Origin of the sequence: Terrabacter sp. C0L_2 (genome assembly GCF_036352015.1) — a bacterium.
Lineage (GTDB): Bacteria > Actinomycetota > Actinomycetes > Actinomycetales > Dermatophilaceae > Terrabacter > Terrabacter tumescens.
In genome coordinates this window covers 3,416,292-3,527,556 of record NZ_CP143557.1, presented here as the reverse complement: position 1 = coordinate 3,527,556, position 111,265 = coordinate 3,416,292, and the positions used below count along the sequence as shown (strand labels likewise).

The 111,265-nt window shown below is 71.1% G+C and carries 116 protein-coding genes, 1 pseudogene and 1 riboswitch (1 of these 118 running past the window's edge); of the genes and pseudogenes, 56 read left to right on the top strand and 61 right to left on the bottom strand.

Annotation, left to right across the window (positions count from 1 at the left end; translation table 11 throughout):
- The 6 genes from U5C87_RS16230 to U5C87_RS16205 all read left to right on the top strand — a co-directional run.
- Positions 1-273, top strand: partial view of an ABC transporter ATP-binding protein gene (locus U5C87_RS16230; protein WP_330473556.1) — the final stretch only. The gene continues 462 nt to the left of window position 1, outside the view; only the last 273 of its 735 coding nucleotides appear in the window; its start codon lies beyond the left edge, outside the window; it ends in the stop codon at positions 271-273.
- On the top strand, positions 270-1,022 hold the full coding sequence (locus tag U5C87_RS16225; protein ID WP_330473555.1) for an ABC transporter ATP-binding protein: 753 nt from the start codon (positions 270-272) through the stop codon (positions 1,020-1,022). The genes U5C87_RS16230 and U5C87_RS16225 overlap by 4 nt, the downstream gene beginning before the upstream one ends.
- Complete coding sequence (locus U5C87_RS16220) at positions 1,019-1,903, top strand: branched-chain amino acid ABC transporter permease (RefSeq protein WP_330473554.1); 885 nt, start codon at positions 1,019-1,021, stop codon at positions 1,901-1,903. Before U5C87_RS16225 ends, U5C87_RS16220 begins: the two co-directional genes overlap by 4 nt.
- Complete coding sequence (locus U5C87_RS16215; RefSeq protein WP_330473553.1) at positions 1,900-3,045, top strand: branched-chain amino acid ABC transporter permease; 1,146 nt, start codon at positions 1,900-1,902, stop codon at positions 3,043-3,045. Before U5C87_RS16220 ends, U5C87_RS16215 begins: the two co-directional genes overlap by 4 nt.
- Positions 3,042-3,971 (top strand): alpha/beta fold hydrolase, encoded by a 930-nt coding sequence (locus U5C87_RS16210; protein ID WP_330473552.1) that lies wholly within the window; start codon positions 3,042-3,044, stop codon positions 3,969-3,971. The genes U5C87_RS16215 and U5C87_RS16210 overlap by 4 nt, the downstream gene beginning before the upstream one ends.
- 77 nt (positions 3,972-4,048) lie before the next feature.
- Complete coding sequence (locus U5C87_RS16205; protein ID WP_330473551.1) at positions 4,049-4,993, top strand: DUF1254 domain-containing protein; 945 nt, start codon at positions 4,049-4,051, stop codon at positions 4,991-4,993.
- 40 nt (positions 4,994-5,033) lie between these two features.
- Here U5C87_RS16205 and U5C87_RS16200 read toward each other — a convergent pair whose 3' ends face one another.
- The 6 genes from U5C87_RS16200 to U5C87_RS16175 all read right to left on the bottom strand — a co-directional run bounded on the left by U5C87_RS16200 (position 5,034) and on the right by U5C87_RS16175 (position 11,371).
- Positions 5,034-6,896 carry a helix-turn-helix domain-containing protein gene (locus U5C87_RS16200; protein WP_330473550.1) on the bottom strand — a complete coding sequence of 621 codons (1,863 nt, stop codon included), beginning with the start codon at positions 6,894-6,896 and terminating at the stop codon, positions 5,034-5,036.
- A 49-nt stretch (positions 6,897-6,945) separates the two neighbouring features.
- Positions 6,946-7,767: a 3-hydroxybutyrate dehydrogenase gene (locus U5C87_RS16195; protein WP_330473549.1), complete on the bottom strand. Its 822-nt coding sequence runs from the start codon at positions 7,765-7,767 to the stop codon at positions 6,946-6,948.
- Between the two features lie 597 nt (positions 7,768-8,364).
- A complete protein-coding gene (locus tag U5C87_RS16190; RefSeq protein WP_330473548.1) occupies positions 8,365-9,582 on the bottom strand; it encodes a DUF4238 domain-containing protein in 1,218 nt (405 codons plus the stop codon).
- Positions 9,583-9,848: 266 nt separating this feature from the next.
- The gene (locus U5C87_RS16185; protein ID WP_330473547.1) at positions 9,849-10,079 is read right to left on the bottom strand and encodes a DUF2188 domain-containing protein; all 231 of its coding nucleotides are present in this window, start codon (positions 10,077-10,079) and stop codon (positions 9,849-9,851) included.
- Between the two features lie 551 nt (positions 10,080-10,630).
- Entirely contained in the window at positions 10,631-10,801 is a 171-nt protein-coding gene (locus U5C87_RS16180; RefSeq protein WP_330473546.1) for a hypothetical protein, read from the bottom strand.
- A gap of 399 nt (positions 10,802-11,200) precedes the next feature.
- Entirely contained in the window at positions 11,201-11,371 is a 171-nt protein-coding gene (locus tag U5C87_RS16175; RefSeq protein WP_330473545.1) for a hypothetical protein, read from the bottom strand.
- 425 nt (positions 11,372-11,796) lie between these two features.
- Here U5C87_RS16175 and U5C87_RS16170 point away from each other — a divergent pair, with 425 nt between their 5' ends.
- Positions 11,797-12,177: a hypothetical protein gene (locus U5C87_RS16170; protein ID WP_330473544.1), complete on the top strand. Its 381-nt coding sequence runs from the start codon at positions 11,797-11,799 to the stop codon at positions 12,175-12,177.
- A gap of 52 nt (positions 12,178-12,229) precedes the next feature.
- Here U5C87_RS16170 and U5C87_RS16165 read toward each other — a convergent pair whose 3' ends face one another.
- The 5 genes from U5C87_RS16165 to U5C87_RS16145 form a co-directional block, all read right to left on the bottom strand.
- The gene (locus tag U5C87_RS16165; RefSeq protein ID WP_330473543.1) at positions 12,230-13,483 is read right to left on the bottom strand and encodes a hypothetical protein; all 1,254 of its coding nucleotides are present in this window, start codon (positions 13,481-13,483) and stop codon (positions 12,230-12,232) included.
- Positions 13,484-13,819: 336 nt separating this feature from the next.
- On the bottom strand, positions 13,820-14,302 hold the full coding sequence (locus tag U5C87_RS16160; RefSeq protein ID WP_330473542.1) for a PIN domain-containing protein: 483 nt from the start codon (positions 14,300-14,302) through the stop codon (positions 13,820-13,822).
- Positions 14,299-14,649 carry an AbrB/MazE/SpoVT family DNA-binding domain-containing protein gene (locus tag U5C87_RS16155; RefSeq protein WP_330473541.1) on the bottom strand — a complete coding sequence of 117 codons (351 nt, stop codon included), beginning with the start codon at positions 14,647-14,649 and terminating at the stop codon, positions 14,299-14,301. The genes U5C87_RS16160 and U5C87_RS16155 overlap by 4 nt, the downstream gene beginning before the upstream one ends.
- A 158-nt stretch (positions 14,650-14,807) precedes the next feature.
- Positions 14,808-15,554, bottom strand: coding sequence for a hypothetical protein (locus U5C87_RS16150; protein ID WP_330473540.1), 747 nt, complete (start codon positions 15,552-15,554; stop codon positions 14,808-14,810).
- Positions 15,551-15,862, bottom strand: coding sequence for a type II toxin-antitoxin system prevent-host-death family antitoxin (locus tag U5C87_RS16145; RefSeq protein ID WP_330473539.1), 312 nt, complete (start codon positions 15,860-15,862; stop codon positions 15,551-15,553). The genes U5C87_RS16150 and U5C87_RS16145 overlap by 4 nt, the downstream gene beginning before the upstream one ends.
- On the opposite strand from U5C87_RS16145, the pseudogene U5C87_RS22675 reads away from it, so the two are divergent.
- A pseudogene (locus U5C87_RS22675) lies at positions 15,834-16,058 on the top strand (AbrB/MazE/SpoVT family DNA-binding domain-containing protein); the annotation flags it as partial. The gene U5C87_RS16145 and the pseudogene U5C87_RS22675 overlap by 29 nt on opposite strands.
- Positions 16,059-16,215: 157 nt before the next feature.
- Here the strand turns inward: U5C87_RS22675 and U5C87_RS16140 are convergent.
- A complete protein-coding gene (locus U5C87_RS16140; protein ID WP_330473538.1) occupies positions 16,216-17,127 on the bottom strand; it encodes a DNA-processing protein DprA in 912 nt (303 codons plus the stop codon).
- A gap of 573 nt (positions 17,128-17,700) precedes the next feature.
- Between U5C87_RS16140 and U5C87_RS16135 the strand changes: the two genes are divergently transcribed.
- From U5C87_RS16135 to U5C87_RS16125, 3 genes are all read left to right on the top strand, one after another.
- On the top strand, positions 17,701-18,117 hold the full coding sequence (locus U5C87_RS16135) for a hypothetical protein (protein WP_330473537.1): 417 nt from the start codon (positions 17,701-17,703) through the stop codon (positions 18,115-18,117).
- A gap of 244 nt (positions 18,118-18,361) precedes the next feature.
- Complete coding sequence (locus U5C87_RS16130; RefSeq protein WP_330473536.1) at positions 18,362-18,946, top strand: hypothetical protein; 585 nt, start codon at positions 18,362-18,364, stop codon at positions 18,944-18,946.
- A complete protein-coding gene (locus tag U5C87_RS16125) occupies positions 18,834-19,421 on the top strand; it encodes a hypothetical protein (protein WP_330473535.1) in 588 nt (195 codons plus the stop codon). The genes U5C87_RS16130 and U5C87_RS16125 overlap by 113 nt, the downstream gene beginning before the upstream one ends.
- Before the next feature lie 546 nt (positions 19,422-19,967).
- On the opposite strand, the gene U5C87_RS16120 is transcribed toward U5C87_RS16125, so the two are convergent.
- The 13 genes from U5C87_RS16120 to U5C87_RS16060 all read right to left on the bottom strand — a co-directional run bounded on the left by U5C87_RS16120 (position 19,968) and on the right by U5C87_RS16060 (position 29,298).
- Positions 19,968-20,147 carry a hypothetical protein gene (locus U5C87_RS16120; protein WP_330473534.1) on the bottom strand — a complete coding sequence of 60 codons (180 nt, stop codon included), beginning with the start codon at positions 20,145-20,147 and terminating at the stop codon, positions 19,968-19,970.
- Positions 20,148-20,221: 74 nt separating this feature from the next.
- A complete protein-coding gene (locus tag U5C87_RS16115) occupies positions 20,222-20,461 on the bottom strand; it encodes a helix-turn-helix domain-containing protein (protein WP_330473533.1) in 240 nt (79 codons plus the stop codon).
- 4 nt (positions 20,462-20,465) lie between these two features.
- Positions 20,466-20,762, bottom strand: a complete 297-nt coding sequence (locus U5C87_RS16110; RefSeq protein ID WP_330473532.1) for a helix-turn-helix domain-containing protein — start codon at positions 20,760-20,762, stop codon at positions 20,466-20,468.
- A gap of 319 nt (positions 20,763-21,081) precedes the next feature.
- Positions 21,082-21,933: a CHAP domain-containing protein gene (locus U5C87_RS16105; protein WP_330473531.1), complete on the bottom strand. Its 852-nt coding sequence runs from the start codon at positions 21,931-21,933 to the stop codon at positions 21,082-21,084.
- Between the two features lie 2 nt (positions 21,934-21,935).
- Positions 21,936-22,122: riboswitch (cyclic di-AMP (ydaO/yuaA leader) on the bottom strand.
- 214 nt (positions 22,123-22,336) lie between these two features.
- Positions 22,337-23,083, bottom strand: coding sequence for a cytochrome c biogenesis CcdA family protein (locus tag U5C87_RS16100; protein WP_330473530.1), 747 nt, complete (start codon positions 23,081-23,083; stop codon positions 22,337-22,339).
- Positions 23,080-23,697, bottom strand: coding sequence for a TlpA family protein disulfide reductase (locus U5C87_RS16095; protein ID WP_330473529.1), 618 nt, complete (start codon positions 23,695-23,697; stop codon positions 23,080-23,082). The genes U5C87_RS16100 and U5C87_RS16095 overlap by 4 nt, the downstream gene beginning before the upstream one ends.
- Positions 23,694-24,695 (bottom strand): prolipoprotein diacylglyceryl transferase family protein, encoded by a 1,002-nt coding sequence (locus tag U5C87_RS16090; RefSeq protein ID WP_330473528.1) that lies wholly within the window; start codon positions 24,693-24,695, stop codon positions 23,694-23,696. The genes U5C87_RS16095 and U5C87_RS16090 overlap by 4 nt, the downstream gene beginning before the upstream one ends.
- An 80-nt stretch (positions 24,696-24,775) precedes the next feature.
- Positions 24,776-25,291, bottom strand: a complete 516-nt coding sequence (locus U5C87_RS16085; protein ID WP_330473527.1) for a DUF305 domain-containing protein — start codon at positions 25,289-25,291, stop codon at positions 24,776-24,778.
- 401 nt (positions 25,292-25,692) lie between these two features.
- Entirely contained in the window at positions 25,693-26,115 is a 423-nt protein-coding gene (locus U5C87_RS16080) for a hypothetical protein (protein WP_330473526.1), read from the bottom strand.
- Entirely contained in the window at positions 26,112-26,354 is a 243-nt protein-coding gene (locus U5C87_RS16075; protein WP_330473525.1) for a hypothetical protein, read from the bottom strand. Before U5C87_RS16075 ends, U5C87_RS16080 begins: the two co-directional genes overlap by 4 nt.
- Before the next feature lie 132 nt (positions 26,355-26,486).
- On the bottom strand, positions 26,487-27,392 hold the full coding sequence (locus U5C87_RS16070) for a F510_1955 family glycosylhydrolase (RefSeq protein ID WP_330473524.1): 906 nt from the start codon (positions 27,390-27,392) through the stop codon (positions 26,487-26,489).
- Positions 27,389-28,969, bottom strand: coding sequence for a multicopper oxidase family protein (locus U5C87_RS16065; RefSeq protein WP_330473523.1), 1,581 nt, complete (start codon positions 28,967-28,969; stop codon positions 27,389-27,391). Before U5C87_RS16065 ends, U5C87_RS16070 begins: the two co-directional genes overlap by 4 nt.
- On the bottom strand, positions 28,966-29,298 hold the full coding sequence (locus U5C87_RS16060) for an SHOCT domain-containing protein (RefSeq protein ID WP_330473522.1): 333 nt from the start codon (positions 29,296-29,298) through the stop codon (positions 28,966-28,968). Before U5C87_RS16060 ends, U5C87_RS16065 begins: the two co-directional genes overlap by 4 nt.
- Positions 29,299-29,565: 267 nt before the next feature.
- Here U5C87_RS16060 and U5C87_RS16055 point away from each other — a divergent pair, with 267 nt between their 5' ends.
- From U5C87_RS16055 to ccsB, 3 genes are all read left to right on the top strand, one after another.
- A complete protein-coding gene (locus U5C87_RS16055; protein WP_330473521.1) occupies positions 29,566-30,291 on the top strand; it encodes a response regulator transcription factor in 726 nt (241 codons plus the stop codon).
- Positions 30,292-30,428: 137 nt separating this feature from the next.
- The gene (locus U5C87_RS16050) at positions 30,429-31,643 is read left to right on the top strand and encodes a sensor histidine kinase (RefSeq protein ID WP_330473520.1); all 1,215 of its coding nucleotides are present in this window, start codon (positions 30,429-30,431) and stop codon (positions 31,641-31,643) included.
- On the top strand, positions 31,640-32,725 hold the full coding sequence (ccsB, locus tag U5C87_RS16045; protein ID WP_330473519.1) for a c-type cytochrome biogenesis protein CcsB: 1,086 nt from the start codon (positions 31,640-31,642) through the stop codon (positions 32,723-32,725). The genes U5C87_RS16050 and ccsB overlap by 4 nt, the downstream gene beginning before the upstream one ends.
- On the opposite strand, the gene U5C87_RS16040 is transcribed toward ccsB, so the two are convergent.
- Positions 32,710-33,951 (bottom strand): DNA N-6-adenine-methyltransferase, encoded by a 1,242-nt coding sequence (locus U5C87_RS16040; protein ID WP_330473518.1) that lies wholly within the window; start codon positions 33,949-33,951, stop codon positions 32,710-32,712. The genes ccsB and U5C87_RS16040 overlap by 16 nt on opposite strands.
- 215 nt (positions 33,952-34,166) lie before the next feature.
- Here U5C87_RS16040 and U5C87_RS16035 point away from each other — a divergent pair, with 215 nt between their 5' ends.
- Complete coding sequence (locus tag U5C87_RS16035) at positions 34,167-34,880, top strand: XRE family transcriptional regulator (RefSeq protein ID WP_330473517.1); 714 nt, start codon at positions 34,167-34,169, stop codon at positions 34,878-34,880.
- Positions 34,881-34,951: 71 nt separating this feature from the next.
- Here the strand turns inward: U5C87_RS16035 and U5C87_RS16030 are convergent, their stop codons facing one another.
- The 3 genes from U5C87_RS16030 to U5C87_RS16020 form a co-directional block, all read right to left on the bottom strand.
- Positions 34,952-35,647 carry a PIN domain-containing protein gene (locus U5C87_RS16030; RefSeq protein ID WP_330473516.1) on the bottom strand — a complete coding sequence of 232 codons (696 nt, stop codon included), beginning with the start codon at positions 35,645-35,647 and terminating at the stop codon, positions 34,952-34,954.
- 57 nt (positions 35,648-35,704) lie between these two features.
- Positions 35,705-35,848, bottom strand: a complete 144-nt coding sequence (locus U5C87_RS16025; protein WP_330473515.1) for a hypothetical protein — start codon at positions 35,846-35,848, stop codon at positions 35,705-35,707.
- Between the two features lie 686 nt (positions 35,849-36,534).
- Positions 36,535-36,714, bottom strand: coding sequence for a hypothetical protein (locus U5C87_RS16020; RefSeq protein ID WP_330473514.1), 180 nt, complete (start codon positions 36,712-36,714; stop codon positions 36,535-36,537).
- A 232-nt stretch (positions 36,715-36,946) separates the two neighbouring features.
- Between U5C87_RS16020 and U5C87_RS16015 the strand changes: the two genes are divergently transcribed.
- The 4 genes from U5C87_RS16015 (at position 36,947) to U5C87_RS16000 (ending at position 42,118) form a co-directional block, all read left to right on the top strand.
- Positions 36,947-38,119: a M23 family peptidase gene (locus U5C87_RS16015; protein ID WP_330473513.1), complete on the top strand. Its 1,173-nt coding sequence runs from the start codon at positions 36,947-36,949 to the stop codon at positions 38,117-38,119.
- A complete protein-coding gene (locus tag U5C87_RS16010; protein WP_330473512.1) occupies positions 38,091-38,372 on the top strand; it encodes a M23 family metallopeptidase in 282 nt (93 codons plus the stop codon). The genes U5C87_RS16015 and U5C87_RS16010 overlap by 29 nt, the downstream gene beginning before the upstream one ends.
- A 528-nt stretch (positions 38,373-38,900) precedes the next feature.
- Positions 38,901-40,514, top strand: coding sequence for an apolipoprotein N-acyltransferase (lnt, locus tag U5C87_RS16005; RefSeq protein WP_330473511.1), 1,614 nt, complete (start codon positions 38,901-38,903; stop codon positions 40,512-40,514).
- A 14-nt stretch (positions 40,515-40,528) separates the two neighbouring features.
- Entirely contained in the window at positions 40,529-42,118 is a 1,590-nt protein-coding gene (locus U5C87_RS16000; RefSeq protein ID WP_330473510.1) for a class I SAM-dependent methyltransferase, read from the top strand.
- Between the two features lie 426 nt (positions 42,119-42,544).
- Here U5C87_RS16000 and U5C87_RS15995 read toward each other — a convergent pair whose 3' ends face one another.
- The 3 genes from U5C87_RS15995 to U5C87_RS15985 all read right to left on the bottom strand — a co-directional run bounded on the left by U5C87_RS15995 (position 42,545) and on the right by U5C87_RS15985 (position 45,855).
- On the bottom strand, positions 42,545-44,848 hold the full coding sequence (locus U5C87_RS15995; protein WP_330476706.1) for a heavy metal translocating P-type ATPase: 2,304 nt from the start codon (positions 44,846-44,848) through the stop codon (positions 42,545-42,547).
- A gap of 293 nt (positions 44,849-45,141) precedes the next feature.
- Positions 45,142-45,360, bottom strand: coding sequence for a heavy-metal-associated domain-containing protein (locus U5C87_RS15990; RefSeq protein ID WP_330473509.1), 219 nt, complete (start codon positions 45,358-45,360; stop codon positions 45,142-45,144).
- Between the two features lie 141 nt (positions 45,361-45,501).
- A complete protein-coding gene (locus U5C87_RS15985) occupies positions 45,502-45,855 on the bottom strand; it encodes a metal-sensitive transcriptional regulator (RefSeq protein ID WP_443082137.1) in 354 nt (117 codons plus the stop codon).
- Between the two features lie 256 nt (positions 45,856-46,111).
- On the opposite strand from U5C87_RS15985, the gene U5C87_RS15980 reads away from it, so the two are divergent.
- Both U5C87_RS15980 and U5C87_RS15975 read left to right on the top strand, forming a co-directional pair.
- Positions 46,112-47,056, top strand: coding sequence for a TVP38/TMEM64 family protein (locus U5C87_RS15980; RefSeq protein WP_330473508.1), 945 nt, complete (start codon positions 46,112-46,114; stop codon positions 47,054-47,056).
- A gap of 138 nt (positions 47,057-47,194) precedes the next feature.
- Entirely contained in the window at positions 47,195-48,574 is a 1,380-nt protein-coding gene (locus U5C87_RS15975; protein ID WP_330473507.1) for a sensor histidine kinase, read from the top strand.
- Between the two features lie 1,026 nt (positions 48,575-49,600).
- Here U5C87_RS15975 and U5C87_RS15970 read toward each other — a convergent pair.
- The 3 genes from U5C87_RS15970 to U5C87_RS15960 all read right to left on the bottom strand — a co-directional run bounded on the left by U5C87_RS15970 (position 49,601) and on the right by U5C87_RS15960 (position 51,660).
- A complete protein-coding gene (locus U5C87_RS15970; RefSeq protein WP_330473506.1) occupies positions 49,601-50,653 on the bottom strand; it encodes a Fic family protein in 1,053 nt (350 codons plus the stop codon).
- Between the two features lie 343 nt (positions 50,654-50,996).
- Positions 50,997-51,293 (bottom strand): hypothetical protein, encoded by a 297-nt coding sequence (locus U5C87_RS15965; protein WP_330473505.1) that lies wholly within the window; start codon positions 51,291-51,293, stop codon positions 50,997-50,999.
- A 52-nt stretch (positions 51,294-51,345) separates the two neighbouring features.
- Positions 51,346-51,660, bottom strand: a complete 315-nt coding sequence (locus tag U5C87_RS15960; protein WP_330473504.1) for a thioredoxin family protein — start codon at positions 51,658-51,660, stop codon at positions 51,346-51,348.
- Between the two features lie 602 nt (positions 51,661-52,262).
- On the opposite strand from U5C87_RS15960, the gene U5C87_RS15955 reads away from it, so the two are divergent.
- The 5 genes from U5C87_RS15955 to U5C87_RS15935 all read left to right on the top strand — a co-directional run bounded on the left by U5C87_RS15955 (position 52,263) and on the right by U5C87_RS15935 (position 57,738).
- Positions 52,263-52,712: a hypothetical protein gene (locus U5C87_RS15955; protein ID WP_330473503.1), complete on the top strand. Its 450-nt coding sequence runs from the start codon at positions 52,263-52,265 to the stop codon at positions 52,710-52,712.
- A gap of 383 nt (positions 52,713-53,095) precedes the next feature.
- Complete coding sequence (locus U5C87_RS15950; protein ID WP_330473502.1) at positions 53,096-53,950, top strand: ABC transporter ATP-binding protein; 855 nt, start codon at positions 53,096-53,098, stop codon at positions 53,948-53,950.
- Complete coding sequence (locus U5C87_RS15945; RefSeq protein ID WP_330473501.1) at positions 53,947-55,734, top strand: ABC transporter permease; 1,788 nt, start codon at positions 53,947-53,949, stop codon at positions 55,732-55,734. The genes U5C87_RS15950 and U5C87_RS15945 overlap by 4 nt, the downstream gene beginning before the upstream one ends.
- A 293-nt stretch (positions 55,735-56,027) precedes the next feature.
- Positions 56,028-56,798, top strand: coding sequence for a hypothetical protein (locus U5C87_RS15940; RefSeq protein ID WP_330473500.1), 771 nt, complete (start codon positions 56,028-56,030; stop codon positions 56,796-56,798).
- Between the two features lie 673 nt (positions 56,799-57,471).
- Entirely contained in the window at positions 57,472-57,738 is a 267-nt protein-coding gene (locus U5C87_RS15935; RefSeq protein ID WP_330473499.1) for a hypothetical protein, read from the top strand.
- A gap of 148 nt (positions 57,739-57,886) precedes the next feature.
- Here the strand turns inward: U5C87_RS15935 and U5C87_RS15930 are convergent, their stop codons facing one another.
- From U5C87_RS15930 to U5C87_RS15915, 4 genes are all read right to left on the bottom strand, one after another.
- Positions 57,887-58,387, bottom strand: coding sequence for a hypothetical protein (locus tag U5C87_RS15930; protein WP_330473498.1), 501 nt, complete (start codon positions 58,385-58,387; stop codon positions 57,887-57,889).
- Positions 58,384-58,779 (bottom strand): DUF1990 family protein, encoded by a 396-nt coding sequence (locus U5C87_RS15925; protein ID WP_330473497.1) that lies wholly within the window; start codon positions 58,777-58,779, stop codon positions 58,384-58,386. Before U5C87_RS15925 ends, U5C87_RS15930 begins: the two co-directional genes overlap by 4 nt.
- An 87-nt stretch (positions 58,780-58,866) precedes the next feature.
- Complete coding sequence (locus U5C87_RS15920) at positions 58,867-60,087, bottom strand: ATP-binding protein (RefSeq protein WP_330473496.1); 1,221 nt, start codon at positions 60,085-60,087, stop codon at positions 58,867-58,869.
- Positions 60,088-60,460: 373 nt separating this feature from the next.
- Positions 60,461-60,931: an SHOCT domain-containing protein gene (locus U5C87_RS15915; protein ID WP_330473495.1), complete on the bottom strand. Its 471-nt coding sequence runs from the start codon at positions 60,929-60,931 to the stop codon at positions 60,461-60,463.
- A 121-nt stretch (positions 60,932-61,052) separates the two neighbouring features.
- On the opposite strand from U5C87_RS15915, the gene U5C87_RS15910 reads away from it, so the two are divergent.
- From U5C87_RS15910 to U5C87_RS15835, 16 genes are all read left to right on the top strand, one after another.
- On the top strand, positions 61,053-61,814 hold the full coding sequence (locus U5C87_RS15910) for a response regulator transcription factor (protein ID WP_330473494.1): 762 nt from the start codon (positions 61,053-61,055) through the stop codon (positions 61,812-61,814).
- 129 nt (positions 61,815-61,943) lie between these two features.
- Complete coding sequence (locus tag U5C87_RS15905; protein WP_330473493.1) at positions 61,944-62,339, top strand: hypothetical protein; 396 nt, start codon at positions 61,944-61,946, stop codon at positions 62,337-62,339.
- An 852-nt stretch (positions 62,340-63,191) separates the two neighbouring features.
- A complete protein-coding gene (locus U5C87_RS15900; protein ID WP_330473492.1) occupies positions 63,192-65,717 on the top strand; it encodes a heavy metal translocating P-type ATPase in 2,526 nt (841 codons plus the stop codon).
- Positions 65,718-66,997: 1,280 nt separating this feature from the next.
- Positions 66,998-67,603, top strand: a complete 606-nt coding sequence (locus U5C87_RS15895; RefSeq protein ID WP_330473491.1) for a helix-turn-helix domain-containing protein — start codon at positions 66,998-67,000, stop codon at positions 67,601-67,603.
- Positions 67,600-68,358 (top strand): hypothetical protein, encoded by a 759-nt coding sequence (locus U5C87_RS15890; protein WP_330473490.1) that lies wholly within the window; start codon positions 67,600-67,602, stop codon positions 68,356-68,358. Before U5C87_RS15895 ends, U5C87_RS15890 begins: the two co-directional genes overlap by 4 nt.
- 541 nt (positions 68,359-68,899) lie before the next feature.
- The gene (locus tag U5C87_RS15885) at positions 68,900-69,445 is read left to right on the top strand and encodes a hypothetical protein (protein ID WP_330473489.1); all 546 of its coding nucleotides are present in this window, start codon (positions 68,900-68,902) and stop codon (positions 69,443-69,445) included.
- Between the two features lie 92 nt (positions 69,446-69,537).
- Positions 69,538-70,734, top strand: a complete 1,197-nt coding sequence (locus tag U5C87_RS15880) for a cytochrome b N-terminal domain-containing protein (RefSeq protein ID WP_330473488.1) — start codon at positions 69,538-69,540, stop codon at positions 70,732-70,734.
- Positions 70,735-70,772: 38 nt separating this feature from the next.
- Entirely contained in the window at positions 70,773-70,997 is a 225-nt protein-coding gene (locus tag U5C87_RS15875) for a hypothetical protein (RefSeq protein ID WP_330473487.1), read from the top strand.
- A 241-nt stretch (positions 70,998-71,238) separates the two neighbouring features.
- Complete coding sequence (locus U5C87_RS15870) at positions 71,239-71,637, top strand: hypothetical protein (RefSeq protein WP_330473486.1); 399 nt, start codon at positions 71,239-71,241, stop codon at positions 71,635-71,637.
- A gap of 177 nt (positions 71,638-71,814) precedes the next feature.
- Positions 71,815-72,027 (top strand): zf-HC2 domain-containing protein, encoded by a 213-nt coding sequence (locus U5C87_RS15865; protein WP_330473485.1) that lies wholly within the window; start codon positions 71,815-71,817, stop codon positions 72,025-72,027.
- Positions 72,028-72,156: 129 nt separating this feature from the next.
- Complete coding sequence (locus tag U5C87_RS15860) at positions 72,157-75,000, top strand: heavy metal translocating P-type ATPase (protein WP_330473484.1); 2,844 nt, start codon at positions 72,157-72,159, stop codon at positions 74,998-75,000.
- A gap of 208 nt (positions 75,001-75,208) precedes the next feature.
- Positions 75,209-75,499 (top strand): metal-sensitive transcriptional regulator, encoded by a 291-nt coding sequence (locus tag U5C87_RS15855; protein ID WP_330473483.1) that lies wholly within the window; start codon positions 75,209-75,211, stop codon positions 75,497-75,499.
- A gap of 191 nt (positions 75,500-75,690) precedes the next feature.
- Complete coding sequence (locus tag U5C87_RS15850) at positions 75,691-76,518, top strand: DMT family transporter (RefSeq protein WP_330473482.1); 828 nt, start codon at positions 75,691-75,693, stop codon at positions 76,516-76,518.
- A gap of 374 nt (positions 76,519-76,892) precedes the next feature.
- Complete coding sequence (locus U5C87_RS15845; RefSeq protein ID WP_330473481.1) at positions 76,893-77,138, top strand: YgaP family membrane protein; 246 nt, start codon at positions 76,893-76,895, stop codon at positions 77,136-77,138.
- Positions 77,135-77,548 carry a hypothetical protein gene (locus U5C87_RS15840; RefSeq protein ID WP_330473480.1) on the top strand — a complete coding sequence of 138 codons (414 nt, stop codon included), beginning with the start codon at positions 77,135-77,137 and terminating at the stop codon, positions 77,546-77,548. The genes U5C87_RS15845 and U5C87_RS15840 overlap by 4 nt, the downstream gene beginning before the upstream one ends.
- A gap of 324 nt (positions 77,549-77,872) precedes the next feature.
- On the top strand, positions 77,873-78,169 hold the full coding sequence (locus U5C87_RS15835) for a hypothetical protein (RefSeq protein ID WP_330473479.1): 297 nt from the start codon (positions 77,873-77,875) through the stop codon (positions 78,167-78,169).
- 476 nt (positions 78,170-78,645) lie between these two features.
- Here the strand turns inward: U5C87_RS15835 and U5C87_RS15830 are convergent, their stop codons facing one another.
- Together U5C87_RS15830 and U5C87_RS15825 are read right to left on the bottom strand one after the other, a co-directional pair.
- Positions 78,646-78,888, bottom strand: a complete 243-nt coding sequence (locus U5C87_RS15830) for a hypothetical protein (protein ID WP_330473478.1) — start codon at positions 78,886-78,888, stop codon at positions 78,646-78,648.
- A 30-nt stretch (positions 78,889-78,918) separates the two neighbouring features.
- Entirely contained in the window at positions 78,919-79,308 is a 390-nt protein-coding gene (locus U5C87_RS15825; protein ID WP_330473477.1) for an ArsR/SmtB family transcription factor, read from the bottom strand.
- 120 nt (positions 79,309-79,428) lie between these two features.
- Here U5C87_RS15825 and merA point away from each other — a divergent pair, with 120 nt between their 5' ends.
- Together merA and U5C87_RS15815 are read left to right on the top strand one after the other, a co-directional pair.
- The gene (gene merA / locus U5C87_RS15820) at positions 79,429-80,853 is read left to right on the top strand and encodes a mercury(II) reductase (protein ID WP_330473476.1); all 1,425 of its coding nucleotides are present in this window, start codon (positions 79,429-79,431) and stop codon (positions 80,851-80,853) included.
- A gap of 85 nt (positions 80,854-80,938) precedes the next feature.
- Entirely contained in the window at positions 80,939-81,130 is a 192-nt protein-coding gene (locus U5C87_RS15815) for a hypothetical protein (RefSeq protein ID WP_443082069.1), read from the top strand.
- A 370-nt stretch (positions 81,131-81,500) separates the two neighbouring features.
- On the opposite strand, the gene U5C87_RS15810 is transcribed toward U5C87_RS15815, so the two are convergent.
- From U5C87_RS15810 to U5C87_RS22670, 7 genes are all read right to left on the bottom strand, one after another.
- Positions 81,501-82,109 carry a vitamin K epoxide reductase family protein gene (locus U5C87_RS15810; protein WP_443082068.1) on the bottom strand — a complete coding sequence of 203 codons (609 nt, stop codon included), beginning with the start codon at positions 82,107-82,109 and terminating at the stop codon, positions 81,501-81,503.
- Between the two features lie 82 nt (positions 82,110-82,191).
- A complete protein-coding gene (locus tag U5C87_RS15805) occupies positions 82,192-82,869 on the bottom strand; it encodes a DsbA family protein (RefSeq protein ID WP_330473474.1) in 678 nt (225 codons plus the stop codon).
- Positions 82,870-82,997: 128 nt separating this feature from the next.
- Entirely contained in the window at positions 82,998-83,183 is a 186-nt protein-coding gene (locus tag U5C87_RS15800; RefSeq protein WP_330473473.1) for a hypothetical protein, read from the bottom strand.
- 178 nt (positions 83,184-83,361) lie between these two features.
- Positions 83,362-84,222, bottom strand: coding sequence for a ZIP family metal transporter (locus U5C87_RS15795; protein WP_330473472.1), 861 nt, complete (start codon positions 84,220-84,222; stop codon positions 83,362-83,364).
- A gap of 400 nt (positions 84,223-84,622) precedes the next feature.
- Positions 84,623-85,246, bottom strand: coding sequence for a TlpA family protein disulfide reductase (locus tag U5C87_RS15790; RefSeq protein WP_330473471.1), 624 nt, complete (start codon positions 85,244-85,246; stop codon positions 84,623-84,625).
- Positions 85,247-85,366: 120 nt separating this feature from the next.
- Positions 85,367-86,296: a cation diffusion facilitator family transporter gene (locus tag U5C87_RS15785; RefSeq protein ID WP_330473470.1), complete on the bottom strand. Its 930-nt coding sequence runs from the start codon at positions 86,294-86,296 to the stop codon at positions 85,367-85,369.
- The gene (locus tag U5C87_RS22670) at positions 86,293-86,904 is read right to left on the bottom strand and encodes an ArsR/SmtB family transcription factor (RefSeq protein WP_443082067.1); all 612 of its coding nucleotides are present in this window, start codon (positions 86,902-86,904) and stop codon (positions 86,293-86,295) included. The genes U5C87_RS15785 and U5C87_RS22670 overlap by 4 nt, the downstream gene beginning before the upstream one ends.
- A 148-nt stretch (positions 86,905-87,052) precedes the next feature.
- On the opposite strand from U5C87_RS22670, the gene U5C87_RS15775 reads away from it, so the two are divergent.
- The 6 genes from U5C87_RS15775 (at position 87,053) to U5C87_RS15750 (ending at position 93,097) form a co-directional block, all read left to right on the top strand.
- Positions 87,053-87,793: a DUF3105 domain-containing protein gene (locus U5C87_RS15775; RefSeq protein ID WP_330473469.1), complete on the top strand. Its 741-nt coding sequence runs from the start codon at positions 87,053-87,055 to the stop codon at positions 87,791-87,793.
- A gap of 257 nt (positions 87,794-88,050) precedes the next feature.
- Positions 88,051-88,776: a DUF305 domain-containing protein gene (locus tag U5C87_RS15770; protein ID WP_330473468.1), complete on the top strand. Its 726-nt coding sequence runs from the start codon at positions 88,051-88,053 to the stop codon at positions 88,774-88,776.
- A gap of 41 nt (positions 88,777-88,817) precedes the next feature.
- A complete protein-coding gene (locus U5C87_RS15765) occupies positions 88,818-89,477 on the top strand; it encodes a copper resistance CopC family protein (RefSeq protein ID WP_330473467.1) in 660 nt (219 codons plus the stop codon).
- Between the two features lie 412 nt (positions 89,478-89,889).
- Entirely contained in the window at positions 89,890-90,609 is a 720-nt protein-coding gene (locus U5C87_RS15760) for a metal-dependent transcriptional regulator (RefSeq protein WP_330473466.1), read from the top strand.
- On the top strand, positions 90,606-91,910 hold the full coding sequence (locus tag U5C87_RS15755) for a multicopper oxidase domain-containing protein (RefSeq protein ID WP_330473465.1): 1,305 nt from the start codon (positions 90,606-90,608) through the stop codon (positions 91,908-91,910). Before U5C87_RS15760 ends, U5C87_RS15755 begins: the two co-directional genes overlap by 4 nt.
- Positions 91,910-93,097 carry a ZIP family metal transporter gene (locus tag U5C87_RS15750; protein WP_330473464.1) on the top strand — a complete coding sequence of 396 codons (1,188 nt, stop codon included), beginning with the start codon at positions 91,910-91,912 and terminating at the stop codon, positions 93,095-93,097. Before U5C87_RS15755 ends, U5C87_RS15750 begins: the two co-directional genes overlap by 1 nt.
- A 47-nt stretch (positions 93,098-93,144) precedes the next feature.
- Here the strand turns inward: U5C87_RS15750 and U5C87_RS15745 are convergent, their stop codons facing one another.
- From U5C87_RS15745 to U5C87_RS15725, 5 genes are all read right to left on the bottom strand, one after another.
- On the bottom strand, positions 93,145-93,360 hold the full coding sequence (locus tag U5C87_RS15745) for a hypothetical protein (protein WP_330473463.1): 216 nt from the start codon (positions 93,358-93,360) through the stop codon (positions 93,145-93,147).
- Entirely contained in the window at positions 93,357-94,151 is a 795-nt protein-coding gene (locus U5C87_RS15740; protein WP_330473462.1) for an HAD family hydrolase, read from the bottom strand. Before U5C87_RS15740 ends, U5C87_RS15745 begins: the two co-directional genes overlap by 4 nt.
- Before the next feature lie 7 nt (positions 94,152-94,158).
- A complete protein-coding gene (lepB, locus tag U5C87_RS15735) occupies positions 94,159-94,683 on the bottom strand; it encodes a signal peptidase I (RefSeq protein ID WP_443082066.1) in 525 nt (174 codons plus the stop codon).
- Positions 94,684-94,790: 107 nt separating this feature from the next.
- Positions 94,791-95,366, bottom strand: coding sequence for a hypothetical protein (locus U5C87_RS15730; protein WP_330473460.1), 576 nt, complete (start codon positions 95,364-95,366; stop codon positions 94,791-94,793).
- An 8-nt stretch (positions 95,367-95,374) separates the two neighbouring features.
- Complete coding sequence (locus U5C87_RS15725) at positions 95,375-96,952, bottom strand: multicopper oxidase family protein (RefSeq protein ID WP_330473459.1); 1,578 nt, start codon at positions 96,950-96,952, stop codon at positions 95,375-95,377.
- 625 nt (positions 96,953-97,577) lie between these two features.
- Here U5C87_RS15725 and U5C87_RS15720 point away from each other — a divergent pair.
- Both U5C87_RS15720 and U5C87_RS15715 read left to right on the top strand, forming a co-directional pair.
- Complete coding sequence (locus U5C87_RS15720; protein WP_330473458.1) at positions 97,578-97,937, top strand: ArsR/SmtB family transcription factor; 360 nt, start codon at positions 97,578-97,580, stop codon at positions 97,935-97,937.
- On the top strand, positions 97,934-99,901 hold the full coding sequence (locus U5C87_RS15715; RefSeq protein ID WP_330473457.1) for a heavy metal translocating P-type ATPase: 1,968 nt from the start codon (positions 97,934-97,936) through the stop codon (positions 99,899-99,901). The genes U5C87_RS15720 and U5C87_RS15715 overlap by 4 nt, the downstream gene beginning before the upstream one ends.
- Positions 99,902-101,012: 1,111 nt before the next feature.
- Here the strand turns inward: U5C87_RS15715 and U5C87_RS15710 are convergent.
- The 4 genes from U5C87_RS15710 to U5C87_RS15695 form a co-directional block, all read right to left on the bottom strand.
- Positions 101,013-102,890, bottom strand: coding sequence for a copper resistance CopC/CopD family protein (locus U5C87_RS15710; RefSeq protein ID WP_330473456.1), 1,878 nt, complete (start codon positions 102,888-102,890; stop codon positions 101,013-101,015).
- Between the two features lie 56 nt (positions 102,891-102,946).
- Entirely contained in the window at positions 102,947-103,195 is a 249-nt protein-coding gene (locus U5C87_RS15705) for a glutaredoxin family protein (protein ID WP_330473455.1), read from the bottom strand.
- A 71-nt stretch (positions 103,196-103,266) separates the two neighbouring features.
- Complete coding sequence (locus U5C87_RS15700; RefSeq protein ID WP_330473454.1) at positions 103,267-103,875, bottom strand: redoxin domain-containing protein; 609 nt, start codon at positions 103,873-103,875, stop codon at positions 103,267-103,269.
- Between the two features lie 122 nt (positions 103,876-103,997).
- Positions 103,998-105,101 carry a cytochrome c biogenesis CcdA family protein gene (locus tag U5C87_RS15695; RefSeq protein ID WP_330473453.1) on the bottom strand — a complete coding sequence of 368 codons (1,104 nt, stop codon included), beginning with the start codon at positions 105,099-105,101 and terminating at the stop codon, positions 103,998-104,000.
- A 97-nt stretch (positions 105,102-105,198) separates the two neighbouring features.
- Here U5C87_RS15695 and U5C87_RS15690 point away from each other — a divergent pair, with 97 nt between their 5' ends.
- The 3 genes from U5C87_RS15690 (at position 105,199) to U5C87_RS15680 (ending at position 107,352) form a co-directional block, all read left to right on the top strand.
- The gene (locus tag U5C87_RS15690; protein ID WP_330473452.1) at positions 105,199-105,567 is read left to right on the top strand and encodes a BlaI/MecI/CopY family transcriptional regulator; all 369 of its coding nucleotides are present in this window, start codon (positions 105,199-105,201) and stop codon (positions 105,565-105,567) included.
- A complete protein-coding gene (locus U5C87_RS15685) occupies positions 105,564-106,520 on the top strand; it encodes a M56 family metallopeptidase (protein WP_330473451.1) in 957 nt (318 codons plus the stop codon). The genes U5C87_RS15690 and U5C87_RS15685 overlap by 4 nt, the downstream gene beginning before the upstream one ends.
- Before the next feature lie 142 nt (positions 106,521-106,662).
- The gene (locus U5C87_RS15680; RefSeq protein WP_330473450.1) at positions 106,663-107,352 is read left to right on the top strand and encodes a cytochrome c biogenesis CcdA family protein; all 690 of its coding nucleotides are present in this window, start codon (positions 106,663-106,665) and stop codon (positions 107,350-107,352) included.
- Between the two features lie 286 nt (positions 107,353-107,638).
- Here U5C87_RS15680 and U5C87_RS15675 read toward each other — a convergent pair whose 3' ends face one another.
- The gene (locus tag U5C87_RS15675) at positions 107,639-108,874 is read right to left on the bottom strand and encodes a L,D-transpeptidase (RefSeq protein WP_330473449.1); all 1,236 of its coding nucleotides are present in this window, start codon (positions 108,872-108,874) and stop codon (positions 107,639-107,641) included.
- A gap of 549 nt (positions 108,875-109,423) precedes the next feature.
- On the opposite strand from U5C87_RS15675, the gene U5C87_RS15670 reads away from it, so the two are divergent.
- On the top strand, positions 109,424-109,609 hold the full coding sequence (locus U5C87_RS15670) for a hypothetical protein (RefSeq protein ID WP_330473448.1): 186 nt from the start codon (positions 109,424-109,426) through the stop codon (positions 109,607-109,609).
- Positions 109,610-110,056: 447 nt separating this feature from the next.
- Here U5C87_RS15670 and U5C87_RS15665 read toward each other — a convergent pair whose 3' ends face one another.
- From U5C87_RS15665 to trxA, 3 genes are all read right to left on the bottom strand, one after another.
- Positions 110,057-110,323, bottom strand: coding sequence for a metal-sensitive transcriptional regulator (locus tag U5C87_RS15665; RefSeq protein ID WP_330473447.1), 267 nt, complete (start codon positions 110,321-110,323; stop codon positions 110,057-110,059).
- Between the two features lie 84 nt (positions 110,324-110,407).
- On the bottom strand, positions 110,408-110,806 hold the full coding sequence (locus tag U5C87_RS15660) for a DUF302 domain-containing protein (protein WP_330473446.1): 399 nt from the start codon (positions 110,804-110,806) through the stop codon (positions 110,408-110,410).
- Positions 110,807-110,872: 66 nt separating this feature from the next.
- Positions 110,873-111,244 (bottom strand): thioredoxin, encoded by a 372-nt coding sequence (gene trxA, locus U5C87_RS15655; RefSeq protein ID WP_330473445.1) that lies wholly within the window; start codon positions 111,242-111,244, stop codon positions 110,873-110,875.
- Between the last annotated feature and the right edge of the window lie 21 nt (positions 111,245-111,265).

Genomic DNA, 111,265 nt, shown 5'->3' with positions numbered 1-111,265 from the left:
ATGTCCCTCGCGTCCGAGCCGGCCGTGCTGCTGCTCGACGAGCCGATGGCCGGGGTGTCGGCGGAGGACGTCGACGGGCTGACCGAGATCATCGGCGAGGTCCGCGACTCGGGAGTCGCCGTGGCGATGGTCGAGCACCACATGCACGTCGTCCTCGGGCTCGCCGACCGCGTCGCGGTGCTCCACCACGGCCAGCTGCTCGCGGTCGGTGCGCCGACCGAGGTGACGAGTGACGAGCGGGTCCAGCAGGCCTATCTGGGAGAAGCACTGTGAGTGATCGGAACTCCTCGCCCCGTGACGGGGCGGAGACCGCCCCCGTCCTGGAGCTCGACGACGTGCACGTCCGCTACGGCGGTTCGCACATCCTCCAGGGGGTGTCCTTCGAGGTGCCGGCGACCGGCGTCACCGCGCTCCTCGGACGCAACGGCGTCGGCAAGACGACCACCCTCAAGGCGGTCATCGGGCTGGCGCCGAGGTCCGGTCGGATCCTGCTGCAGGGCAGGGAGATCCAGACGACATCGACGGCCAGGATCGTCCGCGGCGGCATCGGCTACGTCCCCGAGGACCGAGAGGTGTTCGGCGGCCTGACCGTCGACGAGAACCTCCGGCTCGTCGCACCCGACCAAGGCGTCGAGGCCCCCGTGGTCGGGAGGCTCTTCCCCGACCTCGTCGCGCGACGGGGACAGCGGGCGGGCACGCTGTCGGGCGGTCAGCAGCAGATGGTGTCGCTGGCCCGGGTGCTGCTGCGCGACAACGCCCTCCTGCTCATCGACGAGCCGACCAAGGGCCTCGCTCCCAAGCTCGTCACGGAGGTCGCCGACGTGCTCGCGGAGGTGGCGCAGACCACCCCGGTCCTGCTCGTCGAGCAGAACCTGCCGCTCGTGCGCCGGATCGCCGACCGGGTCGTCGTGCTCGACGCGGGCCGGGTCGTGCACCGGGGAGCCGCCGCGGACCTCGTCGCCGACGCCGACCTGACCCGTGAGCTGCTCGGGGTCTCGATGCGACGGGAGGGGGCGGCATGAGCGACCTCGTCCTCCTCCTCGCGACGGGCCTCGGCCTCGGCGCGCTCTACTTCATCGCCGCGAGCGGGTTGAGCCTCATCTACGGCCTCATGGGCGTGCTCAACTTCGCGCACGGCGCCTTCATGACCGCAGGCGCCTATGCCGCGTGGCTGACGATGGGCGCGCTGCCCACCGCCTGGCCCGTGGCCGGGCGGCTGCTCGTCGGGATCGCTGCAGGCGTCTGCGTCGGGGCGCTGGTCGGCCTCGTCGTCGAGGTCGTGCTCATCCGCCCCCTCTACCGCCATCACATCCAGCAGGTGCTCGTCACGGTCGGACTTTCCCTCGCGGGTGTCGCTGCAGCACAAGGCATCTGGGGCGCGGACCCCCGAGCGGTGGACAAGCCCGTCTGGATGAGCGGGACGACGGACGTGCTCGGTGCCCGGCTCCCGAACGACCGCTTCGTCTACGTCCTCGTGGCCGGGCTGCTCTTCGCCGGACTGCTCGCGCTGCTGCACCTCACGCGCCTTGGCCTCGTCATCCGGGCCGGGGTCGAGAACCGGACCATGGTCGAGGCCCTCGGCATCAACGTGCACCGGACCTTCACCGTCGTCTTCGCCCTGGGCGGCGCCGCGGCCGGACTGGCGGGCGTGCTCTACTCGCAGTACGCCGGGGCGGTCTCGCCGGCGCAGGGCGGCTCCCTGCTCATCTTCGCCTTCATCGTCGTCGTCATCGGCGGCATTGGTTCGCTGACGGGCACTGCAGTCGCTGCCGTGGCCGTCGGGCTTGTCCAGCAGCTCGCGAACTACTACGCCGCGAGCGGCGTCGGCGACCTGTCGGTCGTGCTGCTGCTCGCGCTGGTGCTCCTGCTCCGACCGACCTCCCTGAAGGGAGCGACGGCATGACGTCGCCGACCGACCACCTGACCGACACGCATACGTCCTCGGGCGACGTCGCCGTCGACGACGACGCGGCCGCACCACGTCCGGCAGGGCAGCGGCAGCGACCCCGAGAGCGAGCCCGCCTGCTCCGACGCCTGCTTCCCGTCGTCGTGCTCGCGGTCCTCGCCTACCTGCCGTACGTCCCGGTCGAGGTGCCCGGCCTGCTGCCCGGGCGGGTCAACGGCCCCGGTTCCCTGCAGCTGCTCGCCACCTGCCTCGTCGTCGGCGGCATCGCGCTGAGCTACGACGTCCTCTTCGGTCGCACCGGCCTGCTCAGCTTCGGGCACGCCCTGTTCGTCGCCGCGGGCAGCTACCTGCTGACCATCTCGCTCTCGACCTGGGACCTGCCGCTGCCACTGGCGGTGCTTGCGGCCCTCGGTCTGTCGACCCTGCTCGCCCTCGTCGTGGGCGCCGTCGCGCTCCGGGTCGGCGGCATCGCCTTCGCCATGGTGACGCTGGCGTTCGCGCAGGCCGCCTCGATCATCGTGATGCGCAACCCCGGGGGAGTGACCGGGGGTGAGGAGGGTCGCCCGCTCGACCGCGACGCCGTGCCGGACCTGCTCGTCGGCGTCGCCAACGCCCCCTACCGCTACTGGCTCGCCCTCGGTTTCGTCGTCGTCGCGTGGGTCGCCGTGACGCTCCTCGTGCGGTCGAGGGCCGGCCACGCCATGGCCGCCGTCCGGGAGAACGAGCAGCGCGCCGCGGTGCTCGGCCTGGGCACCTACCGCGTCAGGCTCCTCGCGCTCGTGGCCGGCTCGTTCCTCGGAGCCCTCGGCGGCGTCGTGCACGCGCTCGTGCTCGGCGGGTCGAACCCGCACCTGACCACCTCCGAGTTCACGCTGTCGCTGCTCGTCATGGTCGTGCTCGGCGGCGCCGGGAGCCGGTGGGGGGCGCTGCTCGGCGGCGTGCTCTACACCTACGCCGACGCGCGGCTCGTCGAGGTCAGCAGCTCCGCCGTGCTGCAGGGCCTGCCCGACGTCGTCCGCCAGGTGCTCTCGCAGCCGCTCTTCATCCTCGGCGTCTTCTTCATCGTCGTGGTCTACTTCGCTCCGTCCGGGCTGACCGGTCTCGGCGGCAGACTGATCAGGAGGTCAGGGTCTCGATGAGTGCCACACCGTCCGCCTTCGTCATCGAGCTGCCGGAGGGCAGCCTCGCCATCCACGACCTCAGCCTCGGGTCGCCCGCGGCCGACGCCCCGGTCGTGCTCGCGGTCCACGGCATCACCGCCAATGGCCTGTCGTGGGCGCGCGTCGCGGAGGAGGTCGGCCGCCGGCACGGCCCGGGCGCCGTGCGGTTCCTCGCCCCCGACCTGCGCGGACGCGGTGACAGCCGCTCCGCACCCGGGCCCTACGGCCTCGGCGTCCACGTCGACGACCTCACCTCCATCGCGACCGTCTTCGGCTCTGCCCCCGTGCTCGTCGGGCACTCGATGGGTGCCTTCGTCGCGGCGCTCGCCGCGGCGCGCCACCCGGAGCGCTTCCCCGCCGCCGTGCTCGTCGACGGCGGCCTCGCCTTCCCCGTGCCGGACGACCTCGACGTCGACGCCGCGCTCCAGTCGGTCATCGGGCCGGCCATGGACCGGCTCTCGATGCGCTTCGCCGACCCCACGGCATACCTCGGCTTCTGGGCGGCGCACCCCGCCCTCGGGCCGGTGCTCGAGGGTCCCGGCGGGGACGCCGCGCGCGCCTACATCGAGCACGACCTCGTGCAGGACCCCGACGACGGCCAGTGGCGCAGCACGTGCGTGCTCGAGGCGATCCGCGCCGACGGGGCCGCTGTGATGGCCGACCGCGAGACCCACGCGGGCCTGCGGACCGCCGTCGGGCTCGGCGTCGGGGCCGAGCTCGTCTGGGCCGAGCGCGGCCTGCTCGACGAGCCGCGGGGGCTCTACGACGAGGCGCGGCTCGCGGCGCTCGGCGTGCCGGAGGGCGTGCGCACGACGAAGGTCGACGCCAACCACTACGACGTGATCCTCGGCGACCGTGGGGTCGCGGCCGTCGTGGACGCCCTGGACCGTCAGCTGCGCAGCTGAGGGCCAGTCACCCCAAGGCGGACGTTTCACCGCCTGAGGGTGATGCCGCGGGGGACCTGCGTCCCCAGACTGCCGACATGAGCGCTCAACATGTCAACGCAGACAACTTCGTCCGGGCCGAGACCGACCGGATGTTCGCGGCCGTGCTCGCGGACGCCGGCGGCATCAACAGGCTCAACCACAACCGGACGCCCACGCCTCTGGACCACCAGCCGGTGATCCGGATGAACCGCGACACCCTCTACAGCGCGGCGGTCGTCGACATCAGCGAGGGCGCCACGCTGACGCTGCCCGACACACAGGGCCGGTACCTCTCGGCCATGGTCGTGAACCGGGATCACTACATCAACGAGGTGCTGCACGAGCCCGGCGACCACGAGCTGACGACCGACCGCCACGGCACCGACTTCGTGCTCGTCGCGATCCGCACGCTCGTCGACCCCGCGGACCCGGACGACGTCGCGGCGGTCAACGCCCTGCAGGACCGCATCCGCCTGACGGCCGCCGCTGGCCGACCGTTCACGACTCCCGACTACGACGCGGCGTCCCTGGACCGCACGCGTGCGGCCCTGCTCGAGCTCGCCAAGGGCTATCCCGGCTTCGACAGGGCCTTCGGGTCGCGGCAGGAGGTCGACCCGGTGCGCCACCTCATCGGAACCGCCGCCGGGTGGGGCGGCCTGCCCTCCGGCGAGGCCACCTACGTCAACGTCGACCCCGGGCTGCCGGTGGGGGAGTACCAGCTGACGGTCCGGGACGTCCCCGTCGACGGCTTCTGGTCCATCTCGCTCTACAACTCGGACGGCTACTTCGACGACGACGGGAGCGCCGTGAGCCTCAACAACCTGACGGCGCAGCGGGATCCGGATGGGAGCGTGACCGTGCACTTCGGGGGGTGCGGCGACGGGCGACCCAACTGCCTCGGCATCAAGGAGGGGTGGAACTACCTCGTGCGCCTCTACCGACCCCGGTCCGAGGTGCTCGACGGGACGTGGGCGTTCCCGTCGGTGACGCCCGTTCCCTGACGCCTGGGCGGAGTGGCCCCGACCGGACGTGGTCCGGACCTCAGGCCGGGGCCTGCAACGCCCGGAGGCGCAACGCGATCTGCAGCTCCAGGGAGTGGTCGGGCTGCTGCCACGACTCGCCGAGCAGGGCCGTGATGCGCTCGAGCCGCTGCGAGACGGTGTTGACGTGGACGTGCAGGGTCCCTGCGGCGTGCCGCGGGCTCCCGCCGGCGGCGAAGTATGCCGCGAGCGTCCCGACGAGGTCGGTGCCCCGCCGCTCGTCGTAGTCGACGACGGGCCCGAGCAGCTTGCGGACGTACTCGTCGACGTCTGGCTCGGAGCCCACGATGAGCCCGGCGAAGCCGAGCTGCGTCGCGGCCGCGCCCTTGCCGCGGTGGCCGAGCGCGATGAGGGCGCCGACGGTGCGGTGCCCCTCCTCGTGCGCGTCGGCGATGTCGTCCACGTCGCTGACCGGCCCCACCCCGGCGACGGTGACGCACGTGCGCTTGCCGATGCGCGCCGCCACGGCGCGGGCCAGGCCGTCGGCGTCGCTGCCGGGCACCAGCGCGACGACGTCGCCGTCGTGGGTGCCGACGAGGGAGGCCTCGCCGGTGGCCGCGCTCGCCGAGATGAGCAGGGCCCGGTGGCCGCCGGGTTCCTCGCCCCGCAGCACGAGCAGGCAGAACGGCTTCTGCGGGTCGAAGCCCACCGTGCGCGCGAGCGTCAGCCGCTCCTCTCGCCCACCTCGCCTGCTGACGAGGTCGCTGACGAGCCGGTTGCGGGCCGACTGCCGCGCGTCGGCGGCCTGGCGCTCGAAGAGGAGCACGAGAGCCGTCACGACCCCTGCCCGTTCCACGGTGCGCTGGTCGGAGTCGCCCAGGGTCAGGCCGCCGACGTAGATGGTGCCGAGGCGTTCGCGGGCAGCGGTCACGGCGACGGCGTAGACGCCGTCGCGCTCGACGAGACGCCCGGTGCCGAGTCCCGGCAGGGCGTCGAGGGCCGCGACGGGGTCGTGGCCCGATGCGTCGGGCTCGGGGGCGGGGCCCGCTGCGCTGTGCCGTGCGCCGTTCTCGTCGACGAGGACGGCCCACCCGCCGAGCAGCTCGGCGAGGGCGTGCGTGATGTCGTCGACGCCGCCGCCGCCGAGCACGAGCGAGGCGAAACGGTCGTGCGCGGCTGCTGCCTTCTCGACCCCGTCGGCGTAGTGCCGGACCGTCTCGTGGGCGTCGGAGAGCGCTGCCAGGGCGTTCTCGGCGTCCGCGAGGGCGCGGGTCTGCACCAGGGTGACGGCCGCGAGCGTCGCGAGGTTGCCGAGCAGGCCGACCTCCTCCCGGGTGAACGGCCGTGAGGAGCGGTTGGCCGCGAAGAGCACGCCGACGAAGTGCTTCTCGACGATGAGCGGGGTCCCGCAGATCGCGATGATGCCCTCCTCGCCGACCGCGCCGTCGATGGCGTTGGTGTGGCGGAAGCGCTCGTCGGCCCAGTAGTCGGCCGTCCAGTACGGCTTGTGCGTCGACGCGACGAGACCACCGAGGCCCGCACCGAGCGCGAGGCGCACCGACTGGAACGCGGCAGACACCGAGCCGTCGGTGGCGCGCATGAAGGTGTCGCCGGCCTCGGGGTCGTAGAGGGTGAGGTAGGCCAGGTCGGTGCCGACGAGCCGGCGCGCCCGTCGCACGATGGCGTCGAGGACCGAGCCCGGGTCGCTCTCGGTCGCCAGCTCGCGTGCCGTGTCGAGCAGGGCCGCGAGCCCGGCCTCCCGGTGCTGGTGCACCTCGCGTGCGCCCGTGATCCGCAGGGCGAGGTCACGGGCCTCCGCGGGGGCCTCGGCGGCTGCGATCTCGGCGACCGAGGCGTCGGCGGCCAGCAGCTCGAGCAGGTGGATGACCTGTTCGGCTGTCGACGTCTCGCTGCGGGTGACCACGGGCAGATCCTAGGTGGGTCGGGTCGTCGGGATGTGGGGGAGACCGGCGTCAGTGCGCGGTCCAGCCACCGTCCATCGAGAAGGACGTCCCGCTCACCGAGCCGGAGGCGGGGCCGCACAGGAAGAGGGCCAGGGCCGCGACCTCGTCGGGCTCGACGAGCCGCTTGATGGCGACGGGCGCCAGCATGACCTTCTCGACCACCTCGGACTCGGGGATCTCGTGCGTCCGGGCCTGGTCGGCGATCTGCTTCTCCACCAACGGCGTACGCACGTAGGCGGGGTTGATGCACGTCGAGGTGACGCCGTGCGGGCCACCCTCGAGCGCGACGACCTTCGACAGTCCCTCGAGGCCGTGCTTCGCGGTGACGTAGGCCGACTTGAACGCGCTGGCGCGCAGACCGTGCACGCTCGAGACGTTGATGACCCGGCCCCAGCCGCGGTCGTACATGTGGGGAAGGCTCTGGCGGATGAGGCGGAACGGCGAGACGAGCATGAGGTCGAGGATGAAGTCGAACCGGTCGAGCGGGAAGTCCTCGATGGGGCTGACGTGCTGGATGCCGGCGTTGTTGACGAGGATGTCGACCTCGGTCGGCAGCTCGGCGAGGGAGTCGAGGTCGGCGAGATCCGCCGTGATCGTCGCGATGTCCCAGCCGTCCGCCATGGCCGCGAGCCCGTCGGTGTCCCGGTCGACGGCGTGCACCTTGGCGCCGGCGCCCGCGAGCGCGCGGGCCACGCTGGCGCCGATGCCGCTGGCGGCCCCGGTGACGAGGGCGGTCCGGCCGGTGAGGTCGATGGGCTGGTTGACCGCCGTGGGGACCCTCAGGAGGGAGTCCGGGGCGTCGTCGCGGGCGTCGGTGCGGGCGTCGGGCATGCGGGAAGACTAGGGAGACGGGTGCGGGCCACCTGTGTGGTCACCGAACACAAAACCCCGGATCCCATGTGGAGACCGCCCGCCCCTGCGAACGACCACGACCATGCATGCCGAGACGGCCGGATCCGTGCGGACCCGGCCGTCGCGACGACCCCACGACCCGGCGCTCAGATGTCGCGGAATACTCGGAGCGCCAACGCCGCTCAGGTGCGTTCGGGCGGCTGACCTGCGGAAACGTGCAGGTGGTCGAATGACGCGAAGAAACGGCTTGGCGCTCGGTAGGCGCTCGGTAGGCACCCTGCGGTGCGAAAAGTGTGTCAAGACCCACCCACGACGCGAAGCCGAGAACGCGCCGCTTCGTTGATGCTGCGCGTGGCGTGTGCCCCCGCCGCAGCGAGGAGCTGCATCCGTGGCGGCCACCTCCAGCCGGAGTCGAACGGCCAGGCTGACCTTCGCGTGCTCGGCTCCGAAGAGTCCACACGCGCGCTCAATGGGTCAGCCGCTCGACGTGATCGATGACCTACTGGCCCTCGTTGTAGCGCGCCGTCCGGGATGGCCCTCGGAGTCCCGTTCGTCAGGATCCACCCTCGTTGCGCGCTAGTTCGACGGCGTCCACAGTCGATGCGGCCTGAAGCGCTCTGGGAGCTCGTTGATGGCGGCCGCCGCAGCGTTGCTGCCGTCACACACGCGCATGAGCGGTCCCGGGGGCGGGAACGTCGCATCGCCGAATGCCAGGTCCTCCTTGCGCGTGACGATCCAGTCGAGCGCCTGAGCGCACATTGCCTCGTTCGCCAGCACGGCAAACCGTGTCGACTCGCGCTCATCGAGAGTCACCCGTTCAGCCGGGCCTGCCTGAGGGGCCTCGGTTAGCGGGCCCCAGAGAAGCGCGACCCCTGGGCTGAGCACGAGGATGATCTCGTCGGCGTCTCCGTACCCAGTGGGCATCGTCGAGGAGAAGTGGACCTCTCGACCGCGGACCTCGACCCGACCGCGTTTGCGCGCCTTCACCTTTCGCAGCTGTTTGCGGACTCGAGCCTCGATCTCTTCATCCGTCAGGGCGCAGTCGGCCCCGTGAAACGCTCCGACCGGGGCATTGAGCACGACGGGCTCGTCGCACATGTAGAGCAGCGGCCGATTGAGGGTCATGACGGCCAGTGGCCGGCACATGAAGTACGGGGTGAGTTCACCTGCCATCTGAGCGGCGAGGATGGCGGTCTCGTTCTGGTGCGGCACGATCGTCACCTGCCGAAGTTCCTCGTCGGTGACCCTCCCGGTGGCCATCGTCTTGGCGAGCCAATCTGCCTGCAGCTCGATCTCGCGCCGGCGGCGGGCCGTGCGAGTCGCCTGGAACGTCGCGAACTGGACGAGCGCCACGATCGCGTCGATGCCAAGCGGGTCGGGCTGCGCGAACGGGTTGAGGACGTAGTCGATGAAGGGCTTAGCGCTGGACTCGACCTGGCCCATCACTGACTCCAGGGCTGAGCTCTTGGCGCCGTCCTCGTTGAGCACGGTGTAGAAGTCACGGATGGCCAGGTCCCTGATGTTCTCAACCCCGTGCCGGCCTTCGATGCGTCGGTAGGTGCGAACCTGACCCTTGTCGTCGGCCCACCTCTGCAGGATGAACCGCGGAACGGTGTGGTGCCGGGCGCCTACGTACGCGCTCGAGTCGATCGTGGCAAGCCAACGCTGCGCCTGCTCGTCCTCCCCAGGTCCTGCGCCGGACAGAGACCATCGCTGCCCGATGAGCTCGGCGTCACGGACCCGGCGCTGCCACTCCCGGGCGTCCATCGCCGGCCACGCGGCAGGATCCGTCATGTCGCTGACCGTACTCGGAGGCGCCGACAACTCCGGTGCCTGGGTCGCCCGTGCCAAGTGCCCGTGCGAGGCTTCCGGCGGGGAGAGCGCGACCCGTCCAGGCCGGCCGGGCAGAGGCCGCATGCGGCGGTGGCCGGGCGCCCCCGAGCTCTGGCAGATCTCGCGGCTGGGGCCCGGTCGACAGTCCGGTTGGCGCCCCGGGCTCAACGTGCAGCCGGGGCGCCACGGCGGGCTGCGCCATCGTCCGTGCGTGTCCGTGCCGGCCCTCAGCCCTTGCTGGAGCGGGGGTCGCGCGACCTCGGGTACGTGTTTTTCGCCCCGATCTCACCGTCGCGGTTGTGGATCACGTGCTCGACGCCTCGGTTGATCGCCATCTCTCGACCGTCCGACTGGGCGTCGCGCTTGGTGTCGTACGTACGGCTGACACGCTCGTTTCCCTCTCCGCGGTTGGCCCAGCCGTCGCCGTGCGGAACGGTGTGGATGTCTCCCTTCGCCATGCTTCATCACCTCCCCTCGATGTTGACTGCGCCCTTGGACGCGAGCGACTTCGTCATCGTTCCGGAATCGGACGCTCGGTGCTGCAGGACGGCCAACCTCCCGTAGAAGCCTGCACCCATCTTCGGTAGGACCGCCTCGTGCTGCCGCGTCGAGCCGCATCAGCTTTCACTCGCTCTCGAGCGCGGGCCGCGCCTGCGTGGAAGGCCGCACCAACGCCCAAGCACGGGACAAGGAGCGGTGCCCAGGCGGTGGGCCAGAGCCTGGGGAGGCGCGGCGCGCTACCCGCTCTGGGAAAGTTGTGGGAAGGGCGGGACCCGAAGGGCCCCGCGTCTCGAAGACGTCTCTCCCATAGAGGAATCCGCAGTGGTGTCGGGAGCCGAATCAGATGCGAAGTACAGTCCAAACCGGCACCGTGCCCGTTCTGCGTAACCCTCTGACCTGCGCAAACGCGGTCGCCACCCCGCGAGGTTGGGCGCCCGATAGGCGCTGGTTTGTCGCGGGCGCTATGGGAAACGTGTGGCAAGGCGGCCGTCTCGGGGTGGCACGGCCGTCAGCCCTCAGCCGTGTCAGGCGTCGCGGCGCGGGCCGGCAGGCGTCGCGCTGACGGCACCGCGAGGGCGGCAACGAGGACCCCTGAGATCGCGACGAACAGCCCGGCCAGGGTCAGGACGGCGGTGGCCGTGTTGTGGATCGCGCCGGCCTCTGCGAGAAGGAGGTCCATGTTCGTGACCGGATGCCGTCGGGCCAGCGGGGCCCGGCCTCCCTCAGTGCGTTGCACCCGGTGGGTACTGACCCGGTGTTGGTGCACTCCGCGATGTACGTGGCGTGCCTGAACCACGTCGTTGCCTCTGTGTACGACCTCGACGCCGCCACGAAGGAGAAGCAGCCCGCGAGGAAGGCGACGGCGGCACTGCAGCCGAGAAGTCGCCGGATGACGCGCCTCATGATCTGACGGCCACGGCCACGGCCCCGGCGGCGGCTCCGCTCGGCATGTGGGGGAGGGCGGCGGCCGGCAGTGGCGGGTGGGCGGGTGGCATCGCGGTTCCTCTCGGTTGCGGGCTACCCGCTAGACGGCCCGGTCCTGAGTGCGGTTCCTTCGGGTGCGGTGGACGCGGCCCGGTCAGGGCAGAGCTGGCCGGACCTTCTGCTCGTCGAGCCAGGTTTCGACGAGGACGGGCGTCCCGTCCTGCAGGACCGCCCAGGCAACCCGCGCCTGCCACCCGGTCGCGGCGCGGCGCCACTCGATGACGACTCCGGGCCACTCTCGTGCCGCGGCGTCAGGGTCGGTCACCCAGCAGTGCCGGCGGGGGTGGGCGGCTCCTACGCCGGCGATCGCCGAGCGCTCAGCGAGCGTCGGTCGCGGCCCTCGAGGTGGGACGCCTCGCCTGCCCATTCCGCCCGCCACGAGACAAGCATGCCATCATTCGAACGCGTGTCCTATGTCGCTTAGCGTGGATACGGCGTGCTCGAGTTTGCTGACTGACGTGCCGAATCCCGCGCCGAACCTCCCGCCAGGATTGCTGACGCCATGCGAGGCTGAGGCACTGTCGGCAAGCAGAACGATGAGCCTGCGATGGCGGCGAGTGAGGAGACCTGGTGAAGGCGGTAGGAAGGCTGACAGCAGTCGGCGCGTGCGTGCTGGCGCTCTCGGCGTGTTCGCCGGAGGTCGACGGAGTCACAGGCCTGACCCGTGACAGCCGAGGCGGGCTCGTTGGCGTGAGCCAGGCCTGCCGGGGAGAGCTCCTCGGCGCGACCCTCATCGAAGATGCGAACACCGACACGTCCAGGCACATCGGCAACTGGCGCGCTGGCGCGCCTGTGACGAAGCTGGCCTGGTCTCTCCAGCAACCGTCTCCGCCGTACGGATGGTCGGTCTGGAACCCGGCTTCGGAGCAGCTCTCGCCGCAGCACGTCTACACCCTCGTCGCCTGGCGCGAGCTGAACGTGACCAACGCGGCGCCTCTCGACTTCACGACGGCCGACCTCAGCGCCCTCAAGGCTGGGCAAGTCCTCGTGAGCGCACCGGACGCGGCAGGCGGAAGGCCCAAGACCACGCTCGTGAGTACCGAGGAGTTCGCCCGCCGAGCCTGCAAGTAGGCGGCTCGCGAGGGGCGCTCACCCAGAGTCGCACCGCGACGGTTGTGCTCCGTCAGCGAAGGCTGGGCGCGCTGCAGGGGTCGGTGTGCCGGCGTTGGTCGGCGGCCCGTCCGCGGTGGGCATCGAGGTGCTCGCGGATGACCTCGGTCCACCGGTCGTGGTTGGCCCAGCCGTTGCGGTGCGCGGCCATGAGCTTGAGCAGGGCGTCAGCGCGACGCTTGTTCGTCATGCGTGCCGCGCGGTCGCCGATGGTGTTGTCGAGCGTGCGGAAGAACTGCTCGAGCGGGCCGGTGGACAGCGGGCGCTGGCTGGTGTCGCTGGGCCGGGTCTGCGCCTGGCGGCGGATGAGCGCGTCGAGGGCGGTGACGCGGTTGGACTGGGCGAACCAGCCGGACTCAGTCCGGTGGTACTCGGCGACCGCGTCGACGTACTCCTGCCAGTTGGGCTCGGACAGCAGCGCGTAGGCGAGCTTGCCCCGGATGGGGTGGGCATGGTCGACGCGGACCTGCGCAGGCAGGAGCTCCTCGAAGTTGTGCCGCAGGTGCCACTCGCAGCGCCACTTCTGCGCGTCGGGCCACGCCTTGGCGCTGCCGCGCGTGACGGAGGACCCGCCGTCGGTCACGACCCACTCCGGTCGTCCGTCCAGGTGGTGCAGGAACCGGTCCCACGCGGCCGCGTTGAGGCGGGGGAAGGACTCCAGGGCCACGACGGTGGGCCGGCCCCGGTGGTCGTACGCCATGGCGCCGAGCACGTAGAAGGCGATGAGGCCACGCGCCTTCCCGGGCACTGCGTACTTGAGCACGTCCTCGTCGAGCATGACCGCCTCGGGCCAGCTCGTGGGCGCGTACGCCTTCCAGATGACCGGGGCGAACACCTCGACCCAGTCGGACACGAGCTGGCCGTGCTGGTTGGCCGGCGCCAGCCGGGGTCGGCCCTTCGCGTCGAGGCCGCGCTCAGTCTCCAGCTCGCGGCCGGCCCGGGCCCGCACCGCCGCAGCCGTGCCTCGGTAGGTCGCGCCCTGCGCGGCCTGGACGAGCGCCCAGGCGACGTCGCGCGCGGAGAAGCCGTACAGCCGCGGCGCAGGCTGGCCCTCCCACGCCTCGAGGGTCGTCTGACACTGCACGCAGGAGTGCGGCTGCCCGTCACCGGGTGTGATGCGTGGCAGCGTCTCGGTGAACCGGTGACGCTCGCCCGTCTTCGGCTGGCACCACCAGCGTTGCCGCCGCTGCCCTTCGCGGCCGTACCAGCCGGCGCGTACTACGGTCGAGTTCTTGTGCCGCTTGTCCGGGCACGTCGGGTTTGCCATGGCGCTGGCCTCACACGCCCGGCAGGGTGGTCATGGCGCAATCCTGCAGCATTCCGAGGCCATTCTCACGCACTGCGTATCCACGCTAAGCGACATAGGACGCGTGTTCGGACAGCTCTTCTGGAAAGGAGCGAGTGGCCGCGCCGGTGCGGCGGTCCTTGGGGGTGGCCCGAGCGAGCTGCTGGTGGGGGGTGGGTCAGCAGGTGCGGCCGGTGAACGGGCGCTGGTCCGGGTTGAGGTCTGTGTGCGGGCTGGCGATGAGGTCGCCGGTGTGCCGGCAAAGGACGGCTGGAGCCAGCGCGCGACGGTCAGGACCGTGACGTGCGCTGCGCCGGGCTACGGGATGGCTACCTGCACCTGGAGATGCCCCTCGTCGACCATCCATTTCCAGTAGCCGTCGCGCGTGAGCACCATGCAGCCCAGCCGCTCGGTCACCGCCAGGATGAGCGCGTCCCCGAGCGACAGGGTGGCTTCTCGGTCCGAGTGCTGCGGGGGTGGGCCCGGGTTGTTGTCCGAGATCTCGATGAGTTCTGCGGCGCGCACCAGGTCCTCGTCGGTGGGGTGCTCCACCCGCAGACCCATCGCGGCTAGCGCTTCGGCGAGTTGGTCCCCCCTGCTGTGGTTGCCCTTGCGGCGGGCAACGGCGATCGCCTCCGTGAGCACGGGGCCCGGCAGAATGCCTTCGACATCGGGCCGCGTCAGCGCGTTCAGGATGGCCTGCCAGCCGCGCTCCTGCAAGAGAACTGTGCACACGACGGACGCGTCCAGGCATAGCTGCTTGACCCGCGGGGGTGCCGGGTGCGGGGCGGGGGTGGTCACTGGGCCAAGCCGAGCTGGACCAGAAGACCCTGCTCGATCTCGTCCTCGCTGCGCGCGTCCGCGCGTGCGTGCGTGACAACACGGTCCCACTTGGCGTCGGAGCGGGCAGTGTCCGCCTGCCGCGACCGGCGCACGTCGACGACCGAGTCGCCAGCGTCCCCGCCGTGGTTGTTCGCCCACACTGCGAACAGCAGCGACTTGGCAGTCACCAACTTGACCTCCCCGTCCTCGACAACGAAACGCACCCGGTCACCGGGTCCGATCCCGAGGGCGCTGCGGACTGCGGCCGGGATCACTACCCGGCCTTCCGTGCTGACCTTGGTGTCGATGTCGAGTTTCGCGGTCACGCGTCCCATGTTACGGCAGACCGTGGAGATCTGCCATATGGACGCAAGGTGGCAAGTTTCCATGCGCCTGTCGTGTACATGCAGACTGCCAGATGTCCGGAGTCCGCCCTGCGAGCGCCACCATGCGTACGGAGCCGCGGGTGACTCGGCTCCGAAGGTTAGGGCGAGGACCGGTGTGCGCCGGGGTGGCCCAGCTTGCGAATGCACGCCGCTCCCGCGCGTGGCAGGATCGCCCCGCACCGGTCGGTTGCCCGGTCGCCGAGAACGCGCGTCAGGTCTCCGACGTCAACACCGGTGCGAGCGCGGTTCAGCGCCGCCCGGACGGCGGCCACGGGATCTGGGCCTTGTTCGCCCCAGCCGTTCTCCAACGCGGCTTCCAGCTCATCCTTGGACAGGAGCTGGGCCGTGTGCTCATCGAGCAGCCCGGCGGCCACGGCGGTCTTGATCATCCCCGCTGGGGCCGGTGGCGGCCGGTAGTCCCACCCGTCCAGCCCGACCTCTTCGGCGATGACTTCCAGCAGGGCCAGCGCCTGCCATATCTCGGTGACCTCGTCGGGAGTGAGCCGACCGGTCGCGATCAGGGAGTTGGCCAGGTCGTAGGCCGCGTCTGCCCTGCGGGGGCCGGCGCACAGCACCTCGATGACACCCACACCCGACTCGATGCGGCTGGCGAACACGACGCGATGCTCCCTGTTGAGCACTTCCACGGTGTTCCAGCCAGCCAGCCGGTCTCCCGAGTTCCGGTTGCTCAGGGGATGTGAGCCGCCCGGGCGACGGCACAGCGACAGGACCTCGACCAGAACCGACTCGCGGTCCTGAACGTTGAGCCCCTCGAGGTACTCGACGAAGACGTCGTTGAAGACGATCTCTGCCTGGTCGTCCGGGAGATGCTCGCCCGCCTTCACTCAGCGGCCTCGGCCCGCTCCTTGGCCAGACGCTCCACCCGGTCGACGTCGACGCCGAGGCGCTCGCACGCCTCCGCGAGAGAGAACTTCGAGCTGCGGTGGGATACGAGGTCGGCGGCCGCGTCCAGAACGGCCAACTGTGCATCCCTGACGCGGCGGGCGGACTCATCCAGCCGCTCGGCGGAGTCGACAACCGCTACCGGGCGGCCATGGCTGGTCAGGACGACTCGGTGCTCCTCGGCCTCGTGGACAACACTAGAGAGCCCCTTGCGGGACGCGATGGCGACGGGCATGCGGAGCAAGGTCATGCATGCAAGAGTACCTAGATATACAAACTCTTGCAAGGAGCTGCGTGTTGCCCGAGTGGTCCTCGACAGGGCCGTCTCTACCTCCTTGGGAGCGGCTGGTGTCAGAGTGTCAAGGGTGGCTGACCTCGCGGGGTGGGGCCGGGTCGTGATCCCGGCTGCAGTCCGCAGCGGCCTCGGGATCGGGCCCGGTGACCGGGTGCGTTTCGTTGTCGAAGATGGGGAGGTCAAGTTGGTGACTGCCAAGTCGCCGTTGTCCGCGGTGTGGGCGAACAGCCACGGCGGGGACGCTGGCGCCTCGGTCGTCGACGTGCGCCGGTCGCGCCAAGTGCCATGGCTGGGGGAGGGGGCGGGGCCTAGACGGAGATCGCGTCCAGGCGCGCAGTCAGGCTCTCTGCGCGCTGCACGAGCTCTCCGACCATGTCGGTCACATCCTGGGTCGACCGTGCGACGTACACGTTTGGACGGTCCAGCAGTGCCCGTCCCCACTGTGTGCTGGTGACGACGAGGTCGGACAGGATGACCGGCCGTCCGTGCTCGACCGCGAGGCGCGCCTGGATCCGCGCCCCGGACGTCTCCCCGGCTTCGATCACGACGGTCGCGTGCCCGTAGCCGGACATCACCGCGTTGCGCATCGGGAAGTTCTGCTGGCGCGGTGGCGCCTCGGGCCAGAACTGGGAGATGACGAGCCCGTCGCGCGCGATGCGCTCCTGCAGGGCCCTGTTGGCGGCCGGGTACGTCTGGCCGAGCCCGGTCCCGATGACGGCGACGGTCCGTCCGCCGTGCTGAAGTGCCGTCTCGTGAGCGGCGGTGTCGATGCCGGCGGCGAGCCCGGCGATGATGGTCACTCCTTGGGCGCTGAGCGCCTTGGCAACGGACTGCGCCATCTCCAGGCCGCGCTCGGAGGCCGCCCGTGAGCCGACGACGGACACGGCGACATCGCCGTCGAGCCGGGTGCCTCGCGAGAAGAGGAACGGCGGCGACTGGTGGATGTCACGCACACGGGCTGGGTACTCGGCGTCGTTGATGGCCCAGAAGGCCATGCCGTCGTCGTGCCAGGACTGCAGGTCCGTGCGGGCCTGGTCTCGAGCATGCTCGGCTGCCTCGTCGGGGAAGAGCTGTCCGCCGAGCAGAGCGGTCCAGGCGGCTTCGGCGCTGCCATGCTCGAGGACGGCTTCGGCAAGCTGGACCCAGCTCATCCGGTGGGGTCGCAGGCGCAGCAGGGCCACCAAGGTGGCATGCTCGTGAAGTCTGGAGGCGCCCGACACGGCTCCAGCGTAGGCCACCGTGCCCGCGCCCACGTTCCGGCTGAGGGCGAACGAGGCCGGGGCCGGGGAGGTGCCCTGGCCCCGGGGATGGCGATCGGGGGCGGGGGTCGCTCGCCGGCGTGCTCCGGTCGGCCCCCTGCGCCCGGGCGCCGGGCGACGCTCACGTCGACCATGACGTCGACTCCAACGCGTCGGCGTCGTCTGCTTGGGAGGCGACATCGGTTCTTCATCGAATCTGCACGGGGAGGCTGGCCATCACCCCTGACGATGAGGCCAGGCGGCGGCTCTGGGTGCCTGCCCGAGCGGCGCCGGGCGGGCTGCGTCCCACGGTCGCCCGAGGCCGTCCGGCAGGCCGCCGTAGTGCTCGAGCAGCAGGAGGTGGCACAGATGCGCGGAACTGGGAAGACACGTGGTCGGGCTTCACGGACCGGCCCGTCGGCGGCTGGACCCGCCGCGCTCGCACACGTCGGGGTGATGCCCCATCCGCAGCGTCGACAGGCCACGGATCCGGCCCAGCTTGGGTATCGGTCGTACACCGCGTTGGCCGGCGCGCTCCTGGCCGCCCCCGGTTCGATGACGCAGACCGGCGCCGTCTCCGGGGACCATCCGGTCAAGTACCTCATCGGCTTGGTCGCCGTCGGCCTGTTCGGGTGGCTGGGCTGGGTCATCAGCCGGTTCGGCCGTGACGCAGCGACGGACCGCGACGCCTCGGGCGAGCCCGGTGGCACGCAGCAGCGGGCGCAGCTCGAGAGGCTCCATGATCCCTCGGCGTCTGCGGGTCCCGGCAAGGACCGGCGAGGGGCTCAGTCCCGTGCGCGCTCGCGGGCGCCGGCCGGGGGCGGCGGAGCGCGCGGATCCGCGTCACGGCCGGTCGGCCCGGAGGATGACGAGTGCTTCATGCGTCAGCTGAGCGAGGAGCTGAGACGTCAGCGCGCAGAGCGACAGCGTGAGACGGACGCCGACGGAACGGGCGCCGGCGCATCCGGTTGACGTCTGCCACGTCACGTCGACCCCGCGCGGTCTGGTGCCTGACGGGGCGGCCCGGGCGTCGGCCTGCGCGATCTGCCGGAGTGCCGCCGGAGCGTCGACCGGCTGGCCCGCACCGGCGCCGCAGGTGCACTCCGGCAGGATGGCAAAGACGCATGTGCTGATGTCCCGCGACCGTGGACCAACGGCACGGCCGGTGATACCTTCGCCATACCCCCATAGGGTATAGCGAAGGAGAGGGATCTCAGTGCGAACTCTGCAGCAGGCGCGCGTTCGGCCGCTCGACCGCGGTGCCGCCATCCTCGGGCTCGTGGTCGTGGCCTCGGTCTACTCGGACGGGTGGGCACACCTGAACATCGGTGGGCTCGACACGTTCTTCTCGCCGTGGCATGCCGCGCTCTACGGAAGCTTTACGGCGCTGGCCCTCCTGCTGGGCACGGCGACCATGGTCGCGCGCCGCCGGGGGGCCCGGTGGCGCCGCGCGGTGCCGGCCGGGTACGCGGCCGGGATCGCCGGCGTCGCGGTGTTCGCGGCCGGCGGAGTCCTGGACATGCTGTGGCACGTGGCGTTCGGCATCGAGGTCGGCATCGACGCGCTCGTGAGCCCTACGCACCTTCTTCTCCTCGTCGGGGGTGTCCTGCTCTTGTCATCTCCGTTTCGCTCGGTCAGCCGGCGCTCGGAGCCGCGGATCGCGCTCGCATGGCCGGCCGTGAAGGTCGATGACAGCGGTGACAGCCCTGGCGGGCTTCTTCCTCAGCTACGTCTCGGTGTTCGTGGACCCGGCGGCGCGGCTGGCGCTGACGAGCATCCCGGAGGGTGCGCCCGGACATAACGAGGCGGAGATCCCGGCGGCAGCGGGCCTGGCCGCGTACCTCGTGACGACGGTCCTGCTCGTCGTGTCTGCGCTCTGGCTGCGTGCGCACGGGCGGCTCGGCCCGGGCGCGCTGCCGGCGCTGGTCGCCGGGGCCGCGTTCGGTGGGGCCGCCCTGACCCGGTTCGAGTTCCTCTGGCCCGCGGTGGGAGCAGTCGCGGGAGCCGCTGTGGCGGACTCGGCGTTGCGCTGGAGCGAGCGTCGCTGGGGGCCCGGGCAGGACCTCTCCCGGATGGGTGCGCTGCTGCCTGCGGGCGTCTGGAGCGGTCAGCTGGTCGGGCTCGCTGCAGCGGGCATGCTCGCCTGGCCGGTACAGATGTGGCTCGGCACGATCGCTCTGGCCACCCTCGGCGGGTTGGCAGTCGGGTTGGTGGCGGCCAGGACGCCGGGGGAGGGCGACGCGGTCGACCCCCCGTTCGAGCCGGCGCTCCGATGACCGGCCCGACAGCGCGTCGGTCCATGCCGCCCGGGGACGCTGCGGTGCCCGCCGGCGCTGCGCGCCGATCGGGCAAGGAGGACCGCGGGTGAACTACTGCGGTGCTGGCGGCGTGCGGGATGCGGGTGGTCAGCGGGCCCGTCGATGCTCGCGCCACGTGGCTGGTCGGTCACGGTTTCTGTCCTGCCGATGAGCGTGCTTCGTCAGGTTTCCAGAACACGTGGGTAGCCGGTCCGTCGCGGGAAGGCCGCGACAGCTAGAAGCCAGCCGCGGGCGGGCCAATGAGCACGCGCTCGGGCGACGAGCGCTGCGCCAGTGAGGCACACGGCACACGGTGCCATGGCGGCTTCGGCCGCGAGCTCACGACAGAGACCCTTGATGCGCGCGGGGGCGCTGCGTGTCCCAACGGCCAGAGCGAGGACCACGAGCGCAACGATGAGGCCTGGCATGAGGCCCTCCTTCGATCGCCTTCAGGCTACGCGCCGATCAAGGCACTCACCGTCGATCCCGCGATCCGGCGCCGACCGCCCGACGGTTAGGAGCCGCCTACGGGAGCTGTCGGGTGAGACCGGTGCCCCATCGTCGATCCAGCCGGCCGGACCAGAATGCGAACCCGCTCGGGCATCCGAGCCAGCGGCCGACGACGGGGTAGGTCCAGCCGGGCAGGCGGTCGATGACGCAGCAGCAGCTCTCGAGCGTGACGACGATCCAGCGCTTCGTGCGCATGGTGACTCCTCAGGTGAGGCCCGTGCCCGCCTGTCGGGCTCAGGCTGGGAGTCGACCGCCGATCATCATGGCGATCACGATACCTGCGGAGCGCCGCGGCCACGGCGAGGAACGCCCGCCTGGTCGAGCGCCCGACGCACCGCGGACTGGGTGCGACCGGTCAGCTCGGCGAGCTCGTGGATGGAGCGGCCGGCGCGGTACTGCTCGGCGCAGAACGCGAGCAGCCGCTCCCGCTGCTGCGGCGTCGGCCTGGTCGAGGCCGTGCCGACGAACTCGGGCAGCACGTCGAGGACCGGGCGGCCGGGGTAGGGCACCGGCTCAGTCCTCCACCGTGCGCGGTCCGGCCTTCCGCGACGCATCGAGGATCGGGTGCTCCAGGACGTAGACCTTGGTGGCCTCGTACTGGTCTGCGATCCACTGGTCGAGCACCGTGATCTCGATGCGCCACTGGCCGCGGCCGCCGATCTTGATCGCGGGCAGGTCCCCGGTGCGCACGAACGCGTACACCTGGGCCTCGGTGCTCGCGAGCAGGGTCGCGACGTCGCTCAGCGTGTAGAACCGCGGAGCGACCGGCGACGTGCGCTCGAGGGCTGACTCAGTCGTTCTCCGTCGCATGGCCGAGATGATGCCATGGCTGTTCACGGGTTCAGCTACAGGCGTGAGACATGTCCAGAGGGCCCTTCGAGATTCCTGACGGGGAGGCCCACCTGGGCGGTGGCATCGACGGACCTGAGATGCGGGGCGAAACGCAGGCAACATGCATCCCTGCCCATCCCCGTTGGAATGGCCCACCGGGCTGACCGGGCTGACCGGGCTGACCGGGCTGACCGGGCCTTGGGTGCAGCGAGCCGACGATGTCGGTCGAGCCGCAGCCCGCGTGCGGGCGCCCCCGCGTCGAGCGGGGGCGCCCGCAGGCCCGGTCGTGGCAGCGGTCCTACGGAGCGTAGATGTACTGCATGCCGCTGATGTCCGTGACGGTTCGGGTGTTGTAGTTGAACGGTCCGGCCAGCGCGTTCATCTCGATGATGGTGACCTGGTCTCCGTTCACCGCGGTGACCCAGCCGAGGTGACCGGCGCTCGACGAGCCGTGCACGCCCGGCTGCATCACGACGACCGACCGCGTCCGGGGCGTCCCGCTGACGGTGTATCCGGCGTCCGCGGCTCGCGTGCCCCAGACGAGGGCGTTGCCGGTCCAGCCACCGGGGTAGTAGCCCTCGGACTGGTACCACTTGTTGAGCACGCCCCACGTGCACTGCCCGGGTGATCCCCAGTTGTACGAGGAGCGACCGCCTGCGCTTGCGCGTGGGACGGAGACGCCCACGCTGGTGTCCGCGGACGCGGACCCGCTCAGCGCTCGTCGCGCCTGGTCGCGGGAGGCACGGGCCTGCGCTTCCCGTCTGGCGGCCGCCGCCCGGTGGGCCGCGTCGCGCTTCTGCTGCACGGCGACGTCGGTGATGACCGTCGCGGCCGGTGCGTTCACGGCCTTCGGCTTCGGGGTGAACCCGATCGAGGTGAGCGCCGGCCGGGCGGTCATGCCGGGCACTGCCGTCGCGCTGCCGGACGTCGTCGCGGAGGCGGGGCCGGTGACGGCGGGCGCGCTGGCGCTCGAGCTGCTCTCGGCCGAGGCCGACGGGGCCAGCGTGCTGATGAGCCCGCCGGTGGCGGCAAGGATCGCGGCCCCCTTCATGGCAGGCTGCGCGGACTCGCGGGCGAGGGTTCCAAGCTCGGTGAGCGGGTTGGGTTTGCCGGGGGGTCGGTGCCGGCCGGGACGTCGGGTGGTGTTCATCGGTGGCCTCTCTCGCGCCTGCGGGGTTAGCTGTCGGGTTCGGGTCGGAGGTGGTGACCCGGCCGGCGCGTGAGCGTCGGCTTCACCCCGAGGACGTCGCGGCTGCGTGTCCGGTGGTGGTTTCCCCGTTCCTGCCGTGCGTGGTGGGTGTGGACTCCTCGAGGTGGCAGGATTCGGCGCCTCGGTGAGTGCCCGGAGTGGGCTGGGTGCAGGGCGAGTACGACGGGTAGCTCGCCTGCTCAGGGATGTCCGTCGGGCCGTGGGCCCGGTCGGGTCGGTCATGTCATGGGTGGTGGAGGGTGTGGAGGGTGTGGAGGGTGTCGGTCGGTCCTTCTTTCGGTCGAGGTCTCGGTGCGCAGGTGGTGCGGCTGGGGGGAGTGGCGGGGACGGTTGGTCAGGGCGTTCAGATGACCGTCTGGAAGTTGTTGATGAGGCGTGACTGGAGCCACGTGATGACCGGTTCCCAGAGACCGCCGAGCATGAGGGTCCCGACGGTGAGCAGGACGATGGCGCCGGTCAGCCGGATGGGTTGCCGGTGTCGACGCAGCCACTCGCTGGCTCGGCTCGCTCGTTCGTACCCGGCTGCCATGGCCAGGAAGGGAAGGCCGAGGCCGAGGCAGTAGGCGAGGGCGAGGGCGACGCCGCGGGTGACCGTGCCGGACTGCGCGGACAGGGGAGCGGCCATGGCGAGGATCGCCGCGAGTGTCGGGCCCTGGCAGGGTCCCCACCCGATCCCGAAGGCGACGCCGAGCAGCGGCGCACCGCCCAGCCCGGTGGGTGGGCGCCACCGGGGCGTCAGCGACCAGGAGCGGCCGACCCCGAGAGAGACCAGGGCGGTGATGACGACGACCGCGCCGCTGACTCGCAGAAGGCCGGACTGGTGTTCCTGCAGCGTCAGGGACGCGGCCGCGACGATCCCGGCGCCGACGAGGAAGACGGTGCTGAAGCCGAGCACGAACAGCAGCGCCCCCAGGACCATCCGACCGCGGCGGCGGTCAGCGAGCGGCTGGTCGGACAGCCCGGTCACGTACCCGAGGAAGCCGGGAACGAGCGGCAGCACGCACGGGGACGCGAACGAGACGACGCCAGCGAGCGCGGCGACGCCGAGTGCCACCAGGACCGGGGCGGCCGTCAGGTCGGTGGGCGTCATCCGGCCCGCACGTCCTCGACGAGCCCGCCCAGCGTCGCGGCGGTCACCGGCCCGAGCACGCGGGCCGCGATCCGGTGCTGGCGGTCCAGGACCAACGTCGTCGGGGTGGCGGCGGCCTTGCCGTTGAGCGACAGCATCCGCTGCCCCCCGTCGTAGGCGAGCGACGGGTACGGGACGTGGTTCGCGCGGATGAACGCGAGAGCGGACTCGGGGCCCTCCTTGGTGTCCAGCCCGATGAACGCGACGTCCTGGTACCGGGCGGTCAGGGTCCGGTAGGCCTTCTCGAGCGCGGGGGTCTCGGTGATGCACGGCGGGCACCACGAGCCCCACACGTTGACGACGACGACCTGACCGGAGTGCTCCTGCAGCGACCAGGTGCGCCCGTCGACGGTCGGTCCGGCCAGGGCCAGGGCCGGGCCGCGGTCGGCGGCGTCGACCCGTTCGACGCTGCCGTCGCCGGAGACGTACCCCTTCCGGTCCCCGGAGCGGGCTTGCGCCGCGACGGAGCTCGCCCCCGACGTGCCGCACCCGGCCGTCGTGACGAGCACGGCCACGCCCGTGGCCACCCACGCCAGGCGGGCACCGGGGACGTGTCGCCGGCGGAGGCCGTTCACGATGGGTCTCCCGCCCGTGATGACGCGGACCCGGGCGCTGCCTGGTTGCTCTCGGCTGCGGGTTCAGCTTCGCCCTCGAGTGGGGTCTGCGCGTCGCGGGACGGGCGCGTCATCGTCCGGCGGCGGAGCCGAGCCGCGGTGGTGACGAGCCACGCGGCTGCGGCCGTCACGACGACCGCGGCGATGAGCTGGGTGCCGGTCAGGCCGGCGAATGGTCGTTCGTCGATCCCGCGTGCCGCGTCGAGGGCCAGGCGTTGCCCGGCGTAGAGCAGCGCGAAGATGCTGATCGCGACGCCGGGCATCGGCCGAATCCAGCGGGAGGCCAGGACGAGCAGGAGCGCGATCGCGGCGGCGGCGAGCAGGTCGTAGGCGGGGGTGAGGTGGTAGGCGCAGCCCGCGTAGAACGCGCCCGGGTCCGTGCAGCTCTCGCCGAGACCCGGAGCCCGGGCCGGACTGGGGGAGAAGCCGGGTGCGAGGACCGAGCCGGGCTGGACCAGGTATCCGATGCCCCACGTGCCGGTCAGTGGCCGCCCGAGGTGGTCCCCGAGCAGCAGGTCACCGATCCGACCCACCGCGATCCCGGCCGCGAGCGGGGCCGCTGCGGCGTCCAGGACCGGCAGGACCGGGACGCGGCGCCGGCGCAGCACGACGAGTGCGCCGGCCACGCCGCCGAGGAGGCCGCCGAAGAGGGCCATGCCGCCGCGCCAGACCTCGAGCATCTGCCACAGCGAGGTGAACTGGGTCGGGTGCGAGATGACGTAGTCGACGCGTGCGCCGACCAGCCCGGCTGGGATGGCCCACATGACGGCCGCCTCGGCGGCGCCGACGTCGAGGCCCCGGCGCTGCAGCGTCCGGCGCAGCAGGGCCCAGGCGAGCACGATCCCCACTGCGGACAGCAGCCCGTGGGGTGAGATGCCGAGCACGGTCGGCACGGTCGGGTAGCTCCACTCGGCTGCGGGCGGCGCCGCTGCCGCTGCGGCAGTCGCGGCCGTCAGCACGTCACGTCCACAACGATCGTCGTCTCAGGCTTGGACGGAGTCTCTGTTTGGGGCCTGTTCTCACTCACGTGTCGGGCCGGTCAGGTCAGGCTCTTCATGGTGGCGATCTCGTCGGTCTGCGCCTTGACGACGGCCTCCGCGAGGGCCTTGACCTCCGGGTTCTGCGTGGTGGACAGGACCTGCTTGGCCATGGTGATGGCTCCGTCGTGGTGCTCGGTCATCATGGTGACCCACTGCGTGTCGAACGCGGCCCCGTCTGCGGCCTTGAGAGCGTCCATGTCAGCTTGCGTCATCATGCCCTGGCCGGACATGCCCGCCATGCCTTCGTGGCTCATCCCGTCGGTGGGCAGCGGCGCACCCCAGGCCTGGAGCCAGCCACGCATCTTCTGGATCTCGGGGTCCTGACCGGCCTTGATCTGCGTCGCCAGCGCTCGGACCTGCGCGGAGGCGGCCGGCTTCCCCAGGGCGATGTCGGCCATCTCGACGGCCTGCTCGTGGTGCGGGATCATCATCTGCGCGAACGTCACGTCGCCAGCCGTGGACGCGCCGGCCGTCGCGGTAAAGGTCGTCGCGCCCCCGGTCGGCATGCTGGACATGCCCGACGAACCGTGGTCCATGCCCGGCATCGAGCCGGTCGATCCGGTCGATCCGGAGCATGCGGTGAGGACGCCGGCTACCAGAAGGGCCCCAGCGGCGGGGATGAGACGACGGATGGACGAACGCATGCAGTAACTCCTCAAGGACGTGTACGGGTTGGCCGGCTCGGCGAGCGGTCAGCCAGCCCGTGGGACGTCTTCATCGACAGACAACGAGATACGACCCTCGCGGAGGCGGACCGACGAACGGTCAGGGTTCCATGAAGGTTTGATGAAGAAGGCTTGGCGCCGCCCGGGACCGGGCTGACGCTGCACCTTCTGCACCTGCTGCACCATGGCGGGCGGGCGGTTCAACGGTGGGTCGGTGCGGGGATGGCGCGGATGGCTTCGGTCGCTGGCCCCTAGCCGCCTGCGTGGCCCCGGCGTCGGATCCACCAGGGCTGCCGGGCGCGCGGCGCCGGGCCGGGCCCTCGACTGGGTGGCGGCTCACGCGTCTGGCGGTGTTCGAGCGCCAGCCGCTCGGCTGCCCGGTCGACACGGCCTTCCCAGAACAGAGGAAGCTGGGCGACCCGGGTCCGTTGGGCGACCATCACGGCCGCGAAGAGCAGGATGGTGGCGAGGACGACAGCGGTGAGGTCCGCGCCGTCGCGGGCCAGGTGCGGACGCGCCGCCGGCAGCAGCGGCGCGCTGACGCCGAGCCAGCCGGCGCGCCGCTGGGTGTCGCGGGCGAGCCGGAACGCGAGACTCGCAACGAGCGCTGCGGCTGCGGTGAGGAGCAGGGTGAGGGGGACGAGGGTGTGGGCGGGGATCCCGGACGGGGTCACTGTTTCCGCTTGGGTTCGGTCTGGCCGGCCAGCCACACACCGGCCATGAAGACGAGCCCGGCAACCGGGTAGCCGGCCGCGAGGTCGGTCCAGCCGGACGGACTGCCGGCCAGGTGCAGCACGAGGTGGACCAGGGCGATGGTGGCGCCGACCACCATGAGCACCTGCCCGTAGCGGACGCGGCGCCGGTACCGGCTGTAGGCCTCGAACGGGTCAGCTGTGGACGACGAGGGTGGCAACGGGGTCTCCTTCGGTTTCGGTTCCGGTCGTGGACGCGCCGGGCCGGCAACGCGGCGTGCGCCGTGGCCGGGTCTCGGGCGTTCCGTGGTGGGCGGCGGCGACCGGTGGGGGTTCCCACCGGCACCGGGTGCCTAGAGCAGGGCTGTGGTCCGGGCGCCCAGGTCGTCGGTGCGAAGGACCTGGGCGCCGACCACGACGAGGACCTCGAGCTGTTCCGCGCTGGGCTGGGACGCGGTGACTGCAGCGACCTCTCCGACGCTGCGGGGTCCGACGGTCCAGCTGACGCCGGCGTCCCGGCTGACGACCAGGACGCCCGTGGTGCTGGCGCCGACGACGGTCCCGGGCCCGGCCCAGTCGACCGTCACGAGCAGCTGCGGAGTGGGCACGGTGCGCCATGTCAGCCCGCGGTCGTCCGAGGCCAGTAGGCCGCGTTCGGTGGTGGCCAGGACGGTCCCGTCGGGCCCGGCGGCGAGGTCGCGCGGCGGGGCCGGGATCTGCCGGACCTGCCAGGTGACCCCGTCCGGGCTGTACCGCAAGGCGTCGTCGAAGGCCAGCGCTCCGTCCCCGAGTGCGGTCAGCGCGTGAAAGTCGGACTGGCCACCGCGGGAGCGCTGCGCCCAGGTCCGGCCTCGGTCCGTGGACCGGATCAGCCCGACCGGTTGCGGCAGGTCGCTGCCCGGTGCGGGGTGACCGGAGGCCAGGTAGGTCCCGTCGGCTGCGATGTCGAAGCCCATCAGGTCGATGGGCGGGCCGACCGCGGTGAGCTGGCCGGCTGCGCCCAGCTGGAACAGCCCCTGGTGGGTCGCGAGCAGGATCGTGTCCCGGTCGCGTATCGCTCGGTGGATGTGCGTGATCGCGACGTCACCGGTCCCGTCACCGGTCCCGTCACTGGTCCCGCTTTCGCCGCCCGCGGGCCCGTCGGGTCGGCTGGGGTCCGTTGAGCCGGCCGCCGAGCTGCCGCAGGCGGTGAGGACGCCGACGGCGGCCAGCGGCAGCCCCGTGAGGAGCAGCCGTCGGGGGATGGTCGGGCGCGTCACTGCTGGTACCGCAGCTCGAGCATCATGCCGGCCTCCGCGTGGTAGATGTTGTGACAGTGGGTCATCCACGATCCGACGTTGTCCGCGTCGATCTCGATCGGCAGCGACTGCATCGGCCGGAGCAGGACAGTGTCCTTGCGCAGGCCGGAGCCTGCGAGCGCGAACGTGTGCCCGTGCACGTGGTACGGGTGGGCCATCATCGTCTGGTTGACCAGGTTCAGCCGGACCCGCTGCCCGTGACGGACCAGCACCGGGTCGTTGCGCCCGTACGGGGCCCCGTTGATCCCCCACGCGTACGGGCTCATCTGCCCGGTCAGCGCGACGGGCGCGGTGACGTCCGGCTGGCGCGCAGCCAGCCGCGCGGACTCGGCCGGCTGCAGCTGCGAGCCGATCAGGGCCGGCCCGGTGAGCTCGTCCGGGCGCACGGTCGCCGCCGGTGGTGTCCCGTTCGGCGACGTGCGCAGCACCGCCATCGCCTGCCCGGTCTTGCCGAACGGGACCGCCACGAAGGGGAACACTCCGTCCTTGACGGTGACGACCGCGTCGTAGCGTTCGCCCATCCCGAGGTGCAAGGCCCGGGTCCGGGTCGGTTGCACCGCGAACCCGTCGCTGTGCGTGATGGTCAGGTCGTGCCCGCCGAGGGCGACGGTGAAGATCGTGTCCGCGGCGGCGTTGATGATCCGCAACCGGACGCGTTGACCGGGGCGGGCTCGCAGCTGCGTGGGCGCGGTCGGGACGCGCCCGTTGACCAGGAAGTGCGGGTAGGTGACGTCGCCGGCATCTCCGAACGGTTCGGGCCCCATCTGCATCCCGCCCATGGAGCCGCCCATGGAACCGGACGGGGTCGCGGTCGCGGTGCCCCCCATCGAGCCCATCGAGCCTGTCGAGCCGTGGTCCATCCCCGTCATCCCTGACATGCCTGTCATGCCGGTCATGCCCGTGCCGGACTTGAGGTCGGCGAGCACCTGCTCCGGGGTCCGGCCGGTCCCGTCGATCCAGTCGTCCAGCACGAGGACCCATTCGGCGTCGTACGTGCCGGGCTCGGTGGGGTCATCGACGATCAGCGGGGCGTACAGGCCCCGGTCGAGCTGGAGTCCCACGTGCGGGTGGTAGAAGTACGTGCCGGGGTCGGGCGCGGTGAACGCGTACGTGTACCCGGCGCCGCGCTGGACCGGATCCTGGGTCAGACCGGGGACGCCGTCGGCAGCGTTGGCCAGCCGGATCCCGTGCCAGTGCACCGTGGTCTCCGCGGGGAGCTGGTTGTCCAGCCGGACCCGGATCAGGTCGCCGGCGTTGGCGCGGATCAGGGGACCGGGGACCGAGTCGTCGTAGGTCCAGGTCGACACGACGGGCCCGCCCAGGTCGACGGTGGACACCTTGGGGGTGAGGACCTTCTCGACGACCCGCTGCCCACGGGTGGGCGTGACGGCTGGACCGGTCCCGAAGGCCCGTCCGGGTGTCGGGGCGCCGGTGGCGCCTGGCGTGTTCGGGCCGGTGGTGGTGCAGGCGGCCAGGGCTGCGGCGGACCCCGCCCCGCCCAGGCCGAGGAGCAGGGTGCGTCGAGAGATGATGCTCATGATGAGTGGTGGCGGTCCTTCGTCGGATCGGGAACGGTCAGGGGGGACCGCGGCGCGGCCGCGGTCGGGGACGGCGCCGGTCGGTCCGGGTGTGCGGCCAGCCCGGTCAACGCGGTCCGGCGCTGCTCGTACTCTTCGAGGGTGATCTCACCGCGGGCCAACCGGTCAGCCAGCACGTGCAGCGGGCTCGGGACCACCGCGGCTCCGGACTCGGGGGCGCGGTCGTGGAAGATGGCGCGCACGAGCATGGCGACCAGAACCCAGAAGCCGAGCGTGCCTGCGACCATGAGCAGCCACATCCCGGGTCCCATCCCGGAGGTCCACATCATGTCGTTCCTCCTCTTCGTCCTCGCCGGGACGACGCGCCCGACGGCGGCTCGCGCCGACGACGCGGCCGCTGCGGCGCCGTCCGTGGCGCCGTCCGTGGCGCCGTCCGTGGCGCGCGGCGGGACGCTCGGTGCGCCCGTTGTCCGCATGTCCAGACTCAGCCGGGGGAGTTGGGGTTCGACCCACTTTTCATGAAGATTCAACGAAGGTTCGCGCCTTTGGCCGTGCGCGGTGACCAGGCCCGAGTCGGGGCGTGGACACTGGCGGGCATGAGCAGTCCGGCCACCGAGTTCCCTCCCGCGCGCGTCCTCGTCGTCGACGACGAACGCTCCCTTGCCGCGCTGGTCGGCACCTACCTGACGGAGGCGGGTTTCGCGCCGGCGCTGGTCCATTCGGGACCTGACGCGGTCGCGGCAGCCCGTGAGCAGGCACCGGACGTCATGATCCTCGACCTGGGCCTGCCGGGTCTGGACGGCGTGGAGGTGTGCCGGCAGGTCCGCACCTTCAGCGACTGCTACATCATCATGCTGACCGCGCGCTCGCACGAGACCGACAAGCTCATCGGCCTGTCCGTCGGCGCTGACGACTACCTCACGAAGCCGTTCAGCCCGCGCGAGCTGGTGGCCCGGGTCCAGACGGTGCTGCGTCGTCCACGTCCGGCACGCCCTGACGAGTCACGTCTGCGACCTGGCACGGTGAGCGTCTTCGGGCCACTGCGGATCGACCACGAGAGCCGCGAGGTGAGCGTGGACGGGGAACCGGTCGCCCTGACACGGACCGAGTTCGACATCGTCGCGGTCCTGAGCGAACGGCCGAACCTGGCCTGGTCGCGGCGGCAGCTCATCGACGAGGTGTGGGACGCGGCCTGGGTCGGTGACGAGCACATCGTCGACGTGCACATTGCGCACCTGCGCCGCAAGTTCGGCGACGACTCGACCAACCCGCGCTTCATCACCACCGTGCGCGGCGTCGGGTACCGGATGGGACGCGGATGAGCCCGCGGGTCACCGGCGGCGAGCGTCCCGGGGCCGGGTCGCGGCGGCTCGGGTCGGGGCGGCTCGGGTCGGTGGGCGGGTCGCGATGGTCGCGCCCCCGTTGGTCGTGGGGGAGCCAGAGCCTGGCAACGAGGCTCATGGTGGCCCTGTTGGCGGTGCTCGTGGCGAGCATCGTCACGGCCGCGGTGGTCGCGGCCCTGCTGGGCCCACCGATCTTCCACGAGCACCTGATCCGAGCGGGTCACCCGGCGGACTCGCCCGAGCTCGGTCACATCGAGGAGGCATTCCGCGACAGCAGCCTCACGTCCTTGGGCATCGCCCTCGTCGTCGCCCTCGGCTGCGCGTCCGTCGTGGCCTGGTACCTCAGCGGACGACTGCAGGCACCCCTGGGGGCGCTGACCCGTGCAGCGCGGGAAGTCTCCCGGGGGCACTACGACCGTCGGGTGGCCGTCACGGGCGCCAGCCGCGAACTGGACACGCTCGCCGAGGCGTTCAACACCATGGCCGCCCGGCTCGAGCAGGTCGAGGACACCCGCCGGCAGCTGCTGTCGGACCTGGCCCACGAGATGCGTACCCCGGTCGCGACGGTCCGCGCGTACAGCGAGGGCCTGCAGGACGGTGTCGTGGGCTGGGACGATCACGTCGCGGCGGTCCTGCTCGACCAGAGCGACCGGCTGGGCCGGCTGGCCGAGGACCTCGATGACGTGTCCCGCGCCGAGGAGGGACGCATCCCGCTGGACCTGCGACCCTGCCGCGTCGCGGACCTGGTGTGGGCAGCCGCGGACGCGGCCCGCGCCGCGTACCAGCTCAAGGGCGTCAACCTGGTGGTCGACGCGGAGCCCGCCGCCGGGACGACGGTGAGTGTCGACCCGCAACGGTTCGGGCAGATCGGCGCCAACCTGCTCGGCAACGCGCTACGGCACACCCCGGCGGGAGGCACCGTGACCGTCACTGCCCTCCTGGTCGATGCCGAGGTCGCGATCGACGTCCGTGACAACGGCGACGGCATCGCTGCCGAGCAACTGCCGCACGTCTTCGAACGGTTCTACCGCGGTGACACGGCCCGAGACCGGGCACACGGCGGCTCCGGGATCGGTCTGACCATCAGCAAGGCCGTCGCGGACGCTCTCGGCGGCTCGCTCACCGCTGCCAGCCGCGGTCTCGGGCACGGTGCAACGTTCACGGTCACGCTGCCCACGCTGCCCGCTCGACCCGCCACCCCAGCCAGCGCCGACGCCGGGACCACGGCCCAGGCGGGCCTCGCGACCGACGCCGCCATTGAGACGGCACGACCCACGGGGCCGCCCACGGAGCCGCCCACGGAGCCCTCAGATCCTCAGGAGATGCGATGACCCCCGAGACGCTTGCTGCCGACGCGAACCTGGCCCTCTACTCGTCCATGATCGTCTTCACCCTCGCCATGCTCGCCTTCGCCTGGCACCTGGCGGCACGGACGACGACCAAGACCTCCTCGGCCACACCCACAGCCACACCCACAGCCACACCCACAGCTACGGCTGCGGGGGCCCGCGCGGCGCACGCCGACGCAGCAGTTGAGGAACCGTCGCTCGCTAGGGCCGGATCCGTCGGCGCCCGTACGGGGCTGCCTGGACCGGCCGGTATCTCCATCGTGCACGACGTGCGGGATGGGGCCGCGCCCATGCAGACCCAGAGCCGGGTCAGCCGCCAGCGCGGCAGTGTCGCGTTGATGCTCACCTACCTCGCGACCCTCCTGCTCATCGGGTCGGTGCTGCTGCGCGGGATCGCCGTGATGCGGCCACCGTGGGGCAACATGTTCGAGTTCACGACCGCGGCCGCCGCGGCCGTCGGCGCCGTCTACAGCGCGCTCGCCCGCCGCAACCAGTGGCAGTGGCTGGGCCTGTTCATCGTTGCGCCCATCCTGCTCGTCCTGGGCTTGTCCGTGACCGTCCTGTACACCGAGGCCGGGGAGCTGATGCCGGCCCTGAAGTCGTACTGGCTGGGCATCCACGTCTCGATCGCGTTCCTCGCCGTCGCGTTCTTCACCATCGGCTTCGCCCTCGGCGTGCTGTCCCTCGTGCAGGCGCACCGGGCCCGCACCGGAACCGTACGTGCCCGGTTCCTCGCCACCGTCCCGGACGCGGGCACCCTGGAGCGCGGCGCCTACTCGCTGAACATGGTCGCGTTCATCCTGTGGACGTTCACGTTGATCGCGGGCGCGATCTGGGCCAAGGAGGCGTGGGGTGCGTACTGGCAGTGGGATCCGAAGGAGGCGTGGACCTTCATCATCTGGACGGTCTACGCCGCCTACATGCACGGTCGGGCCACCGCCGGGGTCAACGCGCGCAAGACCACCTACATCGCTCTCGCCGGCTACGTCGCGGTGATCATCAACTTCACCCTCGTGAACCTGATGGCCACCTTCGCCGGGATGCACAACTACTCCGGGATGTGACCGTGCCACCCCTGGCGGCGCCGTCGCGGGGCCTCGTGACGGCGCTCGCCGTCGCGGCAGTGGTGGCCGGGCTCGGCGTCGCCGTGCTGATGACCGTCCGGTCCGAGCACGCAACGACCGCGGGGCCGGACCGCTGGCCTCCGCCGGTCACGGTCACCGCTGCGGCGACGCTGCCCCCGGCTCAGGTGCAACCGGTGCACGACGCGCTGCATGAGATCGCTGCGCGCTGCCAGCCCGCAGCCACCGCCGACGATGTCGAGCGGGTGACCCGTGACGCTGACCTGATCCGCTCCTTCGCCCGGCGCCACCCGGAGGCCGCGTTCCCCGTCGACGACGAGCGTGGCACCACGCTCTCGCTCCTGCTGGTGACCCGACAGGCCCTGGCCGCCTGCGCCCCGACGCTCGCGGCCGCCGTCGATGCTGAGCTGCCGACGGAGTACCGAAACGCGCCCTGACGGGGGGAGGCGCAGCGCTGAAACCCGGGTGGCTGGCGATGACGCCGACGGCCCCGCGGACCGGTACCGGCGGGCGCCGGTGGCTCTCCTGCCCATGAGCGTGCCTCCATCGAAGGCCCGAAAAGGGCCGGGCTCATCGCCGCTGCAGCCGTCCACGACTTGATGGGCGGCCGAACCTGGCCGGACCTCGTCACGGTCGCCAGACTCGAGGACATCCTGCACGTCACCCTGTGGCCGGGTCGCGACGACCTCGGCTGACGACTCCTCGGCCGCCCCGACCGAGGAGGCGCCGCGGTAGATGATGACCAGGCTGGCGAACGGAGCGCCGGTGGTGGCGCTGCCGAACTTCAGCCGACCGCGGACGTAGCGGACCTCAGCCCCTTCGGCCAGGACGTGGTCGTGGAACCACCGGGTGTCCGTGCGTGCCGGCACCAGACAGACGACGGTTGCGCCGGCGCGGGCCGTCGCCGCGGCCTTGGCCATCCAGTCGCCGATGGTGCGGCCGTAGACGGGGTTGAGCCAGACCGCCCCCTGGTGGGTGCGGGCGTCCGCGGCCCAGTCGCCGGCGAGACCGTCGCGGCGGTCAGGGTCAGGGTGGTCGAGGGCGAAGAAGTGCGGGGCCTTGTGGTTGGTGGTGCTCGAGCATGCGTCGAGAATGAAGCCGAACTCGGCGTCGAGCGCGTCGTAGAACGCCTGGGGGGTCGCCCAGTCGTCGGACGCCGAGGAGAACATCACCTTGGCGATGGCGGGGTTGGACGTGGTCGCGGACATGAGCGGCTGCCTCGAGGGTTCGTTGAGAACCGCCGAGTCGGGCACCCGATGCGGGTGGGGTTGCTCGGCGAGGCGTCCGTTGGGCAGCGGGTGCTGCTGGCCGCGGGTTCAGCGGCTGTGGTGATGTGGCTGGAATGTGCGCTGAACCGCTGACGACTGTGCCCGGCATGGTTGGATCGGTGGGCCGATACAGTCGGGACGACAGGGGAAGCCGCGTGGCGCCGCAGGACTGGGAACGCACGCTGGGCTGGCTGCTCGCGCCCACGGACGAGAACGGTCGCCGCATCCCGAGCGCACCACCGCCGGAGGCGCCGGCGAGCTGGCCCGCTCCGCGCGGCCGCCGCGGCCCGGACGGGAAGTGGCGGTGGACGTTGGCGACCCGCCCGGACGAGAGCTACGTCAACGACCTCGAGCGACGCAGCGTCGAGGGCTATCGGCACCTCGCGTCACAGCTGGTGGGGGCCCGGGCCTCCCGTGGCCTGAGCCTGCGGGCGTTGAGCGGCCAGACCGGGCTGGCGCTGTCGGTCCTGACCGGGCTCGAGCAGGGCAGCGCGTGGCCGAGCTTCGAGACGGTGGCCATCGTCGCCGACGTGCTGGGCTGCCGGGTGCAGGTGCCTGGCTCCCCGGCCGGTGACGCCGCCGAGCACGGCGGCGCTGCAGCGGCCCGGGTGGCGTCCTGGCGCCGCGCTGGTTACGGGCCAGCCATCCCCTGGCAGATCGAGGCCTTGGGGCAGCTCCAGCAGCGGATGTGGGCCGCTGGAGTCTCCAGGAGGGCGGTCGCCCGCGCGGTCGGGGTGCGCCACAACACCGTCACGGAGCTGTACCACCTCAAGGGATTCCGCTTCGTCAGCATCCGCACCCTCGCAGCCCTGTGCGCGCACCTCGGGACCCGACTCGAAGCCGTCCCCGTCGACGCGCCATGGCCATAGCCGCACGAGTCGCAGCTCCGCCTCAGTCGCTACCTCCCGAGGTGACCGCCCATCGTCGGAGGCTCCCGAGTTCAGCGCTCCGGTGGCTCGACAAATGGCAGTGCGACCGCAGCTAGTTTCGTCTGCATGTTCAGGTCGCTGGTCGCGACGACCAGCGCTGAGCCCGAGTGGCGGCTCTGCAGAAGAAGGGCTGAGGCCACGAAGCGGTCGTCAGGCACGTCGAGGTCGAGCCACGACGGAAGACCTTCGCGGCGTGGCTCGAGGTGCTCGAACGCCGCCCACACGTCGCCCGCCACCTTGGCGCCCGTTCGGACGTCGCCGTTGTCGCGGAGCCCCTTCAGGCGGCGATCGGCCTTGCGTGCTGCCTCTCGGACCGTGTCGTTTCGGCCGGCGCGCTTCAGGTCATCGAGTTCGCGCAGGACAACCGGCAGGATGTGCGCCATGTACCGCCTCCCGATCACGGGGGCGTAGGCGGCCAGGTCAGGCTCGTCCAGGAGTGCGTTGGTGTCCACCACGAGCCTGTGCTTGAACTCGTCGTCCGGCAGGAGCTCGCGAGCGGACCGCAGGGTTGCGACCGAGTCCTCGACCGCCGCGAGCGCAGCGGGGATGCTGACCGGGACGGACCTGTCGTTGCCGTTGCCCCGCAGCAGCCACCTCTCGAGGTGCTTGATGGCCTTGTCGTGACGCTTCTCGACCTGGGCTGTCGGATGAGGGAACAGCAGCCGGAAGCGCGGAGCCCAGTCGCGCAGCCGAGCGAGAACGGACATTCGGGCGGCTTCGAGCTCGCCATCGCTGGGGGCCCACCCATGGGTGGCGTAGCCGATTCAGCTGATGCCCCCACCGCCGTGACGGTTCGGGTCGATGTTCCGAATCTCGGACCGCTGGAGCACCGCTGCGTAGTCGGCAGCAATCGCGTCGAGCTCCGCCATCAGTGTGTCGGCGTACGGCGTGGGCGGCGTCCTCGGCATGTGGAGGACCGTACCCGAGAACCTCACCGCGTCCGGGTGCCTCAGTAGCGCTGGTCGGCGGGCCCGAGGAACGACCGGGAGGCAGCTCGGAGGTCTTGCTCACTGGTGGGCACCGGGTGACCATCTCACGGCCGGTGACCCGGGCCGCAGCGGCGGACGGTCACAGGACGCCCGTGCCGGTCACCGGGGCGACGACGCCTGCCCTCTGCGCTTCCAGCGCATGTGCAACCGACGGTGATGGGTGGACGTCGGTCTACTGGCGTGGCCAGCTACCGAGAAGCAGGCCCCACGAGAGGAGGGACCAGGTGAGAGCCGCTTAGGCTCAGTCCTCCGCGCGCCACACAGGGTCGCGACGGGTGCGGGCCGACACGCGCGCGACGCGCTGAGCGCTGGGGGCAGTGACGGCTGGCTTCTCAGAGCTCTGAACGAGCTTCATCGTACGAATGCGTGCATCCGCGCGGGCAACACGAGCCATGGATACCCCTCCTTCGCGCTCAACTTTACCGCCTCGGCTTCCATCCCGGCCTGAGACACCTGACCGACCGGCAGACCCAGCATGGTGCGCGTTGCCTCAAGGACGGCAACACGCTCACGCCTGATCACCGCGTGTGCTCGTTGGTGGTCCGCGTCACCAAGTCGTGTCTGGAGACGGTGCGCACGTCGGAGCAGACCACCTTGCCACCCTGTCAGAGGGGCACCTCGAACTGACGGGCCGGGGCCGGGTTGCTCGTCTTGCGACAGACGATGAACAGGTCGTATCCCAGCTCGGACGCGTAGGTCTCGCTTGAGACGATGACGACCGGCTTCGCGCGCTCGCCAGGGATGAAGAGCTCGGCGAAACGGATATCCCCTGGGTAGGGCGCCAACGGTGCGCGCGACCCAGGGGGCCGCACCGATGGCGTCCGGGCATCGAGCTGGTTCCGCCCATGCGCACCGGGCTCAAGGGACGCGGGTGATCTTCATGAAATCTTCAGGGATCTCACCGGTCACTCTGGTCACACGTTGAGTACACGTTTCCTTATGCTCCTGCGCCCACCTGTCCCCGTGCCCACCTCGCCGGCACGGCCGCGCCGGCGGCGCACGCGCCATGTCGCCGTCGTGACCGTCCTGATCGCCGTCACGTCAAGCTGGCCGGCGGGCGCCGACAGCATCGAGGACCAGAAGCGTGAAGCGGACCGCGACGTTGCACGCATCGAGCAGGTGGTTCGTAACACCGGTGCGGACCTGGCGGCCGCGTACGTCACCCTGAGGAGCACTGAGGCGCGCCTTCCACGCGCCGGTCAGGCGCTGACCCGCGCGCGCCAGGTCCTTACCGCCTCGATCGCCGCCGAGCGTGACGCCGTGCTCACCCGGGAGCGAGCCGTCCGCGCGCAGCAGGAGGCCAAGGCCCGATACGAGGCGGTCACCCAGCGGCTCGCGGAAGCGGTGGCGAGGCAGCAGCGAGCCACCGAGCAGCGCGCGCTTGACGCCGACCGGCTCGACGCGTCCCAGGACGCCCTCGACGCGTACGCAGCTGAGGTGTTCCAGTCCGGCCAGCCGTCACCGCAGCTGAGCCTGCTCCTGGGCATGTCGTCACCGCGAACGCTGGCTGAGCGTTCGGCCCTGGCCGACATCGCCAGCCAGATCGGTGCCGATGCCATCGACCAGGTCGGTGTCGCCGCGAGCGAGAGCAGGGCCACGCAGGGGTACCTGACCGCGGTGGCCGCCGAGGTCCGTGCGCTCCGTGGGCAGGTCCGTCAGTCCTGGGAGCAGGCGCAAGCGGCAACTGGGACCGCCACGTTCGCGGCCAGCCAGGCCGAGATCGCCAAGCGGAACGCGGTGACCGCGCGCGACAACGCGGCCGCGGCACAACGATCGCTGCAGGTGCTGCGCACGAGCCAGACCCGCCAAGCTCAGGAGCTCACCGTTCGCAAGGCTCAGGAGGAGAGCGAACTCGCGGCCAAACGTGCGGACGCGCGCCGCCTGCAGACTGTCCTGCTCGAGCGGGCCCGCATCGCCCGACGGGCCGAGCAGCTGCGCGAGGCGGCCCGAGCCGCGAAGATCCGGGCCGAGAACGCGAAGGCGGCCGCGGCGCGCCGAGCGGGACGGACGTATCGGCCATCGCTCCCGCCGCCCGTGACCCGCACGAACGGAGGGTTGGGTAGTCCCCTCGCGGGCACGATCACCTCGCGCTACGGCATGCGGTGGCACCCGGTGCTGCAGCGGTGGATGCTCCACGACGGCCTCGACATCGCCGCCGCGTGTGGAACGCCGGGGGTACGCAGCCGCTGACGGGCAGGTCATCCGCGCCGGCTGGAACTCGAGCGGCTGGGGGAACCAGGTCCTCGTCGACCACGGCATCCGCCGCGGCGTCGACCTGGTCACCAGCTACAACCACCTGTCACGGGTCGCCACGTGGGACGGCCCCGTCCGGCGAGGCCAGGTCATCGGGTACGTGGGGACGACAGGCTTCTCGACCGGGTGTCACTTGCACTTCGGCACTTACGAGGACGGTCGTCCTGTAAACCCGGACGGGTGGCTGTGACCCGCCTCGGGTGGTGTCACGGCGCCGCCGGCGACCGACCCGGCGTGACCGTGCCGTGTCGACGGTGCACCTCGCAGCCGCGGACGCCGGCGAGTTGGCCGCGGGCGTTGGCACGCGCGTCACAGCCTCCCGGCGCCTCCCGGTGCCTCCTCCGGGTGCCTCCCGTGCTGACGTCGCCGCGACGAGTCCCCGGCATGAGTCCCCGGCATGAGTCCCCGGCATGAGTCCCCGGCATGAGTCCCCGGCATGAGTCCCCGGCATGAGTCCCCGCAAGAAGGCCGCGGCATGAGGGTCGCGTCCAGGCCCCGAAGGAGGAACGTGACGCGCCGGTCGGTCGACGCGCTGTCTACGGCTGACGCGGCGACCGGCGGGCTCTCGGCACGGCCCCCCAGCGCCCGCGACGAGAGCCGTGTCCCGGTGTCACCTCGGTCGCTCCGGTCGCTCCGGTCGCTCCGGTCGTTTCGCGCCTTGCTGGCCCTGGTGGCCGGTGGTCTCTTGTCGGTAGCGTTTCCCACGGCCAATGTTTGGGTGGCCGCGCCGCTGTCGTTGAGCCTGCTCGCCCTCGTCCTGACCGGCACCGGCGCTCGGAAAGGCTTCATGCTGGGCCTGACCGTCGGGGCGGCGTTCTTCCTCCCGAGCCTGCAATGGTCTGGGATCTACGTCGGGCCGGTTCCCTGGGTCGCGCTGTCCCTGCTGGAAGCGTTCTTCCTCGCGCTGTTCGGTGCGCTCTACGGGTGGCTGAGCCGCTCAGGCCGGGTCCGACCGGTGGCGTTCGCGCTCGCCTGGGTCGTCGCTGAGGGCGTCCGGGCCCGGGCGCCCTACGGCGGCTTCCCCTGGTTGAAGGTCGCGTTCAGCCAGGCGGATTCACCGTTCGGCCGGCTCGTGGCTGTGGGTGGCACCCCCGGCGTGGCGCTCGTCGTCGCTCTCACCGGCGCGCTCGCTGCTGTGGCCGCCCAGCAGGTTCTGCGCGCGGACCGGGCGGGGCGCGCGAGGCCACCCGCCGGGGTGGTACGCGCCGTGCCGGCTCTGGGGGTCGCGGCGGCGCTCATGCTGTCCGGCTACGCGGTGCCGCTGCCGGTCCAGGGCCCGACGGCGCAGTTCCTCGGAGTTCAGGGCAACGTCCCGCGGGCCGGGCTGGACTTCAACAGCGAACGGCGAGCCGTCTTGGACAACCACGTGGACGCGACCGCGCGCGCGCAGCAGGACGTGACCGCCGGTCGCGCGCCCCGGCCGGACCTCGTGGTGTGGCCGGAGAACGCCTCCGACATCGACCCCCTGCGCAACGCGGACGCACGCAACCTGATCGAGGGGACGGTTGCCGCGGTGGGTGCCCCGCTCGTCGTCGGGGGTCTGCTCGAAGAGCCCGCGCACCAGCTCTCGAACGTGGCGCTGCTGTTCGAGCCCGGCCGGGGCAACACCGCTCGCTACGTGAAGCAGCACCCGGTCCCGTTCGCCGAGTACATCCCGAACCGTGCGTTCTGGCGCCTCATCAGCCGCCAGGTGGACCTGGTCCGGCGAGACATCGTGGCCGGAGCGGGTGCCGGGATCTTCTCCACGACCGCCGCCAGCGGGGTTCAGATCCGCGCGGGGCTCGCCATCTGCTTCGAGGTTGCCTACGACGCTCTCATGCGTGACGCGGTCGAGGAGGGCGCGAACGTGCTGCTGGTGCAGACGAACAACGCCACGTTCGGGTTCACGGCCGAGTCACCACAGCAGCTCGCGATCAGCCGTGTCCGTGCGATGGAGTTCGGCCGGTCGGTCGTGCACATCTCCACCGTGGGGCAGAGCGCTCTCATCCGGCCGGACGGCACCGTCCTGCAGACCACGGAACTGTTCACCCAGGCGGTGGTCCGGGGTGCGCTCCCGCTGCGGGTGCAGCGCACCCTGGCCACCCGCCTCGGCGGCCTTCCCGACGCGGTGGCGACGGCGGCTCTGGTCGTGCTCGTGGCCGCCAGGCTCCGGACGAGGAGCCGGGGCGCGGGCAAGGGCCGGGGCGGGGGCGCGGGTCGTCGGGCAGGTGGCGCGAAGTGGTGGAGCGCCGCAGGCCCGGTGGCACGCCGCCGCCCGCGCCGGGCACGTCTGCAACGAGCGTGCCCGCCGCGTGCGCGGACGTCCGGTCCCGACGTGCCTAGGAGCTTGTGATGTCGAACCTCCTGATGCCCGTCCAGCCGTTGGCGCTGCAGGTACTCGACGTGGCCCGTGCCGCAGGTGACCTCGTGGTGCGCAGCGACGTCATGGCAGTGCTGGTGATCGCCGGCTCCGCGGCGGCGTGGCTGCTCGCGGGCTGGGTTCGGGTGCGTGCCGCCGCGCCCGGGGTGTCGCATCGGCGGTGCCTGCTTGCCGGAGCTGACCTGGTGGCGTGCCTGCCGCGGTCGGCGCCGACCCGGGCTTGGGCATGGACCGATCCCGCTGCGGTTGGCCGGGGCGGCCTCGCCCCACCTGAGCTGGCTGCGGCAGCGTCCGGGGTCACCCTTGCCCTCCTGGTCCCGGCCTCGGTGCTCGCCGCGGGATACCTCGTGCTCACCGGGCATCTGCCGGCCCGTGCCTCTGCCGGTCTCGTCGCGGCCACGACCCTGGTGGTGCTGGCCGGACTGTGCGTCGCAACGCGGCGCGTCGCCCGCGTTCCCGGCCGGAACCGGTGGCTGGCCGTCCGCGGCCCGCACCTGACGGCTGCGGCCGTCCTCGGCGAGGTGGTCGTGGCGATGACCACGACGGCGGCGGCGTGGGCCCTGACGCACACCGAAGGGGTCGCCGTGAGCCTTCTCGAGGTGGGCTTGGCGGGTGTCGTCGCCCGCGTGGTGACGCTGGCGAGCGTTCCTGCGGCCGGGGTCGGGCTCGCCGACGTCGTGTTCGCGGCGACGTTGGCGGGGGTGGGTCTCTCGGCGGGCGCGTCGATCGCGACGGTCGCGGTCTGGCGGCTGGGCCTGGCTCTCGCGTGGTTGGCGGCGCTCGCTGGCCGTCGACCTCGGGCCCGCTCCGGCCTCAGCTCCGGCGTCAGCTTGGGCGGGGGCTCTCGGGCGGGCTTGGGCGGGCACTCGGAGGGGCCGTTGAGCCTGCCGAGCGAGCCGACGGGTTCCGCAGCGGGCGAATGGCTGCACCGGGCCGCGTTCAAGGTCATCGGCACCCTGCCGGCCGCGGTGGCGCGCCGCCTGCGCATGGGCGTGTTCCAGGCGCTCTTCTCGCTGTCGGAGGATCCTTGGCGGTACGACGGGCTCCCGTACGAGCGGCGCAAGCGGCAGATGCTGGTGGCCAGCCTTCCGCCAGCACGAGCCGGTTCGGGCATCATCGTCGAGCTCGGCTGCGCCGACGGTCACAACCTGCAGGCGATCGCAGAGGCGTATCCGTCCTCGAGGGTCGTCGGTCTCGACATCAGCCCGGTCGCCGTGGCTGCGGCCCGGCGCCGAACGGGCGGTCAGCCTCAGGTGCGGGTGGAACAGTCCGATGCGCGGACCGCAGCTCTGGTGCTGAACGGCGTGGGGGTGGACTCGATCGATGTCCTCATCGTCGCTGAGATGCTCTACTACCTCGGTGGTCCGGCCCGCGTGAACGCGGAGCTCGCGGGCCTGGCGCCGATGCTGCGCCCCTCCGGAGTGCTCGTCCTGGTCCATGGGGCCGGCGACGCTGAGCGGCTCCACCCGGCTGCCGTCGTTGCCTTGGGGTGCGCGAGCGTCGAGCGTGTCGTCGTCGAGGACGTGGACCGACCCTTCGTCGTGGAAGAGGCGCACGCCCGTCAGCTACCGGTCTGAGCGCCTGACCACACGCTATGTCCGGCCCGGCCAAGGGCTGCGCCCGGCTGCGGCTGCAGGGGCGCGAGAGCGGCAGGGGCGGCAGGTTGGCTAAGGGGGTGCACCTCGGGCTCCGTGGTCAACCAGCAGGGCGGTGGACTGGCTATGCGAGAAGCTGTCCACCGCCCGCGGCGACCCCTCCCGCAGGGACGAGGCCACCACCCTGCCGGGCGTTCCTCAGACGCGCGGCAGTGCTGGTTGCGTCACCACTGTCGGGCACCTGCCCTGATGAACGCTGAGGATCTGATGAAGATCGTGTGTTGCTTCATCGCGTGGCGCCTGCCGGGCCCACCGGGCCTTGTCGGCCGACCGGTCGTCCAACCTCTCGCCCAACGTCTGGTCCGATCCGTTGTCGACTGCTCGGCTTCTCGGGTCGAGCCGGTGACGTCAGCGCCGTGCGGGGTCGAAGCGGCGCAGGCGAAGACTGTTCGAGACGACGAACACCGAGCTGAACGCCATGGCGGCTCCGGCGATGAGCGGGTTCAGCAGGCCGATGGCAGCGAGCGGGAGCGCGGCCACGTTGTACGCGAACGCCCAGAACAGGTTGCCCTTGATGGTGCGCAACGTGGCCCGTGAGAGACGGATCGCGTCGGGTGCCGCTCGCAGGTCGCCGGTGACCAAGGTCAGGTCGGAGGCCTCGATGGCCACGTCGGTGCCGGTGCCCATCGACAGACCCAGGTCGGCCTGGGCGAGCGCGGCAGCGTCATTGACGCCGTCGCCGACCATGGCCACGACCGCACCGTCACGCTGGAGGGCCGCGACGACATCGACCTTGTCCTGCGGGAGGACCTCCGCGATCACGTCCGCCGGGTCGATCCCGACGGTGGCAGCCACCGCCGCCGCCGCTGCGGCGTTGTCACCGGTGAGCAGAACGGGGCGCAGGCCGAGCTCCTTCAGCTCGGCGATCGCGGCGGCCGAGGACTCCTTGACCTGGTCGGCGACGACGATGACCGCGGTCACCTGCCCGTCCCACCCGACCCAGACGGGTGTCTGGCCGAGCTGCTCTGCCGCGGACGCGGCCGTGCGCAGGGTGTTCGGGGGTGTCATCGACCAGTCCTGCTGGAGCCACGTCCGTCGTCCGGCGACGGCGGCGTGACCGTCGACGACTCCGGAGACGCCCTGACCGCCTGCGTTGGAGAACGACTCGACGTCGGTCAGGTCGATGCCTGCCGCCTGGGCGTGCGCGGCGACCGCGCGCGCGATCGGGTGCTCCGACGCGTTCTCGAGCGAGCCGGCGACGTGCAGGACGTCGTTCACGGGGACGCTGTCGGCAGTGTGGATGGCCACGACGCCCATCTGTCCGGTGGTGACCGTGCCCGTCTTGTCGAGCACGACGGTGTCGACACGGCGGGTGGACTCGAGCACCTGGGGGCCCTTGATGAGGATGCCGAGCTGGGCGCCGCGGCCGGTCCCGACGAGCAGGGCGGTCGGGGTGGCGAGCCCGAGGGCGCACGGGCACGCGATGATGAGGACGGCGACGGCTGCGGTGAACGCGGCCGTTGCAGTGTGTCCGGTCGCCAGCCACGCGGCGAGGGTGGCGATGGCGAGCCCGATGACGATCGGGACGAAGACGGCCGACACGCGGTCGGCGAGGCGCTGCACCTGGGCCTTGCCGTTCTGGGCGTCCTCGACGAGGCGGGCCATCTGGGCCAGCTGGGTGTCCGCGCCGACGCGGGTGGCTCGCACCAGGAGGCGACCGCCGGCGTTGACGGTGGCACCGACGACGGGGTCGCCGGGGGCGACTTCGACGGGGACGGACTCGCCGGTCAGCATGGACGCGTCGACGGCGGAGGTGCCGGAGGTGACGATGCCGTCGGTGGCGATCTTCTCGCCGGGACGGACGACGAACTGGTCACCGACGACGAGCTGCGCGACCGGGATCCGGGTCTCGACGGTCTCGCCGGACGGGTCGGGGGCGCCGTTGCTGGTGGGTCGGGCGCGCAGGACGGCGACGTCTTTCGCGCCCATGTCGAGCAGCGCCCGCAGCGCGGCGCCCGAGGAGCGCTTGGCCCGCGCTTCGAAGTACCGGCCGGCGAGGATGAACGTCGTGACGGCGGCGGCGACCTCGAGGTAGATGTGCGCCGACCCGGCCGCGTCGGCGGTGTCCCCGCTCGGGAGCAGCTCGAACGGCATACGCATCCCGGTCCTGCCGGCGTGCGTGAACAGCAGCGCCCAGAGCGACCAGAGGTACGCGGCGCTGACACCGACCGAGATGAGGGTGTCCATCGTTGCGGCGCCGTGGCGGGCGTTCGTGAAGGCGGCGCGGTGGAACGGCAGCGCGCCCCAGACGACGACAGGCGACGCCAGCGTCAGGGAGATCCACTGCCAGTTGTCGAACTGCAGCGCAGGGATCATCGACATGGCGACGACCGGGACGGTGAGGACGCCGGAGACGGTCAGGCGGGTGCGCCACGCGCGCGCCTCGGCCTCGCGCGGGTCGAGGCCGCCGCCCGTGACCCCCTGCGGTCCGGGCGTGCCCGGGGCCGCGGCGGGGTCGGTGGCCGGTGCGAGCGGCGTGGGGACCGTGGCGGTGTACCCCGTTGCGGTGACCGTGTCGATGAGGTCTTCGGTGCTGACGCTGTCGGGAAAGTGGACCTTGGCCTTCTCGGTGGCGTAGTTGACGGTGGCCGTCACGCCGTCGAGCTTGTTCAGCTTCTTCTCGATCCGGGCGGCGCAGCTGGCGCAGGTCATCCCGCCGATGAGCAGTTCGACCTCGCCGCGGGGGGTCAGTCCGAGCGTGCCGGTCGCGGCCGGGCTGCCGTCACCCGGCAGGCTGCTCGTCGTGGACCGGACGCGGCTGGTCTGGTCGGCGTTGACCTGGTCGGCGTTGACTTGGTCGACGTTGACCTGGTCGGGGTTGACCTGGTCGGGGTTGACCTGGGTCGGCATGGGTTGTCCTTCCGTTGGTGCGGGCAGTGGTGTCCGGGGCGGTGCTCCGGCCGTGAAGGCACTGGTCGGCGCACCGCCCTGGAACGGCTACAGCCTCAGGCGAGCTGGTAGTTGCCGGCCTCGTCGAGGGCAGCGCTGACCTGCTCGGGGCTGACCTGCTGGTCGGCGGTGACGTGGACCGTCGAGGTGCCGCCGGCCACGAGGTCGACGCTCACGTCGGTGACGCCCGGGATCTCGCTGATCTCCGAGGTGACCGCGCCGACGCAGTGGCCGCAGGTCAGGCCGGTGACGGGGAAGGTCTGGGTGTCGCTCATCGGGTTCTCCTTGGTTGTTCGTTTCCCTGGGTGGGTTCTTCGGGGCGGTTGCTGTCCCGGTCCTGGTCGGGTCTGCGCGTCCGTGCCGCCAGCAGCGTCCGGCCGTGTCCGGCGGCGTCCGCCGTGTCCGATGCCTGTGGGTCAGGACCGGACCAGGCGCGCAATCGCCGCGGACGCTTCGTTCAGCTTCGCGTCCAGGTCGGCGCCCGGGTTCGTGGCCGCCTCCACGAGGCAGTGCTTCAGGTGGTCCTGGAGCAGGCCGAGCGCGACCGCCTCGAGGGCTTTGGTGGCGGCGGACACCTGCGTGAGGATGTCGATGCAGTACATGTCGTTCTCGACCATGCGGTGCAGGCCGCGCACCTGACCTTCGACCCGGCGAAGACGCTTCAGCTGCGCATCCTTGTGGTGGATGTAGCCCGGCTCGGTGTGGGCGTGGGGGGCGCCGTGGGCGTGGGTCGGGTGCGTTGCAGAGGTCGGCGTGTCGGCCCTCCCCAGCTGCGGCGACTGCGCCCTTCCGGCGTCAGCGGCAGCCCGAGTGGCTGAGTGGGTGGCGGGGTAGGTGGCGGGGGCGATGACCGCGTCAGGGCCGGTCGGGTCTGCCTCGCTGGTGATGCTTCGCGATGGTCGGGTGTTCGGCATGGTGGTTCTCCTCTGTCGTCACTCGATCATAACCCCTACCCCCTATGGGTATATTCCGGCGCGTGGAGGCGATTTGGAGAACGCGGAACCGGTGCTCATGCTGGGTGCTCTCATGAGTGCGCGTGCCAGCTCGGTCGGTGACGGGGACATCCCTGTCTCCGTGACGCCGGCACCTCGCGGGATCGAGCCGGATGCCGGTGGCGAGTGCGTCGCGGGCGGAGACGGTCGGGAAAGTGCTGGCCGGAGCTGGGGGCCTGCCACGGTCGCCCTGGCGGTCGGTGTGGCGGTCGGCGTCGTCGTCGTGGCGGGAGCCGTGTTGACCGTCGCGTCGCCTGGCGGGGAGCGTTCCTGGTGGAGCGTCCTGGTCCGGGCGGTGAGCGCTGGACGGGAGGTGCTGACCAGCCCGCACTGGGTCTCGCCGCTGTTGGCCGACACGGGCTGGTTCGCACCGGTCGTGTTTGTAGTCGGGTTCGTGGTCGTGACATCGCTCGGGGTGCCGCGCACCGTGCTGACTCTCGCGGCGGGATGGGTGTTCGGCGTGGGGGCCGGACTGCTGCTCGCGTGGGGTGCGAGCCTGTTGGCGGCGTGGGCCGGCTACGAGATGGCCCGGTTCGTCGTCGCGGCTCGGACTTCCGTGCGGCGACGCCCGAGGGCGAGGGACTCGTGGCGCGAATCCGACGGGCCGTCGCGGCGCGGCATGGAGTGGCGTGCCAGCGCAGGCCGAGCGCGTGAGCGGATGGGGGATGCGGTCGCTGCGCGCGCTGGTGACCGGCGCGAGGTGGCGCTTGCCGTCGTCAGCGCCCGGCTCGTGCCGGTCCTGCCGTTCGCGGTGGTCAACTACGCGTGTGGCTGTCTCCGGCTCTCGCGGCGAGCGTTTGTGCTGGGGTCCGCCGCCGGTCTGTTGCCGGGAGCGGCCGCCTATGCGGTCCTCGGCGCAGGTCTGGCCGTGCCCGGGTGGGTGCAGCTCGGCACCGCGGCCTCCGGCACCGCGATCGCGGCGGGCGCGGTCTGCGCGGCGGTGGTGAAGAGGCGCCGGTCGGCCCTGACCCGGACGTGACCGCTGAGCCGTACGCTCGCGCGACGGCCGTGCAGCCAGGGTTCAGAGATGTCCTGGACGCGCAGGGTTCGGTTGAATGTTTGGTCAAGATCGAGGCGGCGGCCGCCGCTCTGCGAGCTGGCCAGCGAGACTGGGTCCATGAGTGCTGCACGCCGCGCGCGCCCCGCAACAGCCGCGCCGCCTGCGACGGACGCCAACGTCGCCGCCGGCCCGTCGCCGCACCCCCGAAGTTCGCGGCTCCGCTGGCTCCCGGGGGCGCGACGGGGCGGTCCGCGTCATCGCAGCACGGATGAGCACCGGCCCAGCGACGGGAACGAGGGGAACGAGGGGAACGCCTCCGACCCCGTCGTCGGTGACAGCGACGGCGTCGCTGACAGCGCCGACAACGGTGGCAACGGCACCAGCGGCAACGGTCAAGGGAGACCCCTCGCGACACGACTCCTGCTGGCCCAAGGGGCCGTGGTCGCAGCCGGCATCATCACCGCCAGCGTCGTCGCGGCCGTCATGGGTCCGCCGATCTTCCACGAGCACCTCGTCCGGGCCGGGACCTCGGCCACCGGGACCGAGATGGCGCACGTCGAGGAGGCGTTCCGCGACGCGAGCTTGATCTCGCTCGGCATCGCGTTGGTCATCGCGCTGCTGTGCGCGCTGGTGGTGACCTGGTTCGTCACCGGGCGGCTGCAGCGGCCGTTGGCAAGCTTGACCAAGACCGCCGCCGAGATGGGCCGGGGCCGGTACAGCGCGCGGGCGCACGTGGCCGACGCGGGGCCCGAGCTGTCGAGCCTTGCCGACGCGTTCAACACGATGGCTGCGCAGCTGGAGTCCACCGAGGACACCCGACGACGTCTGCTCAGCGATGTCGCGCACGAGATGCGCACCCCGGTTGCGACCCTGAGCGCGTACCTTGAGGGTCTCGACGACGGGGTGGCCGAGTGGGGCCCGGAAACCGCGGCGTTGTTCCGTGCGCACACGGATCGGTTGGCGCGGCTCTGTGACGACATCGCGATGGTCTCGCGCGCCGAGGAGGGGCAGCTGCACATGGGCATGGTGCCTGCCCGGGTCGGGGACGTGCTCGAGGCCGCGGCCCGGGGGGCGGCGGCGAGCTTCGCCGCCAAGGAGGTGGCTCTCCACGTCGTCCACGGGTCGGGATGGGACGTGACGGTGCGCGCCGATCCGGAGCGACTCGGTCAGGTCCTGTCGAACCTGCTGTCGAATGCGCTGCGGCACACCCCGGCCGAGGGGCGGGTCACCATGACAACGAGTCACTCCCGGGGAGATGAGACGGTGAGCGTGCTCGTCGTCGACACGGGGGAGGGGATCACCGCCGAGCAGCTGCCGCACGTGTTCGAACGGTTCTACCGCGGAGACAGCGCGCGCACCCGCGATGACCGCGGCAGCGGGATCGGCCTGACGATCGCGAAGGCCATCGTCGAGGCTCATGGGGGCGTGATCAGCGTCAGCAGCGACGGGCCGGGGAGTGGGACTTCGTTCTCACTCACGTTGCCCGCGCCGTCGTGAGGGCAGGCCGCTCAGGACGTCGCTCGCATGTGACGGGTCTGCGCGTGGGCGCACCGGGGCATGCCCACCGGGGATGTCAGGCCCGGGCCCGCCCGCGCCGGAAGCACGAGCGCTGAGACCCGCGACAGGGCCGTGGCTGCCGCAGGTGCCGCTAGCGTTGCAGGACCGGCGCAGCAGCTGTTAGTGCGCCTCGGCTCTGGTCGGAGCCCACGGCGGAGCTCCCAGCTCCAAGCTGGTCGACCAGCGCTCCCAGGCGCGTCGGGCGCCGGTCAGGCGACCCGTTCGGCTGAGGACCTTGACGAGATGGTCGAGCGAGGGCGAACTGGCCAACCCTGCGGAGTGGCGTATGGCCGGCAGGCGAACGCCGGGCTCGGGCCCGGCGTCGCGGACGGGTCGCTGCCGTCAAGCAGAAACGTGAAGGAGCCGGTGAAGCTGAGACGGACCGCGTCCTCCTGCTACCTCACGGTCACGACGTCCACGAGGTCCACGTGGGCCGGTGCACGGGCCATGACCGCGGTGGCCATGTCGCGCTCAAGGGCGGTCAGCCGGCCGCGACAGCCGGCGCAGTCCATCACCGTCAGGATCACCGTCTTGGCTGCAACGTCATTTCGAGCAGCCATCGGGGTAGCTCCGGCAGCGCGGGCGGTGAGCGACTGGGACGCCACTCACCGCCCGCTGGACCGGAGGGGACCTGGGGGAGCCTTCCGGGCCGTCGGCCGCCGCGCAGTGCGACGCACCAGTTGACAGGTTCGGACAATGACCCCGCAGGAACCGCGTCGTTTCGATGAAGGTTTCGTATCGGACACCGACAGCCCCGTGTGGGCGTCGTCCGTGACCGGCGCGCCGGCCGCCGGGCATCGAGGCGCTGGCCCTCGGCGCCGGAGAACGAATCGCTTGTCAGGGTCGTCCAATCCCGTGGTCTGCGCACGACGTGCAGGTCACGGGAGCACAGGTTTTGCCGGCGCGACGATCTTCCGGAACTGCCGCCTTGAGACGGGACGCCCAGGCATGCGTGCACCGAGTGGATTACCGGGTCACACGCAGCCACACGGCGGAGCGTCCTGTGCCCTGCGGCTTGAGGAGCCCCTCGTCCTTCAGCCCATTGAGGACGAGTCGAATGGTCGGATCGCTGATTCCGGGTAGCGCGGCTCTGACATCGGCGATCGCAAAGACAGACGCCCCGTGGCCCAAGACGTGCTCACGGACCCGTTCCGCTTTCGTGCCTCCAGACCTATCGGCGGCTACACCCTCAGCGAACCGGGCGTAGCCGCGAGCGAGGAGCTGGCTGAAGTAGGTCAGCCAGGGCCACGGGTCGTTGGCGTGGTCGTTCCAGTCGTGAGTTGAGTCGAGCAACGCCTGGTAGTAGGCATCAGCAGATTCGGCGATGAGCTGCTCGAGCGACACGTAGCGGCCGACCCCATACCCGGCCTCGGCGAGAAGGGCGTTCGTCAGCGCTCGGGCCACGCGACCGTTGCCGTCGTCGAACGGGTGGATGATGAGCAGATCCAGGACGAAGACACCGACGAGGAGCACTGGGTGGTGCCGGTTTGCCTTGACGGCATCGACGTAGCGGTCCATGAGCTCGGCGGCGTAGTACTCGGTGCGCGCAGCCGGGACGGGCTTGAATCGGACGGTCTGGATACCGTCGGGAGACCGGTCGACAACGAGGTTGTCGCTCTCCTTGAAGGTCCCGCCGGTGGCTTTGGTATCCGCAAACAGCAGCCGGTGCAGGTGAAGAAGCAGGCCGACGTTCAGGGGGCGCCAGTCCTCGGCGAAAAGGTAGTCGAGGGCAGCCCGGTAGCCGGCGAACTCTTGTTCGCTGCGGGTGCGCAGCTCGATGGGCCTGTTGGCGATGATGGCGGCCGCACGGCTGCGGTTCTTGACGACGATGCCCTCCAGGGCAGACGACGCGGTGATGCTCGCGACCCGTGCGCGGTTGGCCAGCTCGGTGAGGAGGTCGGGCAGCTGGTGGAGGTACAAGCCCTCGCTGCCTTGGCCGCGGTCGATGTCGCGCAAGGTCATCACCAAAGGCGCTGGCACAGCGCCGAGGGCGCGGTCAAGATCGACGAAGGAGTGCACAAGAAGTCCTCACAGAGGGGTCTAAACTACATAACGCGGCGGTCGCTTATGTAGTTTAGACCAGCTTGAGGGTAGTTTGGCGACTCCAGCGCCGCCGCGCCGCGCCGCTCTGCCTCGGCTGCTCGATCCGCTGCCGAGCTGGTCCAAGACCCGACACGCAGAGTGACGAGGTCGCGCCGCGGCCAGCACCGTGTCGACGAGCAGTGACGAAGCAGCTCCTCCCGATCCTCTTCCTGCTCATCCTCTTCATCGTTTTCAGGATCAACGCCGTCTGATCCTGGAGGTCGCCTCGCATGACTCCGGCTCCGGATCCTTGCTCGCTCCGGGCCTCCTTGCGGCCCCCTCAGGGAAGGTGCCGGTCCAGACGTCGCAGGACACGACCCAGGAGCGGCCAGTCCTGCAGCCCGGCGCGCACGACCAGGTCCCGGGTGGCCGCGAACGGGCGGTGCACCACGGCACCTACGGTGTGCACGTCGGCGTCGGCGGTGGACCTCGCCCGCCGCGACAGCCACCGTGCGCAGGCGGCGCAGACGCCGACCTCCGGGTGGGTCCCGAGCCGCGTCAGGTCGTGCTCGTCGAACGCGTTGCCACAGCACCAGCAGGTCGGACGCTGCGCCTCCTCTTGGGCAGCCACTGCCATGTCTTCATCCTCGCGCCGCCCGAGTCGCGAATCCAGAGCCGTGGAGGCCTAGTCAGCCGGCTCGCTGGCTGAAGACGTCGACGAGCTGGTCAAGCGAGGGCGAGCCGGCCAACCCGTGCGGGGTGGCGTACAGCCGACAGGCGAGGGCCGGGCTCGCACCCGGCGTCGCGAACGGATCCGCGCCGTCCAACAGGATCGTCGGGGAGCCGGTGAACCCCAGGCGGGCCGCGTCCTCGTCCGAGGTCACGGCCACCAGGTCCACGTGCACCTGCACCCGGGCCAGGACCGCCGCGGCCCTGACCCGCTCGACGGCGGTCTGCCAGCTCGGGCAGCCGTCGAAGTACATGACCGTCAGGTTCACCATCATCACTCCATCTTCGTCACGAGCACCCACCGGCGGATCGCGCATCGGCCGGGCGGGCGGTGAGCGACTGACACGCCACCCACCGCCCGCAGGCTCGGCGGGGACAGCTAGGCCCGCCGAACCGTCGGCCGCATCGCCATGCGGCGCCCACAGGATCGGACCGGGACCCGGCACGAGCGACGTGGTTTTGATGAAGGTTTCGTGTCGAGTGTGCACGGGACGCGACGTCCGCTGCCGTCCAGCAACGCTGCGCACCTGTCGCGAGGGCGGCTCCAGGCCCGCCGGCCGGTGACGGCGCCGCCCGCAGCTGCCCGGCCGCGTCGAACGCCGGCCGCGGCCACGGGAAGCGGCTCAGGGCAGCCCGCGGGCGGTCTGCCCGGTCGGCAGGGGACTCGCGGCAGCTGCAGTGGCCGGGCCGTGCTTTGGGAATGGCCGGGTCGGCGTGCGCCGGGTGCCGGCGCCGCTCTGGCCCGGTCCCTTCAGCGAACCTTCACGAGAACTCGAGGGGACGCGCTGGCTGTGCCGCTGATGCTGTCCCCATGCCGAACCGTCACCACGAGCAGCCCCGCCACCTCCACGCGAACGCGGGTCCTGGCGTTACCGCCATGGAACCGGTGAGCGGCTCGGCCACACCGTCCGCAACCCCGCCTGCGGGCCGTTCCTGGCGTTCGGCCGCCACGGCCGTGATCGGGTCGCTCCTCGGCGCGGTCCCGCACGTGCTGCACCACATCGGCCTCCTGGCGGGAGCGGCTGTCCTCAGCGGCGTGACCGGGAACGCGGTCCTGTACGTCCTCGGCCTCGTCTTCACCGTTCCGCTGCTGCGCAGGCTGCACCGACGCTTCGGCACGTGGGCAGCCCCGGCCGTCGCGACCGCCGTCTTCACCGGCCTGTTCGCGCTCTCGGCCTTCGTCATCGGCCCCGCGCTCGCCGGGAACAGCGCCGCGAGCACGGGTACGCCGACCCCCACGGTCAGCGTGGTGTCGGTGCCACCGAGCGCCCCCACCTCCGCCCCCATCTCCACGCCGACGGATGAGCACGCCGGACATCACCCGTGACGGGGACGCGGCCCTCGGGCGACGTCCGAGGCGACGTCCGAGGCGACGACCCAGGCGACGACCGAGGCGACGACCGAGGCGACGACCGAGGCCGATGCGTCGCCCGGTCAGGGACGCGAGAGATGGCACTCATGGTCCCCGGCACGAAGCGCGTCCTGGGCCCCAAGCCGAAGCTGGGACCGTGACCGGCCCACGGCCGCGGGCCTGCCGGGCCAAAGCCCCTGCCTCAACACGGGATCTTCACCGTTCCTGCCCCTGCCGTTGACCGTGGCCGGCGCAGGGTGAAGGTAGCCGACCGGTGCCCGAGCCGACGTCATGACAGGACCGGCCCGGCGGGACCGACGAGGCCTGGCAACAGCGGCGCCCCGTGAGAGGGACAGGTGATGACGATGGGTGCTCACGGCAACAGTGCAGACGCGGCCCGGCGCGAGGGCAGCCACCGCTCATGGTCGCGCGCCGGGACCGGCCCGAGCCTGCCCGTTCGAGCCGGAGACAGCGACGTGCCCGGAGGCCTGCCACACCCGCGGCGAGTGCTGACCGTGGAAGGGGTTACGCGCAGCTTCTCGACCGGGCTGTGGCCGCGACGCCGCCGCATCCAGGTGCTCCGCGGCGCGGACCTCACGGTGGATGCCGGCGAGGTCGTCGGGCTCGTCGGGGAGAACGGGTCCGGGAAGAGCACCCTGATGAAGGTCATCGTGGGCGCGCTGGCCGCTCAGGCCGGGACGGTCGCCGTGGCGGGAGCGGTCGGCTACTGCCCGCAGCAGCCGCAGCTCTACCCGCGTCTCACCTGCCGTGAGCACCTGGACCTGTTCGCCGCCGCGTACCGTCTGCCGCGGTCGCTCCTGACCGCGCGGACCGAGGAGCTCCTGGAGGTGCTGAACTTCGCGCGGTACGCGGACACCCGCGCGGACCGTCTCTCCGGCGGTACCACGGCCAAGCTGAACCTGTCCCTGGCCCTGCTGCACGACCCGGAGCTCCTGCTCCTGGACGAGCCGTACGCCGGCTTCGACTGGGAGACCTACCAGACCTTCTGGACCCTCGTAGAGGAGCGCCGCCGCTCAGGGGTGAGCGTGCTCATCGTCAGTCACTTCGTTGCCGACACCGAGAGGTTCGACCGGATCGTGCGTCTCGGGGACGGACGCACGACATCGTCGACGGTCAGGTCGACACCGTCGCGGGAGACGGCGCCCCAGGCGACGGTTCCCGCGGTGCGCGGGGAGTCAGGAGGTGCGCGATGACCGGGTGCCGCCAGGGTGGCGCCGGCGTCCGGGGCTGGGTCGGGGCGCGTCGCGCAGCGTCGGGCGGGCTCGCCCAGTCAGAACGGCAGAGGCTCGGGACGGTGCTCGTCTGCTTCGTGCGCGAGGCTGCCCGCGTCCCGGCCACGTGGGTAGTGCTTCTCGTCGTGCCCGTCGTCTTCGTCCGGGTCGCGGCCCCCACCCTGACCGACGCCGCGCGCATCCTGGCGGGGGCGTCGCAACGGGTACCGGTCGACGCGGTCGCCGCCGGTTGGAGCGCGGCGTTCGTGACCGCGCTGGCGGGGTTCTTCCAGGTGTTCGAAGGTCGCACGGTTGACCGCCGGCTCGCTCTCGCTGGCCTGCCGGCCCGTTGGGTCACGACCGGGCGCCTCCTGACCGGGCTGCTGGTCGCCGCGGTCGCGGTGGCGGCGTCGCTCGTCACGTTGCGCGTCAGCAGCACGGGCGCGCTCAGCTCGCGCGCCGTCGCGGCCACGGCCGCGTCGGCGGTCATCTACCTGGCGGTCGGGCTGGCCGTCGGCGTCATCGCCCGGACCGCGGTCGGGGGCGTGACGACGATCCTGTTCGTGTGGATCCTCGACACGTTCTTCGGGCCGGCGATGAATGGGACGACGTCCCCGGTCACCCGGGTGCTGCCGTTGCACTTCGTGACCTTGTGGCTGCTCGAGTCCCCGACGCGGCACGGGGGGCCGGAGCCATGGCTCGGTGTCGTGGTGTGGGTGCTCACCGCCCTGGTCGTGGCCGCGGCCACGCTGGTGCTGGTCAACGGGCTGCGTCTGCGCTCGCCTCGACGGCACCGGTGGGCACCGGTCGCACCGTCCACGCCCACCGCGGGCGCCGCGTCCGGATCCGCGACGGGGTCGGCCTCGGACGCGACGCCGAGTGATGACGCCGGTGGTGCGCCGCACGTGGGTCGTGCTCCCGACTCACCGGCTGCCCGCGTGCAGGTCACGACGGTGCCCCGGCGACCGACGCGGGCCTCCGCGCGGGTCTACGCCCCGCGCGGGTTGGCGCTGGTGACGGCCGGCGGACGCGACATGGCCCGCACGGCGGCCCTGTGGAGTCTGCTCGTCGTCGTCCCGGGCGTCTTCATCGTGCTCGCGGCGTGGACGACGCCGCATGGGCGCGAGCCGGTCTCCGTGCTGGAGGCGGGCCGGGTCCAGCAGTGGTGGTTCGACCCGGCGCTCATCCATGCCGGCACGATGGCGCCGGTCGCGATTGCGGCCCTGTCCATGCTCGTTGGGGTGTACGTCGCTGCGGACACGCGCCCGGGGGACCAGCGTCTCGCGTGGGCGGGGATGCCCGCGGCGGCGGTCGCGGGGACGCGCGTATTGCTCGCCGCCGGTGCCAGCGTCGCCGTCACGGTCGTGTCGATGGCGGTGACGGCGGCGCTGTTCACGCCGGCGCGGTGGGGCCCGTACCTCGCGGGCAACGCCCTGCTCGGCGTCACGTACGCGAGCCTTGGTGTCCTCATGGGCGCCAGGACCGGGCGGGTCACGGGCACGTTCCTCGCGTTCCTGCTGCCGTTCCTGGATGTCGGCTTGACCCAGAGCCCGATGCTGCGAGCGGAACCGCCACTGTGGGCGAGCCTGCTGCCGGGGTCCGCCCCGACGCGGGTCCTGCTCGATGGCGCGCTCACACCTGGGTTCGATCGCGGCTGGCAGCTGCTGTTCGCGGCCGCGTGGGCCGTGCTCGCCACGTTGCTCGCTGGTGTGGCCGTCCGGCGTGCCGTTGGGACGCGTCACCACCCACGGGTGCCCGTTCCCTGACCCTGGACGGGGTGCGCACCCTGCACCCCCCGACGCGGTGACCGCCGAGGACCGCCTCTCGGCGGTCACCGGCCGGCTTCGGCACCCAGCGCGCCGGTGACGTCACCCCCGCGGGACCGGCCGCATGTCGGGTCCGCGACAGGACCCTCACCGGGTCGCGGTCGAAACCCCTTGCCATCCGTTGACCATCTTCGTACCGGTTCCGGGTTGAAGAGGCGGCGCTGAGAGGAACATGTTGGTCAGCGGGCGCTAGCCCTTTCGGGGATCCGACCAGCAGTAGAAGGAGCTCGTTGATGCGCACTCGCGTTCTCGCCTCGGCCCTCACCGCCGCAGCCCTGGCCATGGTTGCCCCCGCGTCCGCACTGGCAAACCACTCGTGGAGCGGCTACCACTGGGCCCGCACCAGCAACCCGTTCACCCTGAGGCTCGGTGACAACGTCACGTCCGCGTGGGACTCGAGCCTGACGCTGGCGAGCAGCGACTGGACGAAGTCGTCCGTCCTGGACACGACGGTCGTGGCCGGCTCGACCCGACCGAAGACGTGCCGCCCGACGGCCGGACGCGTCGAGGTGTGCAACGCGTCCTATGGCAGCACCGGGTGGCTCGGCATCGCGTCCATCTCTGTCACCGGCGGCACCCACATCACGCAGGGCACCGTCAAGCTGAATGACACGTACTTCAACACGGCCCAGTACAACACTCCCGCCTGGCGCAACCTGGTCACCTGCCAGGAGGTCGGTCACACGTTCGGGCTCGCGCACCAGGACGAGAACTTCAACAACGCGAACCTGGGCACCTGCATGGACTACACGAACGACCCCAGCTCGAACCAGCACCCGAACCAGCACGACTACGACCAGCTCGTCAGCATCTACAGCCACACCGACAGCACCACCACCGTCGGGGCGGCGCTGCCCTCCGGGTCATCCGCGGTCTCGGTCGGCAACGACGAGCGCAGCTGGGGACGCCTCGTGGAGGGCTCGCGGTCCGAAGGACACTCCACCCACGTGCGTGATCTCGGCAACGGCAACCTCGTCATCACGACCGTCACCTGGGCTCGCTGACCGGCCCAACCACGAGGTTCCCGGCTGCACCCTTGGGCCCGACGCGCCCGTCGGACCTGTAGCCGCTCGATGCGCTGTCGCAGCGCCCCGCCCCGCCCGGCCCCGCTCCGCCCGCTGCCCTGACCTTGGTCGCTGACTGGGTCATCGACGCGCTCGGTCCCGGGGCGGGGTCCGCGGGCGCCGCCTGTGGGATTCGCCCGTGGGCTTCACTCGTGACTTCACCTGTGGGCTTCACGCGCTGGCCTGCCCGGGGCGCCTTCGACGCGCTGGTCCGTACCGGTCCGTGGGGCGTCGTTCGGCGTCGGGGTGGCAACCGTCGGTCGAGCGTGGCACCCGTGCGGCTACGCGGTGCGGCTGTGCGGCCCCGCACCGGGCGTGGATGAAGCCGGGGAGCCTGCGGGCATGGCTGAAACCCTCGCTGGAGACATCGCTGCAAGGATCGCTCCGTGACCATCGCTGTAACGAGGCCCTGCTGGGCCAGCCAACGGGGACAGGCTGCTGGACTGCAGCGGGCCGCCCGTGCGCGTGGCTGCCGACGGCGCGGCGGAGCGCACCATCAGCGGCAAATGAGTTCCTGTGGTCGGGCGCACCCTGAAGCCCCAAGAAGCATCGAGTGCGGCTCTGGTGGCATCTAGTGGAGCTTGGATCTGCGGACGACACGTAGCCTGACGCGATGAGTGAGTTTGCAGTGCTACTGGATGAAGACGCTGGGACCGTTCGGCCGCGGCGGGTCGTCGATCCGACGGAAGCACGAGACATTGCACTGACGCTCTTGCAGATCTTTGAGATCCCCGCAGTTGCCAAAGGCGACGACGGCATCACCTTTCCTGACGACATGGACGAACGCGACGGCGATCTTCAACACGCCATCCTGCGACTGTCTGACCTGCGGTTCCCGCTTAGGGGGAGCCCGCGCGCTCAAGCGCTCGCCTCGGACTGAGTCCATCCTGAGCGCGGCGGATGGATGAGTGCGTTCTCTGGCGTGCGAGAGTGAAATCGGAGAAGGGACTCCGATCGAAGTACTGCGCTGGTGACCTTTCGCAACGGCCAGCAGCGTGAGCGTGGGGGCGCGGGCGGGGTGGGCGGGGTCAGCGGTAGAGGTCGACGGCCCACTCCTCGGGACCGAGCTGCTCGATGAGCCCGTCGGTGTCGGCGTCCCGGTACTCGTCCTCGATGCGGCCGGCGGCGGCACCTCCGCGGGTTCGGACCCTGACGTGGAAAGTCCCGGTGCCGGCCGAGAAGTCCTCGAGGCTGACCTGGGCGCCCGCGGAGGTGTTCACCAGGAGCCGGCCGGTGGGCAGCTCCAACGTCGTCGTCAGCACCGTGGTGAACGGTTCACCGGCCGCTCCGGACGAGGAGGGTTGCGGGTCGAACTCTTGTGCCAGCTCGTCCGCCGTACCGGCCCGGATGAACAGTCGCATCGGGACCAACTCGGCGTGGACATGGAGCACCAGCTCGGACGCGCTGGCCGTGACGGCACCACCCGGCGGGGGAAGTGCCGGCACGGACGCGTGCCCGCGCAGGGCGCCGTCGAACAGGGTGAGGTAGCCGCCGCTGGCGCGCAGCGTGGTCTGGGTCGTGTCGGTCACTGAGGGTCCTCGCGCAGCTCATCCAAGCACCGGGTCATGGGCGGCAGCGTGACACAGGCGAACCCCTTGCGCCTTGGCTCGTCGAAGACCTGCGCCACTCGGCACGGGATCCGCAATGACAGCGGCCCGGGACCGAGTCGCATCACTGCGACCGTGCCCGCCTGGGCAGTCGCATCGGAGGCATGGACACGCAGGCCCGCCTTCTCATGCATCAGCCAGCCCTTCAGATCGCGTGCGGCGCCGTCGAAGTCCCTGCGCTTCAAGCGCCTCTCGACTTGGAAGTGTCGGTATTCCGATGGGACCTCGGGGGCAGCGGTCCATTCTCTCGCGTACGACAACGGCACAGGTTGCAGGGGCGCGGCGTCGTCATGGGTGAGCAGCTGGACTGTCATGTCTCCATGGTCTCCGACATGGAAGAAGATCCGAACTGCGGCAGATCCCGACATTCCCGCGCTGACGCTGCGGCGGCAGTGAGCCGGCTACCCCGCTCGCGGCCCTCGCCGCCTCAGCGCCGGAACGTCCAGCTCTGGGATGGCCCGAAGCAGGAACCGGTCGAAGTGAGGAACGGTGAAGGCCGCATATCCGTGCTCGGGGGTGTAGAGCAGGCCCATGTTGATGAGTTCGGCGCGGGTGGGTCCCAGGTTCTGTGAGGTGCGACCCATGAGGTCGGCGACGTCCGAGGCCTTCTGCGGATCCGGGCCGAGCTGGGCCATCGCTCGCAGGTACGCCCGCTGCAGTTCGGTGGCTCGGTCCAGGCGCACCCGGAAGAAGGACTCATCCAGCTTGGCCTCGTAGCCTGGCACGGTCAGCGTGAGGTCGTCGCGAGTGATGGTGGGGTTCTGGGCCACGGTCCAGACGGCGTAGCCGAGCTCTTGGAGGAAGTACGGGTAGCCGCCGGTGATGGCCACTGCCTCGTCGAGGGCCTCGCCAGTGAACGTGACCCCCTCGTCGGCAGCGGGTCGGGAGAGCGCCGCCTTCGCGTCCTCGGCTGACAGATTGCCGATGGCCGGGAACTTGAACAGGCGCTCGGCGTACGACTTGGCGTCGCCGGCGAGCTCGGCAATCTGGGGTAGTCCGGCGCCCACCATCGTGATGGGCAACTTCCGCTGCACCATCTTGTGCAGGGCCTCGATGACCGCCTCCAGCTGCGGCTTGCTCAGGAACTGGACCTCATCAAGGAGCAGGACGACCCCGCGGCGGCGCTCGGCAGCCGCCTCTCCGATGGCGAGGAACACGTCGGTGAGGTCGAGGGCCAGGTTGGCGTGGTCGGCGAACCCTTCCGCCGCCTCGACGTCCAGCCCAGCCGACCAGCCCCCCGCGGCGTCGACACTGACGGTGAAGGACTTGAGGACGGCGGCGGCGTGCTTGAAGCGGTCCGTCCACCGGGCCTTCGGGGACAGCTCGAAGAGTGCGGTGCGCAACCTTGTCGCCAAGTCACGTCGGAACTCCGAGTCGTCGTTCTTGCTCACCTCCAGCTCGAGGACGACCCACTCCCTGGCCAGCGCCTTGCTGCGGAACTGGCCCAGCAAGACGGTCTTGCCGACCCCGCGGAGCCCAGTGATGATCATGGATTGCTCGGTGCGGCCGGACTCGATGCGGGCCAGCAGAAGGTCGAATGAGCTGAGCTGGTCGTCACGGCCGACGACCGCCTGGGGCTCGGCTCCGGCATTCGGGGTGTAAGGGTTGGTCAGCGCCTGCACAACCGACACGTTACAGGTTTTAGGGCGCTTTACCTGTTCGTAGTAAAACCCTCTAAAACAGATAACGCGTCCGCTGGAGCCGCCGAGAGCGGCGGGCAGCTCACGTCCGCTTCTCGGCTACTTAGAGAATGGGGTCAGGTTCTGGCCTGGCCGGGCTGGGGCTTAGGTGCCTGAGGTTGTCGCTCTCATTTCGGCTGCCCATCGTTCGCGGTGTGGCTCGCACATGGCCTGCGCAGCCTCGGGCATCGCTAGGGCCGGGAGAGGCTCAAGAGAGGAATGCGCTGCCTGAAGTAGCGGTGCCCTCCCGACCGTGCACTAACGCTGACCCGGGCCGCGCCGGCGCCACCAGCCGATCTCATCGCGTCACTTCAGGTCAGGCGCTTTTCAGCCATACGCCGGAGCCTGCCGGGTCGTCGACGTCCACCGCCGGATGCGACTGGACCAGGGCCCGCCGGATCTGGGCGTACTCGTCGACGTCGATGTCACCTCGAGCCAGCCGGTCCTGCAGGGCCGACAACGCGTCGCCCGAACTGATCATCGTGGCCCGTACGGTCTCCGACGTCTCCGACGTCTCCGACGTCTCCGACGTCTCCGACGTCCCCAACGCCCGCGGGCCGGTTCCCACCCCGCCGGGGCGGGTGGCTGGCGCGGGACCTCGCTCCTCACCCCCGTTCCGCTGGAGCGGGTGGAGCTGGCGGCGGCGCCGTCGCCGAGCCCGCAGACGGTGCGACGGTGCCAGCACCTCGCGTACGGCCACCGCCACCAGAAGCCAGAAGGCGACGGTGACTACCACCATCAGCAGCCACATCCCGGCGCCCAGCCCCAACCCTGTGTCCCACATCATGGGTCCAGCGTGTGCCGCACCCGTCACGATCACCCGTGGGCTCCGTGAAGATCTGACGAAGAAGCCCACCGAAGGGCCGGTCCCGAACTGTGAAGCCGTCCGAGCAGGCCACACTGGGGACATGAGCAGCCCCGCCCACCCACCCGCGACGCCGTCGAGGGCTCCCGCGACCGGCCCGACGTCCGGGGCCGCGAGCGCGCGCATCCTCGTCGTGGAAGACGAGAAGGACCTGGCCAAGATGGTCGGCGCGTACCTCGAGCGTGCCGGTTACGCGGTCGACCTGGTCCACAACGGCCACGACGCCGTCGACGCGGCCCGCACGGGTCGGCCGGACGCCATCGTGCTCGACCTCGGGCTGCCCGGGCTCGACGGTGTCGAGGTGTGCAGACAGGTGCGCACCTTCTCCGACTGCTACATCCTCATGCTCACCGCGCGAGACGACGAGGTCGACAAGCTGGTCGGCCTGTCGGTGGGGGCCGACGACTACATCACGAAGCCGTTCAGCCCGCGCGAGCTCGTCGCGCGCGTGCAGGTCGTGCTGCGCCGGCCCCGGTCCGCCCCGTCATCGGACCGGGGTGAGGCGATCCGAACCTTCGGCGACCTGTCCGTTGACGTCGAGTCCCGCGAGGTGCACGTGGCCGGGCAGCCCGTCGAGCTCACCCGAACCGAGTTCGACATCCTCGCGGTCCTGACGGACCGGCCCCGGCTGGCCTACTCGCGCCGCCAGCTCATCGACGAGGTCTGGGACGCCGCGTGGGTCGGTGACGAGCACATCGTGGACGTGCATGTGGCGCACCTGCGCCGCAAGCTGGGCGATGACCCGTCCAGTCCCCGGTTCGTCGACACGGTCCGGGGTGTCGGATACCGCATGGGTACTGGCTGACCCCGACCGGTCGGACGCAGGCGGCGGCAGTCGCCGAACGAGTGTAGAGGTCTACACTAGTGGCGCATGGTGGGGCGTGACGAGCCCGCACACGGCGCTGGCCAGAGTGAGGAACGAGCTCCCTTCGACGTGCGCGTCTTCGACCAGGGCCGGGTCTGGGTCGAGCGCGACGGAACCCGTCGCGCGCTGGCCACACTGACCGCCGTCGAGCTCGAGGAGCTGGTGGCATTCCTCCGCGCGCACCGCGACGTCTTCTACCTGCTCGTGTTGCGCCGCGAGGTCGCCTTCCGCCTCCTTGCCGTTGCGGCGGCTGCCGAGGACGCCGCGCAGGGTGCCCCAGACGCGCGAGCGCCACACCGTGTCGCCCAGCCGGGGCCTGCAGGGACGCCCGTCACGGGGCCGATGCCTCTTCGTGGGCGCGATCGCCGTGCGGACCGGAACTGGGCCGCTCTGGGCCGGGGCCCCGACGCGTGGCTTGCTGCGACTCCGCTGATGCGCGCCCTGCTGCGAGCCGCCTCGCTGTGACCACCCGAGTGGCGGCTGCGTCGGGCACGTTCATCCCCGGCGTGGGGCCGCGGTGGGGGAGGGCCGTGGTGGGCAGTGGGTGGGGCAGTGGGTGGGACAGTGGGTGGGGCAGTGGGTGGGGCAGTGGGTGGGGCGTTGGGTGGGCCGTGGGTGGGCTGCGGTGCCAGACCCGGGTGCCGTCCTGTCGCGCATCTTGACCAAATCTTCAGAACTTCACTGCCAGACGTGCATGTCCCGATGTGACCGTGACCGTCGAAGGGTTCGGAACGGCACCGCTCCTCTAGGTCGCGGCTGCGCGTTCGCGCCCGACTCGCGACGTTCGACAGGAGCAGGCGGTGGCGGCGACACGCACCAGCAGAGGCGGACGGCTCGGGGGCTCGTCCCCGGCCCGCGCACTGCCTGCCGGGCTCGCGCGCCGTGGCTGGCGTCGTCCCGTCGGGGGATGTCTCTCCTACGGTGACGTCCTCGGGTCCGACGCCCAGGTCAGCGGCGCGGTCGGCGAGCTCACCTACCTGTTCGGTCTCGGATGCTTCACCTAGACGGGCGTCATGATGGGGACGATGCGCGCTACGGACCACCGCCGCTGATGCGCACTGGCCGTCGCGACACCCCCGGCCGGCTGACCGCGCCGGCGGACTGCGCCGCCCCCGGTGTCGACCGGGGTGAGCGGCGGCGACGGTCGCGCCGCACCTGGCGCTGCCGGAGTCCCCGGAGCCCCCGGAGTCCCCGGAGCCCTGAAGTCCCCGGAACGGCGCGAGACCGGAGCGCACCCGCGGCGCCCCGTGCTGTGAAGCATCGCCACGATGACACACAACGATATGACCCTCTTGTGGGGTCGCTGACAGGAGCACCATGACCGAGACGATCGTCCTGCATGTCGGGGGCCTGCACTGGGCCACGTCCGTGCCCGCCATCGAACGGGCCCTGATCGCTCGACCAGGCGTCCTCGCGGTGTCCGGTAACGCCGTCGCCCAGACCGCGACCGTGGAGTTCGACAGCGACGACACCAGTGTCGAGCAGCTTCAGGAATGGGTGCGCGAGTGCGGGTTCGCCTGCGCGGGAGAGTCCGCACCCGCGCACATCTGCGTTCGTGAGGACGCCCATGCGTCGGCGCCCGCTGACGTTGCCGCCGCAGCCGGACACGCCGGCGCCAGTCACGGCGGGGCTAGCCACGGCGGGGCGAGTCACGCGAGCGGGGGAGGCCAGCAGCACGCGGTGGGTTCGCCGCACGACGCGGAGACGACGGGGCGGTCACCGCACGACACGATGGGACACGGTGGCCACGCCGGCCGGTCGATGGACGCCATGGTCCGGGACATGCGCAACCGGTTCATCGTCGCAGCCGTCCTCGCGGTCGCGATCACGCTGTGGTCCCCGATGGGCCGCGACATGCTCGGCTTCACCCTCCCGGCGCCGTTCGGGCTCCGCGACGACGTGTGGACCTTCCTGCTGAGCCTGCCGGTCGTGTTCTACTCCGCGTGGATCTTCTTCGACGGTGCCGTACGCGCGCTGCGCAACCGGACCCTGGACATGATGGTTCTGGTCGCGGTCGCGGTCGGCGCGGGATGGCTGTACAGCGTCGGCGTCACCCTCAGCGGCGGCGGTGAGGTCTTCTACGAGGCCGCAGCGGTCCTGACCGCGTTCGTCCTGCTCGGGCACTGGTTCGAGATGCGGGCCCGCGGCGGCGCGAACGAGGCGATCCGGACCCTCATCGACCTCGCGCCGCCGATGGCGACCGTGCTGCGGGGTGGCCAGCCGGTCGAGATCCCGACGGCGGACGTCGTGGTCGGCGACCTGCTGCTCATCCGGCCCGGCGCGAAGGTCCCGACGGACGGGCGGGTCGAGGAGGGTCAGTCCGAGGTGGACGAGTCGATGGTGACCGGCGAGAGCCTTCCCGTCGCCAAGAGTGAGGGCTCCGAGGTCATCGGTGCCTCGATCAACACGACCGGGACGCTGCGGGTGCGGGCCACGAAGGTCGGGGCCGACACCGCCCTGGCCCAGATCGTCGCCTTGGTCCAGGAGGCGCAGAACTCGAAGGCGCCCGGCCAGCGCCTCGCCGACCGGGCCGCGTTCTGGCTGGTGCTCGTCGCCATCGTCGGCGGCCTGGCGACCTTCCTGGTCTGGCTGGGCACCGGCGCGAGCGTCGAGACCGCCCTGCTCTTCGCGATCACCGTCGTCGTCATCACCTGCCCGGACGCCCTCGGGCTCGCCACCCCGACCGCCATCATGGTCGGGACCGGCCTGGCCGCGAAACGCGGCGTGCTCTTCAAGAACGCGACCGCCCTGGAGACCTCGGCGCGCATCGACACCGTCGTCATGGACAAGACCGGCACTCTGACCAAGGGCGCACCCGAGGTCACCAAGGTCATCGTCGCCGGCTTCGACACGGCGAGGCTTCTTGGTCTCGTGGCCGCCGTCGAGAAGGAGTCCGAGCACCCGCTGGCCGCCGCCGTCGTGACGCACGCCACGGCGTTCGGGCGCGGCGACCAGGTCGCCACCGACTTCCGTAACGTGCCCGGACAGGGGGCTGTAGCGACCGTCGACGGTCACCGTGTCACGATCGGCAACCGGCGTCTCATGGCGACGGAGAACATCGAGCTCGGTGACCTCCTCACCCAGCGGGACACGCTCGCAGCCGCTGGACAGACCGCGGTCCTCGTTGGGGTCGACGGCGTCGGCGTCGCCGTGATCGGGCTGGCCGACGCGGCCCGTGAGACGTCCGCGGACGCGGTCCGTGCCCTGCATGAGCTCGGCGCCCAGGTCGTCATGCTCTCGGGGGACAACCAGGCGACCGCAGAGCGGATCGCGAGCCAGCTCGGCATCGACACCGTCATCGCCGAAGTCCTTCCGGCCGACAAGGCAGACCAGATCGCGCGGCTGCAGCAGTCCGGGCGTCGGGTCGCGATGGTCGGCGACGGCGTCAACGACGCGCCGGCGCTCGCGCAGGCAGACCTCGGCATCGCGATCGGGGCCGGGACGGACGTGGCTATTGAGACAGCCGACGTCGTCCTGATGCGGTCGGACCCGCTCGACATTCCCACGGCGCTGCGGGTCGGGCGCGGCACCCTGCGCAAGATGCGGCAGAACCTTGGGTGGGCTGTCGGGTACAACGTCATCGCGCTCCCGATCGCCGCGGGCGTGTTCTCTGCGTGGGGCCTGACCCTGCGGCCCGAGATCGCGGCCCTGTCCATGTCCGGGTCGAGCCTGATCGTCGCCGTGAACGCGCTCATGCTGAAGCGACTTCACCTGCCCGCCCCCAGCCCAGCGGCGCCCACCGCCCGTGGCGCGGCACCGGACGCGCCAGCGCCGGCGCCGGCCAGCCATCGCCACGCTGGCGCGGTCGACCGGCCGGACGTGGCCGGCCACCCCGACGGTTGACCGAAGCGCTCCAAGACTGCCCCGGAGGAACGGACCGCCCGCCCGTCGTCCACGGTGCGCCGCTGCACGCCGCGGCGTCCTCGCGCGCGGGCGTATGGCTGAAACGCGCTGACCTGCGGGGACATAGGACCCCCGATGGGCAGGTGCCGACGGCACAGGTTGGGCCCAGTGCGCTCACGGAACGCGGAAGCACTCTTCCTGTCGTGCCGAAGAGCGGATATCGCTCATTGGCCTGGACACCTACCGTTGGCCCATGAGCAATCAGGTCCGGTCGAGCCATTCCGGCCGGTTGTGCGCACCGAGATCAACGTCCTCCTGCAGCCTTGGAGGGCGTTGAGCCTCGCCGCAGGCGGTCGGGCAATGACGTGGGCTTTGGAGGAACTCCTGTGCCGCGGCCACTTTGTGCGGGTCACGGACAGCGGTGCGGGGGTTCCTGGCCGGTTGGTGGCCTATCGGGTCGCCGTCTCGCCGGTCCCGCGCTCCGCGCGGCCAGCCCTCGCGTCGTTCGCCCCGCTCTTCGACGGGCACCCACGCGATATCACCGCGCAAGGTCTGGCGGCTTACGTGGCGCGGGCGTTCGGGGACGAACCCGAGGTGGAACACGGCCACCCATATGGAAGCCCACTCGACTGGTACGAACGATGCGTGGTCGACCCGCTCCGCGCGGAAGGCCTGGTCAGAGTCACGAGCACGTTCCTCGAGCCCACGGCCGACGGCGAGGCTGTCGCTGCTCGGTATCGGGACATTCTCGGCAGCAATCGGCATCGGCGAGACTGGCGACGCCCCTGGCGTGCATCGGCCCCGGTGGTGGCCGGCGACATTGACATAGCTGTCACGACCCTGCAGCGAAGCGAACGGACCCGGAAGCGGGAAAGAGTCTTCGTCGTCGAGCTACTCCCCGGCGCAGGAGATGGCGACGGCGGTGTTTCCGACGGTGGCATGTAACCGCGCGAAGCCCTTCGGCGCACGACGGGCCGAAGGAACCGGATGACCCGTCAGAGTTGGCGGAGGATCTGGAACAGCTGGCCCGGCTGGCCCGTCGGGCGAAACCCGCTGACCACCGCCTCTGCTGCTGGGTCTGCGTCTAGCCTTCCGCCCGTCCGCCGCGAACGTCCTCTTATGCCGCTGACGGTGCTGGTGGCCGTCGTGCGAGGGGGCACGCCGGCCGATGCCAGAGGGCCTTCCAGACCTTCCCGCGCCGCGGCCTGGGCGGACCATTGACAGACGCACCCCGGAAGCGCACTATCATGTTCAGTTGTTCCAGTTAAAGAGGAGTCTTCATGTCTTCGGTGAACCCGTTGGTGGCCAGCGGCGCACACGTGTCGTCGTTCCAGACCGCGGTGGCCAAGCGGCATGCCCGGGCGACGGTGACGGCCGCTGGAGACTCGGTCCCATTGACGGAACTGGGCGGTCGCGTTGTGGCGATGCTGTTGGCAGCCTCCGAGGACGATGTTCGTGGCGTCGCAGCGCTTCTGGAGCACCACGACACGACGACAACGACCGAGCGCATGATCTCGCCCGAGGAAGCCGCCGCACTTCTTGGCGTGTCCCGACCGACAGTTGTCCGGTGGGCGGGCTCCGGCCTGCTTGAGGACCACCGCGTCGGCGCTCATCACCGCTACCGGCGTGAGGAAGTCCTAGCCCTGCGGGACGCACGTCGTCGAGCCGCGGAGGATGCCCGGGCAGAGGCGGCGCGCGTGCGCGACAGCCTGACGCAGGCGGGAGTCGATCTCGACGAGCCCCCGACTCGGGAGGAGCGCCGCGCAGCGGCGCTGGCCGCGCGTGGTGGAGACCGCACTGCTCTGCACGCGGTGATGGAACGGCAGCGAAGGGCGGACGCCCGTCACGCTGCGGAGACGGCCAGCGCGCCGAAGCGCCTACCGTGACGTTGGAGGACCACGAGTGGCCTGACCCGCTGGATGGCGAGTACGAACTGAGACTGACCCTACGGGCGCTGGAAGACCTGGGCGCGAAGGCGTGCGGTGCCGCAGACCTCGACGGTGTCGCCGCTGTGACGGGGTACCCGGACATCGTGGAGAAGTTCGCGAAAATGCGCGCGCTAGACCCTCGCGGAACTGAGGCCCCGCTGTCGAAGGTGCATCGCGCGGACATCTACAAACTGGACGGCCGGGACGGCCAGCGCGCCGTTACCTGGCACGACGGTGCGCACGCCGTGGTCTGGCTTCTTGGCTTCACGCCCGAGCACGACTACAACCTGTTCGTGAGCCGCGCCGGTACGGCGGAGACCCGCGGAGCCGGTGGGGACAACCAGCTCATGCCCAGCACGCAGGACTACCTCGACCTCGCTGACGAACGCGGCGGCCACCAGCGCCTCGATCGTGTCATCGACGGTCTGCTCGCACTGGTGGAGCGCGCTCGGACCAGCCCCGAAGAGGTCGCTCGAGGCACCTTGGCCCACGCTGTCCGGGCCGAGGCCGCGATCTCATCGTCACCCGACGGTCCGCGACTGTCCCTACGCTTCCGCATGCCTCCGATCGAGGCTGGCCTGCTGCCGAGTGGCTTCGAGTACGAGTTCATCGTGATGCTGCCAGAGGTGCTCGAAGACTCTGTCGACTACAGCCCCTTCCCCGGAGTCGCAGTACACGGGGCCATCACCGTGTCCGCGCTGCTGAGGTCCTAGCCGAGCGGTCGAGAGCCGGACGCCGATGCCGCCCGGCAGCACGTCTGTCGGCACCCAGGGTAGCCATGCGCGAGACCACTGCGCGGGTCCAGTGGCCTGTCCCCGTTGGTCGGCCCGGTAGGGCCTCGATACAGCGAGGGTTACAGCGTCCCTTGCAGCGAGGGTGCAGCCATGCCCCCGTCGAACGCGGTGGTCTTCATGAAATCTGCACCGAATCGACAGGTGGTCGCGGTCCGGAGGCGAGACCGTTGCTCTGTAGGCTCGCCGAGCCGGCTGACCGCCGGGTCGCACCGGGTTGCGCAGCACCAGACCGGAGGCGCAGGCCATGACCAGCGCACATGCAGCAGCAGACGGCGCCGTCACCGGCGGTGCGCCGGGAATCCAGTCGGCACCGGCCACGGGTGCTCGCCCGGCCGCCAGCGCGGGCCGGGCCGTCCCGGCCGGCCCGCGCGTCGGGCTCCGGGTGCCCCACGCGCCACCGCACCGAGCTCACCGGGCGCCCCGAGCGCACCGAGCGCACGGAGCGCACCGAGCGCTGGCGGTGCTGGTCCTGGCCGGCGGGCTGAGCCTGCCGCAAGCCGCGTTCGGGCACGGCGACGAGGCGGACGTGCCGGCCCGCGACAGCGTCCTGCAGGCGATCGCCTTGGTCGTCAACACCCCGCAGGACATGGCGGCGATCACCGACAAGCTCGACGATGCCAAGGCCTCGACCGAGCCGGACGGGGTCAACCTGGCCGACGTGGACCTGGCGATGACGGCGCTGCGGGCCGGTGACATGCCCCGCGTGCGGACGTTGCTCGAAGCTGCCATCGGCGCCAAGGTGGACGTGACCGGCCTGGACGTGCGCCACGTCCTGCAGGTGCCCGCTGGGCTACCGGTGATCAGTCTCGCGACCGGAGAGCAGGCAGGCACACTCGTCGTCGCCGACGAGCTCCCGGGCCGTGGCCCGCTCGACGGGGGTGACGCCGGCCTGCTCGCCGCAGCTGCCGTGGCCGCCGTCGCCGGCATCGTCCTGAGCGTGCGCTACCGACCCGCGCACTCGATCCACACGCTGCGCTCCGACGCCAGCCCACGCGAAGGGGAGTGACCCTCATGTCATCCTCGAGAACCGCCTCGGTCGTCCCGGAGCCGGAACCGGAGCCAGGCCCGGACTCGGGCCCGGACTCGGGCAGCGGCCCGATGCCGACCACTCCCGCCGGCCGGGCCCCGTCGCGCGCGGGTGACCGCTCCCGCTGGCGCCGGCTCATCGACGTCGTCGACGAGCGGCTCGGTCTCGACGCGCTGCGATACCCCGTCCCGGAACACGCGAACAACCTCGCGTGGAGCCTCGGCGGCCTGACGGCCGTGTCGCTGCTGGTGCTCGTCGCCACCGGCATCGTCCTGGCACAGTTCTATGACCCGACACCCGAGGTGGCCAACGCGAGCGTGCGCACCATCGTGCAGGACGTCCCACTCGGCCGGTTCATCCGGTCGCTGCACTTCTGGACGGCCCAGACGATGTACGTGCTGGCCGCGCTGCACCTGATCCGGGTCTTCTTCCACGGGTCCTTCAAGCGGCCGCGCGAAGCGAACTGGCTGATCGGCGTCAGCATGTTCGGGCTGACCTTGCTCGCGATCTTCACCGGGACGGTGCTCAAGTGGGACCAGGAGGCGTACGAAGCCCTCGGTCACAACCTCGAGCTCGGGACGCTGCTCGGCGGCGCCGGGTTCTGGTTCTCGAGCTCGTTCGCCGAGCACACCCCGATCCTGGTCCGGTTGTACTCGGCGCACATCATGCTCATTCCCGTGCTCCTGTTCGTGCTGGTCGTCGTGCACGCGCTGCTGATCCGACGCCACAAGATCTCGAGCCATCCCGCGTTGCGCGACCCGGGCCCGCGCCGCACGCCCGACGGGGACCCGGACATCACACCCGACCTCACGCCCGACCTCACATCCGACCTCACATCCGACCTCACATCCGACATGGCGCTCCCCGCGGACGAAACGCCGAAGGAGCTCTCGGAGCCGTTCACGCATCACCTACGCCGGGTCGGGGCCCTCGGGCTGGTCCTGCTCGGGGCACTGACGGCGGTGGCCGTCCTCTTCCCGCCGCCCGTCGGCAGTACCCCCGTCGCCGGGGTCGAGGTGACCAAGCCGCTGTGGCCGTTCTGGTGGATGTTCACCCTGGAGAACTGGTTCGGGCTCCCGGCGATCCTGTGGGGCGGGCTCGTGTTCTTCGTGCTCCTCTTCGCGGTCCCGTTCCTGGACCGGAGCCCGCGCCGGTCGTGGCGGACCCGACCCGTCGCGATGGCGGTCGGCGCCCTGCTCGTCGTCCTCCTCATCGTGCTGACGCTCCTGATGGCGTTCACGACCCCCGCCGCCCACCTGTCGATGTGACGACGGCCGCCCCGGATCGTCCGGAAGGAAGCCTCGTGATGAACGCCTACCAGCGGGTCCGCCGCAACTTCTGGGTGCTGGTCGCCGCGGCGGCCGTCGCCGTCGGCGTCCTGTCCGCCGCCGCCGCCATGGCCCCCGGCCCGGTGGCCGGGACCCTGACCGCGCTCAGTGCTTCGTTCGCTGTCGCCGCTGTGGCATTGGCCGGCCGGATCCTGGTGGTCACCAGCCGGCGAGGGGAACACCGTCGGGCTGGCCGGCGCTGAGACCGGCCGCTACATCGACCGCTACATCGACCGCGACATCAGCTGCGACCGACGCGGTCGTGATGGCGGCTCGGTGCGTCGGCGTCCCGCCGTGACGTGGGGTCGGCACCCGAGCGGGTCCTTCATCGATCCTTGACCGGGAGGCCACCGCGTCCTTCACGAGCGGGGCGGACCGTAGCAGGTGAGGGACCAGGGGCCGCACCACCCGGTGTGACCGGTCTCGTGGACCAAGGAGCGAGTCATGGCCGACTTCCTGCAGCGCAACTGGATCGGGATCTTCTTCATCGTCGCGATGCTGGGCATGCATCTCGGGGGCCACCGCCACGGCGGCTCCGGCGGCGGGCACGGCGGCCTGATGGGAGGCTGCGGCGCCGGGCACGGATCCCATGGCGGCGCTGGGCACACCGCAGGCCACGAGCACCCAAGCGAGAAACCATCGCACGCTCAGAGCACCCCTGGCGCGCCCCAGCCGCCAGAACCGCCCCGGCAGCCGGACCCGGCCCGGGACGCAGCGCCGGACCCGACCCGGGACGCGGCGCCGGACCCGACGCGGGACGCGACCCCTGCCGCGGACCCGGCATGGTGGGGGACTGACCCCATCGACGAACCGTCCTCCCGCACGCGCGACCACCACGTGTAGGACCGGCGGACCACGGAGCCCCGCGATGTCGACCCGCGACTGGCGCGCCGCACACGTCCCACCAGATGACCCCCCGACGCGGCGGCCGCGGCCCGTCCCGCTCGGGGTTTACCTCAAAGCTCACCTCAAGGGCTCTCTCGGGGCTGGCTGGTGGGCTTTCAGAGCCGGAGAGCACCGATGAGCACCTTGTCGCAGCCGTTCTTCCCGCACGTCCTGCTCGGCGCGTACCTGCTGGGCGTGCTCGGCGACGACGAGGAGCGCACCTTCACCGAGCATCTCGCCGCATGCTCAACCTGTCAGCGCGATCTCGACGCGGCCCAGCACCTCCCGCAGCTGCTCTCCCTCACTGACGGTGCCAATCCCTCCGAGGACGGGCGCCGGCAACCTTGACCAGACCTTCACGGTTCGCGCGGGAACCCGACACCTGCCAGCGGTTACGTGGGAGCTGGAAACCCGTACCGGCTATGGGTATCCGGCGCTCGGAGTGCCTGGGTGCCCAGCAGATGGAGGTGAAGCTCGATGACTGTCGCCGACATCGTCATCGTCAGTTCAGCGGTCCTCGCCAGCGGCCTGCTCGTGTGGTTCTTCTTCGGACCGAAGAAGGCGCGGCACGCGGAGATCGCGGACGGCATCCAGGTCGTCCGGGTGACCGTCAGAGGTGGGTACAGCCCGGATCTGATCGAGGTCAGGCCCGGGACCCCGGTCCGGGTCATCTTCGACCGGCAGGAAAGCGGGGACTGCTCGTCCCGGGTCGTGATGCCCGACTTCAAGGTCAACGCGCAGCTGCCGGCGTACGCGGCCACCACGGTCGACTTTCTCCCAGAGCACCAGGGCGACTTCCGGTTCGCGTGCGGCATGAACATGATCAGCGGCACCGTCCGGGTCACCGCGCCACCGTCCGACGCGGCCAGCGCCGAACCGGTCGAGTCGCTCGAGTCGCTCGAGTCGCTCGAGTCGCCCGCGTCGCTCCAGTCGGAGCCGGCTCGTCCCCAGCCTGGCCGTGGCCGTCGTCCCTCGGCTGCGCCGGACCCGGTCGGCGGTCTCGGCACTGGCCCGAGCGCCGTTCTTGGCGCCGATGTTGACGGCACCGACCGTGACGCGACGGAACGTGCCGCGGAGATCTCCGACCTGACGCGGCGGGTCATCATCGGCGCGATCCTGACGGCGCCCGTGCTGTTCGCGGTGATGTTCACCGAGTTCTTCGGGGTGACGTGGATGCCGGATCTGCTGATGAACCGCTGGTTCCAGCTCGCGCTCGTCGGCCCGGTGATGGTGTACACCGGGTGGCCGATCCACCGCACCGGCTGGCTGGCGCTCTCGCACCGGACCGCGGACATGAACTCGCTCATCACGTTGGGGACCGTCGCCGCGTTCGGGTACAGCCTCGTGGTGACGCTCGCGCCGGCTGTGCTGCCGGAGAACGTCCAAGAGGTGTACTACGAGGCTGTCGGCGTCATCCTCACCCTGATCCTGCTCGGGCGCCTGCTCGAGACGAAGGCGAAGGCCGGCACCGGGGAGGCGATCCGGACCCTGATCGGGCTGCAGCCGCGAACGGCGCGCGTCGAACGGGACGGCACCGAGCTGGAGCTGCCGATCTCCGAGGTGCTCGCCGGCGACGTCGTCCTCGTGCGCCCCGGGGAGAAGCTGCCTGTCGACGGTCACGTCCTCTCCGGGGCGTCGTCCGTCGACGAGTCGATGGTGACCGGGGAGCCGATCCCGGTGAGCAAGTCGGCCGGTGACACGGTGATCGGGGCGACCATCAACCAGACGGGATCGTTCCGGTACGTCGCGACCCGGGTCGGCGACGAGACGATGCTGGCCCAGATCATCAAGCTGGTCCGCGAAGCACAGGGGTCCAAGGCGCCGATCCAGCGGCTCGTCGACCAGGTCTCGAGCTACTTCGTCCCGGCCGTCATCGCGATCGCCATCTGGGCCTTCGTCATCTGGGCGGTGGCCGGCCCGTCGCCGGCGCTCGTGCTGGCACTCGTGGCCGCCGTCTCGGTCCTCATCATCGCCTGCCCGTGCGCGCTCGGGCTGGCCACGCCGATGTCGATCACGGTCGGGACCGGCAAGGGCGCCATGAACGGGATCCTCATCCGTTCCGCGGAAGCTCTCGAGACGGCGCACAAGCTGAACACGATCGTGCTCGACAAGACCGGCACGATCACCAACGGTGCACCGGCGCTGACCGACCTGATCCCCGCCGGCCCGATCGGCGCGGACGAGATGCTGGCGCTGGTCGCCGCGGTCGAAGGCTCCTCGGAGCACCCGCTGGCGGCGGCCATCGTGACCGGGGCGCACGAGCGCGGCCTCGACCTGCCGACCGTGGCCGCGTTCGACTCGATCACCGGCCAGGGGGTGCGCGCTCTGGTCTCCGGCCGTGAAGTCCTCGTCGGGAACATGCGACTGCTCACCGGTGCCGGCATCGACGCGAGCTCGCTCGCCGACACCCAGGAGCGCCTCGCCCGCGACGGCAAGACCCCGATCCTCGTCGCGGTCGACGGGGTCCCGGCCGGTGTCATCGCCGTGGCCGACACCGTCAAGGACGGCTCGGCCGGTGCCGTCGCTGCCCTGCAGAGCCGCGGCATCGAGGTCGTCATGATGACCGGCGACAACCGGGCTACCGCCGCCGCCATCGCCCGACAGGTCGGGATCCGACGCGTCGTCGCGGAGGTCCTGCCCGAGCACAAGGCCGCTGAGGTGAAGCGGCTGCAGGCCGAGGGCCGCGTCGTCGGGATGGTCGGCGACGGCATCAACGACGCACCCGCGCTCGCCCAGGCCGATATCGGCTCGGCCATCGGCACCGGCACCGACGTAGCGATCGAGTCCTCCGACATCACGCTGATCTCCGGCGCGCTGGCCGGGGTCGTGACTGCCGTGGACCTGTCCCGGGCCACGATGCGCAACATCAAGCAGAACCTCGGGTTCGCGTTCATCTACAACGGGGTCGGCATCCCGATCGCCGCAGGCGCGCTCTACCCGGCCTTCGGTCTCACCCTGAGCCCGATGATCGCGGCGGCCGCGATGGCGCTGTCCTCCCTGTCTGTCGTTGCGAACGCCAACCGGCTCAAGACCTTTAGTCCCAAGCCGGTACCCGACGCCGTCACGCCTTCGGCCATCGACCCGGTGGTCGAGATCGGACGGGAAGAGCAGAAGGAGCCCGACCTCATGTCCACCTCACCTGAACAGGCGAACCCGTCCGTGCCGACGACGGCAAAGGACCCGGTGTGCGGGATGACCCTCGAGACCGTGAACGCTGCACGGACCATCGAGCACGACGGGCAGACGTACTACTTCTGCTCCGCGTCGTGCGCGGCCAGCTTCGAGAAGGACCCGGCGGCCTACGCCGGCAGCACCGCGTAGCAGGCAGCAGTCGACCGGGCCCCGGTGGGCCCGACCGGCGGGCCGACCGATGGCGCCGATCGATGGCGTCGACCTCGTCGCCTCGAGCGGTGCGAGGTAGCCCCTCCAGTGGCCGTCAGCGTTCGGCCACCGGAGGACGGACCGGACCATAAGGACCGGACCACGAGGACCGGACCACAAGGCCCGGACCACACAGAAGGGAACGCTCATGACTGCGCCGAGCGTGGCCGGGCCCGCCCCCGGGCAACGACACGAGATCGTCACTCGCCTGCACCGCGCCGAAGGCCAGGTCCGCGGCATCGCGGCCATGGTCGAGCAGGACCGGTCCTGCATCGACGTGCTGACGCAGCTGAGCGCGGCATCGAGCGCGCTCCGCAGCGTCGCCGTCCTCCTGCTCGAGGAGCACCTCAGGGCATGCGTCACCGACAGCCCCGAGCACGTCCCCGAGGCGACTATCGAAGCCGTGTCCGAGGCCATCAGCCGTCTGCTGCACAGCTGAGTGGCGAAACGATGACGACCCCGGAACCCTCATTGACCACCTCCCACGGCAGAACGGTCCGAGCCTCCTCCCGGGGCGTCGGGCGCCGCCGCGGCACCACGGGCGCCACCACCGAACCGACAACGGGACCGACCACGGGACCGACCACTGGACCGAGCGAGCTGATCGTGTCCGGGCCTCGCCCGGCACGCATGGTGTTCGTCACGGCCGCCTGGGGCAGCTGCTTCCTGTTCATCCAGTGGGGGCTGCGGGACGCTCCCGTCGTCTGGTTCGCCGCGGCAAGAGCCCTGCTCGCCGGCGCTGTCCTCGTCACCGTCGCCCTCGTGCAGCACCGTCCGCAGCCGACCGGGTCGAGGGCGTGGACGTGGCTGGGTGCCATCGCGCTCGTGAACGTCACGCTGGCCTTTGCTGCGATGTTCGCCGGGGTGGCGGGGCTGTCGACCGGGGCCGCGGCCGTGCTGGCGAACGCGCAACCGCTGCTGATCCTGCTTCCCGCCTGGTGGCTCTACGGCGAGCGGCTGTCTGCGCGAACAGCGGCCGCGCTCACCGTCGGGTTCGGCGGGCTGATCCTGGTGGCGGCGCCCGGTGGCGGCGGCAGCGGCGCGCTGCTGTCCTTGCTCGCCGCGGCAGCCGTCACCGCGGGCACGCTGCTGTCGCGCCGCCTGACGGGGATGGACCTGGTCTCGGCTGCGGGGTGGCACCTGCTCATCGGCGGGGGCGCCCTAGTGGTCCTCGCGGTCGCGACCGAGGGAGCGCCGTCGATCGCGTGGACGCCCCGGCTGGTCGTCTCCATCGCCTTTCTCGGTGTCGTCGGCACTGCAGCTCCGACCGTCGTCTGGTTCACCGAGGCGCGCCGGTCCCGCTTCGACACGCTCACCTCGTGGACGTTCCTCACGCCGGTCGTCGGGATCGCGCTGGCTGTGAGCGTTCTCGGTGAACGCCCATCCGGCTGGACGGCCTTGGGGCTGACCGCGACGCTCGTGGCGATGAGGGTCGCCGTCCGGCCGCCGCGCCGCTGACGCCTGACCAGCCCGCCCCATCGACACCTGGGCCGCCAGCCGCCAGCCGCCAGCCGACAGCCGCCAGCCGCCCGGACCGGCTCCGGAACCTGGCTCGGGAGATGTGCTTCGGAGACGGGCTCTCGACCGGCCGGCGGTCGCTCGCGGAGCGACCGCCGAACGGTGCGGTGACCCGCAGTGCGGTCACCGCACCGTCACGCGAGTTGAGAACGGTGCTGTGGCCGACCTTGAGCGAACCTTCATGGATCTGCTGCCGGACGGGCACGTGGGCACGGCACGGTGGAAGAACAGGGAGCCGACGACGGGCCCAATCGGGCCTCTCCCGACCCGGCTTCCACACCCGGGACGCCCGGGTCCGTCATCAGGAGGCAGCCATGAGGGCCAGACCCACAGTCAACATCACGCCGATGGAACGAGTAGCCAGGATGCTCGTCGGCGGCCTGGCCGTGATCAGCGGGATCGTCCTGCTTCTCGGTGCCGGCTCGGCCCTGGCGGTCGTGCTCGAGGTCCTGCTCATCCTCATCGGGCTCGACCTGTTCGTCACCGGCGCGCTCGGGCACTGCCCGCTGTACGCGAAGCTAGGGCACCTTCCGGCCTCCCTCGCCCGGAGGACGTCATGATCACGACTCCGCGTGACCGTACGCCGCTGCCCGACCCGGACCACGACCGCGACGTCTACCCGTTCGGGCCCGATCACCCGACCGTCGCAGCACCGAGCCCACTCAGCCCACCCAGCCTGTCACCCGGGTCGGCGACCCACGACCGGATGCTGCGCGCCACGCAGCACGCCGAGCCTGGGCCGAACGGGCTCGGGAGCGCACCGGCGCCGCACGACCACCTCGCCGAGCCCACAGCGGGGGGATGGGGTCACCGGCTGCTGATGCTCGTCTGCTGCATCCCGATGCTTGTTGTCGTCTTCGCCCTGGTGGCCAGCGGCGTCGCGGGCGCGGGTTCGATCATCTTCGCCCTGCTGTGCGTGGGAATGATGGCCGCGATGATGTTCATGATGCCGGGCGGGCACCGGCACTGACGACCGGCCGGTTCGCACCGTGCCATGGGCAGCCGCCAGGCACCCGTCCCCGCCCGTCGCCGCTCGTCGCCGCCCATCCCGGCACCGGCCCAGCTCACGTGGAGCCAGTCCGGCCCGTGACAGCCGCGACGGGGGCGGGATCCGAACCGGCTCGAGCTCCCGCCGAGGCGCAGCCTGTCGGGCGCCGGGCGCCACAGCGCCGCCTCGGCGTGCCCATCGCGCGGAACCAGGAAGGAAGACCACCACGTGACCGTGACACCCGAACGGGTCGGCCCGCTTGCGCCACACCTGGCCCGAGACGTGCGCCGTACCCGGTGTGGCATCGTGACCGGCCCCCGACGCGCCGACCTCGCATCGACAGCACCGGCGTTCCGAGCAGCCCAGGTCCTCGCCGTGGGCGGGCTTACGGGTCCGGCCGGTCTGCGCCGGATGCTCGCGCGGCTCGCGGCAGTCCCCGGCGTGCGCTCGGTGGTCGCCGACTTCGGCACCGTCGAGGTGACCCCGGTGCTCGTCGCATATGCGGACGTCCCCCAGTCGGCGAGAGCGCTCGCCAAGTCGGCCGTCCGGGCCGAGGTCCTGCGCTACGGCCTCACTATCAACACACCCGCGCGGCACGGCTGACCGGGCACGAGACAGGCGTGCGCCGCACCCCACTACCCGGCGCCACGTCAACGCGATCTTCACCAGATCTGCGGGCTGTACTCAACGAGCTGCGGCCACGGTCGAAGAAGACCCGCCGGCCTGTTGGTCCCTGCCGACGAACTCAGAGGCCAGCGACATGGACGCCGTGGCACTGGTGCAGGCGTACCTCCGAGTCAACGGCTACTTCACCGTGACCGAGTACCCAGTCCTGGAAAGGACCCTGCAAGACATGTCGCGAGCCACACCGTGGACGACGGTTCGCCGTTCTGAAAGCGACCACCCCAGGCATCCGAGCCTCGCCGCCGCCAGGCCAGAGCTGACACTCCCGAGGCGGCTGAGTGGCGGATGCTGCCAACTCGGCGGTCGGTACGTCTAGGGACGAAGCGACTGCGAAGGGTCAGCCCGGGCATGCCTGGCCGGCGGCGATACTCTGAGATTCCTCTCAGATTCGTCCGTCACGCGCGGCCGCCCCGGCGCGCGCGGGCTCGGCGGCGCATGACGGACCCGAGCGCTCCGACGAGGATCAGGGCGGCCAGGGAGAGCAGCGCTGGACTATGGAGCGCGGCCGCAGCTACCCCGAGCGCGCCGCCGGCGATCAGCGCTGGCCCGAGGGTGCAGCACGCGACGACGAGCAGGACCGCGCCGACCGCGGCCGCCGCGCCACCGAGCCCCGACCTGCTTTCGCGAGCGTCGATCATGTGCGTTCTCCGTTCGTTGCGGCGAGGGGGTCACGTGTCGATGCGCACGCACGCGGCCAGTGCCGCGGCGTTGTCGGCCGTCAGCGCGCGCGCCAGGCTGATGAGGTGCACGACGCGCGGATCCGTGACCTGGTAGCGGGTGAACCGGCCGTCGCGGCGCGCCGTGACGAAGCCGCAGTCGGCCAGGCACGCGAGGTGTGAGGAGACCCGAGACTGGGAAAGGCCCACCTGCTCGATGCACTCGCTGACAGTGCGTTCGCCATCGAGGAGGAACTCGAGCAGCAGCAGCCGGGTGGGATCACCGATGGCGCGGAAGAACTTGGCCATCACCCGGCGTCCGGCGTGCTCGGCTGGCACCAGAGGGCTGCCGGGTGGCAGGCCCAGCCGTTCGACCTCGCGCGCAGCGGTCTGTGCCGGCATGGACAACTCCTTCGATCGATGACACTGTGAACCATACATCCGGATATGCGGATATAACTAGTGCGGCGACAACAGTGCGGACAAGCGCATGCGGGGACGCCGGTATTGAGGAGAGGTTTCATGACGCGATACGACCTGGCGGTCATCGGCTCCGGAGGTGGTGCGTTCGCTGCCGCCATCCACGCCATCGGGCTCGGCAAGCAGGTGGTGATGGTGGAGCAGGGCACCGTCGGTGGAACATGCGTGAACACCGGGTGCGTCCCGTCCAAGGCGCTGCTCGCCGCCGCCGACGCGCGCCACGTCGCCGCCGACCCCCGTTTTCCGGGCATCGGTACGTCGAGCGACCCGGTGGACCTGCCCGCGCTCATGGCCGGAAAGCGGGACCTGGTCGAGTCGATGCGGTCGGAGAAGTATGTCGACCTGGTGACCGAGTACGGCTGGGACCTGCTGGCGGGCACCGCGACGTTCACCGGAACGCCCGAGCAGCCGAGCCTGGAGGTCACCGACGCCGACGGTCGGGTCCAGCAGGTCGAGGCCGAGCTCTACGTCGTCGCGACCGGCTCGGCGCCGTGGGCGCCCCCGGTCGACGGCCTGGACCAGGTCGGGTACCTAACCTCCACCAGCGCGATGGAGCTGGAGGAGCTGCCCTCCTCGCTGCTGGTGCTGGGCGGCGGCTATGTCGCCTTGGAGCAGGCGCAGCTCTTTGCCCGGCTCGGCAGCACGGTCACGGTCCTGGCCCGGTCGCGGCTGGCATCGGCCGAGGAGCCGGAGGCAGGAGAGGTCATCGAGGCAGTCTTCGCCGACGAGGGCATCACCGTCGTCACCGGCGCTTCCATGTCCGCGGTCCGACGCGATGAGTCCACCGGCGAGGTCGTCGCCACCGTGGTCGTGGACGGCGCCCGCCGGGACTACCGCGCAACACACCTGCTGGTGGCGACGGGTCGGCGCCCGGTCACCGACGGTCTCGGCCTGGACAGCGTCGGAGTCAAGGTCGGCGACCGTGGCGAGGTCGTCGTGGACGACAGGCTCGGGACCAGCAATCCGCGAATCTGGGCCGTTGGTGATGTAACCGGCCACCCGCAGTTCGTCTACGTAGCCGGCGCTCACGGCTCGGTCGCCGTCGACAACGCGTTCACCGGCGCGGACCGCGTCCTGGACTACACCCACCTACCCCGGGTCACCTTCACCAGCCCCAGCATCGCCGCGGTCGGTATGACCGACGAGCAGGCCAGCCGAGCCGGGATCCGCTGCGACTGCAGAGTTCTGCCGCTGCAGTACGTGCCCCGGGCGCTGGTCAACCGCGACACCCGCGGCTTCGTCAAGATCGTGGCGGACGCCGACACCGGGCTCATCGTCGGCGCCACCGCCGTCGCCCAAGCCGCCGGGGAGCTCGCCGCCGCAGCCGGATACATCCTCAACGCTGGGATGACGGTCGAGCAGGTCGCGAACCTGTGGTGTCCCTACCTGACCATGACCGAGGGCATCAAGATCGCCGCCCAGTCCTTCACCACCGACGTGTCCAAGCTGTCCTGCTGCGCCTCCTGAACCACCCTTTCCCAAGGAGAACGACCCCGATGGCCGCAGACCTGAACCACTCACCCGACGCCTGACCACCGCCGAGGCCGGCGCCGTGCCGTGGCTGTCGCAGCCTCTGCTGACCCTGCTCGCCCAGGCTGACCCCGTCAGCCTCGAGAACCTCGCGGCCGCGACTGGCCGGAGCATCTCCGACGTGCGCCACGGGCTCACGGCGATGGCCGGCACCGAGTACGACGCGGACGGCCGGATCCTCGGCCAGGGTCTGGTCCCCCCGCCCACGAGGTAGATGTCCAGCCCCATCTCGACAGGGATGGGGAGTCGACGACGGGTTCGGCCTTGGGCCCGCTCGTCGTCGCCGACGAGCTCCGGCCGTGGCCCTCTCGGCGGCGGTGAAGCGCGCCCGCTCACTGCTGCGGGCGTCGTTACGGAATCGTGCGCAGCGGGCGCTACCACCGGCCTCGACGTGAGTCATCCGCTGGACTCTGACGGCAGCCGCGAAGGGGCGCGATCCCACCTTCACTCTCGAGAGCCATGTCCGCGGTCCCGGACCGGCTCCAGGGGGCGGCGAGCCCGACACGACGGCCGTCTGGTGAAGCGAGCGGTGGCCGCGCCGTGACGCTCGCGATGTCAGATGGCCCCTTCGGCAGATGCCCAGGTCACGTTCCCCCGGTGCCGGTTGGTTTGCGGCGGTAGGACACCACCAGCGCCAACATCGCGACGTAGAGGCCGCCACCGACCGCGATCCAGCCCAGCGGTGACATCCCGTCGCGCAGCACCAGAGCCCAGTAGTCCCAGAACCTGGCGGCGACGAGAACGACCACGACCAGCAGCCAGACCGCGACGATCGTCGATGGGTAGCGTGCGGCCCGCATGAGCACGCGCGGTGCGGGAAGCGCGCGAGCGGTCACATTGCGTGCCGTTACTGCGACGAACAGGGTGATCGTGACGACCCACACGATCATGCAGTAGGGGCAGAGGGCCCCGATGCGGTAGAGGCTCTGAACGATGAGCCAGTGCACGAACACGAACCCGGCCGTCGTCCCGGCCTGCAGGCCGAGCCAGAACCAGCGGGTTGGCCGCGCCCCGGCCAGCAGGGCCACGCCGATCGTGGCGACGACTGTGAACCCGACCACGCCCAGCAGCGGGTTGGGGAAGCCGAACGCCTCGGCCTGCGGTGTCGACATGACCGACCCGCAGCTCAGCACGGGGTTGATGCTGCAGCTCGGGACGTACGTGGGGTCGCGAAGGAGCGCGAACTTCTCCACGAGCAGGACGGCCGCGGCGAGCAGGCCGATGGACCCGCCCCCGGTGAGGAGCCAGGCGAACCCGCGGCCGGTGCTCCGCTGTTCAGCGGGCGTTGGCAAGGGCCGCGTCGATCTGTGTGCGGAAGTCCTCGGCTGATTCCGGGAGGAGCTGTTTGCCGTTGAGGAAGAACGTGGGGGTTCCCTGGACGCCGAGGGCGAGCCCGTCCTGCCGGTCCTTCTCGACCCGGGCCAGGGTCTGTGGGTCCTTGATCGCGGCGTCGTAGGCGTTCATGTCGAGGCCGAGGATGAGGGCGTCGGCGCGGAACCGCGCTGCCTCGGACGTCTGCTTCTCGCCCCATTCGGCCTGGGTGTCGTACATGCGCTGGTACATCTGCTCGAGCTTGCCCTGCTGCGCTGCTGCTTCGACGGCGAGGGCCGCGTTGGTCGCGTTGAAGTGGCTTTGGATCGGGAAGTATCGGATGACGAAGGTGACTTTGCCGGCGTAGTCCTTGCGCAGCTGTTCGACCAGCGGGTACGCGGCGCGGCAGGACTCGCACTCGAAGTCGAGGAACTCCACGAGGGTCACCTTGCCGTCGGCGGCCTCGTCGAGGCGGTGGCTGTCGGCCCGGACGAGTCGTCCGGCCGTGGTGCCGCCCCCGGTACTCGGCCCGGCGGTTGGTTCGGCATCTGCGGCGCGCGGGGACGTGAGCTGCAGCGCGGTCAGGATGATGGCGACGATGGCCGCGGCGAGCCCGGCGGCGATGACGGTACTGCGTTTCATGGATAGGGCTTTCGGTGGTTCGGCGACGACATGGGCTGAACGTGTGGGTTCCCTGAGCGGTTCCATACCGGCTCGACTGGGACCGGCGCGTGCGCCGGTGCACGTTTCGTTCCTGGGCAGGCGATGGGCTAGTGCGGTACGGCCGCTTCGACGACACCGATGATGACCGCCGCACAGCCGGCGGCAGTGGCGACCACCGTGGCGGCGCGGGGAAGCCGCCCGGTCAGGACGAGGCGGAAGAAGACGACGAGGGCGGACAGGGCCGTCCCCAGGAAGAGGGCGGTTCCGGTGACGGCGTAGTCGATGTCCGTCACGGTCGCCACCTGTTCGGTCGGGTGATGGTGCAGCTGGCCAGGGGGCTGCGTTCTGTGCGCCAGGGGGCTCCCGCCCCGATGCGTTGCCGCTGCGACCGGGCCGCGGCAGCGCTCCGGGTGGATGCGGCGCTGGTGGTGGTGGGGGCGAGGCATCGGGGCAGGTGCATGGCGGGCATGGTCAGCCCCCGAGTTCGCCGAGGACGTAGATCAGCAGGAAGCCGAGGAAGAACATCGCGGCCAGACCGGTGGTCTCCGCTTGTTCGTGTGCCTCGACGAGCAGCTCCTCGACCGCCAGGTAAAGCAGCGCAGCAGCGCCGAACGCCAGCACGGCGGCAAGCACAGCCGGGCTCGCTCCTGAGAGAGCGGCGGCGCCGCCGATCGCGCCAACCGCGGTGAGCAGGCCGAGGCCGGCGCAGATGGCCGCGCTGCGTGTCCTGCTGAGCCCGGAGTCGGTCAGCTCGGCTACGAGCGACAGCGACAGGAACAGGATCTCGAGGGTCAGCGCGATGGTGAGGATGAGACCTTCGGTGGCGCCCAGGCTGGCGCCCAGGCCGACCAGCATGCCGTCGATGAGAAGGTCGATCCCCACGGCCACCAGCAGGCCAATGGGCAGGGCAGCACCCGCCGCGCGGGTCACCGGCCGGGCCAGTGAGCCCGTGCGCACCCCACGGGCCGGATCCGGCCGCGGTCCCGTGCCACTGCCGGGCCCGAGGTCGGGCCGGGTGTCCAGCATGGGGGTGTCGGCTCGGGTGGATCCACGTTCGCGGGCCTGGTCGACACGGCGGCCGTATGCCGCGAGCCCGAGCATGACCGCGACTCCAAGGACGAACCCGGCGACGGACGCCGGCAGCCTTCCCTCACGTCGGAGGTCGGGCAGCACCTCACCGACGAGAGCAGCGATGACGACGCCCGCAGCGAAGTGCTGAATGGCGCTGACTAGCCGCGGTCCGGGACGTCGAAGCGTGGCGACGGTCGCGCCGAGCGCGGCTGCGGCGACGGGGAAGGCGACGAGCCCCGCGGCCTGCGTCACGGCCGTCATAGCGACGTCCCTGGGCCGTCCGGGGACCTCGGCGGCTCCGTCGGCCACGATCCCGATGAGGCACCGGGCATGCCCGGCGACGGGTCGTCTGGGGAGCCGTTATCACCCGCGTTGCGGCCCGAGTTGTTACGCGGTGTGGCGGCTCGCACCACCGGTGACGTGTCTGGCCCGGTGTCGCCGGCGGCGGATGTCGGGTGCTGTCGCTGGTCTCTCGCGCGCCGCCGACGGGACCGGGCGAGGACGGCGCTCAGTGCCACGGTCAACAGGACGATCCCGAGCAGGACCCAGAGCCATGGGCTGTGCGGCGCGTGCTGGAGGGGCTGGCCGTGAGCCGGGTCATCTCCGCTGCCCGGGGTGACGACTGGCGCGGCGCTGGCTGCCGCGATGAGGGCGCCGGGGCTCACGACTGCGCCAACGCATCGTCGACGAGGCCGGTGAGGATCTTGGCGGTGACGGGGCCAGAGACCCTGGCCGCGATCCGGCCCAGACGGTCCAGGACCAGCGTGGTGGGCGTCGCGACAGCTTTGCCCTGAAGGGCCAGGATCGCGACGCCGCCTTCGTAGGCAAGGGACGGGTACGTGATCTTGTGACGGGCCTGGAACGCGAGGCCCGTCTCTGGGGTTTCCATCTTGTCCAGGCCGATGAACTGCACCGCGAGCTTCCGGCCCTGGATTTGCTCCCACGCCGCCTGAAGCTCGGGCGCCTCCGTGATGCAGGGCGGGCACCAGGAACCCCACACGTTCACCACCAGGACCGTGCCGGTGAGGGCGGCGTTGGACCAGGGCTGCCCTTCCAGCGTCGTCCCGGAGAGCTGGACCGCGGCGGCTCTGCTCTCGGCGGGGATCTGCTCGATGGTGCCGTCGCCGGAGACGTAGCCCTTCCGGTCGCCGGCTCGGGCCTGCTCGGCGGCCGCGGCACCGCCCTGGCTGCAGCCGCCGAGCGCCACCCCGGTCAGCAGGGCCCCGGCGGCCGCGATCAGGTCGCGCCGGCGGACATCGACCCGCTCCGCCCTTCGGGCGGTCATCGGACGTCCGCCCGGATGCTGACGGGGGTGCGGCCGGGGTCGCCGTGGGGCCCGGACCAGAACCCGTCACCGCTGCGCAGCCGCAGTTCGTGATGCTGCTGATCCCGTGTCATGCCCAGGTCACCACGACGTCTGGGCGCACGCGGTCGACCCGGCGGGTTCGACCTGCAGGGTGGCGTGCTCGATGCCGAACCGGTCGCGCATGACGGCCGCGGCCGCCGCGAGGATGGTGCTCCCGTCGACCTGCTGCCCAGCGGCATCGTCCCCAGCAGGAGCGGCGACGAGGTGGGCGGTCGCGACGTTCATCCCGGAGGTGAGCGTCCACAGGTGCAGGTCATGGACCTCGAGCACGCCGGCGATCTCGGACAGGGCCTTCTCCGCCTCGTCCGGATGGATCCCCTCCGGGGCGTGCTGACCGAGCACCGCCAGCACCTCGCGTCCGAGGAAGACCGCGCGCACGCCGACGAACAGGGCGATAGCCAGCGCGATGGCGGTGTCCCACCACACCGACCCGGTGAGCCCGACGAGGACGCCGGCGACGATCACCCCGACCGAGCCGAGCGTGTCCGCGACGACCTCGAGGTAGGCGCCCTTGACGTTGAGGCTCTCCGCGGCGCCGGCGCGCAGCAGCGCCATGCTGATCAGGTTGATGACCAGACCGATGACCCCGACGACCAGCATCGGGCGTGAGGAGACCTCGGGCGCGGACCCGATCCGGCCGACGGCCTCGATGACGATGTACACCGCGACGCCGAGCATGAGCAGCACCGCGAGACCGGAGGCGAACACCTCGGCGCGGTACGACCCGAAGGTGCGTCGCCCGGTGGTGTCCTTGCGTGTGGCGATCCGGGTCGCGACGAGCGCGGCGCCCAACGCGACGACGTCGGCAGCCATATGACCGGCGTCGCTGATCAGCGCCAGCGACTTCGAGCTGAGGCCGACGACCAGCTCGACGACGAAGAAGCCGGCGACGAGGACGAAGGCGACCTGCAGCCGCCAGCGGTGCCCGGTGGCGGCCGAACCGTGACTGTGGCCGTGACCGTGGCTCATGCGTCTGCTCCGGTGGTGGGCCGGGCGGCCCGGCTCCGTCGATGGCCCGCAATGACCAGGTCGGCTGACATGCCGGCGCCGTGTCGCGCACGGGCGCTGGGGGTCCTTCGGCCGCTCGGGGCCATGACTGACGTCGAGGCCGCCGGGTCAGTCCCGGCCGCGTCGCGACCGGCCACCTCCGGCGCGGCACCCGACGCCGTCCCGGACGCGGCGGCACGCGGGGCAGAGCTGACAGTCCCGCCGGCTTCGTGTTCGTGCGTGATGTGCTCCCGGGTGAGGTCGAGCAGCATCCGGACGTGCGCGTCGGCGAGCCGGTAGTACATGAGGCGCCCATCGCGGCGGGCCACGACGACCTTCGACGCGCGGAGCAGCCGCAGCGACTGTGACACCGTCGCCTCAAGGACACCCGTCGACGCAGCGAGGTCGCAGACGCACAGCTCGCCCGCCTCAAGCATCGCGTAGAGCAGCTTCGCGCGGGTCGGGTCCCCGAGCAGCTTGAACACGGACGCGACCTGGGTCAGGTCGTCCTCGGGCAGGGCGACTGACCGGACGTGGCGGACGGTCTCCGGGTGCACGCAGTGCTCGACGCACTGGTCGATGCCAACCACGGGCGCTTCATCTGATCGCATGGTCAGATGTTACGGTCTTGGCGGGCGATGTCCAACCGCGATGACACCCAGGCCCGTCCGAACCGGGCCGTCACGCTCAAGGCAGCGCCCCAACCTCACGCACAGCACTCACCCGGCCAGGAGAACCATGACTGCCAGGAAGACCGACCGGAACGATGCCCGCTCGAGCGCCCCGAACCCCGGACAAAGACAGAGACAGCAACTGAAACCAGACCCGACCTCGACCTCGACGACGAGCCGCGAGGATCGGCGCCAGCGAGCGGCGGCCATGCAGTCCGCGCAGCGAGCCAAGGACCGGCGTCGCGGCGTGGCGTTGTGGGTGTCCGTCGCGGCAGTCGTCGTCGCACTCGCAGTAGCGGTGACCGTGGTCATCGTTCGAGAGCAGGCGAACCGGCCCACGCTGGAGGCGGTGCGGTCATACCAGGTCAGCCAGGGGCATGTGAGCACGCCGGTGTCATACGAGCAGGAACCGCCCGCCGGGGGAGAGCACGCGCCCGTATGGCTCAACTGCGGCACGTACACCGAGCCGGTGCGCAAGGAGAACGCGGTCCACTCGATGGAGCACGGGGCGGTGTGGGTCACCTACCGTCCTGACCTGCCGGCCGCTCAGGTGCGGGCACTGACCGCCGCGATGCCCGACACGTACGCGGTCCTGTCCCCGTACGCCGGCCTCAAGGCACCCGTGGTGGCCTCGGCGTGGGGCAAGCAGCTCGAGCTGTCAGGGCCCGAGGACCGCAGGCTCGCCGCCTTCATCAAGGCCTACCGCCAAGGCCCGCAGTCGCCCGAGCCGGGCGCGTCCTGCACCGGCGGCGTGGACGCGACGGGCGCCGCCGAAGGCGGCGCCGGCATGCCGAACCCGGGAGCGTGAACGGCATGTCACGCGAAACGGGACAGCGGCCCGGCGACCCGAAGCGCCCAGGGCGGCCGGTACCGGAGCCAGCGCACGACCCCGGCATGCGGCAACGACACGACGAACCCGATGCCACGGGCAGGCCCGTGGCGTCGGGCGATCGTGAGCGAGCTGACGAGTCGCAGTCCTCGCGGCACGTCCCGACATCAGACGGACCGACGGCCAACCCGACTCACAGCGAGGCGGAGAACTCGTCGTCCCGGGCCAGCGGTGCGGTGCGTCCTGACGTCTTCCGGTGGATCTCGGCCGCGTTCCTCGTGTTCGTCGCGCTAGCCGGCTTCGCTGGATACCAGCTCGGGCGGGCTGGGGACGTCCCGGCTGAGGACGGCGCCGATGTCGGTTTCGCCCGGGACATGCAGACCCACCACAACCAGGCCGTGCAGATGGCCCTGATCATCAGGGACAAGACCACCGACCCCACCTTGCGCGCCGTCGCCTACGACATCGCCACCAGCCAGCAGCAGCAGTCGGGGCAGATGTACGGCTGGCTCGCCCACTGGGGGATGCCTATGACGTCGTCACAGCCGTCCATGGCCTGGATGTCCGCCGGGGACCACCAGCTCGAGTCCCCAGCGGATCGCCAGCCTCCGGCGACGGGACCGACCACGGCCGGGACGGCGACCTCCGCCGCCAGCGGCGGGCACGACGGCATGGTCATGGGAGCGCCCGTCCAGTCCTCCGACGCCGGAGGCAACCAGTCGGGATCCATGGGGATGGCCACTGCCGCCCAGATCCGGGCACTTCAGGGCGCGACCGGAATCGAGGCCGAACGTTCCTTTCTGCGCCTCATGATTGCCCACCACCGCGGCGGGGTCACCATGGCCCAGGCGGCGCTGCGGTTGGCCGACCAGCCCGAGGTGCTCACCCTCGCCCGCTCCATCGAGGCCGCGCAGACCGCCGAGCTCACGCAGCTGCAGCAGCTGCTCAAGGACCGCTCGTGATCTCGGAACCCAGTCCGACGGCCCGCGCGACCGTCCGCGCCGTGTCCCTGCTGCTCGCCGCTCTCGGTGCTGCAGCGTTCATTGTGGTGATGGGCGCGAGCGGCGCCAGCGCCCACAGTGAGCTCGTCGCGAGCACTCCGGCCGATGGCGCCGAGATGGCCGAACTGCCTCACGACATCGCACTCAGCTTCAACCAGGACATCGTCGCCACGTTCGCACAAGCCACACTTACCGACCCCTACGGCCAAGTCTCTCCTCTGAGCCCGGTCACCTCGGGTCGGACGGTGACGGTGCCCGTCCCGGCCGAGGCAGCGACCCGGCCCGCGGGCCGATGGACGCTCACCTACCGCGTCACCTCCGCAGACGGGCACCCCATCAGCGGCACGATCGCCGTCGTCACGAAGATGAGGGGCGCGACGCCCGGTGCGACCCCGGCCGCGGGGAACCCTCGACCGGGGGCGGCGGCCGTGGCCGGAGTCGATGACGGGGCTCCCTCGTCGACTCCGGCCCCGCGCCGGGCGGCGGGGGCGGGGGCGGGGGACAGCGGGCTGTTCTACGCGGGCGGTGGATTCTTGCTCGCCGCGCTGGTCGTGGTCGCCTACGAGCTGCGACACCGACTACGCACCCGACCGGCTGCTGCGCCACCGGGCCCGTCCGACAGCGGAACCACGGACCCGGACGCGCCAAGCGCCGGACGGTAGCGGACGCGGTTCGGCCTGCCGGGGCCACCGGGGCGAGCCTGTCGCTGCCTATGCGCAGTGCCGCAGCGACAAGCACCCTCGCCCGCACGACCCCGCAGCCGCGGGTTGTGCGGGAACGAGCCCCGCGCTATGTGACGCCGCCTCGACGAGCCTGCCCCGCACGCTGAGGTGGCGCCGAACCCTGTGGCCCGCCGGTCCGCGGGTGAGTGGATCAGCGGACCTGGTCCTCGGGTTCCACCGAGCAAACCGAGACGCTGGCACGCAGTCGCTCCTGGGCCTGATGTGAGCCCGACGCGCGGGGCCGATCAGCAGCGCGCAGCTTGGACAGGGATGTGCACTGGCGAACCACTGCAGCAGGCCGAGCCGCGTATGCTGGTTCGATCCAGTGCAGGTTCTCCTTAGAGGCGTCGAAATGACCGTGCAGGGTGAAGAAATCACGCGGGCCTGGTTCGACTGTTGCGGCCTGACCCGGACCGACGCGGCCGAGGATGCGCTCAAGGCCATCTGGGAACTGAGCGGCGACGGGATACCGCCGGCCACTGGAGCCCTTGCCCAGTTCCTTGACGTCACGCCGCCGACCGTCTCCGCGATGCTGAAGCGCCTGGCCGAGCATGGTCTGCTCGACCGCGAGGACGGCCGCGCTGTCGTGCTGACGAGCCACGGCGCCGCGCACGCCCGGTTCATCGTGCGCCGGCACCGGCTCATCGAGACCTTCCTGTCGAGCGTGCTTCTCGTTCCCTGGGATGAGCTGTACGGCGAGGCCGAGCTGCTCGAGCACGCCGTCTCCGACTCGCTGCTCGCCCGGATCGACGACCTGCTGGGTCACCCGAGCACCGACCCGCACGGAGATCCGATTCCGCAGGGCCATGAAGGCGCGACGGTGAGCCCTGATGAGTCGATCGCGGAAGCGCAGGTGGGGGGCCAGTTCCGAGTCGAACGCCTGCACAACCGCAACGCTGAGGCGCTGCGCTACCTGGCCGAGCTGGGCCTGCGCCCGGGCGTCACGGTCGACGTGCTCGAGCGGAGCCCGTTCGACGGTCCGCTGTGGATCGGTGTCGACGGACAGCGGATCCCGCTCGGCCCCACACTCGCCCAACTCGTTCACGGCCGCCCGATCGAGGCTGACGCGTGACGCCCGGTCTGGAGGAGCCCATCCCGCCAGAGACTGAGCTCCACGACGACACCAGCCCCTTCAACGGCACCCTCGGTGACAACTTCGATGGAAACCTCGATGGCAGCCTCGACGGCGATGCCGACGGGCATGTTGACGGGCAGGGCACCCGTCGCGGGCCGACCTCGCGACGAGCGGTTCTGGCCGGTGCGGCGGGCGCGGCCGGCGCGGCCGGACTGGGCGCGCTGCTGCTGCGCTCGGCCATTGGTGATGCTCCCGTCTCTGCGTTCGCCACGAGCGGCGCCGCACATCCCGCCGGTCACGCCGCAGTGTCCGGGGCGGGTAGGGCCCTCGACCCGGGAGGTGCCGGCACCGCGACGCCCGTGCCGGACGCGCGCATGCTGTCACCGGCCACGGGTCACGGCGCGGGTGTCAACGGCGCGACCTTCAGGACCGGCCAAGTGGTCGACCATCGCGCCAACGGTTTCGACCCGACCGCGGTGCTGCGCGACTTCGACTGGGGAACGACGTCGCGCCTGTCGGACGGTCGCACGCTGCGCGAGTGGGACGTCGTCGCCGGCGAGCGTGAGATCGAGGTTGCGCCCGGATTGCGCTTCCCGGCCTGGACGTTCAACGCCAGGGTTCCCGGCCCGACCCTGCGGTGCCGCGAGGGCGACCGCCTCCGGGTGCGCTTCGTCAACGCCTCGCCGCACCAGCACACGATGCACTTCCACGGCATCCACCCGGCCGAGATGGACGGCGTGCCCATGGTCGGGCGCGGCACCATCGCGCCGGGTGAGGAGTTCGTCTACGAGTTCGACGCCGAACCCTTCGGGCTGCACCTCTACCACTGCCACGTCGGCCCGCTCGCCGAGCACATCTCCCGCGGCATGTACGGCACCTTCATCATCGACCCGGCCCAGGGGCGCCCCCGCGCCGACGAGATGGTCATGGTCCAGCACGGCTGGAACACCACCTTCGACGGCCAGGGCAACCAGCTGTATGCCGTGAACGGCATCCCCTTCCACTACATGCACGAGCCGATCAGGGTGAAGCGCGGCGAGCTGGTCCGGATCCACCTCGTCAACATCCTCGAGTACGACCCGATCAACAGCTTCCACGTGCACGGCAACTTCTTCGACTACTACCCGACGGGCACGCGACTCGAGCCGTCGGAGTACACCGACACGATCGTGCAGGGCCAGGGGCAGCGCGGGATCTGCGAGATGCGCTTCCCGCATGTGGGTCGCTACATGTTCCACGCCCACAAGACGGAGTTCGCCGACCTCGGCTGGATGGGCTTCTTCGAGGTCGTGGACTGATGGCCGAGCCGCTGCTCTCCCGCGTCCCCCGGTCCGCGCTCGCCGCGGGCATCGTGGCGCTCATCGCGACCGGCCTCGCCGTGCTCGCGGCCCTCGCCGGCTCGGTCCTGCCCGACCGTACCGGACCGCCGGTCGAGTCCCTCGTCGTCGAGCGCACCGTGCTGTCGGCGCCGGGAACGATCGAGCTGGTGGTGCGCAACGCCGGGCCGGACCCGGTGACCGTGGCCCAGGTGTCGGTCAACGACGCCTTCGTCGCCGTGACGGGCGGCGAGCAGCCGATCGGGCGGCTCGCGAGCGAGACCCTCCGCCTCGACTACCCGTGGGAGAACGGGCTGCCCTACACCGTGTCGCTGCTGACCTCGACCGGCGCGGTCATCGAGCACGCCATCCCCATGGCGGCCGCGACGCCGGCTGCGACGTCGGCGTCGCTGCTGCAGGTCGCCCTGCTCGGCGTGATGATCGGCGTCGTGCCTGTTCTGCTGGGCATGACGACGCTGCCCTTGCTGCGCCGGGCCGGGCCCACGGCCTCACGCGTCCTGATGGCTCTCACCGTGGGACTGCTCGCGTTCCTTGCCGTCGACGCAGGCATCGAGGGCCTCGAGGTCGGGGCAGCCGGCGCGGCCGCGTTCGGCGGCAGCATGCTCTTCGTCCTCGGGGCAGCGCTCGCGTTCCTCTTGCTCGCCGGCACACAGCGGCTCATCCCTGACACAACGCGCGCGGGACGGGTCGCGCTCCTCGTCGCCATCGGGATCGGCGTGCACAACCTCGGCGAGGGGCTCGCGGTCGGGTCGGCCCTGGCGGTGGGCGAGCTCGCCCTCGGCACCTCGCTCGTCGTCGGCTTCGCCTTGCACAACACGACCGAGGGCATGGCTGTGGTCGCACCGCTCACGGCGCTCCCCCCGGTTCCGGCGCAACCCGACCGGACGGTGCGTCCGGGCCGGCTGCTCCTGCTCGCGATCGTCGCCGGTGGCCCGGCCGTCGTCGGGACAGTCCTTGGTGCGACACTCACCACCGAGAGCCACGCCACCTTCCTGCTCGGTCTCGGCGTTGGCGCCATCGTCCAGGTGATCGTGCTGCTCGTGCCGCAGCTACGCCGGCCAGAAGGCGGCCTTGACCTGCCCGTGGCGGCCGGACTCGGGGCCGGCGTCGTGCTCATGTACGTCACCGGTCTGCTCGTCGCTGCATGACCGGGCTGGTCCGCGCTCGGGGGGATGACCTGCTGCGGTGCGCCGGTTCAGCCGGCGTCCACGCGGGCCTGGGAGGAGCGTGGTTCCGACGACACGCCGATTGCTGACGTGTCCGGGAGCAGCGGTAGGGGGTCGGTTCGCACCCGGGCAGCGCGTCGCCCGTTGGCGATGACGACGACCTCGGCCCGCTCGTGCACGAGGATCACCTGGGCCAGCCCGAGTACGCCGAAGAGCGCCAACGGCAGGAGCACGACGATGGTCACCAGGGCGAGGCCGATGTCCGGATCATGATCGTGCGGCCGCGTCGGCCGTGTAGGGCGTGCCGCACGGCGCGGGTGAGCAGGCGAAGGTCGTGGCCGGTGAACGCGACATCGGCCGCCTCGACGGCGGCCGCAGACCCGGTCGCGCCCATCGCGATCCCGACGGTCGCGGCAGCAAGGGGCGGGTGCGTCGTTGACGCCGTCGCCGAACATCGCGGTGGGCTGCTGCGCGCCGAGCTGGGTGACTGCTTCGGCCTTGTCCGGGGGCACAGACCGGCGCGGACGTCGGTGATGCCGACCGGGTGCGCGAGAGCGTGAGCCGTCTGAGGGCTGTCGCCCGTCAACGTGACGGTTCGCACCCCGGCCTCATGCAGCTCGCGCAGCGCGGGCGGCGCGTCGGGAGGCAGTTCGTCCCGGACCCCGATCACGGCGACGGTCTTGGCCTCGGCCTGGACCACGATGAGGCCCGTCCTGGCCGCCACCATGGCGTCCGCCTTCGGCTGCGGGGGCCCGGGCTCGAGCCCGCGGGGGCCGTCTACCCGGACTGGCTGCTCGTCGACCACGCCGGTCAGGCCGTGGCCCGGATCCTGGTTGTCATCGGTGACGGGCAGGTCTCGGTCGATGCCGGTTGCCGCGGGGGCTTCTATCGCCGCTGCAGCCACGGCGGCCGCGAGCGGGTGGGTGCTCGTGCGTTCGAGCGCTGCCGCGATCGTCAGGACGCGCGCTTTCCGCGTCGCCTTCGACGTGTCGGCGAGTGTGTCGTCGGATGCACCGGTGGCGGGTAGAGGCGGCAAGATCCCGTCAGCCTCGAGCGACGCCTGGAGAGAATCTGGTCGGGGGCCGTTCGGTGCGCGCCGCGGACTGGGTCGTGCTGCGGTGCGGCCAGAGGCGCAGGAGCACTCGGCCCACGACGTCATCCTCGGCCACGACTCCGAAGGTGCGTGAGTCAACTGAGCCGGCACGGGCATCTCCGAGGACGAAGACGTGGCCCGCGGGGACGTGCACCGGTCCGAAGTACGCGCCGTCGACCGAGCCGAGGTCGAGGTAGGGCTCGTTTACCGGTTCGCCGTTCACGATCAGTAGCCCGTCCTCGATGCCCAGCTCGTCGCCGCCGACGGCGGCCACTCGTTTGAGGGTCAGGGTGCCGGTGTGGGGCTCGTGGAACACCACCACGTCGCCGCGTTGTGGGGTCCCGGCCAGCTGCGCGAGCTTGCCGACCAGCACTTCATCGCCGAGTTCGTAGGTCGGCGACATCGACGCCGACGCCACGCGCATCGGCTCAGCGACCGAGAACCCCGCGACAACGACTGCAAGGACGAGAAGCATCAGTGCAGTGGTCCATCGGCGGCGACGTCGGTGCGCACCCTCCGTCGGTGCCACCGCTGATGCCCCCTGAGGCACCGGCGTCGTCACCGGCGACCTCACCGGCTCTGTCATGCCAGGAGGCCGGTGCCTCGAGCTACGAAGGCCACGACGCCGAGTCCCAGCATCACGCTGGTGACAGTGCCACGGACCATCCGGGGAAGCACGGCCACGAGGACCCCCACCAGCACCAGCTCGGCCAGCAGACAGGTGAAGTCCAGCGCGCCGACCGGTTCGATGTCGGCGCCGGGCAGGACAGGGATCCCGTTGCCAACTCCGCCCGCGACCGGGAGGTGCTCGCCGCCGGCGTGCTCTTCGACGGGAAGGAACGGCAGGCCGGTCGTGCGGCTGGTGACGTACGTCGCCACGATCGCGAGGTTCGCGGCGATGGCGAGCAGGACCGCTGGCGTCCGCAGGGCCGCGCCGCGGGCCAGCGCGACGGCGAGGGCGAGCTGGCCCGCGGCGACCGCCACGAAGAACCCGCCGACGTACCAGGCCAGCTCGAAGTGCTCCGGGGCGACGAGGGCGTGGATGACACCGGCGACGCCGGCTGCCGAGGCCGCCAGAGCACGGTAGGTCCGACTGGCTCGACCAGTTCGTCGGGCGGGGGTCGCGAGCGGCCAGGTGGTTGAGGTCGTGTCCGTCATGGCGACTCCTAGAGCGGTCCTTCGGGGAGCCATCGGGCGGGGTCGCTGAACGGGTCGTCCGCCGGGGTGGTGTCGTCGCGGATCTCGAACTGGGTCATCATGTCGTGGTCCTCGTGGACGAGGTTGTGGCAGTGAACCATGTACTTGCCGCGGCCTTGGTCGAACTTGATCAGCAGGCGCACGGACTCGTTCTCACCGAGGAACACCACGTCCTTGGCGCCGAGCTCATGCGGGAGGGCGGGGCGCCCGTTGCGGCTCAGGACGCGGAAGTCGATGAAGTGGATGTGTGCCGGGTGGTGCCAGCCGCCGGAGGGGTTGCGCAGCTCCCAGATCTCGACGTCATCGATCTTCGGTCCGGCGATCACCTTCGTGAACCCGCTGCGGACGATGTCCTCCCACGTGGTGCCGTTGATGGTCCACTGGCCGTGTTCCCGGATGAAGTTGAGCGTTCGGGTCTTCACCGCGTCGCTCTCCTTCAGCAGCATCGTGGCCTGGCCCGGGTTGAGGCTCGCCGGGACCGCGTTGTCGACCGTGCTGAACGCGTCGGCGACGACGTCGAAGGCCATGACCTTGTTCGTGTTCGTGAAGTTGATGTTGTTCTTCGGGCTGGCGTTGCGCAGCACGATGCGCTGCCCCGGGCGGTACTTCGCGAAGTCGATGACGACCTCGTACCGTTCGGCGACTCCGTGCCGGAAGCTCCGGACGTACTGGGGTGTGGGCATCAGGCCGGCGTCGGTGGCGATCACCGCCATCGTGTCGCCGCTGTCGAGGGACCAGTTGTAGGACCGTGACGGGGACGCGTTCAGGATCCGGAAGCGGTACTTGCGGCGCTTCACCTTCATGACGGGCCAGGGGCGCCCGTTCACGAGGATGACGTCGCCGTAGAAGCCGGCGTTGTCGTTCGTGCTGAACAGCAGCGAGCCGTCGCTGTTGAACATCTTGTCGCTGACGATGAGCGGCACGTCGTACTCACCGTGCGGGATCGGGAGGCTGCGTTCGAGCGGGTCGGTGAGCTGGTACTGCCCGGCCAGGCCCATGAAGACGTTCTCGGCCGTGTGGTGGACCCCGTGGTCGTGGTACCAGAGCGTTCTGGCCGGCTGCCAGTTCGGGTAGTGGTAGTCCTTGTACTGGCCGGGGTTGGTGATGTCGCTCGCGTACCCGTCGTACTCCGGGAGCGACGCGGACCCGTGCAGGTGCACCGAGGTCCACGGCGTGTACTGCAGGACGGGATGGACCGCCGGGAGGTTGTTGATCTGCCGGACCACCGTGCGGCGTCCCTGCGCGATCTGGAACGTCGGGCCGGGCACCAACCCGTTGTAGCCCCACATCTCGGTCCGAAGACCGGGGATGACCTCCACGGTGGTCGGCTCCATGGACACCCGGTAGTAGTCGGTGGTCGCGTCCGACCGGACCGGACGGATCACCGGGGGTTTCGTGAAGGCCGTCGTGAACGGCCTAGGCAGGGCGCTCTCGGCGATCCGTGACGCGAGTGCCGACGAGGCGTTCACGGACCGTTCGAGCGGCAGCGTCACCGCGGCCGCACCGAGCACCGACATTTTCAACAGGTCTTTACGGGTCAGTTCCATGGTTCTCCTCCAGCCAAACCAAGCCTGCGCGCCTGACCTTCGAACTACCTTGAGGTCCCGCAGCTCCGTCAAGGCTTCCGACCGGACCGCACATGGGGGACGCCCGAGATGGTTGCGCCATCGGGCGAGGCCTCCTCGATGTCGTCCCCAGCGGACGCACCGGCCGGGGGCACGACTCCGACCTGCGCGGGCTGGCCGGGCACCTGGGGGCCGCGAGCGTGTTCGTTCGTCGGCTGACGCCGAAAGTCGCGGTATCCGGCCAGGTCTGCCGAGGCGTTCCTTCCCACCGTCCGCGATCCCGCGCATCGGGGCGAGTGGCCCTCAAACGTGCTTGCGGATGGCCCACTGGTGCGCGAACGCCTTGCGGGCGTACCTGGTGTACTTGCCGATGATGCGGCTAGCCCCGCAGATCGGCGGATCGGCGGATCGGCGGATCGGCGGTAGGACACGCCGGGCATCACCGCGGTGATGACGGCGAGGGCCGGGCCGGAGTCGTAGCCGGGGCCGGTCGCTCTTCCTCACGGCGATGAGCCAAAGTGCATTGCGGCCGCAAGTGGGGGGTCTGGTGCCGGCCGGTTGGTGATGGCCCTGATGATGCATCTGGGCGAGGCGCTATCATCGGGATATGACGATGATGCATGAGGAGCGGGAGACGCTCGCCCCGGCGACGGCGCTCTTTCGCGGGCTGGCGGATCCGGTGCGGCTGGCGATCCTGCGGCAGTTGGCCACGGGTGAGGCGCGGGTGGTGGACCTGGAGGACCGTCTCGGCCTGGCCCAGTCCACGGTGTCGTCGCACCTTGGCTGTCTGCGTGACTGTGGCCTGGTGGACTACCGGGCGATGGGGCGGCAGTCGTTCTACTCGCTGGCACGCCCGGAGCTGATGGACCTGCTCGCTTCCGCGGAGGCGGTACTGGCGGCGACTGGGCAGGCTGTGGCGCTGTGTCCCACCTACGGCGTTGCGATGACCGAGGGGGAGACCCGATGAGCGCGGCGTGCGGCTGCGGGGACGACGAGCCCCGCCAGGGCGACGGCGAGCTGGAGGAGCACGCGCCCGAGCGGTTGTGGGAGGTCAGCGAACTGCGGTTCGCCGCGGCTGCGGGCCTCATCCTGCTGGCCGGGTTCGTCGCGGACCGTCTCGACGCGACGGGCACGGTGGTGACGGGACTGAACGCCGTCGCGCTGGCGCTGGGCGCGTGGACGTTCGTCCCCAACACGCTCAAGCGGCTCGTCAAGGGCAAGATCGGCGTCGGCACGCTGATGACGATCGCCGCCGTCGGCGCGGTGATCCTCGGTGAGGTCGCTGAGGCCGCAGCGCTGGCGTTCCTGTACTCCATCAGCGAGGGTCTTGAGGAGTACGCGGTCGCCCGCACCCGCCACGGTCTGCGCGCGCTGCTCTCCCTCGTTCCGGCCGAGGCCACCATCCTGCGGGACGGCACCCAGGTCACCCTCGCCCCGGCCGAGCTCGCGATCGGCGACCTGCTGCTGGTCCGGCCCGGCGAACGGGTCGCCACCGACGGCGTCATCCGCGACGGTCGCACCGCCCTGGACGTCTCCGCCCTGACCGGCGAGTCCGTGCCGGTCGAGGCCGGCGCGGGCGACACCGTCTACGCCGGCTCCATCAACGGCACCGGCGCCCTCGAGGTCGAGGTCACGGCCACCGCCAAGGACAACTCGCTGGCCCGCATCGTGCACATCGTCGAGGCCGAGCAGTCCCGCAAGGGCAATGCCCAGCGCCTGGCCGACCGCATCGCGCAACCCCTGGTGCCCGGGATCATGGTCCTGGCCGCGGTCATCGCGATCGCGGGCAGCCTGCTCGGCGACCCCAAGACGTGGATCGAGCGCGCCCTGGTCGTCCTGGTCGCCGCCTCGCCCTGCGCCCTGGCGATCGCCGTGCCGGTCACCGTGGTCGCCGCCATCGGTGCCGCCAGCCGGATCGGCGCCCTGGTCAAGGGCGGTGCCGCCCTCGAGGCGCTCGGCCGGATCCGCGCGGTCGCCCTGGACAAGACCGGCACCCTGACCCGCAACCAGCCGGCCGTCGTCGGGGTCGCCACCACGGCCGGTCACAGCCGGGAAGACGTCCTCGACGTCGCCGCCGCGCTGGAGTCCCGCAGCGAGCACCCCTTGGCGCGCGCGATCCTCGCCGCGGCCCCCGACCACCGGGACGCCGACGGGGTCCAGGCGGTCACCGGCGCCGGCCTGACTGGAACCATCGAGGGGCGGATGGCCCGACTGGGCCGACCTGGCTGGATCCCGGCCGGCGACCTGGCCGACTCCGTGGCAGCCATGCAGGAGGCAGGCGCCACCGCGGTGCTCGTCGAGTACGACGGGGACGTGGTCGGCGCCGTCGCGGTCCGCGACGAACTACGCACCGAGGCCGCCGAGGTGGTCGCGCGGCTCCGCGCCGACGGCCTGCAGGTCGCCATGCTGACTGGAGACAACCAGCGCACCGCTGCCGCGCTGGCCGCCCAGGCGGGCATCACCGACGTCCACGCCGAGCTGCTCCCCGAGGACAAGTCGACGATCATCCGACATCTCCGCGAGTCCGCGCCGACCGCGATGGTGGGCGACGGCGTCAACGACGCACCCGCCCTGGCCACCGCCGATGTCGGAATCGCGATGGGTGCGATGGGCAGCGACGTGGCCATCGAGACCGCGGACGTCGCCCTCATGGGCGAGGACCTGCGCCACCTGCCGCACGCCCTGGCCCATGCCCGACGCGCCCGGTCGATCATGCTGCAGAACGTCGGCCTTTCCCTCGCCCTGATCACGATCCTGATCCCGCTCGCCGCGTTCGGCGTGCTCGGCCTCGCGGCCGTCGTCCTGGTCCACGAGGTCGCCGAGATCTTCGTCATCGGCAACGGGGTGCGCGCCGGCCGCGTCCGACCAATGCCACCCACACCCGCGACACGGTCGACGGCAGCTTCGGCTGCGGAAGTCAGGGCTTCGTGAACTGATAGCCCACGGGCGGCCGACGAACGTCGCATCGAGCGGGCGCGACATCGGTTCGGCCAGGCGGCCACCCGAGATGTGCAAGGGACGCGGTCAGCGTCGGGTTGGTAAGCTCAAGTGACGTCGAGTTCGGTCGACATGCCCGCGGCGTAGTGACCAGGCAGGTTGCACACCAACTCATAGCGGCCGGACCTCAGCGTCCGCCTTCACCGTCTGCGGGCTGACGTGCATCATCGTCCACCGCCCCTGCATCTTCGAGGGGCCGCCCCACGCCCGTCCGCGGTTGGCCTCCCATCATCACCGGGCCCATGTCGGCGAGCATCACCCTCACGTTCGTCCCCTGCAGCCCCGTCGGCGCCTGGCAGGCGGCCGCAGCCATCGGTGCTCGCACCGGCACGGGTCGAAAGCCAGAAATGGGGACGCGAAGAGGTCTACGCACGCCCCTGCAGTCCGAGTCGCCGACGCGCGGCCGAGGACCGCAGAAGCATCCTTGCTGTCACCGTCTGGCGATGCCGGAGAGGCGGCGCCACGCCATGCCAGCCACTTCGCAGGCGCAGCCGCTCGAGGAGTGCGAGACCGTCCGGCTTGCGCGCTGAGGGGTCTCCACTGCTGGCCGGAACTGTCGAGCCAAGCTAACCTACTGTCTACGTACGGAGATAGTAGGAAGTTGGGGACCATGGAGTCGTTGTTCATTGGAGTCGCCGCCTTGGCGTGCCCTGTCGGGATGGGCATGATGATGCGGGGGCAGCCGCGCGGGAAGGGACCGAGGCGCAGGTGCAGCAGCTCCGAGCCGAAGTTGAGCAACTGAAGGCAGACCGAGCAGTGTCGCGGGGCAGCAGAAGTCCCGGGGATGTGCCCTGATGGGCCAATGGACTGCGGGCGCCTTAGCGGTCGCCGCGGTCGTCGCGACGTATTTCGGCTGCGTCCGTCCACACCTCCACGGTTCAATGCGCTGCAGACGTCGTGTCGCCTCGAGCGCAGTCGATCTCGACCGTCAGCTAGCCGAACTTCGGGAAGAGGTGCGCAGACTCGGGAAGTGATCCCCGGGCCACCCGTCCGCGGCGCGCCGTTCAGTTGCGCACCGTTCAGTCGTACGTGCCTGGCCTGTGCGCTAGTCGGTCTCTGGATAGACGAAGCGGCGGTGGATCAGGTGCGTGGCGTCGGTGAGGGTTTCTTCGCTGATCCGGCCCGCGGCGTCGAGAGTGAGGGTCACTGAGATGTGCGCGGCCGGGTAGCCAAGAGCTAGCCGGACCGGCTCGCCTGGCTGTGAGATCTGTGTCGACACTGGCGCGGACCCGTCCGCGTATGGCTCTTGGCTGACGAAGAAGCGTCCGGTCATCCGCAGCCGCTGATGCTCGGGGAGCCCCGCGCTGGCGTCGCTCGTGACCGCCTCGTACACCGTGAGGTTGCCGACGCTGCGCAGGGCGGACACGGCGCGTTCGAGATGTGCTGCCCCTGGCGTGCCGGGCCACGGGACGAGCACGTTCGCCGTGCCCCCGCGCCAGGTGGCTGAGCTCGCGCGGAGGCCGAGGATGTTGTCACCGGATCGCCAGTCCACCGGACCGGTGAAGCATCCCGCCCCGCACGCTGTCAGCTCCACCGGGCTGACGCTCTGCCCGGGCCCTGCGACCTGCGCCGACAGGGTCAGGTCATCCTGGGGTTCGTCACCCGAGTAGTAGTCGCCGGTTCGGGGGGAGGTCAGCCGCACGACGAGCGTCTGCTCGCCGGCCTGGACCGTGACACCGATCTGCCCTGCCATCGTGCCGACTTGGACGACCTGGCCGCCCAGCACGGGAGCGGCGGCCGGCTGGCTGGACGCCGGCGGCGTGGACGAAAGCGTCGCCGACATGGCTAGAACCACGGCCAGGGCGGCAATCTCGACGCGGGTCGCGACCAGCACGGCGCGCGTGTTGCGGCGCCGGACCCATCGACGGGCCCCGAGCGCGAGTACAGCTGCGGCCGCGACCCCGCCCAGCTTGACCAGCAGGAGCAGTCCGTAGCGGGTGCCGGTCCACGCCGCGAACGGCACCAGCAGCAGCGCGCTGACGGCCCCGGTCGATACGACGGTCGCGAAGACCCACGCGGCCACGCGTGCGTACCCGAGATAGAGCAGGTGCACAGGAGCTCGGCTCGATCGCCATGCAAGGGCGATCACGACGACCTGGGTCAGGGCCCCGACCCACAGGGCCGCAGCGGCAACATGCACGCCGGTGAGCAGCGCGCCCCAGCCGGGCGCCGCCGTATTGGCGTGTGACCGCACCCCTTCGGCCACGACGACGGCCGCGAGCGGAACCAGGGTCAGAATCCGCGCTGATGCGCGTAGCAGGCGCCAGGCCACGTAACCGACGCCGAAGCCTGCAGCCTCGACCAGCAGGACGATACCCGCCTGCCCGTTCCACAACGACGCCAGCGAGCCGGTCTGGACCACGAGCAGGACACCCAGCGTCACCACAGCCACCAGTCCGGTGAGCGCACCGACTGGCGCCAACGGGTGGGGCGACGGTAGGCCGGGCCTGCCCTCCCGCGCTCGCCGTGCGATCAGGTCGGCGACCACCCCGCCGAGCGCGAGTGCGAGCCCGGCAAACAGCAGCCATCGTACGACCGCGTCAGGCCAGGACGTGCCCGTGGCTGTCGTCGCCTCGGCAGCGCCGAGGACCCCTGACCCGACGGCGAAGCGGTACTCGTCTCCCATCAGGTCACCGTCGGAGCCGGTGACCTGCCACCGGACCCGGTAGACGCCAAGCCCGAGCCGCTCTGGCACCGCCGCGGTGATCGCCCGGCCGGCCCGGGCTGTGGCCGTGGGTCCGACCGGTACCACCTTGCCTGCGCTGTCGAGCACGACGAGGGCGTCCGGGCCGGCCGTGACCGCCTCGTTGAAGACGAGGGTGATGGCCCCCGGAGAGTCCCCGGTCGCGACCTCGGCCGCAGGGTCGCTGAACAGCAGCGTGGGGTGCGCGATGGCAGGCGGCGCACCTGCCAGCAAGGCCACGAGCGCTGCCAGCAGGACAGCCCAGGCGCGACCTGTTCTGCGGCGGGTTGTTCGCGTCATCCTTGCGGGCGCTGAGCCAGCGCGCGTCGAAGCCGCCGCTCGGAGAGGCGCCCGAACGAGAACGGGCGACCGTCGATGAGCACGCCCGGCGCAAAGATCACGTGAGACTCGGAGGCCAGCCGCTGGCCCGTCGGTGTGGCGAGGTCGACCTCGGTGACCTCGAGGGGTAGGTCCTTGTTCACGCGTGCCAGGACCTGCTTGGCATGATCGCAGAGGACGCAGTCCGACTGGGTCAGCAGCGTCACGGCGGCCGGGACGGTGAGGGCGGACCGGGCCTCTGGACCCGGTCTGGTGACCCGCCCGGATCCGGGTCTACTCATCGGCGGCGCTCGCGAGTCAGGTCCGAAAGGATCTTGGCCGTCGGTACGAACATGACGTAGTCCGGCTCGCCGCCGTAGTCGGCCCGCCAGTCGATGGTGCCCTGGGGGCCTACGAGCAGGAAGCTGTGGCCGTCACGCATGTCACCCATCATCCCGTACGTATTGGCGTCGTACGCGCGGGAGACCTTCAGGTCGGGGTCGGAGAGCACCGCAGTAGAGAGGCCCTCGTCAGCCACCTTCCGCGCGAGCAGCGGGGCCGGGTCGGTGGTCAACGACACGACGGCGTCGATCCCCGCGCTCTTCAGGTCCTTCCGGTTGCGCTCAAGATCCTTGATCTGGTCCCAGCACGGCTGGCAGGACAGCCCCTCCTGGAAGTACAGCAGCACCGCCTTGCCCCGGTAGTCGGACAGGGACACCGACCCTCCGCCGCTCGAGGCGAGCGTGAAGCCTGGTGCCGCCGCGCCTGCACCGGGCTGCCCGGCGACATGGTGGTAGCCGCTTCCCGCGGACGTCGTCCCGGTTTGGACAGTGCTGGCCTGCGATCCCTGAAAGATCAGGTACAGGGCCACGATCGCCGCGGCGATGACCGCCGCCGCTGCGAGCACGGCTCGCCGCTGCCGGGAGGTGGACGCGGTCCGCGGGTCAGACCCTGCTGTGCTGGCCGGGGTGCGGTTGCGGCCTGGCCGACCGGCTGGCCGCCGGGAGGTGGTGGTGCCGCGCGTGTCGCTCACTGTGGGATCTCCTTGGGGGTGCTGGCTGGCTCGGCACGGGCGGCACGGGTGACAGGAGGACCGCAGGTGTCGGCGCGCAAGCCGGCGCCGGCGGCGTCGAGCTCCGGCGGCCAAACCGGTGGCTCCTGCAGCGCCCCGGGTCCGTCGGTCGCGGAGGCGGCCCCACGTCCGCGGACACCTCGCCGGACCAGGAGCGCGATGCCCAGCGCGAGGGCGAGGAACACTGCCCAGCCGGGGAGCCACGACAGTGCGCCGACGGCGGTGCTCGACAGGTGCTGCAGCCATGCGCTCAGCTCCGTCTGCCATCCACCGCTCGGCATACCCGGTCCGGCCACGGCGAGCACCATCGCCAACACGCCCATCACGACCATCAGGAGTCCACCGGCGAGGCTGCCCAGGGCCGCCTGTCTCTGCCAGCGCCCGAGCCGCAGCCGGATGGAGCGGTCGGTCAGCAGGGCGGTGGCGCGTTGCCGGCGCGTGTCCCACACCAGCGCCACGACTGCCAACGGCATGACCATGCCGACGACGTACGCGCCGCCGATGGACAGGGCGGCCGGGAACGAGGCGGCAGCCCCGGCCAGTACGGCGACCCCGGCCAGGACGGGCGCGCAGCAGGCGCTGGCCGCGCCCGAAAACGCCCCGAGCGTGTACGCCGAGGTGAGCCGCCCCTCCCGACCCGCGCGGGCGCCCGGCATCGGCAGGTTCGGCTTCCAGCCGGTCAGCACCGCAGCTCCGGCGACGATCATGAGCGCGCCCCCTGTCAGGAAGATCCACAGGTGCTGGGTGACCAGGACCCGGCTCAACGCGGTCGCGCCGAGACCAATCGGCAGGATGACCGTCGCGACCCCGGACCCGAAGACCAACGTTGCGAGCAGGACCCCGCGACGGTGCCGGAACCCGGTGGCGAGGTAGGCCGGCAGCATGACGGACACGCAGCACGGCGCGAACAGGGCCACGACGCCGCCGAGGAAGGACGCGAGCAGCGTCGTTCCGAACATCAGCTCAGTCATGAGCCCCGCCTGATTGGGGATGTGCGCACTCTTCTCCTGCCGGTCGACCAGATCATCTACTATCTGCGTACGGAGATAGTAGGTCAACATGGCTGGGGTAGGGTTCGGCCGCAGTCGTAGTGGTAGTCGTAGTCGCAGGGGCAGCCGCGGCAGCAGCCGTATGGCGTGGAGTGGACGGGAGGTTGGCGTGCGCGGATTCGGCGAGCTGGAAGCAGTGGTGATGGGCCACTTGTGGGACCGTGGCACGCCATGCACGGTGCGCGAGGTGTTCGAACGGCTAGGGCAGGACCGGCAGATCGCATACACCACGGCCATGTCGACGATGGACAACCTGCACCGCAAGGGCTGGCTGTCCCGTGAGCGTCAGGGCAAGGCCTTCCTCTACTGGCCCATTCTGACCCGCGAGCAGTACGGGGCCCGGCTGATGCGTGATGCGCTGAATGTCGGTGGGGACCCGAGTCTCGTCCTGAGCCATTTCATCGAGCAGATGAGCGGTGAGGAGTCCGCAGCGCTGCGGCGCCTGGCGGCCACAGCGGATGAGCAGGGGCTGGCGTGAGTGCCGCGTTCTGCCTGTTGCTCTCTAGCGGGACGCTCGCGGTACTGGCGCCACCGCTGCTGGCTCGGCTCACCCGGCGCGGCGTTGCTCCCCGGCTGGGGGTCGCCCTCTGGCTGGTGGCGATCGGTTCCGTCACCGGTTCGGTTGCCACCGCGGCAGGCCTGCTGGCCGTTGAGCTGGCCCGTGACTGGTCCGGGCCGCCCACGACCCTGATGGGCTCGTGCCTGGCGGGGCTTAGGGCTGCGGCCACTGGCGTCCACGGTTCGATGGTGCGCAGCATCGTGTTCTCGGCCGCGGGAGGCCTCATGCTCGCGGTGGGCGTGGTGCTGCTGCGGCTCGGGCGAACGTGGGCGCGGGCCCGAGACGCCACTCGGGCGCATGCGCGGATGGTCAGGCTTGCCGGGGCCGCGCGGCCGAGCCTTGGCGCGGTCGTGCTCGATGTGCCTGAGAGGGCCGTCTACTGCGTGCCCGGACGTCCGAGCACGGTCGTGTTCACGACTGGGGCGTTGGCCGTGCTCGACCCTGGGCAGGTCGGCGCAGTCCTGGCGCACGAGCGTGCGCACCTGACGGGTCGACACCACCTGGTCATCGCGCTCACCCGTGGCCTGTGCCTCTGCCTTCCTCGGGTCGAGCTGTTCAGCTGCGGCGCCGAGGAGGTGGCGCGGCTGTTGGAAATGTCTGCCGACGATGCTGCGGCCCGGACCCACGGGTCCGGCACTGTCCTGAAGGCTCTCGTGGAGCTTTCTTCGCCCTCCGTCCCCAGCGGGGTTCCTGCCGGTGCCTTGGCAGCGCACGGCGTGGGCGTGCTGGCCCGCGCCGAGCGGCTGGCCGTGCCGGCCACGGCACGCGCGCGGCGGCGGGCCACACTGCAGCTGGCGACCACGATGACCGCGGTTGCGCTCGCGCCCTTGGTCCTCGGCGTGCTCGCGGTCTGCGGGCCGCTGTGGGGCTGACACCGACTCGACATGATCGGGTGAGCCGGACGCCGTACGGATCGACGGCGACAGCGCGCCGACGTGCCCGACGTGGGAGGGAAGAAGGGTGAACGCTGACCTTGGCGCCGGTCCTGTCGCTGTGGCCGCGGTGATCGCGGTCGTGGCAGGGTTTGTCTCCTTCGCCTCGCCGTGCTGCCTGCCCTTGGTTCCCGGGTTCCTCGGCTATGTCACCGGACTGTCCGAGGAGTCCCTGGAGAGCCGGTCCCGCGGGCGTCTCGTGCTGGGCGCCCTGCTTTTCGTGCTCGGGTTTACCGTCGTCTTCCTTGTCGCCGCGGCGGCCGTGTCCACGGCCGGGCTCGCCTTCCAGGAGTACCGCGGGCTTCTACTGAGGGTCGCAGGCGTCATCGTCATCGTCATGGGTGTGGTCTTCCTCGGACTCGGCAAGTCGTACGCGATAACCCCCTCATGGCGCCCGCGAGCGGGCCTCGCCGGGGCGCCGCTGCTCGGGGCCTCGTTCGCGATCGGATGGTCGCCGTGCCTGGGGCCCACTCTCGCTGCCATCCAGGTGATGGCGGCCCCGCTGTCCGCCCAGTCCGGCACGATTGGGCGCGGACTCATGCTCGCCGGCTTCTACTCGCTGGGGCTCGGCCTGCCGTTCATCCTGATGGCCGCACTGTGGGAGAAGGCCTCGGCCATGAGCGCGTGGCTGCGGGCACACCGCCGCGGCATCCGCGCCTTCGGGGGACTCATGCTGGTGGTCGTCGGCGGCCTCATGGTCTCCGGCCTGTGGGAGTCGCTGGTGGTCTGGCTCCAGATCAACCTCATCTCGACCTTCCGCGTCGCGATCTGAGCGCGTCACCGAGCGAGCCGCCCGGCGGCGTGACGTGCCGTCACACGCGTCGGTTGTCACAGCCCCGGTCCCTGCCGAACCTTCGGCGCAGGCGCCACCGACCGACATCCAGGGACGCGGGGGTCAGACCACCGCCTGGGGCCCGCCGGGTGTGCGTGATGCGCGGGTGGCGCGCTCACGCAGAACCCGGGACGCGGGCAGGAGCGCTGCAACGTACTCGTTGGGCGGCCCTCGCAGCTCGTCTCCGCGTGACCGACGGGGCACTGGCGGGGCTCGGAGCGGAAGGTCAGAGGGCGGAGCCTGCGGTCCAACTGGCAGGCGTCAGGTTCCAGTCGGCGTACCCGTTGCCCATCGTCATCGGTCGGCTGGTGCCAACGGTCTCGACGACATCACCGATGGTCACGTTGGAGTAGAACCAGCCGGCGTTCGCCTCGCTCATCCCGGTACACCCGTGGCTGACGTTGCGGTGGCCCTGGTCCTTGACCGACCACGGCGCCGAGTGGAGGAACTCGCCGGAGTTCGTGACGCGCATCGCGTACTTCACCTTGGTGTCGGGGTAGTAGTTCGGGTCGTCCTTCTTCAGGCCGATCGTTTCGGCGCGCAGCGTGATGTTCGTCTGCTTGTCCATGATCACCTTGACTCCGGAGCGGGTCGCGAAGCCCGCCCGCCCACCCGTGACCGGGATGCGCTTGGTGAACTTGCCGTTGATGAAGACGTCCATCTGGTGCGTCTGCAGGTTGACCTTGGCGACGAGGGCGCGGCCGATCGTGAAGTCGGAGGTGCGCGACTGCTCGCCGAAGCGCCCGCCTCCGGCGGGGACGCCGTTGAGGGTCGCCTCGACGTGGACCTTGGTGCCGGGCTTCCAGTACGTCCTGGGCCGCCAGTGGGCCTCGGTGGAGGACAGCCAGTACCAGGAGCCGGCCTGCGCGGGGGAGGCGGTGACCTTCATGTGCTTCTCGAAGCTCGCCTTGTCCTTGACCGGCAGGTCGAAGCGCATGACGACCGGCATGCCGATGCCGACGGTGCCGCCGTCGCGCGGGGACACGGAGGTGTAGATCTGGTCGTCGAGCGAGAGGTTCGCGGTGCGGAACGTGCGCGTGCTCTCGTCGGTGCGGCCCTCGGAGTCCTCGGCCTCGAGCGTCAGGGTGTACTTGACGCCCGGCTCGAGCAGGTCACCGGCGGTCCACGTGCCGTCCTTGAGCGAGCCGTCGACCGTGATGCGGTTGCCCTTCTTGCTCACGTACGACAGCGAGGCCTTCTTGAGCGTGCCCTGCTGGGCGGACGCCGTGACCCGGGTGTCGACCGCGACGTCGGCGGCGTCGGCTGCCGGCGTCGTCGTGTACGCGACCGGGCCTTTGGTGGGGGTGGGCGTCGACGTCTCTGTCTTGCCGGGAGCGGCGGACGAGGAGCCAGAGGGCTTCGCGTCCTTGTCGGCCGTGGCGGTCGCGTTGCAGGCGGACACACCCAGCAAGGCCATGACGGCCATCCCCGAGACTGCGGCGGTACGGATGCTCGACTTCACGCTGTAGAAACCCTTCGCGGACGCGGCGCCGGGCGCTCCAGGGCGGAACGGGGTGCGGCGCGTCGATAGTGACCTCGACCTCCAGTGTCACCGGTCGCCCTCCCGTGCTCCAAACCACCGGCGAGTCCTGAACGACTCCCATGCCACCGTGGGCACGCTGCCGGCCCTGGGGGACGGCCGGCGCGCGGCGCCGGGGTGTGTCGCGGGCCGGACCGGAGGGACGGCGTCCGGCCGGTGCTGCGGCACCCTCCTCGAGGGCCAACGTCGGAAGGGCGAGTGCTCGCGGGATCACCGTCGAGTCGTCGCCCACGAGGTCTCCGCGGGATGCGAGGCTGACCCGAGCCGGGAAGCCTGAGTCCGGCGGTCCCGCGAGAGAAGCCTCTCGGGGTGTCAACGTGGGCGCGCGCACAGCCAGCGCCCCGCGCGCGGCACCCTCCATGCGACCCCCGTGGGACTGCCAAGCCGTATCGCGCCCGTCGGTCGTGGTCCTGCGGGGTGCCCCGATCTCGCTGCCTGTCACGCGGATCCGGCACCGCCGGCGTTGCGACGATGGGAGACCACGATGGCCTGGCTCTGACTGTGGGACTGCTCGCCTTCCTGGCCCTCGACGCCGGCATCGAGGGCCTTGAGGTCGGGGCCGCGGGCGCAGCCGCGTTCGGCGGCAGCATGCGCTTCGTCCTCGGGGAAGCGCTCGCGTTCCTGCTGCTCGCCCGGGACGCAGCGGCTCATCCCTGACCCGGCGGGCGCCGGACGGGTCGCGCTCCTCGTCGCCGTCGGGATCGGGGTGCACAACCTCGGCGAGGGGCTTGCGGTCGGGTCGGCCCTGGCGGTGGGTGAGCTCGCCCTCGGCACCTCGCTTGTCGTCGGCTTCGCTCTGCACAACACGACCGAGGGCATGGCTGTGGTCGCACCGCTCACGGCGCTCCCGCCGGTTCCGGCGCAACCCGACCGGACGGTGGCTCCGGGCCGGCTGCTCCTGCTCGCGATCGTCGCCGGCGGCCTGGCCCGGCATGGCTGTCGGCGTGGTCGAGCACAGAGGCCCTCCGCCGGAGCGGACCGACAGCCGTTCGCGTGCCTCCTCCAACAGTCGGTCGACGACCGGCCGTGCGGATCCGTGGTCTCTCGGGGCACCGAGGATGCTGTCGGGCCCAACCTGTTGCGACATGCTCCGTCTCCTCGCTGTCAGGCCAGGCTGAGGAAGAGCTTCTCGAGGACGGCTTGGTCCTCGTCCTGCAGGCCCTCGGGCGAGGTGACGCACTCGCGCAGGTTGGTCGAGATGATGGCGAAGCCCGCTCGGTCGAGAGCCTTGTTGACGGCTGCGAGCTGGGTGATGACGTCCCGGCAGTCGCGGCCCTCCTCGATGAGGCGGATAACGCCGCCGATCTGGCCTTGAGCTCGCTTGAGCCGGTTGATGACGGGGGTCATCTCCTCTGCGGGAGGTGTGACCATGTGAGGACCTCTTCTGGGTTGGCTGGCGCCCGGGCGGGAGCGCTATGGGGTGGGCCGCGCGAGGTGACTGCCCGCCGGGTGCTGTCAGGCGGGACTTGCGAGCGCCTTGAGCGCGCGGCTGAGGCGCTCGCGTGCGTCGGCAGCGACGTCGGCGAGCCGGTCGTTGCCGGTGAGCTCGACCATGGTGGCCGGGTCCATCGCCTCGACGATGGTGCGCCCTGCCTCGAGGGTGCGGACGACGACGTTGCAGGGCAGAAGGACGCCGATGGAAGGCTCGGCCTGGAGTGCGGCGTGAGCCAGTGGTGGCCGGCAGGCGCCGAGGATCACCTGGGGGGCGATGTCCACGTCGAGCTTCGTCTTGAGGGTCGCCGCCAGGTCGATCTCAGTGAGCACCCCGAAGCCCACCTCGGCCAGCTGGGCACGGGTCGCGATGAGCGTCGCGTCGAAGTCGGCGTCGACCGTGGTCGTCAGCGTGTAGTCCATGTTCTCTCCTGGTGGTTGCGGATGGCGAGTGGGGGAGGGGTGCGCCTGGGACGGCCCGGTCCGGTCTCAGGCGTCGGCGGGCTGCGCTGTTGCGACCTTGGCCCGGACGTCGTCCATGTCGAGACCGCGAACGGCCGTGATGACCTGCTCCAAGGCGGCTGCGGGCAGGGCGCCGGGCTGGCTGAAGACGAGGATGCCGTCCCGGAAGGCCATGAGGGTCGGGATCGAGGTGATCCCGGCGGCGGCGCTGAGCTGCCGCTCGGCCTCGGTGTCGATCTTGCCGAAGACGATGTCGGGGTGCTTCTCGGATGCGGCCTCGTAGACGGGCGCGAACATGCGGCACGGTCCGCACCACGATGCCCAGAAGTCGACGAGTGTGATCCCCTCGCCGGTGATCGTCGACTCGAAGTCCGCGGCGGTCAGGTTCTGCGTAGACATTGGATCTCCTTGTTTGGGAAC

Excerpts from the sequence above, each read along its gene's own strand:
- U5C87_RS15870 (WP_330473486.1), top strand. The coding sequence starts at position 71,239 with ATGGCCGACTTCCTGCAGCGCAACTGGATCGGGATCTTCTTCATCGTC.
- U5C87_RS16145 (WP_330473539.1), bottom strand. The coding sequence starts at position 15,862 with ATGACCTTGCTCCGCATGCCCGTCGCCATCGCGTCCCGCAAGGGGCTC.
- U5C87_RS15845 (WP_330473481.1), top strand. The coding sequence starts at position 76,893 with ATGAGGGCCAGACCCACAGTCAACATCACGCCGATGGAACGAGTAGCC.
- U5C87_RS15965 (WP_330473505.1), bottom strand. The coding sequence starts at position 51,293 with ATGGCAGTGGCTGCCCAAGAGGAGGCGCAGCGTCCGACCTGCTGGTGC.
- U5C87_RS16180 (WP_330473546.1), bottom strand. The coding sequence starts at position 10,801 with ATGGACCTCCTTCTCGCAGAGGCCGGCGCGATCCACAACACGGCCACC.
- U5C87_RS15720 (WP_330473458.1), top strand. The coding sequence starts at position 97,578 with ATGACGATGATGCATGAGGAGCGGGAGACGCTCGCCCCGGCGACGGCG.
- U5C87_RS15750 (WP_330473464.1), top strand. The coding sequence starts at position 91,910 with ATGGCCGAGCCGCTGCTCTCCCGCGTCCCCCGGTCCGCGCTCGCCGCG.
- U5C87_RS15850 (WP_330473482.1), top strand. The coding sequence starts at position 75,691 with ATGGTGTTCGTCACGGCCGCCTGGGGCAGCTGCTTCCTGTTCATCCAG.
- U5C87_RS15940 (WP_330473500.1), top strand. The coding sequence starts at position 56,028 with ATGCGCACTCGCGTTCTCGCCTCGGCCCTCACCGCCGCAGCCCTGGCC.
- U5C87_RS15825 (WP_330473477.1), bottom strand. The coding sequence starts at position 79,308 with ATGCCGGCACAGACCGCTGCGCGCGAGGTCGAACGGCTGGGCCTGCCA.
- U5C87_RS15840 (WP_330473480.1), top strand. The coding sequence starts at position 77,135 with ATGATCACGACTCCGCGTGACCGTACGCCGCTGCCCGACCCGGACCAC.
- U5C87_RS16105 (WP_330473531.1), bottom strand. The coding sequence starts at position 21,933 with ATGAACACCACCCGACGTCCCGGCCGGCACCGACCCCCCGGCAAACCC.
- U5C87_RS15785 (WP_330473470.1), bottom strand. The coding sequence starts at position 86,296 with ATGAGCCACGGTCACGGCCACAGTCACGGTTCGGCCGCCACCGGGCAC.
- U5C87_RS15670 (WP_330473448.1), top strand. The coding sequence starts at position 109,424 with ATGGGAGACCACGATGGCCTGGCTCTGACTGTGGGACTGCTCGCCTTC.
- U5C87_RS15975 (WP_330473507.1), top strand. The coding sequence starts at position 47,195 with ATGAGTGCTGCACGCCGCGCGCGCCCCGCAACAGCCGCGCCGCCTGCG.
- U5C87_RS15795 (WP_330473472.1), bottom strand. The coding sequence starts at position 84,222 with ATGACGGCCGTGACGCAGGCCGCGGGGCTCGTCGCCTTCCCCGTCGCC.
- U5C87_RS16190 (WP_330473548.1), bottom strand. The coding sequence starts at position 9,582 with ATGACGGATCCTGCCGCGTGGCCGGCGATGGACGCCCGGGAGTGGCAG.
- U5C87_RS15660 (WP_330473446.1), bottom strand. The coding sequence starts at position 110,806 with ATGGACTACACGCTGACGACCACGGTCGACGCCGACTTCGACGCGACG.
- U5C87_RS15910 (WP_330473494.1), top strand. The coding sequence starts at position 61,053 with ATGAGCAGCCCCGCCCACCCACCCGCGACGCCGTCGAGGGCTCCCGCG.
- U5C87_RS15915 (WP_330473495.1), bottom strand. The coding sequence starts at position 60,931 with ATGATGTGGGACACAGGGTTGGGGCTGGGCGCCGGGATGTGGCTGCTG.
- U5C87_RS15955 (WP_330473503.1), top strand. The coding sequence starts at position 52,263 with ATGGAACCGGTGAGCGGCTCGGCCACACCGTCCGCAACCCCGCCTGCG.
- trxA (WP_330473445.1), bottom strand. The coding sequence starts at position 111,244 with ATGTCTACGCAGAACCTGACCGCCGCGGACTTCGAGTCGACGATCACC.
- U5C87_RS16205 (WP_330473551.1), top strand. The coding sequence starts at position 4,049 with ATGAGCGCTCAACATGTCAACGCAGACAACTTCGTCCGGGCCGAGACC.
- U5C87_RS16125 (WP_330473535.1), top strand. The coding sequence starts at position 18,834 with ATGACAGCGGTGACAGCCCTGGCGGGCTTCTTCCTCAGCTACGTCTCG.
- U5C87_RS15775 (WP_330473469.1), top strand. The coding sequence starts at position 87,053 with ATGACTGCCAGGAAGACCGACCGGAACGATGCCCGCTCGAGCGCCCCG.
- U5C87_RS16215 (WP_330473553.1), top strand. The coding sequence starts at position 1,900 with ATGACGTCGCCGACCGACCACCTGACCGACACGCATACGTCCTCGGGC.
- U5C87_RS15990 (WP_330473509.1), bottom strand. The coding sequence starts at position 45,360 with ATGAGCGACACCCAGACCTTCCCCGTCACCGGCCTGACCTGCGGCCAC.
- U5C87_RS15900 (WP_330473492.1), top strand. The coding sequence starts at position 63,192 with ATGACCGAGACGATCGTCCTGCATGTCGGGGGCCTGCACTGGGCCACG.
- U5C87_RS15695 (WP_330473453.1), bottom strand. The coding sequence starts at position 105,101 with ATGTTGACCTACTATCTCCGTACGCAGATAGTAGATGATCTGGTCGAC.
- U5C87_RS16210 (WP_330473552.1), top strand. The coding sequence starts at position 3,042 with ATGAGTGCCACACCGTCCGCCTTCGTCATCGAGCTGCCGGAGGGCAGC.
- U5C87_RS15730 (WP_330473460.1), bottom strand. The coding sequence starts at position 95,366 with ATGACGGACACGACCTCAACCACCTGGCCGCTCGCGACCCCCGCCCGA.
- U5C87_RS16065 (WP_330473523.1), bottom strand. The coding sequence starts at position 28,969 with ATGAGCATCATCTCTCGACGCACCCTGCTCCTCGGCCTGGGCGGGGCG.
- U5C87_RS15665 (WP_330473447.1), bottom strand. The coding sequence starts at position 110,323 with ATGGTCACACCTCCCGCAGAGGAGATGACCCCCGTCATCAACCGGCTC.
- U5C87_RS15805 (WP_330473474.1), bottom strand. The coding sequence starts at position 82,869 with ATGAAACGCAGTACCGTCATCGCCGCCGGGCTCGCCGCGGCCATCGTC.
- U5C87_RS15945 (WP_330473501.1), top strand. The coding sequence starts at position 53,947 with ATGACCGGGTGCCGCCAGGGTGGCGCCGGCGTCCGGGGCTGGGTCGGG.
- U5C87_RS16085 (WP_330473527.1), bottom strand. The coding sequence starts at position 25,291 with ATGTCCAGCATGCCGACCGGGGGCGCGACGACCTTTACCGCGACGGCC.
- U5C87_RS15830 (WP_330473478.1), bottom strand. The coding sequence starts at position 78,888 with ATGATCGACGCTCGCGAAAGCAGGTCGGGGCTCGGTGGCGCGGCGGCC.
- U5C87_RS15790 (WP_330473471.1), bottom strand. The coding sequence starts at position 85,246 with ATGACCGCCCGAAGGGCGGAGCGGGTCGATGTCCGCCGGCGCGACCTG.
- U5C87_RS15760 (WP_330473466.1), top strand. The coding sequence starts at position 89,890 with ATGACCGTGCAGGGTGAAGAAATCACGCGGGCCTGGTTCGACTGTTGC.
- U5C87_RS16120 (WP_330473534.1), bottom strand. The coding sequence starts at position 20,147 with ATGCGCACGAAGCGCTGGATCGTCGTCACGCTCGAGAGCTGCTGCTGC.
- U5C87_RS15980 (WP_330473508.1), top strand. The coding sequence starts at position 46,112 with ATGAGTGCGCGTGCCAGCTCGGTCGGTGACGGGGACATCCCTGTCTCC.
- U5C87_RS15855 (WP_330473483.1), top strand. The coding sequence starts at position 75,209 with ATGACTGCGCCGAGCGTGGCCGGGCCCGCCCCCGGGCAACGACACGAG.
- U5C87_RS15995 (WP_330476706.1), bottom strand. The coding sequence starts at position 44,848 with ATGACCTGCGCCAGCTGCGCCGCCCGGATCGAGAAGAAGCTGAACAAG.
- U5C87_RS16000 (WP_330473510.1), top strand. The coding sequence starts at position 40,529 with ATGCCCGTCCAGCCGTTGGCGCTGCAGGTACTCGACGTGGCCCGTGCC.
- U5C87_RS16100 (WP_330473530.1), bottom strand. The coding sequence starts at position 23,083 with ATGACGCCCACCGACCTGACGGCCGCCCCGGTCCTGGTGGCACTCGGC.
- U5C87_RS15880 (WP_330473488.1), top strand. The coding sequence starts at position 69,538 with ATGCCGACCACTCCCGCCGGCCGGGCCCCGTCGCGCGCGGGTGACCGC.
- U5C87_RS15935 (WP_330473499.1), top strand. The coding sequence starts at position 57,472 with ATGAGTGAGTTTGCAGTGCTACTGGATGAAGACGCTGGGACCGTTCGG.
- U5C87_RS16025 (WP_330473515.1), bottom strand. The coding sequence starts at position 35,848 with ATGCCGAGGACGCCGCCCACGCCGTACGCCGACACACTGATGGCGGAG.
- lepB (WP_443082066.1), bottom strand. The coding sequence starts at position 94,683 with ATGCTTCTCGTCCTTGCAGTCGTTGTCGCGGGGTTCTCGGTCGCTGAG.
- U5C87_RS15865 (WP_330473485.1), top strand. The coding sequence starts at position 71,815 with ATGAGCACCTTGTCGCAGCCGTTCTTCCCGCACGTCCTGCTCGGCGCG.
- U5C87_RS16195 (WP_330473549.1), bottom strand. The coding sequence starts at position 7,767 with ATGCCCGACGCCCGCACCGACGCCCGCGACGACGCCCCGGACTCCCTC.
- U5C87_RS15715 (WP_330473457.1), top strand. The coding sequence starts at position 97,934 with ATGAGCGCGGCGTGCGGCTGCGGGGACGACGAGCCCCGCCAGGGCGAC.
- U5C87_RS15960 (WP_330473504.1), bottom strand. The coding sequence starts at position 51,660 with ATGATGGTGAACCTGACGGTCATGTACTTCGACGGCTGCCCGAGCTGG.
- U5C87_RS16060 (WP_330473522.1), bottom strand. The coding sequence starts at position 29,298 with ATGATGTGGACCTCCGGGATGGGACCCGGGATGTGGCTGCTCATGGTC.
- U5C87_RS16040 (WP_330473518.1), bottom strand. The coding sequence starts at position 33,951 with ATGTCCGCGACCACGTCCAACCCCGCCATCGCCAAGGTGATGTTCTCC.
- U5C87_RS16055 (WP_330473521.1), top strand. The coding sequence starts at position 29,566 with ATGAGCAGTCCGGCCACCGAGTTCCCTCCCGCGCGCGTCCTCGTCGTC.
- U5C87_RS15875 (WP_330473487.1), top strand. The coding sequence starts at position 70,773 with ATGAACGCCTACCAGCGGGTCCGCCGCAACTTCTGGGTGCTGGTCGCC.
- U5C87_RS15895 (WP_330473491.1), top strand. The coding sequence starts at position 66,998 with ATGTCTTCGGTGAACCCGTTGGTGGCCAGCGGCGCACACGTGTCGTCG.
- U5C87_RS16110 (WP_330473532.1), bottom strand. The coding sequence starts at position 20,762 with ATGCGACGGAGAACGACTGAGTCAGCCCTCGAGCGCACGTCGCCGGTC.
- merA (WP_330473476.1), top strand. The coding sequence starts at position 79,429 with ATGACGCGATACGACCTGGCGGTCATCGGCTCCGGAGGTGGTGCGTTC.
- ccsB (WP_330473519.1), top strand. The coding sequence starts at position 31,640 with ATGACCCCCGAGACGCTTGCTGCCGACGCGAACCTGGCCCTCTACTCG.
- U5C87_RS16050 (WP_330473520.1), top strand. The coding sequence starts at position 30,429 with ATGGTGGCCCTGTTGGCGGTGCTCGTGGCGAGCATCGTCACGGCCGCG.
- U5C87_RS15725 (WP_330473459.1), bottom strand. The coding sequence starts at position 96,952 with ATGGAACTGACCCGTAAAGACCTGTTGAAAATGTCGGTGCTCGGTGCG.
- U5C87_RS16030 (WP_330473516.1), bottom strand. The coding sequence starts at position 35,647 with ATGTCCGTTCTCGCTCGGCTGCGCGACTGGGCTCCGCGCTTCCGGCTG.
- U5C87_RS16165 (WP_330473543.1), bottom strand. The coding sequence starts at position 13,483 with ATGGCAAACCCGACGTGCCCGGACAAGCGGCACAAGAACTCGACCGTA.
- U5C87_RS15925 (WP_330473497.1), bottom strand. The coding sequence starts at position 58,779 with ATGACAGTCCAGCTGCTCACCCATGACGACGCCGCGCCCCTGCAACCT.
- U5C87_RS15860 (WP_330473484.1), top strand. The coding sequence starts at position 72,157 with ATGACTGTCGCCGACATCGTCATCGTCAGTTCAGCGGTCCTCGCCAGC.
- U5C87_RS16185 (WP_330473547.1), bottom strand. The coding sequence starts at position 10,079 with ATGGCGAAGGGAGACATCCACACCGTTCCGCACGGCGACGGCTGGGCC.
- U5C87_RS16220 (WP_330473554.1), top strand. The coding sequence starts at position 1,019 with ATGAGCGACCTCGTCCTCCTCCTCGCGACGGGCCTCGGCCTCGGCGCG.
- U5C87_RS16135 (WP_330473537.1), top strand. The coding sequence starts at position 17,701 with ATGACGCAGACCGGCGCCGTCTCCGGGGACCATCCGGTCAAGTACCTC.
- U5C87_RS15950 (WP_330473502.1), top strand. The coding sequence starts at position 53,096 with ATGACGATGGGTGCTCACGGCAACAGTGCAGACGCGGCCCGGCGCGAG.